This window comes from Kitasatospora sp. NPDC059673, assembly GCF_042734215.1.
Lineage (GTDB): Bacteria > Actinomycetota > Actinomycetes > Streptomycetales > Streptomycetaceae > Kitasatospora.
Map to the genome: position 1 here is coordinate 1 of NZ_JBHWEN010000018.1, position 115343 is coordinate 115343.

The window sequence follows — 115343 nt, forward strand, 5'->3', positions numbered from 1 at the left end:
CCCGCGCGCCGGCCGCCCCGCGCCCGCGGCTCGCGCCCGCCGCGGCCGGCGGCCCGGTGCCCCGCCGGGTCCGCGCCCTGCTCACCCCCGGCCCCCCGCGCCACCGCCCCGCCCGCACCCTGGCCGCGCTGGCGCTGGCCGGCTGCCTGGCCGCCACCGCCGTCACCATCGCGGAGGCCGGCCACGACCTCCACCGGGCCGTCGAAACCGCCCAGGGCGAGCGCCCCGCGCAAGACCACTGACGGACCGTCGGCACCGCCCGCCCCGCACCGCCGACCGTCCCGGGCCGAACAGAATCGACCGGCGCGCAGCACGTCCTGACGCGCACACGACGCCTTTGGCCCGGTTCGGCGTGTCCACGCCGACCGGCCTACGCTGACAGCCGACGTCGAGACGGGGGTACGCATGCAGCACGGCAGCAGGGGCGCCAGGCCACCGACCCGCGTTCACGCCACTGCCCGGGCCTACGAGCGGATCATGGCGGGCGAGCGGATCGCCCCCGGCGACCACTCGGTCCGCCCGGAGATCGAGGACTCCTGGACCAGGCTGCGCCGCCTCGGCCTGGACCCGGAGCGCCCCCGCGAGACCCACCGGCTGCCGCCCGCCGAACTGGAGGAGCTGCGCCGCGCCACCGGCCTGGCCGCGGTGCTGCCGGTGCTGCGCTCCACCCTGTTCGCGCCCGGCGACTCCACCCCGCTGGTGCTGGCGGTCTCCGACCCGAAGGCCCGGATCCTGTGGATGGACGGCGAACAGCGGCTGCGCCGCGCGGTGGACTCGATCGGCTTCGAACAGGGAGCGCTCTGGTCCGAGGAGGAGGTCGGCACCAACGCCATCGGCCTGACCGCCCGCACCGCCCGGCCCTCCCAGGTGCACTCCGCCGAGCACTACCTGCGCAGCCACCGGGGCTGGATCTGCTGCGGCGTGCCGATCCGCGACCCGCGCACCGGCCGCCCGGCCGGCGTGATCGACCTGAGCGGCCCGGCCGCCGGCGACCACCACTACCTGCGGCAGCTCACGCTGACCGCCGCCCGCCTCGCCGAGACCGAACTGCGGGCCGCCCACCTGGAGTCGCTGCACCACCTGCGCACCGTCGCGGTACCGCTGCTGTCCCGCTTCGGCGGCCCCGCGCTGGTGGTCGACCCGGCCGGCTGGACGGCCGCCGCGGTCGGCCTCCCCGCGCCGCCCCGGCTGGCACTGCCCGCGGAGAGCTGGGAGGGCGGCGGGGTGCACTGGGTGCCGGCGCTCGGCGAGTGCGCGGTGGAGCCGCTGGCCGACGGCTGGCTGATCCGCCCGTCCGCGCCGCGGCCCGCCGACCCCACCGAGCACCCCGGCTCCGGCCTGATCGAACTCGACCTGCGCCGCACCGACCGGCCGGAGCTGCGGGTGAGCGGCAGCGCGGGCTGCTGGTCGCACACCCCGAGCCCGCGGCACACCGAGCTGCTCCTGCTGCTGGCCCTGCACCGGGACGGCCTGAGCGCCGCCGAAGTCGCCGAGGAACTGTTCGCCGACGCCGCCCGCACCGTCACCGTCCGCGCCGAACTCTCCCGCCTGCGGCGGCACTTGGGACCGCTGCTGGAGGCCCGGCCGTACCGGCTGGCGGCCTGCGTCCGGGCGGCGGTGCTCGGCCCGGACGACCCGTACGACCTGCTGCCCGGCTCGGCCGCCCCGGCGGTGCGGGCCCTGCGGGCAGACCTGGCGCACGGCGTGCTTCGGCTGCCGACCGCCCCAGGGGCCGCTCAGCCCTCGGCGATCAGCAGCGCCAACTCCTCGTCGCTGGGCAGCAGTTCGCCCTCCTGGCCGTCCGCGACGAGCCGGTAGGTGCCCTCCAGCCAGGCCCTCACCTGCGGCCTGGACGCCTCCAGCAGCGCGCTGCCGTACGGGGACTCCAGCGCCACGTGCAGGGTGTGGCCGTGGCACGGGCAGTGGGTGGGCCACAGCTTGACGTCGCCCTGGCCGGAGAGCGAGTCCAGGCCGTCGCGCAGCAGCTCGCGGGAGAACACCCAGTCCGCCTCGTCGGAACGCCCCGCGTGGAACGTCAGGCGCACCTCGTACGGCTCGGCGGCGTCGTAGCGGAAGCGCGTACGCACCTCGCCGACCTGCTCCTCCTCCAGCGCGATCCGCAGCACCAGCGTCTCCTCCAGCACCCGGGGCACGGCGGCTCCGGTCGGTTCGCCGCCCGTGGGGGTGGCGGCGAGCGGCTGGTCGGACGGGGCGGGCAGCGGATCGCGCGGCATGACGGTCTCTCCGGGACGGCTGGGGATCCGCCAAGCCTGCTCCCGCGCACCGGCGCCCGCAACGGTTGCAGGGGGTTGCACACCGTACTGTGACCGGCCAGTCCCGGCGGGCGGGCAAAAGGCCCGATTCGCACCCCGGTTCGGTCCTGGAACTGGCGGACCGTCAGGCCGCTGATACTCTCATTCCCCCTGCGCCGTTCGTCCGGGCACCCCCGGCGGCGCGGGGTAGCGGCGTGGCGTTCGGACCGGACGCCGGACGCGGACCAGACCCAGGAAGGGGAGCCCGGTGGCGCTCCGCGAGCACTCCCGGCCCGTCGCCGCCGGGCGGACCGGACGGCACGGCCGCCCCCGGCCCTTCGGCGGGCGGCTCCGGCTGCCCACCATCCGTTTCTCCGGCGCGGCGATGGCGATGTCCACGGTGGTCGGGATCAGCCTGGCCACCACCTGGCTGCTGAACGAGCAGCAGCAGATCGGCCGCCGCCCCGGGGTCACCGTCGGCGGCCCGCCGGTGCCCAGCCCGGACGCCTCCTCCCCGACCGCCGAGGCCACCCCCGTCGACCAGCCCACCGGCGAGCAGACCGCCCCGCCGCCGTCCCCGCGCGGCTCCGCGGCCTCCTCGCCCGTCCCGGGCCCGGCCCGCACCGGGGCCCGCCCGGCAGCCGCCACCGGCCCGGCCGGGCCGTCGGCCCCGGTGAACGTCCCCGAGGCCACGGCGACCCGGCCCTCGCCGTCGATCCCGGGCACGCCGTCCCCGTCGCCGAGCGACACCAACTCGCCACTGAACCCCGGAGAGCCGTCGGCCACCCCGTCGCCGGCGCCCTCTCCCGACCCCGCGCAGACCCTGAGCGGCACGGCCCGGGTGGACGCCCTGGGCCGCGCCGGCACCCGGCATGTCGTGCAGGTGCGGCTGGACGAGACGATGACGGCCCTGCAGGTCGAGTTCCGGCTCGCCCGCCCGGCCGCGCTCCCCGGCACGGTCCCCGCCACCGACCTGCCGGGCGCGGTCGCCACCATCGCCCTGGAGCGCGACACCCTGGTGTACCGCTTCACCACGCCGTCCCACCTGCCACTGGCACCCGGCGTCTACACCTTCACCGTCACCGGCGCCCTCGCCGCCCCCACCCCCACCACCCCGGAAACCTGGACGGCCTCCGCCTTCGCCCTCCCCACCAGCCGCGCGGTCGCGGCCCGCGGCACCTTCTGACCGACCATCGACGAAGCCTCATCAGGGGCCCGTGGGGGTACTCCCAGCCCGCCAGGGCTGGGGGAGAACGGCGGGGCCGTGTCTGCGGATGATCGACAGGGCGCTGTGCGCTCCGCCGTTTCCGGCCCCCGTCCCGTCCTGTCCCCGAGCCCCTGGGCCTCGCGCCGCGGCCTACTCGAACGCCACCCGAATCGCCCGGGTGCGCCGCAAATCGTCCGCGCAGTCGGCCAGGTTGCGCCGCAACGACGGCGTCAACTCCGGGTCCGCGAGAGCGTTCTCCGCAGCAGCCACCACCTCCGCGGTGGCCTGGTCCGCCGGGAACAGCGTCCCCCCGAGCAAGCGCGCGACAATGTCGCCGCGCTGCGCAGCCTCGCCGACCCGCTCGAAGTACCGCAGCGCGTACGCGGCCTGCTCGGCCGGGTCGCCGGAGTCCCAGAAGCCGCGGGCGGTGGCCTCCAGCAGGCGGTTGGACATCGAGTCGGGCGTGAACAGCTCCTGCCAGGCCGCGGCCTTGGCCGCACTCCCGGGCCGGGCCGCACGGCACCTCGCGGCGCCGAAGTCGGCCTCGGTGCCGGGGTCGCGGGCGAGTTCGGCGGCGATCTCGTCCTCGCCGAGTTCGCCGAGCGCGGCCAGCCGGGCCAGGCCCGCCCAGCGCAGCTCGGGGCCGATCTCCAGTCCGGCGGGCACGCCGTCGCCGGCCAGCCAGCCGCGCAGTTCGGCGAGCTGCTGCTCGCCGCCGGAGCTCTCCACGGCGACCCGCAGCGCGGCCAGCCGGATGCCGTCGCCGGCGCCGCCGGTGAGCAGTGCGCGGGCGGTCCGGCTGAGGGTGGCCAGGCCCTCGGTGCGGCGCTCGCCGGTCAGCTGGCGGCCGACCACGTGGACGTGGGCGAAGGTGAGCACCGCCTCGACGACGGCGTTGGCGCTCTCGGCGGGCAGGTGGCGTTCCATCAGGCCGAGGTAGGCGGCCGGGTCGAGTTCGGCGTCCCGGACCAGGTCGCGGGCGTGCGCCCAGAGCACGGCGCGGGTGACGTCGTCCTCGACCGCGGACAGCGACTCGGTGACGAGCTGCCAGGAGTGCGCGTCCAGGCGGATCTTGGCCCAGCTGAGGTCGCCGTCGTTGGGGACGACCAGCTGGGCTCCGGCCTCGACCAGGGCGGGCACGGCGACCCGGCGGCCGGGGCCGATCTCGACGGCGGCCCGGCCGACGGGGACGACCCGGCCGTCCTCGACCCGGTAGCCGCCGACCTCGATCAGGTGCGGCCGCTCGCCCTCGTTGACCACGGTGAGCGCGGTCAGGGTGCCGTCGGCGGCGCGCTCGGTCTCGGCGCGCAGCGTGTCGACGCCGCTGGTGCGCAGCCAGCTCTCGGCCCAGCCGTGCACGTCGCGGCCGCTGGCGGTGGCCAGCGCGGCCAGGAAGTCGGGCAGTTCGGCGTTGCCGTAGAGGTGGTCGGCGAAGTAGGCGTTCAGGCCGGTGAAGAACGCCTCGTCGCCGAGCCAGGCGACCAGCTGGCGCAGCACGGAGGCGCCCTTGGCGTAGGAGATGCCGTCGAAGTTGACCATCGCCTCGGCGACCGAGCGGGTGCCGTTGCCCGCCACCGGGTGGGTGGAGGAGCGCTGGTCGGCGTCGTAGCCCCAGCCCTTGCGCTGCACCGAGAAGCCGGTCCAGGCGCCGGTGAAGCGGGTGGAATCGGCGGCGATCCGGTAGCCGAGCATCTCGGCGAACGACTCGTTCAGCCACAGGTCGTCCCACCAGCGCATGGTGACCAGGTCGCCGAACCACATGTGGGCCATCTCGTGGCAGATCACCATGGCGCGGCGCTCGTGCTCGACGTCGGTGGCCGGGGAGCGGAACAGCATCTCGTCGCGGAACACCACGCAGCCGGGGTTCTCCATCGCGCCCCAGTTGAACTCGGGGACGAAGGCCTGGTGGTACTCGCCGAACGGGTAGCGCTCGTCGAAGAGTTCGTGCAGCCGGTCGAAGGAGGCGGCCGTCACCTCGAACAACTCGGGGGCCTCGCGGTCGAGTTCGGCGGCCAGCGAGCGGCGGGCGTGCAGGCCGAGCGGGATGCCGTCGTGCTCGCCGTAGACCGAGTGCAGCGGGCCGGCCACCACGGTGAACAGGTAGGTGGAGATCGGCTTGGTGGCGGCGAACTCCCAGTGCCCGCCGTCGGACTTGACCGGCGCCCCGTTGGCGACCAGGGTCCACTCCTCGGGGGCGGTGGCGGTGAGGGTGATCGGGGCCTTCAGGTCGGGCTGGTCGAAGCAGGCGAACACCTTGGCGGCCAGGTCGGGGCCGCAGGTGGCGTACAGGTAGACCGCGTCGTCGGCGGGGTCGGTGTAGCGGTGCAGGCCCTCGCCGGTGCGCGAGTAGCGCATCTCGGCCTCGATCAGCAGCTCGTTCTCGGCGCGCAGGCCGGGCAGCGCGAGCCGGTTGCCGTCCAGGGCGGCCACGTCCAGCGGCTGCCCGTTCAGGACGGCCCGGTGCAGGGCGGCCGGTTCCAGGTCGAGGAAGCTGTCGCTGCCGGGCTCGGCGCAGCCGAACCGGATCACGGTGGTGCTGCCGAACCGGTCCGGTCCGCGGGTCAGGTCGAGGTCGACGGTGTAGCCGTGGACCGCCAACAGGCGGGCACGGACAGTTGCTTCGGCTCGTTGCAGTGCTGGCATGACTGCATGCTCGCCGAGCCCGCCGGGGACCGGCAAGCGCGTTCGGCCCGGATTCGCTGGCGGCGTACCCGGGCCGGTCCGAGGAGTTGGCTAGGGTGGGTCGCGGCGGCGAGTCGAGGAGGAGCAAGTGACGACTGATCTGGTGCGGGGCGGCAACGCGCCGCTCGGCGCGGGCCGGGTCGTGGTGGAGGTCACCGCACGCAAGCAGCTGGACGTGTCCGGGCTGCTGCTGACCGAGTCCGGCAAGGTTCGTTCGGATGCCGACTTCGTCTTCTTCAACGCCCCCGCCGGCCCCGGTGTGACGCACCGGCCGGCCGCCGGCAGCACCCCCGACGCGATCACCGTGGACACCTCGGCCGTGCCCGCCGACGTCACCCGGATCGTGGTCACCGCCTCCCTCGACGACCGGCAGGCCACCTTCGCCGGCACCGAGCCCACCGCGACCGTCCGGGACGCCGACAGCGGCCGGGAGCTGTTCACCTTCACCCCGCCCCGGCTCGGCGGCGAGACCGCCCTGGTGGTGGTCGAGGTGTACCGGCGCGGCGCCGAGTGGAAGATCCGCGCCGTCGGCCAGGGCTACGCCAACGGCCTGGCCGGCATCGCCACCGACTTCGGCGTCACGGTCGAGGACGCACCCCCGGCCGCGCCCCCGATGCCCTCGCCCCCGATGCCCTCCGGCTCGCCGGCCGTCGGCAAGATCACCCTCGACAAGGGCAGGGTCAACCTGGTCAAGGGCGGCTCGGTCTCCCTGGAGAAGGGCGGCAAGCCGTTCCTCGCCTCGGTGCGGATGGGCCTCGGCTGGGAGCCCGCCCACCACGGCCGCGGCATCGACCTGGACGCCTCGGTGATCGCCTACGACGCCCAGCGCGAAAAGGTCGACACCGCCTGGTTCATGAAGCTCTCGGTCTTCAACGGCGCGATCGCCCACTCCGGCGACAACCTCACCGGCAAGGGCGGCGGTGACGACGAATCCATCACCGTCCACCTCGGCGGCCTGCCTCCCGAGGTCTGCGGCCTGGTCTTCGTCGTCAACTCCTTCTCCGGCCAGAAGTTCACCGACATCAAGAACGCCTACTGCCGCCTCACCGACGCCACCACCGGCGAGGAACTCGTCCGCTTCGACCTCACCCACGCCGAACCCCGCACCGGCGTCGCCATGTGCAAACTCGTCCGCCAGTTCTCCGGCGAATGGGTCATGACCGCCCTCGGCGAATACGTCGACGCCAAGACCGCCCGCTCCATGGTCAAGCCGGCCGCCGCGATGCTCTGACAAGCCGACGGGGCCCGCGGCGTCAAGCCACCGGCCCCGTACGGGAGTTGAGCTGCCGTCAGCCGCGGGTGGCCATCGCCCGCAGGAAGAACGTCAGGTTCGCGGGGCGCTCCGCGAGGCGGCGCATGAAGTAGCCGTACCACTCCTGGCCATACGGCAGGTACACCCGCATGGTGTTGCCGGCCTCGGCCAGGCGCAGCTGCTCCTCGGGGCGGATGCCGAACAGCATCTGGTACTCGAAGGAGGTGACGTCGCGGCGGTTCCACTCGGCCAGCTGGCCCGCGATCTTGATCATGTTGGGGTCGTGCGAGGCCACCATCGGGTAGCCCTGACCGGCCATCAGGACCTTCAGCGCGCGGACGTACGCCAGGTCGACCTCGTGCTTGCCCTGGAAGGCGACCGACTCGGGCTCCTTGTAGGCGCCCTTGCAGATGCGCACCCGGGAGCCCTCGTGGGAGAGGTCGCGGCAGTCGGCCTCGGTGCGCCGCAGGTAGGCCTGCAGGACGACGCCGAGCCACGGGAAGTCGGCACGCAGTTCGCGGGCGATGCCGAGGGTGGAGTCGGTGGTGGTGTGGTCCTCCATGTCGAGGGTCACCGTGGTGCCGGCGTCCGCGGCGGCCTGGCAGATCCGGCGGGCGTTCTCCAGCGCGATCTTCTCGCCGTCCACCGGCAGGAACTGGCCGACCGCGGAGAGCTTGACGGAGACCTCGGCGTCGGCGGCGAGGCCGGTCTCCTTGAGGGCGGTCAGCAGGTGCTCGTACGCCAGGGCGGTGGCGGCGGCCTGGTCGGCGTCCTTGGTGTCCTCGCCGAGGTGGTCGAGGGTGACCTTGCGGCCGCTGTTGACCAGCGTCTCGGTCGCGTCCACGCCCTGGTCGAGGCGGTCGCCGGCGACGAAGCGCTCGACTATCGCGTGGGTGGGCGGGAACTTCTCGACCATGGTGCGCACCTGCGGGGAGCGCGAGGCGGCGAGGAGGGCGGAACGGAGCATCGTGGACTCCCGGATCAAGGTTCAGCTGGTGGCGAGAGGTGCGGGGCGGCCGGGGTGGCGGCCGCCCCGCGAGCGGCGGACGGTCAGCCCATGTGCGGGTAGCGGTAGTCCGTCGGCGGGACGAACGTCTCCTTGATGGACCGGGTGGACGTCCAGCGCATCAGGTTCTGCTTGGCGCCGGCCTTGTCGTTGGTGCCGGAGGCCCGGCCGCCGCCGAAGGGCTGCTGGCCGACGACGGCGCCGGTCGGCTTGTCGTTGATGTAGAAGTTGCCGGCGGCGTTGCGCAGCACGTGCATGGCGTGCTGCACGGCCTCGCGGTCCTGGGCGATGATCGAGCCGGTCAGGCCGTACGCCGACACCGACTCCATCTGCGCGAGCATCTCCTCGTACGTGTCGTCCTCGTAGACGTGCACGGCGAGGATCGGGCCGAAGTACTCGTCCTTGAAGTACTCGGCGGACGGGTCCTCGCAGACCAGCACGGTCGGGCGGACGAAGTAGCCGACCGAGTCGTCGTACGTACCACCGGCCAGGACCTCGACCTTCGGGTCGGCCTGGGCGCGGTCGATCGCGGCCTTGTTCTTGGCGAACGAGCGCTCGTCGATGACGGCGCCCATGAAGTTCGCCAGGTCGGTGACGTCACCCATGGTGAGCCACTCGACCTCGTCGCGGAACTCGTCCTTCAGCTCGGCCCAGATCGAGGCCGGGACGTACGCGCGGGACAGCGCCGAGCACTTCTGGCCCTGGAACTCGAAGGCGCCGCGGGTCATCGCGGTCTTCAGGATCGCCTTGTCGGCGGACGGGTGGGCGACCAGGAAGTCCTTGCCGCCGGTCTCGCCGACGATCCGCGGGTAGGTGCGGTAGCCGGAGATGTTCTCGCCGACCGAACGCCACAGGTGCTGGAAGGTGGCGGTGGAGCCGGTGAAGTGGATGCCGGCCAGCGCGGGGTGCTTCAGCGCCACCTCGGAGACGGCCAGGCCGTCGCCGGTGACCATGTTGATGACGCCCTTGGGCAGGCCCGCGGCCTCCAGCAGGCGCATCAGGTAGTGCGCGGCGAACTGCTGCGTCGGGGACGGCTTCCAGATCACCACGTTGCCCATCAGCGCGGGCGCGGTCGGCAGGTTGCCGGCGATCGCGGTGAAGTTGAACGGGGTGATCGCGTAGACGAAGCCCTCCAGCGGGCGGTGGTCGGTGCGGTTCCACACGCCGTCCGAGGAGATCGGCTGCTCGGCCAGGATCTGCCGGGCGAAGTGCACGTTGAAGCGCAGGAAGTCGACCAGCTCGCAGGGGGTGTCGATCTCCGCCTGCTGGGCGGTCTTCGACTGGCCGAGCATGGTGGCGGCGGCCAGGGTCTCGCGCCACGGGCCGGCCAGCAGGTCGGCGGCCCGCAGGAAGATCGCGGCGCGGGAGTCGAAGGAGAGCGCCTGCCAGGCCGGGGCGGCGGCCAGCGCGGTGTCGATGGCCTCGCGCGCGTCGTCCTGGGTGGCGTTGCGCAGCGTGCCGAGCCGGGCCGCGTGGTTGTGCGGCTGCACCACGTGGATCTCGGAGCCGCCGCCGAGGCGCTGCTCGCCGTTGATCGTCATGGTGAGCTGGATCGGCCCCTGGCCGCCCAGCTCCTTCAGCTTCGCCTCCAGGCGGGCCCGCTCGGGGCTGCCGGGGGCGTAGCTGTGGACCGGCTCGTTGACCGGCGCGGGGACCTGGGTCACAGCATCCATGGCGCACGCTCTCCTTCTCGTCATGGGACGCCGACGGGAGGTGACACGCCGGCCATGCCACGAACGCTATTCCCCGTTCCCGCCACGAACTGTTGGCCGCGCCGCCAAAGTCCCCCGCTCGCCGTTGTCCGCCCGGACGAACACCGTCACATCCCGGTCACGGCCGCCGAATTCTGTCCGGCTCACTAAACTCGGCCCCGGGATGTTGTCCGCCCCGACGAAGACCCGACAGGGCCCCGACGAAAACCCGCCGGGGACCCGAAGAGAACCCGACGAAGATCCGACGAAACCCGACGAGGACCCGCACATGAACGGCCTGCCGCTGCGCCAGCTGTTGATGTCGCTCGGCGAACCCCTGGTCGAACTCCAGGCCGCGCCGGCCGGCCTGGACGTCCCGGTCCGCGACGTCGCCATCCTCGACCCGGAGGACCCGCCGACCGCCGCCCCGGGCGAACTCGTCCTGGCCATCGGCGCCCGCGGCCGCGCCGCCCTCCCCGCCCTGCGCGCCGCCGGCCGCGCCCGGGCCGCCGCCGTCGCCGTCAAACTCGACGGGCCCGGCCAGGCCGACGCCCTTCGCGAGGCCGCCACCGAAGCCGGCGTCGCCCTGCTGTCGGTCCGCCGCGAAACCCGCTGGGAACACCTCGACTCGCTCGCCCGCACCCTGCTCACCGGACCCGACAGCGGCGCGCCGGGCGAGGCCGACACCGGCGACCTGTTCACCCTCGCCCAGACCGTGGCCGTCCTCACCGGCGGCATCGTCTCCATCGAGGACACCTCCAGCCGGGTCCTCGCCTACTCCCGCACCTCCGACTCCGACGAGGTCGACGACCTGCGCCGGCTGTCCATCCTCGGCCGCCAGGGGCCCGAGCCGTATCTCGCCAAGCTCCGCGAATGGGGCGTCTTCTCCCACCTGCGCGGCTCCGACGGCGCGATCGAGATCGCCGCCCACCCCGAACTCGGCATCCGCCGCCGCCTCGCCATCGCGATCCGCTCCGGCGCCCAACCGCTCGGCACCATCTGGGTCCAGGAGAGCACCCGCCCGCTCGCCCCGACCGCCGACCGCGCCCTGGTCGGCGCCGCCCGCGTCGCCGCCGGCCAACTGATGCGCCGCCGACGCGAGTTGTCCGCCGACGCCCGGCTCACCCAGACCCTGCTCACCGGCCTGCTCGAAGGCTCCACCGGCCCCCAGTCGCTCGCCACCCACCTCGGCCTCGACCTGCGCCGCCCGGCCACCGTCCTCGCCTACGCCCCGGCCGCCACCACCGAACGCGACGTCGAACTCTCCCGCGACGAAGTCACCGGCCTGATCTCCGTCCACACCGCCGCCCGCCACCGCGGCGCCCTGCTCGCCCCCGTCGACTCCCGCATCTACGTCCTGCTGCCCGAACTCCCGCCCGCCCTGCCGCAGTCCACCCTCCGCGACTGGGCGCAGGAAACCGTCGACGCCGCCCGCACCCACCTCGCCATCCCGCTGCGCGCCGCCATCGGCCCCACCGTCCCCGGCCTCGCCGACGTCCCCGCCTCCCGCGCCCAGGCCGACCGCATCCTCGACGCCATGGGTCGCGGCGGCGTCGTCCCCGACGTCGCCGCCCTGCACGACGTCCAGGCCGAGGTCCTGGTCTCCGAAGTCCTCGCCCTCCTCCAGGACCGCCCCGAACTCCGCGACCCCCGCCTCACCGCCCTCACCGCCTACGACGCCCGCCACCACACCCGCCTCGCCGAGTCCGTCCTCGCCTACCTCGACGCCCTCGGCGAAGTCCGCACCGCGGCGGACGCCCTCCACATCCACCCCAACACCCTCAGATACCGAGTCCGCCGCGCCGAACAGTTGACGGGCCTGGATCTGGCCCAACCCCAACAACGCCTCCTGGCCATGCTCCAGTTGAGGCTCACCGACAACTAGTTCCCGCTCGAACTCGGCGCCCGTCAGGCGCGAGCGACCCCACAAACGGCAGGATCCGCCCGCAGGAGAGCAACACCCCTCCCCGGGCGGACCCACCAGTCACGTCACATGCGGTGCCACGGCCCAGTGATCGCCAGCATGATCCCCGGCTCCTGGATGTTCGCGAACAGCGTCCGCCCGTCCCGCGAGAACGTCACGCCCGTGAACTCGCTGAACTCCGGCTTCTCCGCCGTCCCGATGTTCAGCTCGTTCCGCGCCAGCGCGTACGTCCGCCCGTCCGTCGTCGCCCCGAACAGGTGCTGCAGCCCGTTGCCGTCCTCCGCGATGATCAACCCGCCGTGCGGCGACACCGTGATGTTGTCGGGACCGTCGAAGTTCCCCTGGTCGGTCCACACCTCCGCGTTGACCCCGAGGATCACCTTCAGCGTCAGCGTCCGCCGGGCCGGGTGGTAGAACCACACCTGCCCGTCGTGCTGCAGCGGCGACTCCTCACGGGCGAACGACGACACGAAGTAGATGCCGCCGTCCCCCCACCACATGCCTTCGAGCTTGCGGGCCCGGGTGACCTCCCCGTCCTTGAACTGCTTGCGGATCGAGGTGGTGCGGGCGTCCCGGTCCGCGACCTTGACCCAGTCCGCGCCGTACGTGGTGCCGGGCTTGGTGGCCCGGGACAGGTCGTCGACCAGCTTGCCCTGGGCGTCGAACGCCTTCAGCGCCTCCAGCACACCCGCGTCGGCGGCCAGCGTGCGCAGCTTGCCCTTGCCGTGCCGGAAGCCGGCCGGCGGGGTCCAGCGGTAGAAGAGGCCGTTGGGCTTGGCCGCGTCCTCGGTCAGGTAGGCGTGGCCGCGCTTCTCGTCGATGACGACGGCCTCGTGCGCGAACCGGCCGAAGGCCTTGATCGGCTGCGGGTTCCGGTTGGCGTCCTGGTCGTGCGGGTCCACCTCGAAGACGTAGCCGTGGTCCTTGGTGAAGCCGTTGGTGCCGGCCTTGTCCTCGGTCTCCTCGCAGGTCAGCCAGGTGCCCCAGGGGGTGGCTCCACCGGCGCAGTTGGTGGCGGTACCCGCGATGCCGACCCACTCCCGCACCCGCCGCCGGCCGTGGCCGTTCCCCTGGCCGCTCCCGTGCCCGTGCCCCGACACCTCGACGACCGTGCAGCCACCGGCCGCCGCCGGGTCGTACACGTGGCCGTCCAGCAGCGGCACGGGGTGCGGCCACTTGGCGCGCGGGCCGGCCAGTTCGTGGTTGTTGACCAGCAGGGTCGCCCCGTGGCGGCCCTCGAACGCGGCGGTGCCGTCGTGGTTGCTGGGGGTGCTCTCGCCGGTCACCAGGGTGGTGACGCCGGTCCGGGTGATGATCTCGTACGAGAAGCCCTTCGGCAGCGCCAGGATGCCCTGCGGGTCGGACACCAGCGCGCCGTAGCCGACCGCGCCGTGCCCGCCCCCGGCGAGGGCGGCCTCGCCGCCGGAGGGGGCGGCGATCGCCCCGGGCGCGGTGGCGAGCACCTCGGCGCTGCCGGCGATCAGGACACCCGCGCCGAGCACGGTCGAACGGTTCACGAAGTCCCGGCGGGACAGCGACATGACGGTCACTCCTGAGGGGGAGGGGACGGATCGGTGACCGTCAGAGTCCGGCCCGGGCGTGAACCGGACGTGAACCCGATGCTGCGTCAAAGCAGAGATCCACCAACCGTTTTACCAACCGAGAACAACCCGATGACCGGGCCTTTACCACCGGTTCCGGTGCTGCGTACGCTCGATCCGCCACTGCTCCCAGGCGGTCAGCCAGGCGTCCTCCGTGCCGGACGGCAGCTCGGGCGTGCCTCCCACCCACAGCCGTTCCCAGGCGCGCTGCGCGGGCAGGCTCGGCACCTCGCTGGCGAACACGGTGTACCGCACCACCTCCTCGACGGCCGCGCCGCCCTCCGGGGTGCCGCTCAGCCAGTCCACGTGGTGGGCGAGCCGGCCGAGGTGGTTGACCATCGAGGTGACGGCGCGGTCGGCCTCCTCCTCGGTCTCCGAGGCGAGCCACCTCTGCTGGTGCACCACGGTCTCCCAGCGGGCCTTGCGGTCCTGGCCGCGCAGGTGCCGGGGCAGCCGGGCGGAGCGGCCGGCCCGCAGCTGGGCGAGCAGCACGGTGGCCCGGGCGATGGCGTGCTCGGCCAGTTCGCGGTGGGCGCTCAGCCCGAGTTCGCCGGGGGTCGGCTCGGGTGCCGGCTCGGTCGGGGCGGGCTGGCGAGCGGCCAGCGTCCGCAGCAGCGCGGTGCGGCCGATGATGTACTGCTCGAAGTCGGCGATCCCGCGCAGTTCGATCGCGCCGGGCGGCACGCCGCGTCCGGTGACGGTGACGGTGGTGCCGTCCATCCACAGCCGGCCGGCCCAGACGGTGCCGGCGCCGGGGCGGCGGTCCTCGTGGATCTGCAGGGCGCGCGGGTCGCCGTCCACGGTGATCCACTCGCGCAGCGCCCGCACGCCGCCGGGGGTGTCGCCCTCGTCGATGCCGAGCTGCTCGTACACCCGGTCGCGCTCGTCCTCGACCACGTCCTCCAGGTCGGGCAGCGGTTCGGTGAGTTCCGCGCCGGGCCGGTAGGTGCGGACGGTCACGTACGGGCCGTCGGCGCGGTTCCAGTCGCCGGAGCGGACCTCCACCCAGCCGAGTTCGCCGTTGTCGACCTGGTACTCGGCGAGGACGTCCCGCCCGGGCAGGCCGCCCGCGCGGTGCTCCCAGCCGAACACCGGGAACCCGGCCCCGGCCAGCAGCCGCCGGCTGTACGCCTCCTGGTCCGCGTAGACCTCCTCGATCTCCCACGGCCCGCTCGCGTGCTGCCTCTTCATCTCTCGCCGCACCCCCGGCACTCGCCACACCGTTCCCCGCCGGGCGGGCCCGGCACGGCCCCACCATACGGCCCGGGGAACCTGTCGATCCATCAGCTCAACGGCGGTCTTCCGACAGGAGGACGCGGCGGGAACACGCCCGGGTTGCCGGTCAGCGCTGCGCTCGCAGCGAACGGGCCTTGATCGCGGCCCGCCGCGCCTCCTTGGCGACCTTGCGGTCCAGGTGGAGCGCGCCGACGACCTCCAGCACCTCGACCGTCAACGGGTGCGGCACCCGCCACACCTCGCCGAAGTAGCTGGCCGGGTTGTCGGTGACCGGCAGGTCGGCGACCAGCGCCTGCAGGCGGCCGCCCTCGCCGGCGGTGAGCAGCAGCACGGCGGCCACCGAGTCGACCACCCGCCACAGCGCGGCGGGGCGTTCGGCGGCCTCGACGTCCACGCCGCGGGCGCGCAGCCACTCGCGGGCCAGGCCGCCGAGCTCGGGGTCGTCGACGACCTCCCGAACGGCGGGAACGGCGTCCTCGCCGAGCTCGCCGAGCGCGATCCCGCAGTAGTAGCGGCGCACCGGCGACTGCACGTCGCGGCCCCGGCCGCCGGCCAGCAGCGCGCGGGCGGCCTCGACGGGGTTCTCCCGGGCGGCGAGCCAGGCCTTGAGCTCGGGCTCGGCGAAGGTGGCGCCGTTCTCGGCGAGGGCGCGCAGCAGGGCGGGGCCGTCGAGCTCGGCGAGGTCGCCGATCAGCGGGGCCTCGAAGCCGTCGGCGATCAGCCACTCGCGCACCGCGTACTGGCCGAGCGGGGTGAGCCGGACGGTGCCGAAGCGGGCGGCGTCCTCGTCGGTCAGCGGCTGCTCGGGCTCGGTGGCCGCGGCGGCGGCGTCCTGTTCTTCCTCCTCCTCGAACAGTTCGGGGTCGATCGGGGTGTGCTCGACCAGGCCGAGTTCGGCGAGGTCGCCGAGCATCGGGTCGAGGATGACCATCAGGTCGGTGATCTCGCCGAGCATCTCCTCGTCGGGTTCCTCGCCCTCGGGAACGACCAGCAGCGCGGCCAGCACACCCAGCGGGACGGTGGTGTCCGCGCCGGGCTCGGCGAACGCGGTGGACTCGTACAGCACGTGCAGCGCCTCGTCGAGGATCTCGGCGGCCTGGTCCCGGGCGTCCTCCACCTCGGCCAGGGCCGCCGTGTCCTCGGAGGCGGCGCTCTTGTCGCCCTCGACCACCTCCGGGTCCACCGACTCGGCCTCGGCGGCGAGTTCGCGGACCAGCTCGGCGGCCTCGAACCACAGGCCGAGCACGGCCGCCGGCTCGCCGGCCTCGACGGCGGGCAGGTCGGGGCCGGGGACGGCGATGTGGGTGCCGCCCTCGGTGGTGCCGGTCTCCACCACGCCGAGGTCGCAGGCCAGCGCCCAGGCGCGCATCGCCTCGACCACGTCCTCCTCGTCCGGGTCCTCGAAGCCGAGCATCCGGGCCGCCCGGATCCGGTCCTCGGGGCCGAGGTCGCCGTGCTCGTCGACGTCCCGGTGCGGGTCGACCCAGCGGGCCAGCGCGACCACCCGGGCGATCAGCGGGACGGCGAGCGCCGCGTCGGCGAGTTCACGGTCCTCGGGCAGCACGATCGGCGGGATCAGCACCGCGGTGTCGTCGGGGTCCTCGTCGCCGCTCTGCGAGCCGTACAGGTCCGCGAGGTCGTAGTCGGCGGGCAGCAGGGCCTCGACGTCGGACGGCTGCTGCTCAGGGGTCTTACGGCTTCGTCCGGCCATCGCGCGCGAACTCCCGCTGCTCGTCGGAGGGTACCGCCGCCCGGTGGGCGGTCCGACAAAGGGGCGGACGCCGGGGCATCGGCGGCGCGGGCCGGTGTGTCGGCCCGTCAACCCAGCGTATCGGCCGCGATCACCGGACGCATGAGCCGCCCGGGGGTCCGCCCGAACGAGTGGGGCGGTAGGGCCGAACGAGTGCCCGGTGCACGTATCCTTCGGTGGGCGTCGCGCACACCCCCGCGCGTGCGCCCCCGGAGCGACGAGGCTCCGAACCCCCAGAACCACGTGCACACCCGCACCGACCGGGCCACTGGACCATGCCACCACTCCCCGGCCTGGCCGTGCCCGGCGGCGCCCGGCCACAGGAGACCCCTGCCATGGCGGACCTCTCCCCCGCCGGCGCCGGCCTGAGCACCGCTCAGTACGCCGGACGCCGACTGTCGGAGGCCCTGCTTCCACTGGAACTCGCCCCTCGGGGGCAGCTCCAGCTCGCCGCGATCAGCCGCTGGAACGCGCTGCGCGGCATCCGCGTCGGCCTGGTGGCCGCCGGACTGCTGTTGATGCTGATCGGCGCCAACCTGGTCACGCCGCTCTACCCCGCGCTCCAGCAGCGGCTCGGCCTGACCCCGCTCGACACCACGATCCTCTTCACGGTCTACGTGTTCGCCCTGGTCCCGGTGCTGGCCGCGGTCGGCCACTGGTCGGACCACCTGGGGCGACGCGCCATGATCCTGCCCGCGGTGGCGCTGTCCGCCGTCGGCGACGTGGTCTTCGCCAGCGCCGGCTCGTTCTGGCAGCTGGCCGCCGGACGCGCCGTCCAGGGCATGGCGGTCGGCCTGTCCACGGGCGCGGCGGGCGCCGCCCTCGGCGACCTGCTGCCCGACCGGCCGACCCTGGCCGCCAAACTCACCCTGGCCTGCTCGGCCGGCGGCGTCGCGCTCGGCCCGCTGGTCGGCGCGGCCATGGCCTCGGGCGCGAACCCGCTGCCCGGCCTGTTCCTGGCCCACGCCGTCGCGCTGCTCGCCCTGTGCGTACCCCTCGCCCTGGTGCACCCGCGGATGCCCGGCTCGGTCCGCCCGCCGGCCTCCCCGCCGCGCATCACCACCCCCGCCCACCTGCGCCCGCAGCGCCTGCGGCTGCCCCGCTCGGGACGCCGCGAGTTCCTGCTCGCCTCCGGCGCGGGCTTCGTCTCCTACGCGGTCTTCGGCGTCTACCTGGCGCTCGCCCCGGCGTTCTCCAGCACCCTGCTGCACACCGACTCCCGCATGGCGGGCGCCGCCGTCGCGGCCCTCCTCCTCGGCTCCTCGGCAGCCGCCCAGCTGCTCGTCCCGCCGACCTCCGACCGCGTCGTGGTCGCCGCCGGCCTCACCGGCCTCGCCGTCGGCCTCGGCCTGCTCACCGTGGCCGCCGCCACCGGCACCCCCGCCCTGCTCTTCGTCGGCAGCGTGGTGGCCGGCGTCTCCCAGGGCATCGCCTTCCGTTCCCTGTTCACCACCGCGGTCGCCGCCCTGGACCCGGCCCGCCGAGGCAGCGAACTCTCCACCCTCTGGGTCATCGTCTACCTCGGCTCCTCCGCCCCGATCATCGCCGTCGGCGCCCTCACCCGCACCTACGGCCTGCTCACCGCCGTCACCGGCTTCGCCCTCCTCGCCGCCACCGCCTCGCTGGCCCTGGCCGCCGCCGTCCTGCGCCGCAGGGACTGACCTCGCGGCCACCGAGCTCGGCACCGGGCGTCAGAGTGCTGCGTCGCGGCCCAGTCCGGCTCTCCGCCGCCCACCGCGAAAGTCACGGATTCCAGTTCGAACCCATCGACGCGAACGGCCCCTGCCTCCTGAGGGCATGCGGTAGGGGCGGGACCCGAAGGTCCCGCCCCTACCGGTACTACTGGCCGATCAGACGTTGAAGCCGAGCGCGCGAAGCTGGTCGCGGCCCTCGTCCGTGATCTTGTCGGGGCCCCACGGCGGCATCCAGACCCAGTTGATGCGCAGGTCCTTGACCAGGCCGTCGGTGGCGGTGCGGGCCTGGTCCTCGATCACGTCGGTGAGGGGGCAGGCCGCGGAGGTGAGGGTCATGTCGACGGTGGCGGTGTCGTCCTCGTCGATGTGCAGGCCGTAGATCAGGCCCAGGTTGACGACGTCGATGCCCAGTTCGGGGTCGACGACGTCCATCAGGGCCTCCATGAGGTCCTCGGTGGAGACGGTCCCGGCGGTGGTGAACGCACCGGGGCTGTCGGACACCGCGACCTCGGCCGCGGCGGCCTCGGGGGTCTCGTTCTCGCTCATGAATCAAGTGTCCTAACGGGGCGTCAGTCGGTGGTGATCTCGGGGTGGCCGGCGAGCGCCTTGGCGGTGGCGTCCTTCCAGGCCATCCAGCCGAGCAGGGCGCACTTGACCCGGGCCGGGTACTTGGAGACCCCGGCGAAGGCGACGGCGTCCTCCAGGATCTCCTCGTCGCCCTCGGACTGGCCCTTGCTCTGCATCAGCTCCAGGAACGCCTCCTGGACCTGCTGCGCCTCGCCGACCGTCTTGCCGACCACCAGGTCGTTGAGCACGGAGGCGGAGGCCTGGCTGATCGAGCAGCCCTGCGACTCGTAGGAGACGTCCGCGACGGTCGCGCCGTCGAGCTTCACCCGCAGGGTGATCTCGTCGCCGCACGTCGGGTTGACGTGGTGCACCTCGGCGTCGCCGTCCCGCAGCCCCTTGCCGTGGGGGTTGCGGTAGTGGTCCAGGATGATCTCCTGGTACATCGAGTCGAGCTTCATGCGACCACCTCAGCCGAAGAAGTTGCGGACGTGGTGGAGGCCGTCGATCAGCGCGTCCACCTCACCGGGCGTGGAGTACAGATAGAACGACGCCCTGGTGGTCGCCGGAATTCCGTACCGCAGGCAGACCGGCCGCGCGCAGTGGTGGCCGACCCGGACGGCGATGCCCTGCTCGTCGAGCACCTGACCGACGTCGTGCGGGTGGATGTCGCCGAGCGTGAAGGAGATCGCCGCGCCGCGGTCCACGGCCGTGCGCGGGCCGATGATCCGCAGGTCGGGCACCTCGGCGAGGCGCTCGATCGCGTACGCGGTGATCGCGTGCTCATGGGCGGCCACGCGCTCCATGCCGATCGCCGACAGGTAGTCGATGGCGGCGCCGAGGCCGACGGCCTGGGCGATCGGCGGGGTGCCGGCCTCGAACTTGTGCGGCGCGGGGGCGTAGGTGGACGACCCCATGGTGACGGTCTCGATCATCTCGCCGCCGCCCAGGAACGGCGGGAGGTCCTCCAGCAGCTCCTGGCGGCCCCACAGCACGCCGATGCCGGTCGGGGCCAGCATCTTGTGGCCGGTGAAGGCGACGAAGTCGGCCCCCAGCGCCTGCACGTCGAGGACGGCGTGCGGGGCGGCCTGCGAGGCATCGACGGCGACCAGCGCGCCGACCGACTGGGCCTTGCGGACGATGGTCTCCACCGGGTTGATGGTGCCCAGCAGGTTGGACACCAGCGTGACGGAGACGATCTTCGTCTTCTCGGTGATCAGCTCGTCGATGTTGGACAGGTCGAGCCGGCCCTCGTCGGTCAGTCCGAACCACTTCAGCTTCGCGCCGGTGCGCTGCGCGAGCAGCTGCCACGGCACGATGTTGGAGTGGTGCTCCATCTCGGTGATCACGATCTCCGAGTCGGCGTCCACCCGGTACGGCTCGTCGGCCCAACCCAGCATGTTGGCAACGAGGTTGAGCGACTCGGAGGCGTTCTTGGTGAAGATCACCTCGTTCCGGCTGGGCGCGTTGATGAACGCCGCGACCTTGTCCCGGGCGCCCTCGTACAGCGCGGTCGCCTCCTCGGCGAGCACGTGCACGCCGCGGTGGACGTTGGAGTTGTGCTGCTCGTAGTAGGCGTTCAGCGCCTCCAGCACCTGGCGCGGCTTCTGCGAGGTCGCCGCGTTGTCCAGGTACACCAGGGGCCTGCCGTCGTGCAGCACCCGCGACAGGACGGGGAAGTCCTTGCGGATCGCGTCGGTGTCCAGGAGTCCGGTCAGATGGGAGTGGGTCACTCGGCACCGTCCTTCGAGTTCGCTCCGCTCACGGAGCCGCCCTTCACGTAGCTCTCGTAGCCCTCTTCCTCCAGCTTGTCGGCGAGCTCGGCACCGCCGGACTCGACGATCCGGCCGCCCGCGAAGACGTGCACGTAGTCGGGCTTGATGTAGCGCAGGATGCGGGTGTAGTGGGTGACCAGCAGGGTGCCGACCTCGCCGGTCGAACGGACCCGGTTGATGCCCTCGGAGACGATCCGCAGCGCGTCGACGTCCAGGCCGGAGTCGGTCTCGTCGAGGATCGCGACCTTCGGCTTGAGCAGCTCCAGCTGGAGGATCTCGTGGCGCTTCTTCTCACCGCCGGAGAAGCCCTCGTTGACGTTGCGCTCGGCGAACGCCGGGTCCATCTGCAGGGCGGCCATCGCCTCCTTGACCTCCTTGACCCACAGCCGCAGCTTGGGGGCCTCGCCGCGGACGGCGGTGGCGGCGGTGCGCAGGAAGTTGGAGACCGAGACGCCCGGGACCTCGACCGGGTACTGCATGGCCAGGAACAGGCCGGCCTTGGCGCGCTCGTCGACCGCCATCGCCAGCACGTCCTCGCCGTCCAGCAGCACCTGGCCGCCGGTGACGGTGTACTTGGGGTGGCCGGCCAGCGAGTAGGCCAGGGTGGACTTGCCGGAGCCGTTCGGACCCATGATCGCGTGGGTCTCGCCCTGCTTGACCGTCAGGTCGACGCCCTTGAGGATCTCCCGCGGACCACCCTCGGCCTCGACGGTGACGTGCAGGTCGCGGATTTCAAGCGTTGCCATGGGGTACTCAGTTCTCCTGGTTGACGGAGACGAGCACATCGTCCCCTTCGATCTTTACGGGGTAGACGGCGACCGGCCTGGTCGCGGGCAGCCCGGACGGCTTTCCGGTGCGCAGGTCGAAGCTGGAGCCGTGCAACCAGCACTCGATCATGCAGTCCTCGACCTCGCCCTCGGAGAGCGAGACGTTGGCGTGCGAGCAGATGTCGTTGATCGCGAACACGCCCTCGTCGGTGCGGACGATCGCCACCGGGACGCCGTTCAGCTCGACCTTCTTGGGCACGTCCTCCTGCAGCACGCTCAGCGCGCAGGCGCGCACGTAGCCGGCGCTCATGCCACCGTCTCTTCCAGCTCGGCCTCGATCTTCTCCATCAGGCGGTCCTGGATCTCGGCGACGCCGATCTGCTGGACCAGCTCGGCGAAGAAGCCGCGCACCACCAGGCGGCGGGCCTCGTCGGCCGGGATGCCGCGGGACTGCAGGTAGAACAGCTGCTCGTCGTCGAAGCGGCCGGTGGCGGAGGCGTGACCGGCGCCGACGATCTCGCCGGTCTCGATCTCCAGGTTGGGGACCGAGTCGACCCGGGCGCCGTCGGTGAGCACCAGGTTGCGGTTGAGCTCGTAGGTGTCGGTGCCGATCGCGGCCGCGCGGATCAGCACGTCGCCGATCCACACCGCGTGCGCGTCCTGGCCCTGCAGCGCGCCCTTGTAGGCGACGTTGGAGCGGCAGTGCGGGGTGTCGTGGTCGATGATCAGGCGGTGCTCCAGGTGCTGGCCCGCGTCGGCGAAGTACAGGCCGAACAGCTCGGCCTCGCCGCCGGGGCCCGCGTAGGAGACCCGCGGGTGCAGGCGCACCAGATCGCCGCCGAAGGTGACCACCACGGACTTGTAGGTGGCGTCCCGGCCGACCAGCGCGTTGTGCTGGGCGACGTGCACCGCGTCCCGGTCCCAGTCCTGGACGGAGACGAAGGTCAGCTTCGCGCCGTCGCCGACCAGCAGGTCCACGTTGGCGGCGCGGGTGCCGGTGCCGGTGTGGTTCAGCACCACGACGGCCTCGGCGAACGGCTTGACCTCGATCACCACGTGGGCGAAGCGGACCCCGCCCTCGCCGTGCACGTCGATCCGGACCGGCTCGGTCAGCACCGTCTCCTTGGGGACGGTCACCACCAGGGCCTCCTCGAAGGCGCTGAACGCCTGCGCGGCGATCCGGTCCACCGGGGTGCCGGCCTTGCCGACGCGGGCGTCGTCGCGGCCGACCAGCTCGGAGGTGACACCCTCCGGCAGGCCCAGCTCGATCTTGGTCTCACCGCGCACCGCGTCAACCGCGGTGCCGTCGTGCAGGCCGGCGAGGCGGTGCATCGGCGTGAACCGCCAGTCCTCCTCGCGGCCGGTCGGCACCGGGAAGTCGTTCACGTCGTAGGACGGCTTGACGGCGACGCGGGCGTCGATCGGCTGCCGGACGCTCTCGCGGCCGGTGCCCGGGCCGGCGAGCTGCGCGCCGGCGCCGGCGGTGCCCACCTCGATCGAACCGGCGGTGGTGGAGCCGGGGGTGTTCTGCTCAGCCATGGCTGTTCGTGTTGCTCTCTTTCGGAAATGGTCGACGGACGGGCGGGGGCTGACGGCGCGTCAGCCGACCGCGCCCTCCATCTGCAGCTCGATCAGCCGGTTCAGCTCCAGCGCGTACTCCATCGGCAGCTCACGCGCGATCGGCTCGACGAAGCCGCGGACGATCATCGCCATCGCCTCGGTCTCGGTCAGGCCGCGGCTCATCAGGTAGAAGAGCTGGTCCTCGGAGACCTTGGAGACCGTCGCCTCGTGACCCATCGACACGTCGTCCTCGCGGACGTCCACGTACGGGTAGGTGTCCGAGCGGGAGACGGTGTCCACCAGCAGCGCGTCGCACAGCACGTTCGACTTGGCGCCGTGCGAGCCCTCGCCGATCTCGATCAGACCGCGGTAGGAGGTACGGCCACCGCCGCGCGCCACCGACTTGGAGACGATGTGCGAGGAGGTGTTCGGCGCCATGTGGACCATCTTCGCGCCCGCGTCCTGGTGCTGGCCCTCGCCCGCGAAGGCGATCGACAGCGTCTCGCCCTTGGCGTGCTCCCCCATCAGGTAGACGGCCGGGTACTTCATGGTGACCTTGGAGCCGATGTTGCCGTCGACCCACTCCATGGTCGCGCCCTCGTACGCCACGGCGCGCTTGGTGACCAGGTTGTAGACGTTGTTCGACCAGTTCTGGATGGTCGTGTAGCGGCAGCGGCCGCCCTTCTTGACGATGATCTCGACCACCGCGGAGTGCAGCGAGTCCGAGGAGTAGATCGGCGCGGTGCAGCCCTCGACGTAGTGGACGTAGGCGTCCTCGTCGACGATGATCAGCGTCCGCTCGAACTGGCCCATGTTCTCGGTGTTGATCCGGAAGTAGGCCTGCAGCGGGATGTCCACGTGCACGCCCTTCGGCACGTAGATGAACGATCCGCCGGACCACACCGCGGTGTTCAGCGAGGCGAACTTGTTGTCGCCCACCGGGATGACGGTGCCGAAGTACTCCTTGAACAGCTCCGGGTGCTCACGCAGCGCGGTGTCGGTGTCCAGGAAGATGACGCCCTGCTCCTCCAGGTCCTCGCGGATCTGGTGGTAGACGACCTCGGACTCGTACTGGGCGGCGACGCCGGCGACCAGGCGCTGCTTCTCCGCCTCCGGGATGCCCAGCTTGTCGTAGGTGGCCTTGATGTCGGCGGGCAGGTCCTCCCAGGACTCGGCCTGCTTCTCGGTCGAGCGCACGAAGTACTTGATGTTGTCGAAGTCGATGCCCGACAGGTCGGAGCCCCAGGTCGGCATCGGCTTCTTGCCGAACAGCTTCAGGCCCTTGAGGCGAAGGTTGAGCATCCACTCGGCCTCGTTCTTCTTCGCCGAGATGTCGCGGACGACCTCTTCGCTCAGGCCGCGCTTGGCGGCGGCACCGGCCGCGTCCGAGTCGGCCCAGCCGTACTCGTACGTGCCGAGACCTTCGAGCTCGGGGTGTGCGATGTCAGTCATGCGAGGTTCCTCCGCGCGGTGGAGCCGGTTTCGTCGGACGTTCGATGGGAGGTACCGGCAGTCGGCACGGCACCGGGCGCCCCGGAGGACGACGGTGCGGCACCGGATGCCGGCACATACGTGGTGCAGACCCCGTCGCCGTGGGCGATGGTGGCCAGCCGTTGCACATGGGTGCCGAGGAGCTGCGAGAAGACCTCGGTCTCCGCCTCGCAGAGCTGCGGGAACTGCTCGGCGATGTGCGCGACCGGGCAGTGGTGCTGGCAGAGCTGGGCGCCGGCCGGGGCGGCAGGCGCCGCGGCGGCGGACGGGACCGGCCGCACCGTGGCAGCGTACCCGTCGGCACTCAAGGCCCGGGCGAGTGCCTGGGCCCGCTGCGGGGCGTCGGCCTGCTCGACCTCACCCTGGTACTTCCGGCCCTGCTTGGCGAGCCGGGCCCGAGCGAAGGCGGCGACCGCCTGCTCGCCCGCCTCGCCGCCGCCGGCGGCCTCCGAGATCCAGCGCAGCGCGTCCGCGGCGAGCTGGTCGTAGGCCTGGTAGAAGGCGTCCCGCCCGCCGTCGGTCAGGGCGAACACCTTGGCCGGACGGCCCCGGCCGCGGCTGCCGTAGACCCGCTGCTCGCGGGACTCGACCAGCCCGGCGGCGGTCAGGCCGTCCAGGTGGCGGCGCACCGCGGCGGTGGTCAGGCCGAGGCGGCCGGCCAGGTCGGCGGCCGAGGACGGCCCGTGGTCGAGGATCGAACGGGCGACCCTGTCCCGGGTGGCCCGGTGACCCTCGGCGGCGAGCGCCTCCGCGGCGGTCGCGGGCACGGCGCAGTCGGGAGCCTCGGGCTCCCGCTGAGCGTCATGCTCGCGAATCTTTTTCACAACACGATTGTTGCGTAATTCGTCCGCGGGAAACAAGCCGTGACCCCGGTCTCACCGGTGGCCTCCATCACGGAAGGCATGCCTTACCTGAAGAGGGCCGTGAACTGCTCCTACACTCGCCGGTATGCATGCAGACCCCGCCGTCGAGGTGACCGGACTGGTCAAGCGGTACGGCGACAAGACCGCCGTGGACGGCCTGGACCTGGCCATCGCGCGCGGAACCGTCACCGCGGTGCTCGGCCCCAACGGCGCGGGCAAGACCACCACCATCGAGACCTGCGAGGGCTACCGCCGCCCCGACGCCGGCACCGTCCGGGTCCTCGGCCTGGACCCGGTCGCCCAGGCCGGGCAGCTCAAGCCGCGGATCGGCGTGATGCTCCAGTCCGGGGGCGTGTACGCCGGTGCGCGCGCCCTCGAAATGCTCCACCACACCGCGAAGCTCTACGCGAACCCGCTGCCCGTCGGCCCGCTCGCCGAGCGCCTCGGCCTGGACTCCTGCGGCCGCACCCCCTACCGCCGGCTCTCCGGCGGCCAGCAGCAGCGCCTGGCCCTCGCCATGGCCGTGGTCGGCCGCCCCGAACTGGTCTTCCTGGACGAGCCCACCGCCGGCCTCGACCCGCAGGCCCGCCGCGCCACCTGGGACTTGGTCACCGAACTGCGCACCTGCGGCGTCACCGTCGTCCTCACCACCCACCAGATGGACGAGGCCGAACAGCTCGCCGACGAGGTCGCGATCGTCGACCGCGGCAAGGTCATCGCCCACGGCTCTCCCGACGCACTGCGCGGCTCCGAAGCCCAGCTGCGCTTCGACGGCCCGCCCGCCCTGGACTTGGCCGGCCTGCGCAAGGTCCTCCCGGACACCGCCGTCGTCGCCGAGCCCACCCCCGGCTCCTACCGCGTCGAGGCCACCCTGGACGCCGCCCTGCTGGCCGCCGTCACCGGCTGGTGCGCCGAGGCCGGGGTGATGCCCGACAAGCTCGCGGTGCAGCGCCGCAGCCTCGAAGACGTCTTCCTCGACCTGACCGGACGGGACCTGCGATGACCGCCACCGACCTCACCCCCCGCCCGGGCGCCGCCCCGGTCGGCCGGATGCTGCTCGCGCAGACCGCCCTGGAGACCAGGATGCTGCTGCGCAACGGCGAACAGCTGCTGCTCACCGTGGTCATCCCCACCGTGCTGCTGGTGCTGTTCTCCGCCGTGGACGTGGTCGCCGTGGACGGCCCCGGCAAGCGCGTCGACTTCCTCGCCCCCGGCCTGCTGGCGCTCGCCGTGATGTCCACCGCCTTCACCGGCCAGGCCATCGCCACCGGCTTCGAGCGCCGCTACGGCGTCCTCAAGCGCCTCGGCGCGACCCCGCTGCCCCGCTGGGCGCTGCTCACCGCGAAGACCGGCTGCGTGCTGGTCACCGAGCTGCTCCAGGTGCTGCTGCTGTCCGGCATCGCGCTGGCCCTCGGCTGGTCGCCGCACGGCAACCCGCTGGCGGTGCTGCTCCTGCTGGTGCTCGGCACCGCCGCGTTCTCCGGTCTCGGCCTGCTGATGGCGGGCACGCTGCGCGCGGAGGCCACCCTGGCCGGCGCCAACCTGGTGTTCATCCTGCTGCTGCTGGCCGGCGGCGTGGTGGTGCCGCTCGCCAAGTTCCCGGACGCGGTGCGCCCGGTGCTGGAGCTGCTGCCGATCTCGGCGCTCTCCGACGGCCTGCGCTCGGTGCTCCAGCTCGGCCACGGCATGCCCTGGTCCGATCTCGGCGTCCTGGGCGTCTGGTCGGTGCTCGGCCTGGCCGCCGCCGCCCGCTTCTTCCGCTGGGAGTAGCCCCCGTCCCCCCGGGGGCCACCACGGCAGCCGCTCAGGAGGCGGCGCCGGCCTTCCTGCGACGGGCCGCCCAGACGAGCCCGCCACCTGCGGCGAGCACCGCGACACCGCCCACGGTCAGCGCCACCAGGCCCTCCGCCCCGGTGAACGCCAGCCCGCCACCGCCACCGCCACCGCTGCCCCCGCCCGCCGCAGCGGAGCGGCTCGCGGACGGGCTCGGCGCCGCACTGCCCGGGCCGCCCGGACCCGGCGACCCGCGCATGTGCAGGACTCCACAGGTGGAGGCGGGCAGGGGGAGTTGAGCCCGAACGGTGAAAGGTCTGGACCAAGCCGCACTCTTTCGGCCACTCGCCAAGTGGTCAAGACCAATGGGCCGACACGCTCGATCCGTCCGTTTTGTCCGCGCGCCGCCCGCGAGGCCGGTCGCCGCACCCGTGCCGCCGGAGCACCGTGTAAGCCCGCCTACGATGGTCCGGTGACCAACCCGTTCTCCCTCCTCGCCGAGCGCTGGCACCCGAGCGCGCAGCACGTCCGCCGTGCGGCCATGGCCGCCCTGGTGATGAGCGTGGTGATCGTGGTCACCGGCGGCGCCGTCCGGCTGACCGCCTCCGGCCTCGGCTGCACCACGTGGCCGCGCTGCACCGCCGAGAGCCTGACGCCGACGCCCGAGATGGGCATCAACGGCGTCATCGAGTTCACCAACCGGATGCTCACCTACGTGCTGTGCGCGGCGGTCGGCTGGGCGATCCTGGCCGCCCGCTGCGCCAAGCCGTGGCGGCGCTCGCTGACCAAGCTCGGCTGGGCGCAGTTCTGGCTGGTGATGAGCAACGCGGTGCTGGGCGGCATCACCGTCCTGACCGGCCTGAACCCGTACATCGTGGCGGCGCACATGGTGGCCGCGCTGGCCCTGGTCTGGGTCGCGGTGGTGATGTGGGAGCGCACCCGGGAGGGCGACGGCGCGCCGCGGGCCCTGGTCGCGGAGCCGATCCGGCGCCTCGCCCAGGTGCTGGTGGCGGTGATCGGTCTGCTGGTGCTGGCCGGCACGGCGGTCACCGGCGCGGGCCACCACCCGGGGGCCTCGTCCAAGGACGGCAAGCCGGTGTACCGCATCCCGATCGACTACGACCGCCTCGTCCAGGCCCACGCCGACCTGGTGTTCCTCTCGGTCGGCCTGACGCTGGCCGCGCTGCTGGTGTTCGCCGCCGTGAAGGCCCCGCCGGCCGCCCGGGCCCGGGTCCGCGACCTGTTCGCCCTGCTGATGATCCAGGGCGTACTGGGCTTCATCCAGTACTTCACCGACGCCCCGGAGATCATGGTCGGCGTGCACATGCTGGGCTCGGCCCTGGTCCTGGGCGCCGCGCTCCGCATCCCGCTGGCCCTGCGCAGCCGCGCCGGGATCCCGGCCCAGGCCGCCGCCCCGTCGACCGAACTGGTCGCCTGAGGCTCACCACCTGTCCCAGTGCCGGACCTGCTCGCGCGGAATCCGTCGGGCCGGCTCGAAGTCGACCCCGACGGTGTGCGCGAGCGGGATGAACGCGGCCGGCATCACCTCCTCGTGCGGGACGCCGAGCACCCCGCCGAGTTCGCGCTCCACCGGGCCCCGCGCGGTGGTCCGGACGGTGCCCGGGCCACAGCCGCTGCTCCGCCTCGATGACGAGGAAGTGCCGGCGCTGCCGGTTGCGGCCGGTGGGCGCCTGGGTGGCCAGGTCCACGCACTGTTCGATCAGCTCGCGGGACACCTCGCTGCTGCCTCCCGCAGCCCGCGGCCGAGCGACCGTGCCGACCGCCGCGCCTACGCCGTCACCCTCACCCCGGCGGGCCGCGAACGCCTGACCGCCGCCGAGCGCACCGTCCCGGCGCTGCTGGACGAGGCGCTCGCCCCGCTGAACGCACAGGAGCGCGGACAGCTGTCCGCGCTCCTGCTCAAACTCACCGCCCCGGGGTGACGGCCCTCAGATCTGGATGCCCGCCATTCGCTTCCACTCGTACGGGCCGGTCTTCACCTTCAGGCCCAGCTCGCCCTCGAAGTCCTCGTGCAGGGTGAGCCCGGCGAGTTCGGCGGCCCGGCGGCCGATGGCGTAGGTCGGCGCGACCTGGTCGCCCCAGGTGCCGTCCGCGCCGACCACGACGATCCGGGTGGCGGTGCGGCCGACGTACTCGACGACGCCGTCGGCGCTGCCGCCGTGCTGCTTGGCGAAGCTGCTCAGGTGCTTGGCAATGCGCTTGGCGCGGCGCTCGACGCGGGCGTCCGGCGCGGCGGTGGTGGCGGTCTCTGCGCTCATGCCCGCATGCTACCGACCGGTAGCGCCGGTGGCGACGGCACCGGCCTGTGCCGACGGCCACATGGCGGGCAGCGGCAGCTCACCCGCCCCCGCGTAGGCCAGCGCGAAGGCCTCGCCCTCCGGCCCGGGGGCGGCGATCCGGCGGATCCGCTCCAGCCGCAGCCGCAGCGCGAACTCGCGCTGCTCGGGCGGCAGTCCGGCGGGCAGGTGCAGCAGGTCGAGCAGCTGCTCGGAGAACTCCTGGGTCTGCCAGGCGGCGTCCAGCCGGCGCCGCTCGTACCCCGCCAGGCCGGCGCCGTCCGGCTCGCCGCCGCTCAGCTCGGCGAGCAGCGCGCCCGCCAGATCGGCGACGTCCGCGACCGCCGAGTTGAGGCCCTTGGCGCCGGACGGAGTGACGGTGTGCGCGGCGTCCCCGGCCAGCAGCAGCCGCCCGGCCCGCATCCGGCGGGCGACCTTGCCGCGCATCCGCAGCATGCCGGTCTCCAGCAGCGCGCCGAGCGCGGGGTCCTCGCCGTCGAGCTCCAGCCGGCGTGCGAGTTCGGCACGGATCCGCCGCTCGCCCCAGCCGGCCGGGTCCTCCCCGGCGGGCACCTCCAGGTAGAACCGCCCGACGTCGGCGGTGCGCGGCATCATCCCGGCGAAGCCGTCCGCGTGCACGGCGTAACGGATCTGCTCGACCGGCCGGGAGATCCGGGCCAGCACCGTCAGCCAGTCGTACGGGTAGCGCCGCCCTGGCCCGTCGGCGCCGTCGGGGAAGGCGGCGGCAACCACGCCGTGCGCGCCCTCGCAGCCGATCACGTACTCGGCGCCCAGCGGGCCGTCGGCGGTGTGCAGCACGGGCCGGCCGTCGGCACCGAGCGTGACGGACTCCACCGGCCGCTCGAAGGCGATGGCGCCGCCGGCCTCCAGGTACGCGGCGATCAGGTCGCGCAGCAGCAGCTGCTGCGGGTACACCCAGTGCCGGATGCCGCCGGACAGCACCCCGTAGTCGACCAGCACGTTCTCGCCGAGGCAGGTGATCTCGCACCGGCCGTGCCGCTCGCCCTCGGCGGTCAGCCGGTCGGTGAGGCCCAGCGCGCGCAGGTACTCCACCACCCGGTGCTCCAGCACCCCGGCCCGGGCGGCGCTCTCGACGGCGGCCCGGGACAGGCGCTCGTGGACGGTGACGGCGACCCCGGCCCGGTGCAGCACGTGGGCGAGCACCAGCCCGGCGGGCCCGGCACCGACGATCGCGACGGTGGTGGTGCGGCGGGTCATCGGCGGCCTCCGACGGCGAGCAGGGCGGCCCCGGGCGCGACGGTCGCGGCGGGCACCAGGGCGGGGTTGAACGTTTCGGTGACGGCGGCCAGCGGGTTCGGCCCGTGCCACATCAGGTAGGTCTTGTACGCGGCGTCCGCGCCGTCCCAGTCGCGCACGCCGACGTCCAGCACGGTGCGCCGGTACCCGGTTCCGCGGGCCTGCAGGGCGGCGCCGATCGGCGCGGCGGTGTCGGTCAGGCACTGCTCGGCGCCGGCGGACAGCACGGGCCGGGCGACCACCACGTTGCGCGAGACCTCGGCGCCGTCACCGGCGGTGAGCACCGAGCGGCGGACGATCAGCTCCTCGCCGCCGTCGGCCAGCAGCAGCGCCGCCGCCCCGGCGGGCGCCTCGACGGCCGTCACCCGCCGGTGGTCGGCGTACCCGACCCGCACCGGCCCGCGGGTCCAGGCCGACAGCAGGGTGGTGGTGAGCCCGTCCGCGCCGAGCAGTATCCGGGTGGGCGCGTCGGCGAAGGCGCCGAGCAGCCCGGCGAGCTCGGCCGGTTCGCGGGCCAGGAACAGGTGTCCGGACAGGACGATGGACTGCAGCGGCATCGGTTTCCCCCGAAAGACAACGACAGGATCGCGGCGGTCGCCGACCCTACTGGAGAACTGTTGCCGCTGACGAAACGTCACCCCTTGCGCAGGCAAAGCCCGCGGCCCGCGCCGCCGCGGCGTGAATACTGGCCCTGTGAACGATTTCCGTGGCTGGTCGGCCGAGGCCCTGGAGTTCTACGAGCACCTGGAGGCCGACAACTCCAGGACGTTCTGGACGGCGCACCGCGCCCAGTACGAGGAACAGGTGCGCGCCCCGATGGAGGCGCTGCTGGCCCGGCTGGAGCCCGAGTTCGGCCCGGGGAAGATCTTCCGGCCGAACCGGGACGTCCGGTTCTCGGCCGACAAGTCCCCGTACAAGACGCACATCGGCGCGGTGCTGGAGTCCGGCGGGTACGTGCAGCTGTCCGCCGAGGGGCTGGCCTGCGGGCTGGGCTACTACCACCTGGCCACCGATCAGCTGGCGGCCTACCGCACCGCGGTGGCCGAGGACCTGCCGGGCGCCGAGCTGGAGCGGGTGGTGGCGCAGGTGCGCGCGGCCGGGCCCGAGGTGGTCGGCCGGGACAGTCTGAAGACGGCGCCGCGCGGCTACCCGAAGGACCACCCGCGGATCGAGCTGCTGCGCCACAAGGGCCTGATCGCCTGGCAGCGGTGGGAGCCCGCGCCCTGGCTGGGCACCGCGAAGGCGTACGGCCGGGTCACCGGCTTCCTGCACGCGGCGGCCCCGCTGCACGAGTGGCTGGAGAACCACGTCGGCCCCAGCGGGCTTGCGCCGCGCTGAGGCCGAGAGGTTTGGAAAACGGGGGTGTCAGCCCACGAACGGGTCGATCGCGACTTCCAGGAACAGCAGCGTCAGGTACGTGATCGACCAGTGGAACAGCCGCATCTCCTTGAGCTTGGCGCCCACGATGCCGGCCTTGGCGCGCGACTGGAGCGCGTACGCCTCCTTCATCCACAGCGCGCCGAGCACGGCGGCGGTGACCGGGTACAGCCAGCTGGTGTGCGCGACCGGCCACAGCAGCATCGAGGTCGCCACCATCACCCAGGAGTAGACGACGACCTGCTTGGCGACGCCGATGTTGCCGCGGATCACCGGCAGCATCGGCACGCCGGCCCGGGCGTAGTCGTCGCGGACCTTCATCGACAGCACCCAGGTGTGCGGCGGCGTCCAGAAGAACACCACCAGGAACAGCAGCAGCGCCGACCAGGACAGCGAGTTGGTGACGGACGCCCAGCCGACGAACACCGGCATGCAGCCGGCGATGCCGCCCCACACGATGTTCTGCGCGGTGCGGCGCTTGAGGCCCAGCGTGTAGACGAACACGTAGAACAGCAGCGCGCTGCCGGCCAGCGCCGAGGACAGCCAGTTGACCAGCACGCCGAGCCAGACGGTGGAGACCACGGCCAGCGAGATGCCGAAGACCAGCGCCTCGCGCGGCGAGACCATGCCGGTGACGATCGGGCGCCGCTCGGTGCGGGACATCACCGCGTCGATGTCGCGGTCGATGTACATGTTGAGCGCGTTGGCGCCACCCGCGGACAGGTAGCCGCCGACCACTACCGCGAGCACCCGCCACAGGTTGGGCACGCCGCCCTGGGCCAGGAACATCACCGGCACCGTGGAGATCAGCAGCAGCTCGATGATCCGAGGTTTGGTGAGGGCGACGAAGGCCCCGATGCGGGCCCCGAACGGCCGGCGCGCGGTGCTCGTCCCTACCACCCCGGCGGGGCGGGTTTCGACGGCGGTCACGGACACCTCAACAGTCGATGAACTTCCACAGGCGTCCCGGAGAACCCGCAGGGTGCCCACCGTCCGCGCTGCGCGTACCACGCAACCATAGACGCTCCATATCTCCCGATCCGCCCCGGGGTCCCCCGGCGAGCCGTGCGCATGCGCGTCTTACGCCTCGGACGGGCAAACCCTCCCCGGACGGGTGAATGTAGGACAGAGGAGTTGACGACCCGGCAGGGGAATGCGACGCCGCCGCTCCTGGTTGCCCGGCACGCAGGGTGAGGTGCCCCGCAAACGGTAGGCTCGCACAGAGAAGCGGGATCAACCCTCCGTGATCGGCACCAGCCACAGCGGCGTGGCCGACCGGTCCCCTTCACGGGGTGACACTTCTACAAAAATCCGGAAGGAGCCCTGAGCAAGGGTGAGCACGACGCCGAACGTATTCGAGTGGAGCGAGCTGGACCAGCGTGCCGTGGACACGGCCCGGGTCCTGGCCATGGACGCCGTGCAGAAGGTGGGGAACGGACACCCCGGCACCGCCATGTCGCTGGCCCCCGCCGCCTACCTCATCTTCCAGCGTTTCCTGCGCCACGACCCCACCGACCCGACCTGGGTCGGCCGCGACCGCTTCGTGCTCTCGCCGGGGCACACCTCCCTCACGCTGTACACCCAGCTGTTCCTGTCCGGTTACGGACTGTCGCTGGACGACCTGAAGGCCTTCCGGGTCGCGGGCAGCCGCACCCCCGGCCACCCCGAGCACGGCCACACCGCCGGCGTCGAGACCACCACCGGCCCGCTCGGCCAGGGCGTGGGCAACGCGATCGGCATGGCGATGGCCGCCCGCTACGAGCGCGGCCTGTTCGACCCGGACGCGCCGGCCGGCACCTCGCCGTTCGACCACACCATCTGGGCGATCGTCTCCGACGGCGACCTCCAGGAGGGCATCTCCGCCGAGGCGTCCTCGCTGGCCGGCCACCAGAAGCTGGGCAACCTGGTCGCGCTGTACGACGACAACCACATCTCCATCGAGGGCGACACCGCCACCGCGTTCTCCGAGGACGTGCTGGCCCGCTACGAGGCGTACGGCTGGCACGTCCAGCGGGTCGTCCCGAAGTCGGACGGCGACATCGACGTGGTCGCGCTGGCCGCCGCGCTGGAGGCCGCCAAGGCGGAGACCGGCAAGCCGTCGATCATCGCGATGCGCACCATCATCGCCTGGCCCGCGCCGAACGCCCAGGACACCGCCAAGGCGCACGGCTCGGCCCTCGGCGACGCCGAGATCGCCGCCACCAAGAAGGTGCTGGGCTTCGACCCGCAGAAGACCTTCGAGGTGACCGACCAGGTCGTCGCGCACGCCCGCGAGGTCGTGCAGCGCGGCCAGGCCGCCCGCACCGCCTGGGAGGAGCAGCTGCGCGAGTGGCGCGCCGCCAACCCGCAGCGCGCCGCCGAGTACGACCGGATCCAGATCGGCGAGCTGCCCGACGGCTGGGAGAAGGCGCTGCCGGTCTTCCCGGCCGGCAAGGACGTCGCCACCCGCAAGGCCTCCGGCGACACCCTGAAGGCCGTCGGCAAGCTGATCCCCGAACTGTGGGGCGGCTCCGCGGACCTCGCCGAGTCCAACCTGACCACCATCGACGAGGAGTCCTCCTTCCTTCCGGAGGGCAACCCGCTCAAGAGCGCCTCGCCGTACGGCCGCACCATCCACTACGGCATCCGCGAGCACGCCATGGGCTCCGTGATGAACGGCATCGCGCTGCACGGCCGCACCCGCATCTACGGCGGCACCTTCCTGGTGTTCTCCGACTACATGCGCCCCGCGGTCCGGCTCGCCGCGCTGATGAAGCTGCCGGTGGTCTACGTCTGGACGCACGACTCGATCGGCCTCGGCGAGGACGGCCCGACCCACCAGCCGGTCGAGCACCTGGCCGCGCTGCGCGCCATCCCGGGCCTCGCGGTGGTCCGCCCGGCGGACGCCAACGAGACCGCCGTGGTGTGGCGCACCGTGCTGGAGCGGCAGACCAGCCACCCCGGCCCGGTCGGCCTGGTGCTGACCCGGCAGGGCGTGCCGACCTTCGACCGCGAGCTGTTCGGCTCCGCCGAGGGCGCGGCCAGGGGTGGCTACGTGCTGGCCGAGGCCGAGGGCGGCGAGCCCAAGGCGATCCTGATCGGCACCGGCTCCGAGGTGCAGCTGGCGATGCAGGCCCGCGAGGCGCTGCAGGCCGAGGGCACCCCGACCCGGGTGGTGTCGATGCCGTCGGTGGAGTGGTTCAACGAGCAGGACCAGGCGTACCGCGACAGCGTGCTGCCGCCGAACGTCCGGGCCCGGGTCTCGGTCGAGGCGGGCATCGCCCAGGGCTGGCGCGAGCTGGTCGGCGACGCCGGACGGATCATCAGCCTGGAGCACTTCGGCGCCTCCGCCGACTACAAGGTGCTCTACCAGGAGTTCGGCATCACCGCGGACGCGGTCGCCAACGCGGCCCGCGCCTCGCTGCGCACGGTCGAGGCCGTCTCCCGCTAAGGCCCGGTCGCACCCCGGCCCGGGGGATCCGCACTCCCCCGGGCCGGGCCCCGGACTCCACCGCAGACGTACGAAAAGAAGAAGAGGGACTGAGCACCATGACCGACGCATTGAACCGCCTCAGCGAAGAAGGCGTGGCGATCTGGCTGGACGACCTCAGCCGGGAGCGGCTGAACTCCGGCAACCTGGCCGAGCTGGTGCAGGAGAAGCACGTCGTCGGCGTCACCACCAACCCGACCATCTTCCAGAAGGCGATCGCCGGCAACGGCGCCTACAACCGCCAGCTGGAGGACCTCGCGGTGCGCAAGGTCACCACCGACGAGGCCGTCCGCATGATCACCACCTCGGACGTCCGGGACGCCGCCGACGTGCTGCGCCCGGTGTACGACGCCTCCAACGGCCGTGACGGCCGGGTCTCCATCGAGGTCGATCCGCGGCTGGCCCACGAGACCGCCGCGACCATCGCCGAGGCCAAGCAGCTGTGGTGGCTGGTCGACCGCCCGAACGTGCTGATCAAGATCCCCGCCACGCTGGCCGGCCTGCCCGCGATCAGCGCGGTGCTCGCCAAGGGCATCAGCGTCAACGTCACGCTGATCTTCTCGCTGGAGCGCTACAAGGCCGTCATCGACGCCCACCTGACCGGCCTGGAGCAGGCCAAGGCCGCCGGCCTGGACCTCTCGCAGATCGAGTCGGTCGCCTCGTTCTTCGTCTCCCGCGTAGACACCGAGATCGACAAGCGCCTGGACGCGATCGGTGGCGAGGCCAAGGGCCTGCGCTCCAAGGCCGCGGTGGCCAACGCCCGCCTCGCCTACCACGCGTACGAGGAGGTGTACGGCTCGGTCGACGGCAGCAAGCCCGCCTCGGCCCGCTGGCAGGCCCTGGAGGCGGCCGGCGCCAAGCCGCAGCGCCCGCTGTGGGCGTCCACCGGTGTGAAGGACCCGAGCCTGCCGGACACCCTGTACGTGACCGAGCTGGTCGCCCCGGGCACCGTCAACACCATGCCCGAGGCCACTCTGGACGCCACCGACGACCACGGCGTCGTCACCGGCGACACCATCACCCCGAACTACGCGGACGCCAAGGCCGTGCTGGACGCGGTCGCCGCGGCCGGCGTGGACTACGACGACGTGGTGCGGGTGCTGGAGGAGGAGGGCGTGCAGAAGTTCGAGGTCTCCTGGAACGAGCTGCTCGACACCGTCACCGCCGCACTCCAGTCGCACGGCGACAACTGACTCCTGCTCACGAAACCGAACGGAAAGCGGAGCACACCACAGTGAGCAACACCCAGCCGTACCCGGACGTGGAGGGCACGGAGCCGGTCGGGGGCACCACCCCCAGCCAGCCCGTCAACCCGCTGCGGGACCCTGCCGACCGCCGGCTCCCGAGGATCGCCGGCCCGTCCGGCCTGGTGATCTTCGGCGTCACCGGCGACCTGTCCCGCAAGAAGCTGATGCCGGCCATCTACGACCTCGCCAACCGCGGCCTGCTGCCGCCGGGCTTCTCGCTGATCGGCTTCGCCCGGCGCGAGTGGGCCGACGAGGACTTCGCGCAGGTGGTGCACGACGCCGTCAAGGAGCACGCGCGCACCCCGTTCCGCGAGGAGGTCTGGCAGCAGCTCGCCAAGGGCATGCGGTTCGTCCAGGGCGACTTCGGCGACGACGAGGCCTTCGACACGCTGCGCCGCACCATCGAGGAACTCGACCAGGCGCAGGGCACCAGCGGCAACTTCGCGTTCTACCTGTCGGTGCCGCCGAAGTTCTTCCCCACCGTGGTCCAGCAGCTGAAGAAGCACGGCCTGACCGACCCGGCGCCGGGTTCCTGGCGCCGCGCGGTCATCGAGAAGCCGTTCGGCCACGACCTGGCCAGCGCCCAGGAACTGAACCGGATCGTCCACGAGGTCTTCCCGCGCGACGAGGTCTTCCGGATCGACCACTACCTGGGCAAGGAGACCGTCCAGAACATCCTGGCGCTGCGCTTCGCCAACCAGATGTTCGAGCCGATCTGGAACCGGTCGTACGTGGACCACGTGCAGATCACCATGGCCGAGGACATCGGCATCGGCGGCCGGGCCGGCTACTACGACGGCATCGGCTCGGCCCGTGACGTCATCCAGAACCACCTGCTCCAGCTGATGGCGCTGACCGCCATCGAGGAGCCGGCGTCCTTCCACCCGAAGGCGCTGGTCGCCGAGAAGCTGAAGGTGCTCAGCGCCGTCAAGCTCCCCGCCGACCTGGGCAAGCACACCGTGCGCGGCCAGTACACCTCCGGCTGGCAGGGCGGTCAGGAGGTGGTCGGCTACCTGGACGAGGACGGCATCAACCCCGAGTCCAAGACCGACACCTACGCGGCCATCAAGCTGGAGATCAACAACCGGCGCTGGGCGGGCGTGCCGTTCTACCTGCGCACCGGCAAGCGGCTGGGCCGCCGGGTCACCGAGATCGCGGTGGTCTTCCAGCGTGCCCCGTACCTGCCGTTCGACTCCTACGCCACCGAGGAGCTCGGCCAGAACGCCCTGGTGATCCGCGTCCAGCCGGACGAGGGCGTCACCGTGCGCTTCGGCTCGAAGGTCCCCGGCACCGCGCTGGAGGTCCGCGACGTCACCATGGACTTCGCCTACGGCGAGTCGTTCACCGAGTCCAGCCCCGAGGCGTACGAGCGCCTCATCCTGGACGTCCTGCTGGGCGACGCCAACCTCTTCCCGCGGCACCAGGAGGTCGAGCTGTCCTGGCAGATCCTCGACCCGATCGAGCAGTACTGGGACGCCAACGGCAAGCCCGCGCAGTACCCGGCCGGCACCTGGGGCCCGGCCGAGGCGGACGAGATGCTCGCACGAGACGGCAGGAGCTGGCGCCGGCCATGAAGATCGACCTGACGAACACCACGTCGAGCAAGATCAACGCTGCTCTGATGGACGCCCGGCGGGCCAGCGGCTCGACCGCCGCCGGCATGGTGCTGACCCTGGTCATCGTGACCGACGAGGGCAGCGCCTACGACGCCCTGAAGGCCGCGAACGACGCCTCCCGCGAGCACCCCTCGCGGACCCTGGCCGTCATCAAGCGGGCCGGCCGCTCGCCCCGCGCCCGGGCCGAGACCCGGCTGGACGCGGAGATCCTGGTCGGCAGCGACGCCGGCAGCGGCGAGACCGTCATCCTGCGCATGCACGGCGAACTCGCCTCGCACGCGCAGTCCGTGGTGCTGCCGCTGCTGCTGCCCGACGCCCCCGTGGTGGTCTGGTGGCCGGACAACGCACCGCTCCACCCCGCCCAGGACCCGCTGGGCGCGCTCGCCCAGCGCCGGATCACCGACGCGGTGACCGCCGAGTCGCCGGTCGGCCAGCTCGCCCAGCGGGCCGCCGGCTACACCCCCGGCGACACCGACCTGGCGTGGACCCGGATCACCGGCTGGCGCTCCATGCTGGCCGCCGCGCTCGACCAGCGCGACGTCGAGATCACCGCCGCGGTGGTCGAGGGCGAGTCGTACAACCCCAGCGTCGAACTGCTCGGCCTGTGGCTGCACAACCGCCTGCGGGTACCGGTCGAACGGGTCGTCACCGGCGGCCCCGGCATCACCGCCGTCACGCTGCGCACCAAGGACGGCGACATCGTCCTGGACCGCCCCGACGGCCTGCTCGGCACCCTGTCGATGCCCGGCGCGCCCGACCGCATGGTCGCGCTCAAGCGCCGCGACACCGCCGAACTGATCGCCGAGGAACTGCGCCGCCTCGACCCCGACGACATCTACGCCACCGCCGTCCGCACCCCCGTGGACCGGCTGCGCGAGCGGATCGCCGGAGTCGAGCACGCGGGCCCCGGCGGCACCGTCGAAGGACACGCCGCGAAGCACGCGGCCGACGAGGGCGAGGAGCCCGCCGCCACCAAGAAGACCGCCACCCGCAAGCGGAGCGCCCAGTGAGCACCGAGACGGTCCTGGTCCACCGCGACCCGGCGGTGCTGGCCGAGGCGGTCGCCGCCCGGCTGATCACCGCCGTGGTCGACGCACAGGCCGCGCGCGGCGCCGCCAACCTGGTACTCACCGGCGGCCGCAACGGCAACGCCCTGCTCGCCGCGCTCGCCGCCCACCCGGCGCGCGACGCGGTGAACTGGGCGCAGGTCGACCTCTGGTGGGGCGACGAACGCTACCTGCCGGCCGGCGACCCGGAGCGCAACGCCGTGCAGGCCGCCGCGTTCCTGGACGCCGTCCGGCCGCTCGGCGCCCGGGTGCACGAGATGCCCGCCGACGACGGCTCCTCCCCCGAGGACGCCGCCGCCCGGTACGCCGCCGAACTCCGCACCGCCGCCCCCAACGGCGCGGACCTGCCGGTGTTCGACGTCCTCCTGCTCGGCATCGGCCCCGACGCGCACGTCGCCTCGCTCTTCCCCGGCCACCCCGGGGTCCGGCAGACCGAGGGCACCGTCATCGCCGTGCACGACTCGCCGAAGCCCCCGCCGACCCGCCTCTCCCTCACCCTCCCCGCGCTCCGCACCGCCCACCAGGTCTGGCTCCTCGCCGCCGGCCCCGACAAGGCCGACGCCGTAGCCCTGGCCCGCACCACCCCCACCCCCGAAACCGCCCCCGCCGGCGCCGTCACCGGCACCGCCCGAACCCTCTGGTTCCTCGACACCGCCGCGGCCGGCAAGCTCCCCTGACACCCCATCACCCAAGCCCCCACCAGGGCCACGGGGAAACAGCGCCCAACCCCCCACGCCCCACCAGGGACACGGGAAAACAGCGCCAAACCTCCGCGCCCCGCCAGGGGCCGCGTGGACACTGCACCCAACCCCCACGCCCCGCCAGGGGCCGCATGGAAACAGCGCCCAACCCCCGCACCCCGCCAGGGGCCGCGTGGACACTGCACCCAACCCCCACGCCCCGCCAGGGGCCGCGTGGACACTGCACCCAACCCCCACGCCCCGTCAGGGGCACGTGGAAACAGCGCTCAACCCCCGCGCCCCGTCAGGGGCGCGGGGAACTGCGCGAGGGGGAACGCGACCACGCCAATGCCGCCCACCCGGAGTACCCCCCAGGTGGGCGGCATTCGTTCCCACTGACGCCCCGTCACTCGTGGGGAACGCAGGGACGCACCCACGCAAAAAGCCGCCCACCCGGAGAACTCCCCAGGTGGGCGGCTTTCACGTTGCCGCACGGCTCAGATCTCGCCTCGCAGCTTGGCCAGCGCCTCAGCGAGAATCGCCTCGCCGTCGGCGTCGGTCCGCCGCTCCCGCACGTACGCGAGGTGGGTCTTGTAAGGCTCGTTGCGGGCCGGCGCGGGCGGGTTGTGCTCGTCCTGGCCGGCCGGGAACCCGCAGCGGGGGCAGTCCCAGGTGTCCGGGATGGCCGCCTCCGCGGCGAAACTGGGGCGCGTCTCATGCTTGTTGGCGCACCAGAAGGAGATCCGGTTGCGGGGAGCGGACTCGCCGCGCTCCGCCTCCCCCATCGGGCCGGCACCGACTCTGCTGCCTCGGATCGCGTTGCCACTTGCCACGGTCTGACTCCCCTGCGTGCTGGTGCCGTCCGGCCGCGGCTGGGCGGACGGTGGCGAAGTCGTCCTAGTGTAAGCGGCGGTTAAGGTTGTGCCACCATCGCCGCCGACTTCACGTCAGTTGTCGGTGTCAGCTGCTCTTCAGCAGCAGGCCGAGCACGATGATGCAGGCGAACCAGGCCAGGCCGACCACGACGGTGATGCGGTCGAGGTTGCGCTCGGCCACCGCGGAGCCGCCACCGGTGGACATCGCGCCGCCGCCGAACATGTCGGACAGGCCGCCGCCCTTGCCCTTGTGCAGCAGGACCAGCATGATCATCAGCACACTGAGAATGATCAGAGCAATCTCGAACCCGAGAACCACGACGGGACCAACTCTCTCGAATCTTCGGCGAAGGGGCCGGGCCCGCTCCACGCGGTCCGGCCCCAAAGCCTACGTTGCTGCGGCGGCGTTAGCCTACTGCCTGGTCACGGTACCGCACGATCTTGACGAACTCCTCGGCGTCCAGCGAGGCACCGCCGATCAGTCCGCCGTCGATGTCGGGCTTGGCCATCAGGCCGGCCGCCGACGAGGACTTCACCGAGCCGCCGTACAGCACGCGGACCTTGTCGGCCAGGTCGGTGCCGTACAGCTCGCCGAGCCGGGCCCGGATCGCGCCGCACACCTCCTGCGCGTCCTCGGGCGTGGCGACCTCGCCGGTGCCGATCGCCCAGACCGGCTCGTACGCGACCACGATGCTCTCCGCGTCGCCGGCCGGAACGCCGTCCAGCGCGCCGTCCAGCTGCGCGAGGGTGTACGCGACGTGGGTGCCGGCCTTGCGGATCTCCAGCGGCTCGCCGATGCACAGGATCGGGGTGATCCCGTTGCGGTAGGCGGCCTTCACCTTGGCGTTGACGATCTCCTCGTTCTCGCCGTGGTACTGGCGGCGCTCCGAGTGGCCGATCACCGCGTAGGTGCACTTCAGCTTCGCCAGCATCGGCCCGGACACCTCACCGGTGTAGGCGCCGCCGTCGTGCTGCGAGATGTCCTGCGAGCCGTACTTGAGCTTCAGCTTGTCGCCGTCGACCAGGGTCTGCACGGAGCGCAGGTCGGTGAACGGCACCAGGACGGCGACCTCGACGGCCTTGTAGTCCTTGTCGGCCAGCGAGAACGCCAGCTTCTGGGTGTGCTGGATGGCCTCGAGGTGGTCGAGGTTCATCTTCCAGTTGCCCGCCATCAGCGGGAGACGCTCAGTCATGTCCTTCTCAGTCCTCCAGGGCGGCGAGACCGGGGAGGGTCTTGCCCTCCAGGTACTCGAGGCTCGCGCCACCGCCGGTCGAGATGTGTCCGAACTTCGCCTCGTCGAACCCGAGGGTGCGCACCGCTGCCGCCGAGTCGCCGCCGCCGACCACCGTGAACGCCTCGGAGTCGATCAGCGCCTGGGCCACGGCCCGGGTGCCGTCCGCGAACGCCGGGTGCTCGAACACACCCATCGGGCCGTTCCAGAACACGGTCTTCGCGTCGGCGATCTTCTCCGCGAACAGCTGCGCGGTCTTCGGGCCGATGTCCAGGCCCAGCGCGCCGTCCGGGATGGCGTCCACGTCCACCACCGCGAAGTCGTCCACCGGGGCGCCGGTCTTGACGTCCGGGAACGAGCCGGACACCGCGGTGTCCAGCGGGATCACGAACTCCACGCCCTGCTCGGCGCCGCGCTTCAGGTAGTCCTGGACGACCGGGATCTGGTCCTCCTGGAGCAGCGAGGCGCCGACGCCGTGGCCCTGGGCGGCGATGAAGGTGTACATCATGCCGCCGCCGATCAGGATCCGGTCGGCCTTGCCGAGCAGGTTCTCGATCACGCCGACCTTGTCGGAGACCTTGGAGCCGCCGAGCACCACCACATACGGGCGGGCCACGTCCTCGGTGAGGCGCTTGAGCACGCCCACCTCGGTGGCGATCAGGTCGCCGACGGCGTGCGGCAGGCGGGCCGGAAGGTCGTAGACGGAGGCGTGCTTGCGGTGCACCGCACCGAAGCCGTCGCCGACGTACAGGTCCGCCAGGCCGGCCAGCTGGTCGGCGAACGCACCGCGCTCGGCGTCGTCCTTGGAGGTCTCGCCGGCGTTGAAGCGCAGGTTCTCCAGCAGCGTGACCTCGCCGTCGCCGAGAGCGGCGACGGTGGCCTTCGCGCTGTCCCCGACCGTGTCGGTGGCGAAGCTCACCGGGCGGCCCAGGATCTCGCCGAGGCGGACCGCCACCGGCGCGAGAGAGAACTTCGGGTCCGGCTCGCCCTTCGGGCGGCCCAGGTGCGAGGCGACGACCACCCGGGCGCCGCGCTCGACGAGCTTGGCGATGGTCGGCGCGACGGCGCGGATCCGGCCGTCGTCGGTGATGGTGTCACCGGACAGCGGCACGTTGAGGTCGGCGCGGACGAACACCCGCTTGCCGGAGACCTCCAGGTCTTCGATCGTCTTCACGGTCTTGCTCCTCGATGGATGGATCGGCAGGCGGCGACACGGGGCAGCGAGTCACCGGGAAGGGTAGGACGGACGAGGTGGGCGCAGCGGCAGGGCCCGGTCGGCGGTGACAGCCGTCCGGGCCCTGCCCCTTACGTCACGTCAGCTACCGCTGGGAGTCAGAGCTGCTCGCCGATGATGGCGACCAGGTCGACGAGGCGGTTCGAGTAGCCGAACTCGTTGTCGTACCAGCCGAGCACCTTGACCTGGTTCCCCTGAACCATCGTCAGCTTCGAGTCGAAGATGCAGGAGTGCGGGTCGTTCACGATGTCCGAGGACACGATCGGGTCTTCGGTGTACGCCAGGATGCCCTTCAGCGAGCCCTCCTGGGCGGCCTTCTGGAACGCGGCGTTGACCTCGTCCTTGGTGACCTCGCGCTCCAGGGTGACCACCAGGTCGGTGATGGAGCCGGTCGGGACCGGGACGCGCAGCGAGGTGCCGTCCAGCTTGCCCTTCAGCTGCGGCAGCACCAGGGCGGTGGCCTTGGCGGCGCCGGTCGAGGTCGGAATGATGTTCTGCGAGGCGGCGCGGGCGCGGCGCAGGTCCCGGTGCGGGAAGTCCAGGGTGACCTGGTCGTTGGTGAAGGCGTGCACGGTGGTCATCAGGCCCTTGATGATGCCGAAGTTCTCGTCCAGCACCTTCGCCATCGGCGCCACGCAGTTGGTGGTGCAGGAGGCGTTCGAGATGATGTTGTGCGCGGCGGCGTCGTACTTGCCGTCGTTGACGCCCATCACGATGGTGATGTCCTCACCGGTGGCGGGCGCCGAGATGACGACCTTCTTCGCACCGGCGCTCAGGTGCTTCTTCGCACCGTCGGCCTTGGTGAAGATGCCGGTGGACTCGATGACGATGTCGGCGCCCAGCGCGGCCCAGGGGAGGTTGGCGGGGTCACGCTCGGCGGTGACCTTGAAGGTGTGGCCGTCGACGGTGATGGTGTCCTCGGTGTGCGAGACCTCACCGGGGAAGGTACCGAGGGTGGTGTCGTACTTGAACAGGTGAGCCAGCGTCTTGGTGTCGGTCAGGTCGTTGACACCGACGATTTCGATGTCGGCGCCCTGGGCCTTGACCGCGCGGAAGAAGTTGCGGCCGATGCGGCCGAACCCGTTGATGCCTACCCGGATCGTCACGAACCGATCTCCTCTTAGGTACGCCGGGCCGGAGCCCGACGGGGGTGAAATTTTGGGTTTTCCCCGACCACTGATGACCCTACCTCCCCCAAGTGTCGCAAGGCACATCGCCTCACCGGTAGGCCGCAAGGGCCCAGATGGCCGAAAGGAGCGTGCGGGCTTGACCGCGGCGAATGCCGCGTCATGCTCCGCACGCCCCTTCGGGGTTGCGTTCCGGGAGGCTGACGGCCCGTCAGTTCAGGGCCATCTCCTCCGTCAGGTTGGCCTCGGTGTTGGGCAGGCCGAGTTCGGCGGCGCGCTTGTCGGCCATCGCCAGCAGACGACGGATCCGGCCGGCCACCGCGTCCTTGGTCAGCGGCGGGTCGGCGAGCGCGCCGAGCTCCTCCAGCGAGGCCTGCTTGTGCTGCATGCGCAGCGCGCCGGCCGCCGCCAGGTGCTCGGGCACCTCCTCGCCGAGGATCTCCAGGGCGCGGGCCACCCGGGCGCCGGCCGCGACGGCGGCCCGGGCCGAGCGGCGCAGGTTGGCGTCGTCGAAGTTGGCCAGCCGGTTGGCGGTGGCGCGCACCTCGCGGCGCATCCGGCGCTCCTCCCAGGCCAGCACGGACTCGTGCGCGCCGAGGCGGGTGAGCAGCGCGCCGATCGCGTCGCCGTCGCGGATCACCACCCGGTCGACGCCGCGCACCTCGCGGGCCTTGGCCGGGATGCCGAGCCGGCGGGCCGCGCCGACCAGGGCGAGCGCCGCCTCCGAGCCGGGGCAGGTGATCTCCAGCGAGGAGGAGCGGCCCGGCTCGGTGAGCGAGCCGTGCGCCAGGAACGCGCCGCGCCAGGCGGCCTCCGCGTCGCAGGTCGCGCCGGACACCACCGCCGGGGGCAGGCCCCGGATCGGTCGTCCGCGTCCGTCCACCAGCCCGGTCTGCCGGGCCAGCAGCTCGCCGTCCTTCACCACCCGCACCACGTACCGGCTGCCGCGACGCAGCCCGCCGGGGGCCATCACCACCAGATCCGAGGAGTGTCCGAAGATCTCCAGGAGGTCCTTGCGCAGCCGCCGTGCCGCAATGCCGGTGTCCAGCTCCGCCTCGATCACGATGCGGCCGCTCACAATGTGCAGTCCGCCCGCAAAACGCAGGATCGCCGAGACCTCCGCCTTGCGGCAGCAGGCACGGGTGACGGGAAGCCGGGAGATCTCGTCTTTCACCGCTGCCGTCATCGCCATGGGCCGATCCTTCCATGAGTCCGGAAAATCCGGTCGTACGCCGCGGCCAAGAGCTCCGGGTCGTGTCGCGGGGTGCCGTCGGCGCGGGCCACCTGGTCGAGCACCAGTGCGGCGCCCATCCGCTTCGCGGCCTGCTCCAGGCCCGTCAGGTCGGCGAGCCCGAAAGCACCTCCGCTGACGGCCCGCTCATCCACCAGGATCGCATCCACCGCGAGGTCCGGAGCGTGGTCGGCGATCACCTCCAGGTGGCGCTGCGGGGTGAAGCCCTCGGTCTCGCCGGGCTGCGGGGCCAGGTTGAGGGTCAGCAGGCGGCGGGCCCGGGTCTCGGTGAGGGCCTTGGCCAGCTCCGGGACCAGCAGGTGCGGCAGCACGCTGGTGAACCAGGAACCGGGGCCGAGCACCACCCAGTCCGCCTCCAGTACGGCCTGCACCGCCTCGGGGACGGCCGGGGGCTCGTCCGGCAGCAGCCGGATCGACAGCACCGTGCCCGGCGTCACCGCCACCGCGGCCTGGCCGCGCACCGCCGACACCTCGCCCGGCTTCAGCGGGTCGTGGCCGCGCACCTGTGCCTCGATGTCCAGCGGCACCGCGGACATCGGCAGCACCCGGCCCTGCACGTTCAGCAGCCGGCCCACCCAGTTCAGTGCCTCCACCGGGTCGCCGAGCTTCTCCCACAGCGCCACGATCAGCAGGTTGCCGACCGCGTGGCCGCCGAGCCCGCCGGTGCCGGTGAAGCGGTGCTGGATCACCTCCGACCAGGTGCGGCCCCAGTCGTCGTCCCCGCACAGCGCGGCCAGCGCCTTGCGCAGGTCGCCGGGCGGCAGCACGCCGAGCTCGGCGCGCAGCCGCCCGCTGGAGCCGCCGTCGTCGGCGACGGTGACGATGGCGGTCAGCTCGGTGGTCAGCCGGCGCAGCCCGGACAGCGACGCGGACAGGCCCTGGCCGCCGCCCAGCGCGGCGATCCGCGGGGCCCCGGGGCGCGGCCCGGGGGCGGCCCGCTCGGCAGGTCTGGTCCGGAGCTGCTGCCGCGCTGGCACGTATCCCGTCACGCCGACCCCATGTTCCTGTCTCGTGCTCGGCCGGGGCGGCGGTACGGGTGGTTCCCGGCCGCTACTCCCGGCCCATGTCCCGGTGGACCAGCACCGTCTCGACCCCGTCCGCGATCAGACGCTTGGTCAGCTGCTCGGACATCGCGACGCTGCGGTGCTTGCCTCCGGTGCAGCCTACGGCAAGCGTCATGTAGCGCTTCCCCTCGCGGCGGTAGCCCTCGGTGATGATCCGCAGCAGCTCGGTGTAGCCGTCCAGGAACGGTTGCGCGCCGGGCTGCTGGAACACGTACTCTGCCACCTCCGGATCGGTTCCGGTACGGGCCCGCAGTTCCGGGACCCAGTGCGGGTTCGGCAGGAAGCGGCAGTCCACCACCAGGTCGGCGTCGACCGGCAGGCCGTACTTGAAGCCGAAGGACATCACGGTGGCGCGCAGCTCGGGCTCGTCCTGGCCGGCGAACTGGGCGTCCATCTTGGCGCGCAGCTGGTGCACGTTGAGGTTCGAGGTGTCGACCACCAGGTCGGCCTCGCCGCGCAGTTCGCGCAGCAGCTCGCGCTCGCGGGCGATGCCGTCGACGATCCGGCCGTCGGCCTGCAGCGGGTGCGGGCGGCGCACCGATTCGAAGCGGCGCACCAGGGCGTCGTCGGAGGAGTCCAGGAACACCACGCGCAGGCGGACGCCGCGCTTCTCCAGCTCCTCCAGCGAGGTCAGCAGGTCGTCGAAGAAGGTGCGGCCGCGCACGTCGACCACCACGCCGATCCGCGGCACGGCGCCCTGCGAGCGGGCTCCCAGGTCGACCATGGTGGGAATCAGCGCCGGCGGCAGGTTGTCGACCACGAACCAGCCGAGGTCCTCCAGGCACTTGGCCGCCGTGGAACGGCCCGCCCCGGACATGCCGGAGATGATCACCAGCTCGGGGGTGCTCTCTCCCCCGTTGGACACAGTCACGTCTCTTCCCCGCTTCTCGGTACTGCTGTGGCGGTGCTGTCTTCGATGATCTCGCCGGTCGCGGTGTTGACCGCGAATGCGGCAGGTGTACGGGAGGCCAAGGCTGCGGCAACAGTCTCGGCGGTCCGGCGCCCGATCCCGGGGACTTCGCACAGCTCGTCGATGGTGGCCGCGCGGAGCTTCTTCAGTGAACCGAAGTGCTTCAGCAGGGCCCGGCGGCGAGTCTCGCCGAGCCCGGGGACGGAGTCCAGTTCCCCCGCCGTGAGCCGCTTGGCCCGCTTCGAGCGCTGGTAGGTGATGGCGAACCGGTGCGCCTCGTCGCGCACCCGCTGCAGAAGGTACAGGCCCTCGCTGGAGCGCGGCAGCACCACCGGGTCGTCCTGCCCGGGCAGCCACACCTCCTCCAGCCGCTTCGCCAGGCCGCACACCGCGACGTCGTCTATGCCGAGTTCGTCCAACGCCCGCTGGGCGGCCGCGACCTGCGGCTGGCCGCCGTCGACCACCAGCAGCTGCGGCGGGTAGGCGAAGCGCTTGGGGCGGCCGTTCTCGTCGGTGAGCGACTCGTCCTCCTCCGGGACGGCCCACTCGCCGGTCTGCTCGCGTTCCTGGAGGTAGCGGCGGAACCGGCGGGTGATCACCTCGTGCATCGAGCGGACGTCGTCCTGGCCCTCGCTGCGGCTCAATTGCTCGCCTCCGGCAAGACCCTTGATCTGGAACCGGCGGTACTCGCTCTTGCGCACCAGGCCGTCCTCGAACACCACCATGGACGCCACCACGTCCTCGCCCTGGAGGTGCGAGATGTCGAAGCACTCGATCCGCAGCGGCGCCGAGTCCAACTCCAGTGCCTCGGCGATCTCCTGGAGCGCCCGGCTGCGGGTGGTCAGATCGGAGGCGCGCTTGGTCTTGTGCAGGGCCAGCGCCTGCTGGGCGTTGCGCTGCACCGTCTCCATCAGGTCCTTCTTGTCGCCGCGTTGCGGCACCCGCAGATCGACCTGGGCCCCGCGCAGGCCGGACAGCCACTCGTGCACGGCCTCGCCGGGCACCGCCGGGACGAGCACCTCGCGCGGCACCTGCTCGGTGCCCGCGCCGTACAGCTGCTGCAGCGCGTGCTCGACCAGGCCGGCCGTGTCCACGTCCTCGACCTTGTCGGTCACCCAGCCGCGCTGGCCGCGCACCCGGCCGCCGCGGACGTGGAAGATCTGTACGGCGGCTTCGAGTTCGTCCTCGGCCACCGCCAGCAGGTCCGCGTCGGTGCCGTCGCCGAGCACCACCGCGTTCTTCTCCATCGCGCGGCGCAGCGCCCCCAGGTCGTCGCGCAGCCGGGCCGCCTTCTCGTACTCCAGCTCGGCGGCGGCCTCCTGCATCTGCGCCTCCAGGCGGCGCAGGTAGTTGCCCGTCCGGCCGGCCATGAAGTCGCAGAACTCCTCGGCGAGTTCACGGTGCTCGGCGGCGCTCACCCGGCCCACACAGGGCGCCGCGCACTTGCCGATGTAGCCCAACAGGCAGGGGCGGCCGACCTGTTGGGCGCGCTTGAACACGCCGTTGGAGCAGGTGCGGACCGGGAACACCCGCAGCATCAGATCGACGGTCTCGCGGATCGCCCAGGCGTGCCCGTACGGGCCGAAGTAGCGCACGCCCTTCTTGTGCGCCCCGCGCATCACCTGGACCCGCGGGAACTCCTCGTTCAGGGTGACCGCGAGCTCCGGGTAGCTCTTGTCGTCCCGGTACTTGACGTTGAACCGCGGGTCGAACTCCTTGATCCAGGAGTACTCCAGCTGCAGCGCCTCGACCTCGGTGGACACCACCGTCCACTCCACCGACGCCGCGGTGGTGACCATCGTCGCCGTCCGCGGATGCAGGTTCGCGACATCCTGGAAGTAGGAGGACAGCCGCTGGCGCAGGTTCTTCGCCTTGCCGACGTAGATGACCCGCCCGTGCGCGTCACGGAACTTGTACACCCCGGGCGAATGCGGGATCGCCCCCGGAGCCGGACGGTAGGTGGACGGGTCAGCCATGCCCCTACCGTACCGACTGGCGCCGACACCTCGGAGCGTGACGTTACTTGGTCACCTGGAGCTGTCCGTTCTGCACCGCGACCTTGTACTCCGGCAGCGGCTTCGGCGCCGGGCCGTCCAGCACCGCGCCGTCGGTGATCCCGAAACGGCTGCCGTGGCACAGGCACTGGATCTGCTCCTTGGCCACGCCGTTGACCAGGCAGCCGGCGTGCGTGCACTTCGCGCTGAACGCCTTGTACTCGCCGGCGGTCGGCTGCGTCACGACGACGGCCTGCTCGCGGTAGACCTTGCCGCCGCCGACGGGGACGTCCGAGGCGGAGCCGAGGTCGACCGGGCCGGAGGACGTTTCGGTCTTGCTGCCGCTGGAGGACGAGCAGCCCGCCGCCGTGGCACCCGCCAGCGCGACGGCCGCGCAGCAGAGGACGGTACGACGGGACGCGACGGGCTCGGACATCGGGGACTCCTCGGTGCGGGAAAGGGCGCCAGCAAGGTAGCACGCACAACGCCGACCGCCCGGGGGGCCTGGTGCGATCCCGGAGCGGACCTCGCTGGCGTTCCCCTCCCGCTTCGCGCAGTTCCCCGCACCCCGGACGGGGCGCGGGGATGAGGAACGAAAAGAACCTCAGTGGCCTGCGGCCGAGCCGGAGCTCACTTCCTCCTGCGCTTCACCGGGGTGGCGTCGGAGACGCCCGGCAGGATGTCGCGGAGGAACTTGCCGGTGTGGCTGGCCGTGGAGACGGCGACCTCTTCCGGGGTGCCCTCGATGACCACGCCGCCGCCGCCGGAGCCGCCTTCGGGGCCCATGTCGACCAGCCAGTCGGCGGTCTTGATGACGTCGAGGTTGTGCTCGATGACGATGACGGTGTTGCCCTTGTCGACCAGGCCCTCCAGGACCTTGATCAACTTGCTGATGTCCTCGAAGTGCAGGCCGGTGGTGGGCTCGTCGAGGACGTAGACCGTGCGGCCGGTGGAGCGCTTCTGGAGTTCGGCGGACAGCTTGACGCGCTGGGCCTCACCGCCGGAGAGGGTGGTGGCGGGCTGGCCGAGGCGGACGTAGCCGAGGCCGACCTCCTTGAGGGTGCGCAGGTGGCGGGCGATCGCGGGGACGGCCTCGAAGAAGTCGAGGGCCTCCTCGATCGGCATGTCGAGCACCTCGGCGATGGACTTGCCCTTGTAGTGGACCTCCAGCGTCTCCCGGTTGTAGCGGGCGCCGTGGCAGACCTCGCAGGGGACGTAGACGTCCGGCAGGAAGTTCATCTCGATCTTGATGGTGCCGTCGCCGGAGCAGTTCTCGCAGCGGCCGCCCTTGACGTTGAACGAGAACCGGCCGGGCAGGTAGCCGCGGACCTTGGCCTCCTGGGTCTCCGCGAACAGCCGCCGGACGTGGTCGAAGACGCCGGTGTAGGTGGCCGGGTTGGAGCGCGGGGTGCGGCCGATCGGCGACTGGTCGACGTGCACCACCTTGTCGACCAGGTCGGTGCCGGTGATCCGGGTGTGCCGGCCGGGGACGCTGCGGGCGCCGTTGAGTTCGCGGGCCAGGTGCGTGTAAAGGATGTCGTTGACCAGCGTGGACTTGCCCGAGCCGGAGACGCCCGTCACCGCGGTGAAGGTGCCCAGCGGGAAGGCGACCGTGACGTCCTTCAGGTTGTGCTCGCGGGCGCCGTGCACCACGATCTGCCGCTTCTTGTCGCGCGGGCGGCGGGCGACCGGGATCGGGATGCCGCGCTTGCCCGCCAGGTACTGGCCGGTGAGCGACTCCTCGTTCTTCAGCAGTTCCTTGAGCGCGCCGGAGTGCACCACCTTGCCGCCGTGCTCGCCGGCGCCGGGGCCGATGTCGACGATCCAGTCGGCGGTCTTGATGGTGTCCTCGTCGTGCTCGACGACGATCAGGGTGTTGCCGATGTCGCGCAGCCGGACCAGGGTCTCGATCAGGCGGTGGTTGTCGCGCTGGTGCAGGCCGATGGACGGCTCGTCCAGTACGTACAGCACGCCGACCAGGCCGGAGCCGATCTGGGTGGCCAGCCGGATGCGCTGGGCCTCGCCGCCGGAGAGGGTGCCGGCGGCGCGGTTCAGCGACAGGTAGTCGAGGCCGACATCGACCAGGAAGCGCAGCCGCTCCAGGACCTCCTTGAGGACCCGCTCGGCGATCTTCTTGTCGCGGGCGTCGAGGCGCAGCGCGCCGAGGAAGTCCGCACAGTCGCTGATCGACATGGCGGAGACCTCGGCGATGGACTTGTCCATCACGGTGACCGCGAGGACCACCGGCTTGAGCCGGGTGCCCTTGCAGGTCGGGCAGGGCACCTCGCGCATGTAGCCCTCGAAGCGCTCGCGGCTGGAGTCGCTCTCCGACTCGGAGTGCCGGCGCGTCACGAACGGGACGGCGCCCTCGAACGCGGTGGTGTAGGAGCGCTCGCGGCCGTAGCGGTTGCGGTAGCGCACCTCGACCTGCGTCTTGTGCCCGTACAGCAGGGCCTTGCGGGCGCGGGCGGGCAGCCCGGCCCACGGGATGTCGGTGCGGAAGCCGAGTTCGCCGGCCAGCGCGTTGACCAGCCGCTGGAAGTACTCCTTGGTGGCGCCCTGCGACCACGGGTGGATGGCGCCCTCGTCCAGCGACCTCTCCTCGTCGGGGACCAGCAGCTCGGGATCGACCTCCATCCGGTTGCCCAGGCCCGAGCAGTCCGGGCAGGCGCCGAACGGGGAGTTGAAGGAGAACGACCGCGGCTCCAACTCCTCGAAGGAGACGTCGTCGTAGGGGCAGTAGAGGTGCTCCGAGAACATCTTCTCGCGCTCGGGGTCGTCCTCCGGCAGGTCGACGAAGTCGAGCACCACCATGCCGCCGGCCAGCTTGAGGGCCGTCTCCACCGAGTCGGTGAGCCGGCGCTTGGCGCCGGCCTTCACGGTGAGGCGGTCGATGACCACCTCGATGGTGTGCTTCTCCTGCTTCTTGAGCGTGGGCGGCTCGGTCAGCTGGATGGTCTGCCCGTCCACCCGGGCCCGCGCGTAGCCCTTGGACTGCAGGTCGGCGAAGAGGTCGACGAACTCGCCCTTGCGCTCCCGGACCACCGGGCTGAGCACCTGGAACCGGGTGCCCTCCTCCAGCGACAGCACCTTGTCGACGATGGCCTGGGGCGATTGCCGGGCGATCGGGCGGCCGCAGTGCGGGCAGTGCGGCTTGCCGATCCGGGCGAACAGCAGGCGCAGGTAGTCGTACACCTCGGTGATGGTGCCGACGGTGGAGCGCGGGTTGCGGCTGGTGGACTTCTGGTCGATCGAGACGGCCGGGGAGAGACCCTCGATGAAGTCGACGTCCGGCTTGTCCATCTGCCCGAGGAACTGCCGGGCGTACGAGGACAGCGACTCGACGTAACGCCGCTGGCCCTCGGCGAAGATCGTGTCGAAGGCGAGCGAGGACTTGCCGGACCCGGAGAGGCCCGTGAAGACGATGAGGGAATCACGGGGCAGGTCGAGCGAGACGTTCTTGAGGTTGTGCTCGCGTGCACCACGGACGACGAGGCGGTCTGCCACAGTTACTGGCGCCTTTCTCCGGGTTGAAATGTGTGAGGTCTGCTTCTTCCAGGATGCGCCCGCCAGCGTACTAGCTCATTTGTTCGAATATCGAACCGCCAGCGGGGTGCGCCCGAAGGGGTGAACGGCACCCGCGCCCGACGGTAGCGTCAACGACTGACAACCGCCCCCGGCAACGGCCCGGGGCAGGTCGAGAACCGCCCGGAACCGCTCCACCGACCGTCGAAAGGCACCCGATGAGCGACGCGACGACCGCAGCCGAGCAGCTGCGGGCCACTGTCGAGAGCACCGAGACCCTGCTGCACACCCTGTCCGAGCTGAAGCCCGAGGAGGTGTTCGAACCGTCCGGGCTGCCCGGCTGGACCCGCGGTCACGTGCTGACACACATCGCGCGCAACGCCGACTCGCTGGTCATCCTGCTGACCAACGCCCGCACCGGCCAGAACATTCCGCAGTACGCCAGCTCGGCGGCGCGGGACGCCGACATCGAGGCCGGCTCCGGCCGGCCGCTGGACGTGCAGCTGGCCGACGTCCGCGAGACCCAGCAGCGCTTCGTGGACGCCGCCCGGCTGCTCGGCACCGAGCACTGGCAGGCCACCCTCACCCACCGCTCCGGCTACACCTTCCCGGCCTGGCAGCTGCCCGGCAAGCGGCTGGCCGAGCTGGAGTACCACCACGTCGACCTGAACGCGGGCTACACCCCCGCGCACTGGCCGGAGCCGTTCGCGATCGCCGAGTTCCGCCGCCTGGGCACCCACTTCGCCGCCCTGGACGGCCTCCCGGTGGTCCGGCTGATCGCCGAGGACGCGGCGCTGGAGGCCCGGCTCGGCGGCGCGGGCGAGCCGGAGCTGACCGCCGAGGGCCCGGTGCGGGCGCTCACCGGCTGGCTCTCGGGCCGCTCGGACGGCGACGGCCTCCAGGTGCACCGCGGCCACGAGGGCCTGGTCGACGCGCGCAGCTCTCTGCCCCGGCTCCCCCCGATGGGATGATGGTGGCGATTGACGGGACACCCCCAGCGGCAACGAGGAGCGACGTGATGGCGTACCACGGAACGGTCAAGGTCGGCGGCGCGCCGGACGTCCGGGAGCTGGCCCACCTGATCATCACCAAGGTGGCAGTCGGACCGTACGACAACAACGCCTACCTGCTGCGCTGCCGGGCCACCGACGAGCAGCTGCTGATCGACGCGGCCGCCGACGCACCGGTGCTGCTGGAGACCGTCGGCAGCCGGCTGGCCGTGGTGGTCACCACCCACCGGCACCACGACCACTGGGGCGCGCTGGCCGAGGTGGTCGCCGCCACCGGGGCGCGCACCGCGGCCGGGCGGGTGGACGCGGAGGGCATCGAGGTGCCCACCGACGTCCCGCTGGAGGACGGCTCGGTGCTCCGGGTCGGCCAGGTCGAGCTGACGGTCCGCCACCTGGTGGGCCACACCCCCGGCGCGATCGTGCTGATCTACGACGACCCGCAGGGCCACCCACACCTGTTCACCGGCGACTGCCTGTTCCCGGGCGGGGTGGGCAACACCTGGGGCGACCCGGCCGCCTTCGAGTCGCTGTTCCGGGACGTCAACGAGAAGATCTTCGACGTCCTCCCCGACGAGACCTGGGTCTACCCGGGCCACGGCAACGACACCACGCTGGGCGCCGAACGCCCGCACCTGCCGGAGTGGCGCGAACGCGGCTGGTGAGCGCACACGTGAGGGCCCCCGCCGAGGCGGGGGCCCTCACGTTTTTTGCGTCAGGCGTCGATCTTCTCCGGCTTGTCGGCGTCGTCCTGCTTCCGCGTGGCGATCAGGCTGGTGACGGTGGTGACCGCCAGGGTCAGCAGGATGAAGCCCAGCGACACCGGGATGCTGATCTCCGGGACGTGCGCGCCGGCCTCGTGCAACGCGTGCAGCACCAGCTTCACGCCGATGAAGCCGAGGATCACCGACAGGCCGTAGGACAGGTGGACCAGCTTCTTCAGCAGCCCGCCGATCAGGAAGTACAGCTGCCGCAGGCCCATCAGCGCGAAGGCGTTGGCGGTGAAGACGATGTACGGGTCCTGGGTGAGACCGAAGATGGCGGGGATCGAGTCCAGCGCGAACAGCACGTCGGTGGTGCCGATCGCGATCATCACGATCAGCATCGGGGTCATCAGCCGGCGGCCGTTCTCCCGGATGAACAGCTTGGTGCCGTGGTACTGGTCGGTGGACGGGACGCGCTTCTGGATCGACTTGAGCAGCCGGTTCTCCTCGAAGTCCTCCTCGCCCTCCTCCTCGGCCCGGGCCTCCTTGAGCAGCTTCCAGGCCGTCCAGATCAGGAACCCGCCGAAGATGAAGAACACCCAGGAGAAGCTGGAGACCAGCGCCGCGCCGCCGGCGATGAAGAGCGCCCGGAGCACCAGGGCGATGATCACCCCGAACATCAGCACCCGCTGCTGGTAGATCTTCGGCACCGCGAACTTGCCCATGATCAGGATGAACACGAACAGGTTGTCGACGCTGAGCGACTTCTCGGTGATGTAGCCGGCGAAGAACTCCCCGGCCGGCTGCCCGCCGCCGTACCACCAGAGGAACCCACCGAACAGCACCGCCAGCACGACCCAGACGGCCGTCCAGATCCCGGCCTCCTTGATGGAGACCTCGTGCGGCTTGCGGCCGCCGATGAAGAAATCGGCCAGGATCAACAGGGCCAGCACCGCGATGGTGCCGGCCCACAGGCCTGCGGAAACGTCCATGACTGCTCCTCCGGCAGCTAGGCGAACATCGTCACTGCCGGAGGTCTCTTCCGCCGCACGGCGCGCCCATCGGTCGGCGCCGCGCGACCAGTGCCCCGGGATGCCGCGACGGGCACCCGTGATGACGGGGTCACTGAACGGGGAATACTCCCCTCCGCTCCCGTCGAGAGTAACAGGAACGCCAAGGGAAGGTAAAGAAGGTAAAGGGCCGCCCTCGGTCTACAGGAAGGGCTCGATGAACGGCAGCATGTCCCGGAAGGTGCGGCCGGTCGCGGGCGCGCCGATCGCGGTCATCTTCCAGCCCGCACCGTCCCGCTCCACCTTGGCCATGATCTGCCCGGTGTGGGTGCCGCCGCCGGCCAGCTCGTAGCGGGCCAGCTCCTGATTGGTGGTCTCGTCGACCAGCCGGCAGTGCGCGTTCTGCACCTCCAGGAAGTTCTGGCCGCTGTACGAGCTGACGGTGAACACGATCTGGGTGACCTTGCGCGGCACCTTGGTCAGGTCGACCAGGATGCTCTCGTCGTCCTCGCCTCCGACGCCGCCGACCAGGTTGTCGCCGGTGTGCTGCACCGATCCGTCGTTGCTGACCAGGTGCGAGAAGAACACCACGTCGCTCATCGTCTTGCCGTCGTACAGCAGGGCGGACGCGTCCAGGTCGATGTCCTTCGGCCGGCGGCTGAAGAAGCCGCGCTTGCCCGGGGCGGACTTCCAGCCGAGGCCCATCCGGACCACGCTCAGGGTCTCGCCACTGGACTTCAACAGGCTGACGCTCTGGCCCTTGGCCAGGTTCACCGACACGCCACCACCCCTTCCTCCGGGTTGCCCCGGCTCTCGCCCGCGACCGGCCGTGACAGGAGCGTCCTGGCCCCATGCCGGCCACGCACCACCTTAGCCGCCGCCCCGCCGCCCCGGTCCGGGACGGCGAGACTGTGGCAGAACTACGACACGGCGGCTGTTTCGGGCAGCCGGATCAGGCCATGCCGGCCTCGCGCATCTGGCGCAGCTCGCGCTTGAGCTCCTTGACCTCGTCGCGCAGCCGGGCCGCCACCTCGAACTGGAGCTCGGCGGCGGCGGTGTGCATCCGGTCCGTCATGTCCTGGATCAGCTCGGCGAGTTCGGCCGCGGGCAGGTTCTTGGCGGGCTTGCGGTCGAGGCCCAGCGAGGGCACCTGGGCCTTGCCCTTGCCCTGCTGGCGGTAACCGGTGGCGAGCAGCTCCTCGGTGTCCACGTCCTCGCCGGCCATGGTGGAGAGCAGGTCGCCGATCTTCTTCCGCAGCGGCTGCGGGTCGATCCCGTGCTTCTCGTTGTACGCCTGCTGGACGACGCGCCGGCGGTTGGTCTCGGAGATCGCCAGCTCCATCGCCGGGGTGATCTTGTCGGCGTACATGTGCACCTGGCCGGAGACGTTTCGCGCGGCACGGCCGATGGTCTGGATCAGCGAGGTACCGGAGCGCAGGAAGCCCTCCTTGTCGGCGTCCAGGATCGCCACCAGCGAGACCTCGGGCAGGTCCAGGCCCTCACGCAGCAGGTTGATGCCGACCAGCACGTCGTACTCGCCGGCCCGCAGTTCCCGCAGCAGCTCGATCCGGCGCAGCGTGTCGACATCGCTGTGCAGGTAGCGGACCCGGATGTCCAGGCCGAGGAAGTAGTCGGTGAGGTCCTCGGCCATCTTCTTGGTGAGCGTGGTGACCAGGACCCGCTCGTCCTTCTCCACCCGCTGCCGGATCTCGTGCACCAGGTCGTCGATCTGGCCCTCGGTCGGCTTGACGATCACCTCGGGGTCGATCAGGCCGGTCGGGCGGATGATCTGCTCCACCTGCCCGTCGCCGCGCGCCAGTTCGTACTTGCCGGGGGTGGCCGACAGGTAGACGGTCTGACCGATCCGCTCCTGGAACTCCTCCCACTTCAGCGGCCGGTTGTCCATCGCCGAGGGCAGCCGGAACCCGTGCTCGACCAGCGTGCGCTTGCGCGAGGCGTCGCCCTCGTACATCGCGCCGATCTGCGGGACCGTCACGTGCGACTCGTCGATGACCAGCAGGAAGTCCTCGGGGAAGTAGTCGAGCAGGGTGTTCGGCGGCGAGCCGGGCTCGCGGCCGTCGAAGTGCATCGAGTAGTTCTCCACGCCCGAGCAGGTGCCGATCTGCCGGAGCATCTCGATGTCGTAGGTGGTGCGCATCCGCAGCCGCTGGGCCTCCAGCAGCTTGCCCTGCTTCTCCATCCGGGCGAGGGTCTGCTCCAGCTCCCGCTCGATGTCGTTGACCGCCCGCTCCATCCGCTCCGGGCCGGCCACGTAGTGGGAGGCGGGGAAGACGTAGACCGAGTCGTCCTGGCTGATCACCTCGCCGGTCAGCGGGTGCAGCGTGTACAGCGCCTCGATCTCGTCGCCGAACATCTCGATCCGGACGGCGAGTTCCTCGTACACCGGGAAGATCTCGACGGTGTCGCCGCGCACCCGGAAGGTGCCGCGGCTGAACGCCAGGTCGTTGCGGGTGTACTGGATGTCCACGAAGCGGCGCAGCAGTGCGTCCCGGTCGATCTCCTCGCCGACCTTCAGCCGGACCATCCGGTCCACGTACTCCTGCGGCGTGCCGAGGCCGTAGATGCACGACACCGACGCCACCACCACGACGTCCCGCCGGGTGAGCAGGCTGTTGGTGGCGGAGTGGCGCAGCCGCTCGACCTCCTCGTTGATCGAGGAGTCCTTCTCGATGTAGGTGTCCGTCTGCGGGACGTACGCCTCGGGCTGGTAGTAGTCGTAGTACGAGACGAAGTACTCGACGGCGTTGTTCGGCAGCAGCTCGCGGAACTCGTTCGCCAGCTGCGCGGCCAGCGTCTTGTTCGGCGCCATCACCAGGGTGGGACGCTGCAGCTTCTCGATCATCCACGCGGTGGTGGCGGACTTGCCGGTACCGGTCGCGCCGAGCAGGACGACGTCCTTCTCCCCTGCGCGGATCCGGCGCTCCAGCTCGGCGATGGCCGCCGGCTGGTCACCATTGGGCTGGTAGGGGCTGACGACCTCGAAGGGCGCCACGGACCGCTCGATACTCGTGATGGGACGCACCCCTCCACCGTACGACCGGCCACCGACAGTCCGAGTTACTTGGCGGAATCCCGGGCCAGCGCGACCAGCCGGGAGACCGCGCGCAGGTACTTCTTGCGGTAGCCGCCGCGCAGCATCTCCTCGGTGAACACCTGGTCGAACGGCACACCGGAGGCGGTGATCGGCAGCTCCCGGTCGTACATCCGGTCCGCCAGCACCACCAGGCGCAGCGCGGTCGCCTGGTCGTCCACCTGCCGCACCCCGCGCAGGAACACCGCGCCGATCTCGTCCAGCAGCGCGCCGTAACGGCTGGGGTGCACCTCCTTCAGGTGCTCCAGCAAGGTGTCGAAGTCGTCCAGCGAGGCGTTCGGGGTCTTCTCGGCCCGCTCGGTCACCTCGGCGTCGGTGTACGGCGGCGGCGCGTCCGGCAGGCCGCGGTGGCGGTAGTCCTGGCCGTCGATCCGCACCGGGCGGAAGTGCGCGGACAGGCCCTGGATCTCCCGCATGAAGTCCGCGGCGGCGAACCGGCCCTCACCGAGCTTCTCCGGCAGGGTGTTCGACGTCGCGCAGAGCTTGACCCCGTTCTCCACCAGCCGGCTCAGCAGCGTCGAGACCAGCACCGTGTCGCCCGGGTCGTCCAGCTCGAACTCGTCGATGCACAGCAGCCGGTGCGAGCTCAGCGTCCGCACCGCGCCCTGGAACGTCAACGCGCCGACCAGGTTGGTCAGTTCGACGAAGGTACCGAAAGCCTTCGGCCCCGGAACCGCATGCCAGAGCGACGCCAGCAAGTGCGTCTTTCCTACGCCGTACCCGCCGTCCAGGTAGATCCCCGCCGGCCCGCTCGGCGCCGGCGCGGACCTGCGGAACCACCCGCGCTTGGCCGGCTCCGCACCCGCGTTCAGGCTCGCCGCGAAGCCCTCCAGGATCTGCACGGCCTCGTACTGGCTCGGCTGCGAGGAATCCGGCAGGTAGCTGCCGAAACTCACGCCGGCGAAACGTGGCGGCGGCACCATCTCGGCCACCAACCGCTCGGCCGGAACCACCGGCCGCCGAGAGGCGAGGGCTGTCGCGGTACGGATTTCGGACTCCGAGGCAGGTGCAGACACGAGAAACCAGCGTACAGGTGAGCGAGAGCCCAGGAGGCGCGAGGAACTGCGCGACCAGCGACACCACGTCCGTAAGGTCGCGATCAAGTGCAGGTCATTGTCCCGCATCGCGATCTCGCGGTTGGGTGCCTTCCGCTTCGCGCAGTTCCCCGCGCCCCCGGTTTCGCGCCCGCCTGCGTTCGCACCGCTGCGAGACTTGAGCCATGGAGCAACTGATCGGCAACACCCCCGGCACCCCCGGCAGCCTGGAGTGGCTGGCCCAGGCGTACGCGTACCCGTCGCACACCCCGTGGCTGCGGGCGAACATGGTCGCGTCGTTGGACGGTGCGGCCCGGCTGGACGGCCTCTCGGACGGGCTGTCGAGCGCGGCGGACAAGCGGATCTTCGGGGTGCTGCGCGCGCTGTGCGACGTGGTGCTGGTGGGTGCGGAGACGGTGCGGGCGGAGGGTTATCGGCCGGGGCGGGCGCGCAAGGAGTTCGCCGAGCAGCGGGCCGCCGCCGGGCAGTTGCCGGCGCCGGTGATCGCGGTGGTGACCCGGAGCCTGGACCTCGATCTCGCGGCTCCGCTGTTCACCGAGCCGCTGGTCCCGACGGTGGTGATCACCACCTCGGACGCGCCGGCGGACAGGCTCGCCCGGACCGCCGACGTCGCCGAGGTGATCACCGCGGGAACGGGCTCGGTGGACCTGCCCAGGGCGGTCGCGGCGCTCACGGAGCGTGGTTGGCACCGCCAGCTCTCGGAGGGCGGTCCTCGCCTGTTGGGGCGGCTCGCGGCGGACGGTCTGCTGGACGAACTGTGTCTCTCGGTGGCCCCGTTGGTGACGGGCGGTGACTCGCCGCGGATCGTGAACGGGCCGCCGGTTGCGGACGTTCGGCGGATGCGCTTGGTGTCCCTGATCGAGGAGGAAGGTTTCCTCTTCACCCGCTATCTGCGGCCGACCGATCCGGACCGGTCCCCGAGCGACCCCGCCCTCACCTGAGCCACTTCCTGACCGATGTGGACCACGTGTTCCATGTGGCGCGTGTGCAGCGTGAGGAATCCTTCCTCCGGGCACTATGAAGGAGGGGATGAGGAAGCCGGACCCGGGGGCCCGTACCAGCGAAGGGACTCACGTGTTCAAGACCGTACTGATGATCGAAAAGGCACTTTCCGACGCCGACGTGGAGCTGGTCACCACCCTCCACGGCGAGGAGCAGGTGTCCTTCGTCGTCCTGATGCAGCCGCGCGGTCGGCAGGACGAACTGCTGCGCGCCCTGGACGATGTGGCCCTCGGCCATCTTGACCAGGCGGTGCACGAGCACGACGAGCGCGATGGCGACGAACCGACGCTGGCCGGGGAGTCCCTGGAGCACAGCCTGCGGCACCTGCGGCGGGCCGGCGCGGAGGCGGTCGGCGAGGTGGTCGAGCAGCAGCCGCTGGTGCGCCTGCGCGAGGTGGTGGAGGAGAACCGGGCCGACGAGGTGCTGGTCCTGACCTCGCCGCACTTCGTCGAGGAGTTCTTCCACCGCGACTGGGCGTCCCGCGCCCGGCACGAGGTCGGCGTCCCCGTACTCAAGCTGTTCGCCAGCGACTCCTGACCGCCCTCCCGATTAGGGCAGAATCGTCCCGTGACTTGTGCCATGCGGCACAACTCGCGGGACGACCCTTTCCGCCCCCTTGCCAGTACGGAGCCAGCCTTGAACGACGCCGCGCACGACCTGCACGCCCCGCACTTCATCGGCATCGGCGGCGCCGGAATGTCCGGTCTGGCGAAGATCCTCGCGGTCCGCGGCGCGACCGTCTCGGGCAGCGACGCCAAGGAGTCGGAGACCGTGCGGGCGCTGCGCGAGCTGGGCGCGACGGTGTTCGTCGGCCACGCGGCCGAGCACCTGCCGGCCGGGACCAGCAGCGTGGTGGTCTCCAGCGCGATCCGCGCCGACAACCCGGAGCTGGTGGCGGCGCAGCAGCGCGGCATCCCGGTGGTGCACCGTTCGGACGCGCTGGCGGCGCTGATGGGCGGCCGTCGGGCGCTCGCGGTGGCGGGCACCCACGGCAAGACCACCACCACCTCGATGCTGGCGGTCAGCCTGGGTGAGCTGGGCCTGGAGCCCTCGTACGCGATCGGCGGTGACCTGGACCTGCCCGGGTCGAACGCGCACCACGGCGCGGGCGAGATCTTCGTCGCGGAGGCGGACGAGAGCGACCGCAGCTTCCACAAGTACGCGCCCGAGGTGGCGATCGTGCTGAACGTGGAGCTGGACCACCACGCCAACTACGCGTCGATGGAGGAGATCTACGAGTCCTTCGAGGCCTTCGTCGGCCGGATCGTGCCCGGCGGCACCCTGGTGGTGTCGGCCGACCACGAGGGCGCCCGCGAGCTGACCCGCCGGGTCGCCGGGCGGGACGGCCTGAACGTGGTGACGGTCGGCGCGGCCGAGGATGCGGACGTGCGGGTGCTGTCGGTGGCGGCGCGCGGCATGACCAGCGAGGTGACGGTCGAACTGGGCGGCGAGCAGCTGACGTTCACCGTCTCGGTGCCGGGTCGGCACTACGCGCACAACGCGGTGGCGGCGCTGGCCGCGGGCGTCGCGCTGGGCGTTCCGGCGGACGGGCTGGCGAAGGCGCTGGGCGCGTACACCGGTGTGAAGCGGCGGCTCCAGCTGAAGGGCGAGGCCCGCGGCGTGCAGGTGATCGACTCGTACGCGCACCACCCGACCGAGATGGCCGCCGACCTGGAGGCGATCCGCGAGGCGGCGGGCGCGGGCCGGGTGCTGGTGGTGTTCCAGCCGCACCTGTTCTCCCGGACCCAGCAGTTGGCCGAGGAGATGGGTCAGGCGCTGGCGCTGGCCGACGCCTCGGTGGTGCTGGACATCTACCCGGCCCGCGAGGACCCGATCCCGGGCGTCACCGCCGAGCTGATCATCGACGCGGCCCGCCGGGCCGGTGCGGACGTCCGCGCCGAGCACGAGTTCGCCGCCGCGCCCGCCGTACTGGCCGCGCTGGCCCGTCCCGGTGACCTGGTGCTGACCATGGGCGCGGGCGACGTCACCACCCTGGGGCCGGAAATTCTGGCCGCCCTGGCGGACGTTGCACCTGCTGTCTGAGTCCGACGGCCGAGCCCTGGAGAGTGCCGTGAGCTACGAGGTCCAGAAGTCCGACGCCGAGTGGCGGTCCGAGCTGACACCCGAGGAGTACCACGTGCTCCGCGAGGCCGGCACCGAGCGGCCGTTCGTCGGCGAGTACACGGACACCAAGACGGTCGGCGTGTACAGCTGCCGGGCGTGCGGGGCGGAGCTGTTCAGCAGCGAGACGAAGTTCGAGTCGCACTGCGGGTGGCCGTCGTACTACGCCCCGCTGGCCGGGGACTCGGTGGAGTACCTGGAGGACACCACCCTCGGGATGCGCCGGGTCGAGGTGCGCTGCAAGAGGTGCGGCAGCCACCTCGGGCACGTGTTCGAGGGCGAGGGCTATGGCACGCCGACCGACCAGCGGTACTGCATCAACTCGATCTCGCTGCGGCTGAAGCCCGCCGCATAGGGCGCGCCGACGCCCGCCCCCGTGGAAGACTGATCGCTCTTGGTCGGTCTGGATGTGGGTGGGGCGGGCGTGGCGCGGCGGCGGTCTTCCGGGGTGTGGTCGGTACTGGCGGAGGCGCAGCGTGAGCAGCACCGCCGCGCGGAGACGCAGCGGAAGGCGGCGGCCGCGCAACAGCGGGACTACGAGCGGGCGCAGCGCGAGGCACAGCGGGCGGCGGCGCGGGGTGAGCGCGAGGCGCTGAAGGCGTACCAGCAGCAGCGGGACGCGGACGCGGCCCGTCGGACGGCCGAACTGGACGACCGGGTCGCCGAGTTGCGCGGGGTGCTGGCGGCGGGGCTGGCCGGTCCGGGGTTCTCGCTGGCGGAACAGAGCCGGGGCGGGCAGGGCGCGATCCCGCCGTTCGACCCGGGGCCGCTGGGCCACCCGGTGCCGATGCCGGATCAGAACTGGTACCTGGTGCCGCCGCTGACGGGCGCCCAGGCGTTCAACCCGGCGGCGCGCCGCCAGTGGGAGGAGCAGGCCGCGCACGCCCGGGCCAGGTTCGAGTACGACTGGCAGGCGGCGTGGACGGCCGAGCAGCAGCGGCAGCGTCAACTCGCGGACTACCGTGCCCAGTACGACGCGTGGGCGGCCGAGCGGCACCGGCTGCTGGCCGGGCAGGGCACCCAGGCCGGACGGCTCGCGCAGCGGCTGCGGGCCGGCGAGGCGGCGGCGGTCGCCGAGTACTTCGAGGCGGTGATCGACTGGCGGGAGGACTGGCCGGACGGTTTCCCCACCGACGGCGAGACCTCCTGGGACGCGGACACCCGCCGGCTGGTGGTGCGGTGGGAGCTGCCGCCGTTCGACGTGGTGCCGACGGTCGGCCGGTACCGCTACGTCCGGTCCGACGACCGGGAGGACGAGGTGGCCCGGCCCGCCACCCAGCGCAAGGAGATCTACCGCGAGGTGCTGGCGCAGTGCGCGCTGCGGGTGCTGGCGGAGGTGTTCCGGGCCGACACCGACCGGCTGATCGCCTCGGTCGGGCTGAACGGCGTGGTGGTGGCCCCGGACCCGGCGACCGGCCAGGAGGGCGACCGCTGCCTGCTGGCCGTCGAGGTGGACCGGGAGACCTTCGCCGGGCTGGCGCTGGACCGGGTCGCGCCGCTGGACTGCCTGCTGGAGGCACTCGCCGGGCGGCTGTCCGCCCGTCCGGAGAAGGCCGACACCGTGGCCGCGATCCCGGCCGCCGCGACCTCCGCCGGGGACGGCGAGGAGCCGGACCTGTTCGCGATGGACCCGATCGAGTTCGAGAAACTGATCGCCGAACTGTTCCGCCGCCGCGGCTTCCGCACCAGCACCACGGCCCGCAGCGGCGACGAGGGCGTGGACGTGCTCGCCGAGGACCCCGACCCGATCACCGGCGGAAAGATCGTCATCCAGGCCAAGCGCTACCGGCACACCGTCTCCCCCAGCGCCGTCCGCGACCTGGAGTCCACGATGCGCCGGCAGGGCGCCAACCGCGGCATCCTGGTCACCACTTCGGGCTTCGGCCCGGGCTCGCGCAAGCACGCGGAGGGCCAGCCGCTCACCCTGGTGGACGGGCCGATGCTGCTCACCCTGCTCCGCGAGCACGGCCTCCCGGGCCGCCTCGGGCCCGCCCCCGTCCCCGCACAACGGGCCGGCGAGGCAGCAGCGGTGGAGCTGGCGCCCGGCCAGAACACGGTGCTCCCGGACGACGAGGTGCGCGTCCGGTTCCGGGCCGACGGCGCGGAGGCCGACCTGACGCTGCTGCTGCTCGGCGCGGACGGCAAGGTGCGCACCGACGAGGACTTCGTCTTCTACCACCAGCCGACCGCGGCTGACGGCGCCGTCACCCTGGAGCCCGGCGACGGCAGCGCGACGGTCCGCACCGGCCAACTGCCGTCCGCCGTCCACCGGGTGGCGGTGTCGGTCAACCTCGACGCCGACGGCGACGCCACCTGCGCGGACCTGGTCGACCCGGCGGTGGAACTCGCCTCCGGCCCCGGCCGCTGGATCTTCCGCCCACCGGCCGACCCGGCGATCTCCGCAATGCTGGTCGCCGAGCTCTACCGCCACCCGGCCGACGGCTGGAAGCTCCGCGCCATCGGCCAGGGCTGGGCCGACGGCCTGGCCGGCCTGGCCCGCGACCACGGCGTGGACGTCGAGTAACGGGAGAGACAGCAGGCGGGCGCGGGGACTGCGCGAAGCGGAAGGCGCTCATCGGCAAGATCGCGACGCAGGACAGTGACCTGCACGTGATCGCGACCTTGCGGACGTGACTTGCGCTTGTCGCCCAGTTCTCCCCCCGCCCTGGCGGGCCGGGAGGTACCCCACGCGCCCCCGGTTGCGCTCTCCCGGGCTTCGCGCCCGCCGGCTACAGCGTCCGGCTGTACTTCCACTCCTCCGCACAGACCCGGTACCCGAACCACTCGTTGATGGCGAGCATCGCCACGTTCTCGCCGTCGTTGTGCGTGTACGCGGCCGCCAGCCCCCGCGCCTGCGCGCGATGCAGGGCGTGGGCCTTGGCGAGTTTGGCGAGGCCGCGGCCGCGATGGGTGGAGCGGGTGGCGGTGAAGGCGGACCAGTAGTTCCGGCCGTCGGTCTGGGCGGCGGAGAAGGCGACGGCCTCGCCGTGGTCGAGGGCCACGGTGGTGAGGGTGTGGTCCTGGTCGGGGCGCTGCCAGATCTCGGCGAGCCAGCTCTCGTACGACTGGTCGTCGAGGGTCAGGTCTCCGGGCTCGGAGCGGGTGGCGTCGATGTCGACCAGGTAGACGGGGTACGGGTCGTCCAGGAAGTCCGCGGCGGTGCGCAGTTCGATGCCGGGCGGGGTGGGCGGCAGCGGCGGCAGCGGGGCGGTGAGGTCGCGGCCGGCGTACTGGGCGCGGCGGCCCTTGAGGTAGCCGCGGGCGGCGGCGAAGCCGAGCGCCTCGGGGGTGCTGTCCGCCCAGCCGTGGGCGTCGCGGACGCCGAGCGTGGCGAGTTCGCGTTCGGCGGCGGTGAGCAGCGCGGTGCCGATGCCGGCGCCGCGGTGTTCGGGCACCACGCTGACGTTCAGGAAGCCCTGGTGCGGGGTGGTGCTCTCGGTGACCGGGCCGAACCTCGCGGAACCGACCACCTGCCCGCCGCGTTCGGCGACCAGCAGGTTGTAGTGCGGCAGACCGACGAGCCAGCTGGTCACCTCGGGCGTGACGACCAGGTGGGGCCGGCCGGCCCGGTAGGCCTCGGTGGCCCCGGCGGCGTCTTCGGGTGCGAACGGGCGGATGTGGTACGGCATAGAAGTCATAGGCATGTCACGTTAGTCAATCGTTCGCCTGCGCGCTGCTGAATTTCCCCCACCTGCGGGCCGGTCTGTTCAGTGGTCGGGAAAGCTCAAGTTCAGCTCTGAGTTTCCGGTGTCCTGCTTGGCACCGGCTCCGTCCGGATACACCCTCGGCATGGGGGACCGGGGTCGTCGAAAGGCCCGGCGGGAAGGGGTGGATTGTGTCCTCGCACGGAATTCCGCAGCTGGGCACGGGGCTCGGCTGGCGACCCGAGATCGACACCGCCGTGGAGCGGCTGCCCGGCCTGGACTGGGTGGAGGTGGTCGCCGAGAACGTCTGCGCCGACCACCTGCCGCCCTCACTGGCCGCGCTGCGCGGACGGGGCGTCACCGTCGTCCCGCACGGTGTCTCGCTCGGGCTCGGCGACGCCACCGAACCCGACCCGGCGCGGCTGGCCCGGCTGGCGGCGGTCGCCGAGGCGCTCGGCTCGCCGCTGGTCAGCGAGCACCTGGCGTTCGTCCGGGCGGGCGGCCTGGAGGCGGGGCACCTGTTGCCGGTGCCGCGCACCCGAGAGGCGCTGCGGGTGGTGGCCGCCAATGTGCGGATCGCCCAGCGCGAACTGCCGGTGCCGCTGGCGCTGGAGAACATCGCCGCCCATCTGGCCTGGCCCGGCGACGAGTTGACGGAGGCCCAGTTCCTCGCCGAACTCGTCGAACGCACCGGCGTGCACCTGCTGGTGGACGTCGCCAACCTGCACACCAACCGGGTCAACCTGGGCATCGACCCGGCCGCCGAACTCGACCGGCTGCCGCTGGACGCGCTCGCCTACGTGCACGTCGCCGGCGGCGTGGAGCGCGACGGCGTGTGGCACGACACCCACACCCACCCCGTCACCGCCCCCGTACTGGAGGTGCTCGCCGCACTGTGTGAACGCACCGACCCGCCGGGGGTGCTGCTGGAACGCGACGGCGCCTGGCCGCCGCCCGCCGAACTGTCCGCCGAACTCGACGCCATCCGCCGGGTCCACCGCACGGCCCGCGACCACCGGAAGGAGCCCGACCGTGTCCGAACTGGACGAATACCTGATCCGTGACCGCGCCGACGCCGAACTCGCCCTGGCCCGCCACCACTTGGCCCACCGCCAGGAACAACTGCTGACCGCCCTGGTGGCCGGCGGCCCCGCCCCGGACGGCTTCGACCCCGCACAACTGCGCACCCAGACCGAGGGCCTGCTCGCCAAGCGCCGGGAGACCGTCGGCCACCTGATGCCCGAACTGCCCGAACTGCTCGGCACGGACTTCGCGCCGCTGTTCCGCCGCTACGCCGCCGACCACCCGCTCACCGGCGGCTACCGGGCCGACGCCCGCACCTTCGCCGCCTGGGCCCTGGACGCCGCACCCACCGCCCCCTGGCACCCGGCCCTCCACCACCTGCTCCACCCCACCACCCGCCGCTGGACCCGCCTCCTGCCACAACGGCACGCGAAGGCACACCAGTAGCCACCACACGGCCGCCACCGCCCGCACCACCGCTGCACCGCACCCACCCGCCACACCGTCGCTCCGCAGCACTGCACCTCACCACCGCTGCACCGCACCACCGACCCGGCGCACCGCACCACCGCGCTCCCGCCACACCGATCCATCGCTGCACCACACCGCCTACCCGGCGCACCGCACCACCGCGCTGCCGCCACACCGATCCATCGCTGCACCACACCGCCTACCCGGCGCACCGCACCACGGCACTGCCGCCGCACGATCCATCGCACCGATCCATCGCGCTGCCGCCGCACCGATCCATCGCACGAAAGGACACCCGGGGGAATGTGGAACATCCAGTTCGTCCTGGCCCTGGCCCTGGTCTCCGTGACCATGACCGTTGCCACCGTCTTCGACCGGCGCTGCCGCCGGGTCGCCGAACCGAAGGGCCTGCCCGGGCGCGGTATGCCGCTGCTGGACGCCGCCTTCCTGGCCGGCGGTCCGGCCCGGGTGGTGGACACCGCGCTGGTCCGGATGGAGCGCGAGGGCCGGGTGGTGATCTCCCGCGCCCACCGGGTGACGGTCACCGACACCGCGCCGCGCGACGACGTCGAGCGGGTGCTGATCACCGCCGTCGGCGGCCGTACCGGGCGGGACCTGTCCGTGCTGCGCGCCTCCGTGCTGGGCAGCCCGGACGTACAGCGGATCGGCGACGCACTGGCGGCCCGCGGCCTGCTGCGCCACCCGGCCGCGCTCCGGGCGGCCTGGCGGGCCCGCCGGCTGGAGGTGGCCGCGCTGTGCGTCACCCTGGGGCTCGGGGCGGTCACCACCGCCCACTGGCTGAACGGTCCGGAGCGGGACACCGGCACTCCCCCGTTCTTCGCGTTCGGGGCACTGACCCTGGTCACCGCGGTGCACCTGCTGGTCGGACGGCCGCCGAAGGCGCGGATCACGCCCGCCGGGGAGCGTCAGCTGGAGCTGGTGCGTGGCAGCAGCCCGTGGCGTCCCCGCGAGCTCGACCGGGAGCACGCCGCCGTGGTGGGCGCGTTCGCCCTGGACGGGTCCGCCGCGCTGACCGACCCCGCGGACCTGCCGCTGCGCGAGGCGCTCGACGGCACCGCGGCCCGGCCGGTCCGGATGGCGAAGGCCGGACGTTCGACGCACTCGTTCAGCACCTCGGACACCGCGACGGCGGCCGGCGGCGGGGCGTGGTGCGGGAGCCCCGTCGCCTCGTGCGGATCGTCCGGCTCCTCGGATCACTCCGGCCACTCCGGCCACTCGGGGCACTCGGGGCACTCGGGCGGGCACTCCTGCGGCGGGTCGTCGCACTCCTGCGGCTCGTCGAGTTCGTGCGGTTCGTCCAGCTCCTGCGGCTCGTCCAGTTCCTGCGGGTCGAGCTGAGTTCGTGTCACAGTTCGATATCGCGGCAGGTGGATCCATTCCGTTTGCCGCGCACGCAGGGCTAGAACAAACACCATGTGGGTGCTGCTGCTGATCCCGACCTGTGCCGCCGCGGTGCTGTCCTGTCTGCACTTGGTCCGGGTCGCCGCGATCGCCGATGCCCTCGCCGAGGACCTGCCGGCCGCCGACCGGGCCGCCGGGATCGGCCTGTACGAGACCGCGTATCTGGCGGGCGGCCCGGGCCGGGTGGTGGAGCTGGCGCTGGTCCGGATGGCCGGGCTGGGCCGGCTGCACCTCGCGCACACGGGGTGGACCACGGTGGTCGATCCGCAGGGCCGGGGCCGGCTGGAGCGGGCGCTGCTCAGCGCGATCGGCCCCGAAGGCCAGTGCCGCACCGCCCAGTTGAAGGCGTCACTGGCCACCCACCCCACCGTCCGGGACATCGGCGACCGGTTGGCGCTGGCCGGGCTGGCCACGCCGGCGGTGGTCCGCGACCGGGCCCGGCGGGCGGTCCGGCAGGTGCGGTACGCGCTGTTCGGAGCGGTCGCGATGCTGCTGCTCACGGTCGTCCTGACCGCCGACGGCCAGGCGGCCCGGACGGCGCTCGCCTGGTACGCCCTGCCGCTGGTGCTGACCGGCGGCACCCTGCTGATGGCCCGGGTCGACGTGCACGCCTACACCGCCTGGGCGGCCCCCGCCGGCCAGCGCCTGCTGCGCACCTTGCGCTGGCCGCACATCTGCCGCACCGGCGCCGCCGACGATCTGCTCACCGCGGTCGCGATCCGCGGCCCCGAGGCCGTCCAGGACCCGCGCCTGCGCGCGGCGCTGAGCCACCGCTAGCAAGAATGCCGAAACGCCGGCAGCCGCCACGGCGCCGGGGCGCGGTGGCGGCTGTCGGGGCAGGTCAGAACAGTCCGGCGACCAGGTCGCCGACCGACTTGCGGCGGCCGGTGAAGAACGGCACCTCCTCGCGCACGTGCAGGCGCGCGCGGGACGGGCGCAGGTCGCGCATCAGGTCGACGATGCGGTGGAGTTCGTCGGCCTCGAAGGCCAGCAGCCACTCGTAGTCGCCGAGCGCGAACGAGGCCACCGTGTTGGCGCGGACGTCCGGGTAGCCGCGGGCCATCTGGCCGTGCTCGGCCAGCATCGCCCGGCGCTCCGCGTCGGGGAGCAGGTACCACTCGTAGGAGCGGACGAAGGGGTAGACGCAGACGTACTCGCGGGGCCGCTCGTCGGCGAGGAACGCCGGGATGTGCGACTTGTTGAACTCGGCGGGGCGGTGCAGCGCCATGTTCGACCAGACCGGCTCCATGCGGCGGCCCAGCTCGGTGCGGCGGAAGCGGTTGTACGCCTCCTGCAGGTCGTCCGAGTTCTCGGCGTGCCACCAGATCATCAGGTCGGCGTCGGCGCGCAGACCGGACACGTCGTAGGTGCCGCGGATGGTGACGTCCTTGGCGGCGAGCTGCTCGAAGAGGGCGTCCACCTCGGCGACCAGGGCGGAGCGGTCCTCGGGAAGGCCGTCCTTGAGCTTGAACACCGACCACATGGTGTAGCGGATCACCTGGTTGAGGTCGCGGGCCTTCTTCTTCACGGGCTGCTCAGTGCTTTCGGTCATGAGCCCATTGTCCCTTCTGTGCGGGATGGTTCAGGTGGCGGGGTGGACGGCGTCGGCGGCCCGGCGGGCGCTCGCGACGACGGCGGGGATGCCGACGCCGTCGTAGGCGGCGCCGCAGACGGTGATCGCGCCGAGCGCGTCCAGCTGGGTGCGGATCCGCTCGACCCGGTCGAGGTGGCCGACCGGGTACTGCGGGAGGCCGTCGGTCCAGCGGGTGACGGCGTGGTCGTAGGGGGTGGCGTCCAGGCCGACGGCGGCGTGCAGGTCGGCCAGCGAGCGGGCGACCAGCTCGGCGTCGTCCAGCTGGAGCGCGGCGTCCTCGCGGTGCCGGCCGAACGAGGTGCGCAGCAGGAAGGTGTCGGGCGCGGAGCGCTCCAGCCAGCCCCACTTGTTGCTGGAGAAGGTGGACGCCTTGATGTTGCGGCGGTCCACCGGCGGCACCAGGAAGCCGCTGCCGGTGAGCGGGCTGTCGGCCAGGTCCGCCCGCCGGAAGGCCAGCGTGACCAGCGCCATCGAGGCGTACTCGACCTGCCGGAGCTCGGCCGAGGCGGCGGGCGCGTCGGCGGCGAGCAGCGCGGCGGCGTGCGGGGCGGGGACGGCCAGCACCACGGCGTCGGCGTGCAGTTGGCGTCCGGCGGTGGTGACCTGCCAGCCGTCGGGGGTGCGGCGCAGCGCCTCGACGGGGTGGCCGGTGAGCAGTTCGGCGCCGTGTTCGCGATCGTACGCGGCGATGGCTCCGGGGAAGGTGCCGAGGCCGCCGCGCAGGCCCTGGAAGACCGGGCCGGTGGCGGTGGCGCGGCCGGTGAGCTCGCGGACGGCCTCGGTCAGCGAGCCGTCGCGCCGGGCGAGCGGCAGCAGCTGCGGGACGGCGGCGCGGATCGAGATCTCGTCGGCGTGCCCGGCGTACACGCCGCCGAGCAGCGGTTCGACCAGGCGGTCGACGACCTCGCGGCCGAGCCGGGCGGCAATGTACGTGCCGATCGGGGCGTCGTCGCCGATCTCGGCGGGCTGCTCGTGCGCGGCCCGCTCCAACCCCTCGGTGGTGAGCACGCCGGAGGCCTTGAGCGCGTCCAGGTCGCCGGGCACGCCCATCAGTTGACCACCGGGCATCGGGCGCAGGCCCTCGCGGGTCCAGATCGACGCCTTGGCGGTGGTGGGCGGTTCCAGTTGCTCGCCGAGACCGACCTGCCGGGCCAGCTCGACGGCTTCGGGGCGGCGGGCCAGCATCGACTCCGCGCCGAGATCGACCCCGACGCCGCCGACCTCCCCGCCGAGCAGTTTGCCGCCGAAGCGGTCGGATGCCTCCAGCACGGTGACCCGCACCGGTCGGCTACTGAGGAAGGCGGCCGCGGCCAGGCCCGCGACGCCGCCACCGATCACCACGACGTGAGGTTTCGCCATGCCTCGAAGTCTTCCAGCCCTTATCCCGAATCCCGAACCGGCCCGCACACGGCGCCGAGACCGCAGTGACGCCGCAGCGTGATCATTCCGGTACCGCCGGTGCGGGTCCGGTTCGCGGGCCCGCGCGTCACAGTGCCGACGGGGCGGGCGAGCGGCCCGCCCGCTACCCGGGGAGGGGACGGACACATGGGAGTACGGGTGCGCGGCGCGGGGGCGGCCGGCGTCCTGGCGGCGGTGCTGCTGCTGGCCGGATGCAGCGCGAGCGGAAGCGGTTCGTCGTCCGGGGCCAAGGCGGCGGACCACGCAGCCGCGCCGGCGGTGGCCGAGGGCGGCAGGGCGGCGGACGCCGCAGCCGGGGCGGGCGGCTCGGCGGCCCCGTCCACCGGGGCGAACGGGCAGCCGATGAGCCGTCAGATCGCCTACCAGGCCCGGATGACCGTCCGGGTGAACACCCTGGAGGCGGCCCGGGACAAGGCCGTGGACCTGGTCGGACAGGCCGGCGGCTACGTGGCGGGCGAAAACCGGCGCGGCGCGGGCGACGGCGCCGAGGCGACGCTGACGCTGAAGGTGCCGTCGGAGTCCTACCAGAAGACCGTGGACGCGCTCGGCGGGCTGGGCCAGCGGCTCGCCCTGACCAGCCAGGCCGACGACCTGACCGACCGGATCGCCGACGTGGACAGCCGGGTCAAGTCGATGCGGGCCAGCGTGGACCGGGTCCGCGCCCTGCTGGCCGAGGCCAAGACGCTCTCCGAAGTGGTTTCCCTGGAAAGCGAGTTGACCCGCCGCGAGTCCGACCTGGAGGCACTGGAACGCCAGCAGCAGGAGCTCGCCTCCCGAACGTCGCTGTCCACCGTGACCCTGGACCTGCTGACGGACGCCCAGCGCCCCACCGGCGCCGTGCCCAAGCACAAGGACGGCTTCTGGGCCTCCGTCGGCAAGGCCCTCACCGGCGGCTGGCACGCCCTGCTCACCCTGCTGCACGGTCTCCTCGTCGCCCTGGCCGCCGGCGCCCCGTTCCTGCTGATCCTGGGCCCCGCCGCCTGGCTCCTCCGCCGCCACTACCGCACCCGCCCCCGCCGGGCGGCCCCCACCGCGTCGAAGAACCTGCCCGCACCCCCACAGCATCCCCCGACGCCCGACACCGAGGCCTGACCGCTTAACACAGCGGCACGCAATCACCACACAGCACCGCCGCCGGTGTCGGAGGCAGCGGCGGCGGCCGGCACATCGGCACCATCCTGCTGAAGCTCGGCCTGCCGCCCGCCGAGGGACACTCACCGCCGGGCCTTGGCGGTCCTGGTGTTCCTCGGCGGCGGCGAGCGCGGCCGGAGTCAGCGAGCGCTGGCCTCGTGCACGAAGGCGACCAGGCGGGTCAGCGCGTCCGGGTCCATGGTCGGCATGACGCCGTGGCCGAGGTTGAAGATGTGGTGGCTGCCGCCGAGCGCCTGGGCGGCGTGCAGCACCTCGCGGGCCTTGGTCTCCACGACGTGCGTGGGGGCGTACAGCACGGCCGGGTCGAGGTTGCCCTGCAGGCCCTTGCCGGGGCCGACCCGGTTGGCGGCCTCGTCCAGCGGGACCCGCCAGTCGACGCCGACGATGTCCGCACCGGCCTGGCCCATCAGGCCGAGCAGCTCGCCGGTGTTGACGCCGAAGTGGATCCGCGGCACCCCGTACGGCGCGACCGCGTCGAACACCTTGGCGCTGGCGGGCATCACCGAGCGGCGGTACTCATCGGGGGCGAGCGCGCCCGCCCAGGAGTCGAACAGCTGGATCGCCGAGGCGCCCGCCTCGATCTGGATCTTCAGAAACGCCGAGGTGATCACCGCGAGCCGATCGACCAGCTCCGCCCACAGCTCGGGCTCGCCGTACATCATCGCCTTGGTGTTCTCGTACGACTTCGACGGGCCGCCCTCGACCAGGTAGCTGGCCAGCGTGAACGGGGCGCCGGCGAAGCCGATCAGCGGGGTGGCGCCGAGCTCGGCGACCAGCAGGCCGACCGCCTCGGTGATGTACGGCATGTCGTCCGGCTCCAGCGGGCGCAGCCGCTGCAGGTCTTCCTTGGTGCGGATCGGGTCGGCGATCACCGGGCCGACGCCGCCCTTGATCTCCACGTCGATGCCGACCGCCTTGAGCGGCACCACGATGTCGGAGAAGAAGATCGCGGCGTCCACCTTGTGCCGGCGCACCGGCTGCAGGGTGATCTCCTTGACCAGCTCGGGCCGCATGCAGGAGTCGAGCATCGAAATGCCCTCGCGCACCTTCAGGTACTCGGGCAGCGAGCGGCCGGCCTGCCGCATGAACCACACGGGGGTGTACGGCACCGGCTCGTTGCGTGCGGCGCGCAGGAAGACGGAGTCGTACGCGGCGCCGCGGGGCCGCTGACCGGACTGGGCTGCGGGGGTCTCACTCACGTCCCACATCCTCGCACGCGGGCGGTCCCGTCCCGGCCGTCCACCAGGCAAAACGGACACCTCGGACACGGGTGGCGCGGACAGCGGTCCCGGCCTGGCCGATTTCCGGAATTTCGGCACGCCGGAGGAACGAAAGTGCTCGGATTGCGGGCCCGCGCCACCTAGGCTTCCGGACATGGCAGCGGTCGGCGGGCAATCCGCACAGGGTGGAGGAACGGGCAGGGAGTCGGTGCCGATCGAGTTCCGCGAGGCGGTCGAGGCGCTGACCGGGGCGCGACTGCGTCCCGAGGTACGGCTGTCCCCGCAGCCCGCCCCCCGCCGGCTGGCCCCGTACACCTTCGCGCTGTCCGCCTCGGTCGAGGTGGACGGCGAGGAACTGGCCGACGGCACCCTGGTGCTGCTGCACGACCCCGCCTCACCGGAGGCCTGGAACGGCGACTTCCGGGTGGTCACCATGACCCGGGCCGAGCTGGAACCGGAGATGGCCGGTGACCCCTTGCTGTCCGAGGTCGGCTGGAGCTGGCTGCTGGACGCCCTCCAGGCGCACGGCGCCGGGTTCGAAGAGCCGAGCGGCACCGTGACCAGATGCCACTCGCAGTACTTCGGGGCGCTGGCCGAGCGCGGCGCCTCCACCGAGATCGAGCTGCGCGCGTCCTGGACGCCCGCCGACCGCCGCTTCGACCGGCACCTGGCCGCCTGGGCCGAGCTGCTGTGCGTGTGCGCCGGGCTGCCGCCCGCCCCGTCCACCCCGGCGCCGGCCGCCGACTCCGGCGGGCTCGGCGGCGTGGTGCCGATGCCGGCCCGCCGCCGGCCGCGCAACCCGCACTGACCGCCGTCCGGCCCGGCGCCGCCGTCGCGCCCGGGCTCGCACGGGTGTCCGCACCGCCCGCGCCGTAGACACCCCGGGGGGACAGTCGCACGTCCCGGTCCGGCGACCACCCGCAGGGCTGACGGAGTGCGACTTCGTGGACGCTCCCGGTCGGTTACCCGACCGTTCGTGATCACCGGGCGGCCGAAATCGATCGAATCCGTGCGATTTCCGGGCACGTCGTACCGCTCGCCCGCGCGATTTGTCCGTATTGTTACTCACCAGATCGTGATCACTTGCTAAAGCCGGTCACGGTTGTTGCCGAAGGTGTCAGTGACCCTTTCCAGACGCGGAACACTCCGACCGCCCCCTCGGGGTTCCGTCCGCCACTCCCCGCAGGAGGCCCCAGGTGTCGGTCCTTCTTGAGCACCCCGCAAACGTGGTCGCCTACCGTCCGACGAAGCCCACCGCCATGGTGGTCATCGCTGATCCCCGGGTCCGGAACACGGTGACCCGGCACCTATGGGCGCTCGGCGTCCGTGACGTCATCGAGGTCTCCTCGATCGCCGAGGCCCGGCCCCGGATCTCCAACCCGCGCGACATCTGCATCGCCGATGTCCACCTCCCCGACGGCTCCGGCCTGACCGTCCTCGCCGAGACCCGCGCCGCGGGCTGGCCCAACGGCCTGGCACTGTCCGCCGCCGACGACATCGGCGCGGTCCGCTCGGCACTGGCCGGCGGCGTCAAGGGCTACGTGGTCACCGGCACCCGCACCAGCATGCCGATGCCCGGCCGCCCCGGGCTCCCGATCGGCGCCGGTCTGGCCGGCCGGATGCGCCGCCCCGGGATCCCCGGCCACCACCACCCCGGCATGCACGGTGCGCCCGGCCAGCCCGGCGCCGCCCCCGGCGCTCCCGGTGCGCCCGGCGCACAGCCCTCCGCCTACCGCGAGCTGTCCGGCCGCGAGGTCGAGGTGCTGCGGCTGGTCGCCGAAGGCCAGTCGAACAAGGCGATCGGCGTCGCGATGGGCCTGTCCGCGCTCACCGTGAAGAGCCACCTGGCCCGCATCGCCCGCAAGCTCGGCACCGGCGACCGGGCCGGAATGGTCGCCGTGGCGCTGCGGACCGGAATCATCCACTGATCCGCATCGTCCCTGGTGGCGGCCCGGAGGAACGTTTCCTCCGGGCCGTTTCCGTGACGTCCCCCGACGGCCCGTCACCTCGCCACCGCCTGCCCGTTCCGGCCCGCCGGTTACGAGCGGCCGAGGTCCGAACATGGTCCGACCAGTCGGACAACACTCCCGGCAGCGGGACACGACGTACCCTTGGGGGGTGACCGACGCCGTAGCCTCCATCCCAGAAGAGATCGCCCCGGTTCCGCTCCTCGAACCCCGGGACGGACTCCCACCGGTGGTGTCGGACCCAGCGGCACTCGCCGCCGTCATCGCGGCCTTCCGCACCGGCACCGGCCCCGTCGCCGTCGATGCCGAACGCGCCTCCGGTTACCGCTACGGCCAGCGCGCCTACCTGATCCAGCTGCGCCGCAAGGGCGCGGGCACCGCGCTGATCGACCCGATCGCCTGCCCCGACCTGTCCGCGCTGGACGAGGCCATCCACGACACCGAGTGGGTCGTGCACGCCGCCACCCAGGACCTGCCCTGCCTGTTCGACGTCGGCATGCACCCCGGCGTGCTGTTCGACACCGAACTCGCCGGCCGGCTCGCCGGCTTCCCCCGGGTCGGCCTCGGCCCGATGACCGAGAACGTCCTCGGCCTCTCGCTCGCCAAGGAGCACTCCGCGGTCGACTGGTCCACCCGCCCGCTGCCCGAGCCCTGGCTGCGCTACGCCGCGCTCGACGTCGAGGTGCTGGTCGACCTGCGCGACGCACTGGAGACCGAACTCGACCGGCAGGGCAAGCTCGACTGGGCCCACCAGGAGTTCGCCGCCCTCGCCGCCGCGCCCCGCCCCGCCCCCCGGGTGGACCCCTGGCGGCGCACCTCCCAGCTGCACAAGGTCCGCCGCCGCCGCCAGCTCGCCGTCGTCCGCGAGCTCTGGCTGACCCGCGACCGGATCGCCCGCGAACGCGACGTCTCCCCCGGCCGGGTGCTGGCCGACAGCGCGATCGTCAACGCGGCCCTCGCCATGCCGCTGAACGCGCCCGCGCTGATCGCCGTCCAGGGCTTCGGGCCCCGGGTCAACCGGCGCCAGCTCGAACAGTGGCTGGGTGCGATCGAACGTGCCCGCGCGATCCCGGAGAACGCGCTGCCCTCCGCGACGGCCCCGCACGACGGGCCGCCGCCGCCGCGCGCCTGGGCCGAGAAGGACCCGGTCGCGGCGGCCCGCCTCACCGGTGCGAGGGCTGCCGTCGCCGCGCTTGCGGAGCAGCACCACCTCCCCGCGGAGAACCTGATCACCCCCGACCTGGTCCGCCGCGTCTCCTGGGAGCCGCCGACCCGACCGGACGCGACGTCGATCGCCGACGCACTGCGGGCCCTGGGGGCCCGCGCCTGGCAGACGGAGCTGGTGGCGCCGGTGCTGGCGGAGGCGTTCAAGACGGCGAGCGAGTAGCAACGCAGGCGGGTGCGCACAGTTTTCGCGCCCTGGGTTCACGCCCGCTCGCGTTTCGTGCCCGCTCACGGTGCGGTCTCGCTCACTCTTTCATCTCCTTGCCCACCGTTGTTACTCGTGGGTAGATTGGTCGCGTAGCAGCGCCGCTGGTTTGCGCGCTCGCCCAGCCATGTCCCCTTGGGAGGAGAGCCCCCGTGCCTCGTACCGCGAGGGACGTCGTCTTCGTCGACGGCGTCCGCACCCCGTTCGGCAAGGCCGGCCCGAAGGGCATGTACCACGAGACGCGGGCGGACGACCTGGTCGTCAAGTGCATCCGCGAGCTCGTGCGTCGCAACCCGAACCTGCCGGTCGAGCGGATCGACGAGGTCGCCGTCGCGGCGACCACTCAGATCGGTGACCAGGGTCTGACCATCGGCCGCACCGCCGCGCTGCTCTCGGGTCTGCCGAAGTCCGTTCCGGGCTACTCGATCGACCGGATGTGCGCGGGTGCGATGACGGCCGTCACCACCACCGCGGGCGGCATCGCGTTCGGCGCCTACGACGTGGTCGTGGCCGGCGGCGTGGAGCACATGGGCCGGCACCCGATGGGCGAGGGCGTGGACCCGAACCCGCGGTTCGTCTCGGAGAAGCTGGTCGACGAGTCCGCCCTGTTCATGGGTATGACGGCGGAGAACCTGCACGACCGCTTCCCGCACCTCACCAAGGAGCGCTGCGACGCGTACGCGGTGCGCTCGCAGGAGAAGGCGGCGAAGGCGTACGCCAACGGCGACATCCAGCCGGACCTGGTGCCGATCGCGATCCGCAACACCAACCCCGAGGTCGGCGAGACCGGTTGGGGCCTGGCGACCACGGACGAGCCGATGCGCCCGGGCACCACCATGGAGTCGCTGGCCGGTCTGAAGACCCCGTTCCGTCCGCACGGCAACATCACCGCGGGCAACGCGGCGGGCCTGAACGACGGCGCGACCGCCTCGCTGCTGGCCGCCGAGGACGTGGCCCGCGAGCTGGGCCTGCCGGTCAAGATGCGCCTGGTGAGCTACGCGTTCGCGGGCGTCGAGCCCGAGGTGATGGGCATCGGCCCCGTCCCGGCGACCGAGAAGGCGCTGGCCAAGGCCGGTCTGACCATCGAGGACATCGGCGCGTTCGAGGTCAACGAGGCGTTCGCCGTCCAGGTGCTGGCGTTCCTGGACCACTACGGCATCGCGGACGACGACGAGCGGGTCAACCCGTACGGCGGCGCGATCGCGTTCGGCCACCCGCTGGCCTCCTCCGGTGTGCGTCTGATGACGCAGCTGGCCCGCCGCTTCGAGCAGCGCCCGGACGTCCGCTACGGCCTGACCACCATGTGCATCGGCTTCGGCATGGGCGGAACCGTCATCTGGGAGAACCCGCACTTCGAGGGTGGTAAGTGACCATGAGCACCACTGAGATGCTGCAGCGCGCCGCCGAGCTGTTCCCCGGCGAGGTCGTCACCACCGCGCACGTGCGCCACCTGGACCTGCCGCTGCAGGCCGGCAAGCTGGCGCTGATCACCCTGGACAACGGCTTCGACCACACCAAGCCGACCACCTTCGGCCCGGGCTCGCTGGCGAAGCTGTCCGAGGCGCTGGACCAGGTCGAGGCCGAGGCCGCCGAGGGCAAGGTGGTCGCCGTCGCGATCACCGGCAAGCCGTTCATCTTCGCGGTCGGCGCCGACCTCAAGGGCGTCGAGGTGCTCAAGGAGCACGCGGACGCGCTGGCCATCGGCAAGGGCGGCCACGACGTCTTCAAGCGGATCGCCGCGCTGCCCGTCCCGTCCTTCGCGTTCTACAACGGCGCGGCGATGGGCGGCGGCGTCGAGGTCGGCCTGCACTGCTCCTACCGCACCGTCAGCGCGGGCGTCCCGGCGTTCTCGCTGCCCGAGGTGTTCCTCGGCCTGGTGCCCGGCTGGGGCGGCTGCACCCTGCTGCCGAACCTGATCGGCCCGGCCAAGGCCGTCAAGGTCATCGTCGAGAACTCGATGGCCCAGAACAAGCAGCTCAAGGGCAAGGAGGTGTTCGAGCTCGGCATCGCGGACGCGATCTTCGAGCCGGCCGACTTCCTGGAGCAGTCGCTGCTGTGGGCCGCGCGCGTCCTCAAGGGCGACGTGGTCGTCGAGCGCGAGGAGTTCGACCGCGGCAAGGCGTGGGACGACGCCGTGCTGTGGGGCCGCTGGGTCGCCGACGCCAAGGTGCACGGGGCCGCTCCGGCCGCGTACAAGGCGCTCGACATCATCCAGCAGGTCAAGGACGGCGACCTGCAGGCCGGCTTCGACGCCGAGGACGCCGCGCTGGCCGACCTGATCATGAGCGGTGAGCTGCGCTCCGGCCTGTACGCCTTCAACCTGGTGCAGCGCCGCGCGAAGAAGCCGTTCGGCGCGCCGGACAAGTCGCTGGCCCGCCCGGTCACCAAGGTCGGCGTGGTCGGCGCCGGTCTGATGGCCTCCCAGCTGGCGCTGCTGTTCGCGCGCCGCCTGGAGGTGCCGGTGGTACTCACCGACATCGACCAGGAGCGCATCGACAAGGGCGTGGGCTACGTCCACGGCGAGATCGACAAGCTGCTGGCGAAGGGCCGCATCGGCGGCGACAAGGCCAACAAGCTCAAGGGCCTGGTCTCCGGCCACCTCGACAAGGCCGTCGCGTTCGGCGACGCGGACTTCGTCATCGAGGCCGTGTTCGAGGAGATGGGCGTCAAGCAGAAGGTGTTCGCGGAGCTGGAGGCGGTGGTCTCGCCGACCACCATCCTGGCCACCAACACCTCCTCGCTGTCGGTCACCGAGATGGCCTCCAAGCTCCAGCACCCGGAGCGCGTGGTCGGCTTCCACTTCTTCAACCCGGTCGCGATCCTCCCGCTGCTGGAGATCGTCCGGGCCGAGAAGACCGACGACGCCTCGCTGGCCACCGCGTTCGGGGTCGCCAAGAAGCTGAAGAAGACCGCGGTGCTCACCAAGGACGCCCCCGCGTTCGTGGTCAACCGCATCCTGACCCGCTTCATGGGCGAGATCCAGAACATCATCGACGAGGGCACCTCGTTCGAGACCGTCGAGGCCGCGGTGAAGCCGCTCGGCCTGCCGATGTCCCCGATCGCGCTGCTCGAACTGGTCGGCCCGGCCATCGCCCTGCACGTCTCCGAGACGCTGCACGGCGCGTTCCCGGAGCGGTTCACCGTCTCCGAGAACCTCGGCAAGGTCGTCAAGGCCGGCAAGCGCGGCTTCTACATCTGGCAGGACGGCGCCCAGGTCCTCGACCCCGAGGTCCTCGCCCTCCTCACCTTCGGCGACTCCGTCCTGACGGAGGACCAGGTCCGCGCCCGCGCCCTGGAAGCCGTCGCCCAGGAGATCGGCCTGATGCTCGACGAGGGCGTCGTCGGCGAGGCGCAGGACATCGACCTGTGCATGATCACCGGCGCCGGCTGGCCCTTCCACCTCGGCGGCATCACCCCGTACCTCGACCGCGAGGGCGTCTCCGAGCGCATCAACGGCAAGAAGTTCCTGGCCCCCGGCCTGGCTTCGGTCCCCGCCTGACAAAGCGTTCCGTCAACGGGCGGGCAGCACTCCCCCACGGGGGAGGGCTGCCCGCCCGTTGTCGTGCCACGGGGCTACCTTGGTCCGGGCCGACCCAGTCCTGCCGGTGGGGGTGCCGTCGGTGCCGGAGGGGCTGGTGCACCAGCGGCGGTGGAGTTGCCGGGGTGTCCGGAGCCGCCGCATTCGGCGTTCCGGCCGGAGGGGCCGGAGGGGCTGGTGGCGGCGGTGGCGGGGTTCGCGGCGGGGGTCAGGCGTCCTTGAGCCAGGCCTCGGTGCGGCGGTGGCGGCCGAGGCCGAGGGCGTCGAACTCGTCGTGGTGGCCGTCGGCGTGGGCGCCGAGGTGGCGGAGGGCGAGGGAGATCGGGCTGCCGGTCGGTGCGGTGAGGGGGCCGAGGGTGAGGGCGCCGCGGGTCCAGACGGCGACGGACTGGTCTCCGGTGCCGCCCCAGATGTCGGCCTCGACGTACGCGACCGGGCCGGTGGCGGACCAGGTGGCGAGGGTGTGGTGGAAGCCGCCGGGGAGCTTCCGGAAGCCGGGGTGGGCGGGGGTGCCGTCCATCACCGCGTCGTGCAGGTCGTCGGTCATCGGCAGCAGGGCGAGGCCCTGGGCGAGCGGGACGACGTGGGCGTCGGGGAGGTCGGCGGTGGCGGCGCGCAGCAGGGGTTCGGCCGCGACGACCGCTTCGAGGGCGTACCCCACGACTAGCCCTTCTTCAGGCGGTAGATGACGGTGTCCCCGGTGACGCCGACGACCTCGTAGTGGGTGTCGAGCAGGGTGGCGATGCGCGGCACCATGTCGGGCTGGTAGGGGGAGGTGCCGGAGTCGTCGACGACGACCTCGGGGAAGCCGTTGGTGGAGATCTCGTCGTCGAAGGTCTGCCAGGCCTCGGCGACGGAGTACTGTTCGCCGACCTTGTCGCCGCCCTTGCCTCCGCTGAAGTTGGTGAGGAAGCCGGCGGTGAGGTAGCGGGTGACGGGGCGTCGGTCGGCGAGCCAGTAGAGCTCGGGGTGCATGCCCCAGATCAGGACGGTGTCCTTGGGGGTGGTCTGGGCGGCGATGGCGGTGGCGACCTCGGTGGTCTGGGTGAGGCGCTGGCCGGGCCACAGGACGGCGAGGCCGCAGAAGAAGCTGCTGGCGAGGGCGGAGTAGATCAGGACGGGCCGCCAGGAGATCGCGGAGGTGGCGACGGCGCCGACGCCGAGCAGGACCAGCGGGGGCATCAGCTGGAGGTAGTAGTGGCCGAAGAAGTGGAAGCCGACGGAGACGGCGATCACCGAGGAGAGCAGCCACATCCACAGGTCGACGGTGGAGCCGTGCTCGGGTCCGCGGGCGGGGACGGGGCGTCGGCGGTGGCGCAGCCACAGGCGGTGCGCGAAGGGCAGCAGGAAGGCCAGGCTGGCGCTCATCAGGATGGCGGAGTTGCCGAGTGCGCGGCCGATCATCTGGGGCCAGTTGGAGCCGAGGCCGGCGTAGTCGCCGGAGCCGGTGACGACCCAGAACAGGAAGCCCTTGGGTTTGGTGAGGATGACGGCGACCAGCGCTATCGGCAGCGCGAATCCGAAGCCGATCTTGGCGAGTGCGGGGGGCCAGCGGACGCCGCGGCGGCGGGTGTCCTGGAGGAGCATCCACAGCACGGGGAGCATGACGGCGCCGCCGGTCTGCTTGGTGAGCGAGCAGAGCGCGACCGCGATGCCGGCGGCCAGCCAGCGGCGGCGTTCGGCGTAGCGGAAGGCGGCCACCATGGCGGGCAGCATGAAGACTTCGAAGGTCGCGGCCTGGGTGTCCTCGGGTGAGAGCCCGATGGAGAGCAGGAGGTAGAGGATGCCGGCGCAGCGTCCGGCTTTGTCGCCCCAGCGGCCGCGGGCGAGCGAGGCGAGCAGGATGGCGGTGGTCAGGTGGGCGACGATCGCGAGGGTGCGCAGCGGCCAGAGCGAGGCGGATCCGAAGAGCGCGAAGCAGGCTTCGTAGAGCCAGGGCAGCAGCGGGGGTTTGCGGTCGACGACGGTGTCGTAGAGGACGCCGCCGTCGGCGAGCATCCGGGCCTGGGTGGCGAGGTAGCCCTCGTCGGGGCTCCACACCGGGCGCAGGAAGGACGGCAGGTGGGTCAGGGTGGCCAGCACGGCGAGCAGCGGGACCAGTCTGGTCCAGTACCCGGTGCGCAGGCGCTCTGGGAGGCGCTCGGCAAGGGCACGTCGGCTGCTCGTGAGGGTGTGGGACACGGGTGACAACCTACCGGGCGTGGACGGGCGTAGTCAGTGGCAGTCCACGAATGAGTGTGACCGTCCGACAATAAGCGCACCGCCACGGGGCCAAAAGGCGGTCCCGTGACGGTGCGCTGGGGGGATTCCGGGTGGTCAGCTCCGGGCGAAGGAGCGGGTGCTGACCAGTGCTTCGATCTTCTTGGCGAGGGCGGGGGCGGTGAGGCCGATCTCTTCCAGGATCTCGCCGCGCGAGGCGTGGTCGAGGAATTCCTGCGGGATGCCGAAGTCGCGCAGCGGCACGTCCACGTCGGCGTCGCGCAGCGCCTGCGCGATCGCGGAGCCGACGCCGCCGGCCCGGCCGTTGTCCTCGACGGTGACGACCAGGCGGTGCTGGGCGGCCAGGCCCGGCAGCGCGGCGTCGACCGGCTTGACCCAGCGCGGGTCGACCACGGTGCTGCTGATGCCCTGCACGGCGAGGAGTTCGGCGGCCTCCAGGCAGATCGGGGCCATCGCGCCGATCGAGACGATCAGCACGTCGGCGACCTCGTCCGCAGTGTCGCCCTCGGGGCGGCGCAGCACGTCCATGCCGCCGACGGTGCCGACGGCGGGCACGGCGGGGCCGACGTTGCCCTTGGAGTAGCGGACCACGGTGGGGGCGTCGGCGACCTCGACGGCCTCGCGCAGCTGGAGCCGGACCTGCTCGGCGTCGCGCGGGGCGGCGAGGCGCAGGCCGGGGACGACCTGGAGGATCGACATGTCCCACATGCCGTTGTGGGAGGCGCCGTCGGTGCCGGTGACGCCGGCCCGGTCGAGCACGAAGGTGACGCCGAGCTTGTGCAGGGCGACGTCCATCAGGACCTGGTCGAAGGCCCGGTTCAGGAAGGTCGCGTAGACGGCGACCACCGGGTGCAGGCCGTTGGTGGCCAGGCCCGCGGCGCAGACGGCGGCGTGCTGCTCGGCGATGCCGACGTCGAAGATCCGCTCCGGGTAGGCCTTGGCGAACGGGGCCAGGCCGACGGGGTGCAGCATGGCGGCGGTGATGGCGACCAGGTCGCGGCGCTCGCGGCCGAGCGCGACCATCTCCTCGCCGAACACCGAGGTCCAGTCCTTGCCGGCGGTCTTGACCGGCAGGCCGGTGTCGGGGTGGATCACGCCGACCGCGTGGAAGCGGTCCTCGTCGTTGTTCTCGGCGGCGTGGTAACCGCGGCCCTTCTCGGTGATGCAGTGCACGATCACCGGGCCGCCGAAGTTGCGGGCCTTGGTGAACGCGGACTCCAGGGCCTGCAGGTCGTGGCCGTCGATCGGGCCGAGGTACTTCAGGCCGAGGTCCTCGAACATGCCCTGCGGGGCGATGAAGTCCTTCAGGCCCTTCTTGGCGCCGTGCAGGGTGTCGAACATCGCCTGGCCGACCACGGGGGTGCGCTGCAGCGCGTCCTTGCCCCAGGACAGGAAGCGCTCGTAGCCCTGGGTGGTGCGCAGGGTGGCGAGGTGGTTGGCGAGGCCGCCGATGGTCGGCGAGTAGGACCGCTCGTTGTCGTTGACGACGATGACGATCGGCAGGTCCTGGCTGTCGGCGATGTTGTTCAGCGCCTCCCAGGCCATGCCGCCGGTGAGCGCGCCGTCGCCGATCACGGCGACCACGGCGCGGTCCTTGTGGCCCTGGATCTTGTTGGCCTTGGCGAGACCGTCGGCGTAGCCGAGGACGGTGGAGGCGTGCGAGTTCTCGATCACGTCGTGCTCGGACTCGGCGCGCGAGGGGTAGCCGGACAGGCCGCCCTTCATCTTCAGCCGGGAGAAGTCCTGGCGGCCGGTCAGCAGCTTGTGGACGTAGCTCTGGTGGCCGGTGTCGAACAGGATCCGGTCACGCGGGGAGTCGAAGACCCGGTGCATGGCGAGGGTCAGTTCGACCACGCCGAGGTTGGGCCCGAGGTGGCCGCCGGTCTTGGAGACCTCCTCCACCAGGAAGGCGCGGATCTCCTCGGCGAGTGCCGACATCTGCGCGGGGGTGAGTCGATCGAGATCGCGCGGTCCCCGAATACGGGTCAGCAGGGCCACCCGTTCCTCCTCGTCCAAGTTCTCGCGCCCGCATGGGCCCGGAGGGCGTACGCCCCGCTTGAGTCTAATGTCCATTACCCGTCCGTAGTGCGGCGGGCAACCCCGACCCCCGTTCGGGTGGCAGGGGCGGAAAAGCACCGAACCGCGCGACCGGCCCCGGTATGGCGGGGAGGTGTGCCGGTCGCGCGGTTGCGGGTGGTGCGGGTCAGCCGCGTCCGTTGGACTTCTGGGTGCGGCGGGAGACCGAGTCCAGGACCACTGCGGCGAGCAGCACCGCGCCGGTGATCATGTACTGGATGGCCTGCTGGGCGTGGATCATGTCCAGGCCGGTGGTGATGGACTGCAGGACCAGGATGCCGAGCAGCGCCGACCAGAGCTTGCCGCGGCCGCCGAACAGGCTGGTGCCGCCGATGACGGCTGCCGCGATGGCGTTCATCAGCATGGTGCCGCTGCCGAGCGACTTGTCCGCCGAGCCCTGCTGGGAGGCGATGAACAGGCCGCCGAAGCCGGCCAGGCCGGCCGAGATCATGTACACCGAGGTGCGCACCCAGGCGACGTTGATGCCGGCCCGGCGGGCCGCCTCGATGCCGCCGCCGACCGCGAAGATCTGCCGGCCGTAGGTGGTGCGGCGGAGCACGAAGTCGCCCAGCGCGACGACGCCGACGAACAGCACCAGCGGCAGCGGCAGGCCGCGGTCCTGGTTGAGCATGTAGGCGACCACCAGCGCGACCACGGCGAGCGCGCCGGTGCGCAGCGCGATCTCGGCGATCGGGCGGGCCGGCAGGCCGGCGGCGCTGCGGCGGCGGGCGTCGAACAGCTGGCCGGCGGCGAACAGCACGATGGCGAGGATCGCGAACAGCCAGGCCCAGACGATGTCGCCGTCACCCAGGAAGTAGGTGTCCAGGTTGGCGATGACGCCGTCGTTGAGGTTGTTGACGGTGCCGAGGTTGCCGATGACCAGGTGCTGCACGCCGAGCCAGGCCTGCATGCCGGCCAGGGTGACCAGCAGCGCGGGCACGCCGACCTTCGAGAAGAAGAAGCCGTGCACGGCGCCCATGGCGATCGCGGCCGCGATGCCGATCAGCACCGCCAGCCACTCGTTGACGCCCTGGCGGGCCGCCAGCACCGAGGAGATCGCGGCGGTGACACCGGCGATCGAGCCGAGCGACAGGTCGATCTCGCCGAGCAGCAGCACGAAGACCACACCGGCGGCGATCAGGCCGGGGCCGGCGATCCACTTGCTGATGTTGGTGATGTTGTCGGCGTTGAGGAAGGAGCCGGTCTTCCACTGGAAGATGACGGCGATGATGATCAGGCCGACCACGACCGGCAGCGAGCCGATCTCGCCGCTGCGCAGCTTGCGGCCGAACTCCTCGAAGTAGCCGGCCAGGCCCTCCTTGCGGACCAGCAGGCGCGGGTCGACGGCGGGCGGGGTGGGCGTGGTGGGGGTTTCGGTGCTCACTTGGCGTCCTCCGCGATACGGGCCTGACGACGGGTCACCGCGTTGTCGGTGGCGCCGGTGATGGCGGAGATGATCTCCTCGTGCGAGGTGCTGGCCACCTCGAAGCTGCCGTTGTTGCGGCCCAGGCGGAGCACCGCGACGGTGTCCGCGACGGCCTTGACGTCGGCCATGTTGTGGCTGATCAGGATCACGCCGAGGCCGCGCTCGCGCAGCCGCTCGACCAGGTCGAGGACCTGGGCGGTCTGCTCGACGCCGAGGGCGGCGGTGGGCTCGTCCAGGATGACGATCTTCGGGTCGCCGACCAGGGCGCGGGCGATCGCGACCACCTGGCGCTGGCCGCCGGACAGGCCGGCGATCGGGATCCGGACGCTCGGGATGCGGATCGACAGGGTGTCGAGGAGTTCGCGGGCGCGCTTCTCCATGGCGACCTCGTCCAGGGTGCCGAAGCGCTTGAGCTCGCGGCCGAGGAACAGGTTGCCGACCACGTCGAGGTTGTCGCACAGGGCGAGGTCCTGGTAGACGGTGGCGATGCCGAGCGCCTGGGCGTCGTGCGGGCGGCCGATGGAGACCGGCTTGCCCTCCCACTCGATGACGCCCTCGTCGATCGGGTGGACGCCCGCGATGGTCTTGACCAGGGTGGACTTTCCGGCGCCGTTGTCGCCGACCAGGGCGACGACCTCGCCCGCGTGGACCTCCAGTTGCACGTCGGTGAGTGCCTGGACGGCACCGAAGCGCTTGGAGACCCCGCGCAACGCCAGTACGGGTGCGCCTGTCACGTGAACCATCTCCTTGAGTTCCGTGTCGGACCTGACGTTTCCGACACGGGCGACCCGCGCGCCGGTCCGGACGCGCGGGGTGGGACTGCGGGAACAAAAAGGGCCGGCGGGAGCTTCCGGGTGGTCAGGAAGCCCCCGCCGGGCGGGTATTACTGCAGGCCGGCCGCGGTACAGGCGGCGGCGAAGTCGGCGGTGCAGATGTCCGCGACCTTGTACAGGTTGTCGGCGATCACGGTGTCCTTGATGTTCGCCTTGGTGACGACCTTGGGCTCCAGCAGGGTGGCCGGGATGCCCTTGTCGGTGTCGCTGTCGACGGTCGCGGTGGCGACGCCCTTGATGTCCTTGCCCTGGAGCAGGTCGACCGCGAGTTCGGCGGCACCCTCGGCCAGCGGCTTGTAGGCCTTGTAGATGGTGTAGGCCTGGTCGCCGGAGACCAGGCGCTGGATCGCGTCCAGGCCCGCGTCCTGGCCGCCGACCGGGACGCTGACGCCCTGGGCCTTCAGCTGGGTGATGATCGCACCGGCCATGCCGTCGTTGGCGGAGTAGACGGCCTGGAAGCCGTCCTTGCCGAGCGAGGAGATGGCGGCGCCGATCTTCTGGCCCGCGACGGTGGGCTTCCACTCGCCGCTCTGCTCGTAGACGACGCTCTTGACCTTGCCGTCCAGCACCTTGTGCGCGCCGGACTTGAACTTGCCCGCGTTCGGGTCGGCGTCGTCACCGTTGATCATCACGATGTTGGCGTCGGCGGCCTTGGCACCGAGGGCGTCGACCAGGGCCTGGCCCTGCAGCTCGCCGACCTTCTCGTTGTCGAAGGAGACGTACGCGGAGACCGGGCCGGTGGCCAGGCGGTCGTACGCGATGACCTTGACGCCCTTGTCGGCGGCCTCCTTCACCCAGGACTGGGTGGACTTGGCGTCGAACGCGTCCAGGATGATCACCTTGACGCCCTGGGCGATCAGGGTGTCGAACTGCTGCTTCTGCTTCGCGGCGGAGCCCTCGGCGTTGCTGTACTCGACCTTGCAGTCGGAGCAGAGCGCGCGGACCTTGTTCTCGATGAACGGCTTGTCGAACGACTCGTAGCGGGTCGAGGAGGCGTTCTCCGGCAGCAGCAGGCCGATCGACTTGTTGTTGCCCGAGGCCGCGCCGTCCTTCTTGTCACTGCCGGCCTTGCCGCAGGCGGCCATGGTCAGAGCCATCGAGACAGCGGCGGTGCCGACGACGACGCGACGCATCATTGCGTTCATGGTGAGGGGTGCCTCCCTGACAGAGCCGCAACGTTGCGGCGAGGTGGGCAGGAGTCAACCCCGTCACCAAGCTTGTCGTCAACAAGTAAAGCATCAGCCCCGGGGATTCAGACCCTTTCGTTATCTTCCTGAAGGCTCAGTCGAGATCGGACGGCCCGTCGGGAGCCGAATCGGGCCGTCGGAGGTCCTCCCGCGACCGGTTCAGATCCCTCCCGTCTCACCCATCTCACTCATCACCAGGGCGAGTGCCCCGAGCACCTCGGCGCGGCCGCCGAGCGTCCCCGGGACCACCGACAGCTGGCGGGCGGCGCTGGGGATGGCGTACCGGGCCACCGAGTCGCGGATCGGGGAAAGCACCAGTTCACCGGCCTCGGCCAGATCGCCGCCGAGGATCACCCGGCGGGGGTTGAGCAGGTTGCACAGGGTGGCCACGCCCATGCCGATCTGGCGGCCGGCGTCGGCGATCACCCGGCGGCAGCCCAGATCGCCCTGCTGGGCCAGCTGCACCACCTTTCCGAGTGTCAGTTCGCCCGGGTGGTTGGCGTTCAAGAGGTTGAGCAGGTAACGGGAGCCCACGAAGGTCTCCAGGCAGCCGCGGTTGCCGCAGCGGCACACCGGGCCCGCCTCGTCCAGCGTGATGTGCCCGATCTCACCCGCGGTGCCGCCCGGGCCGCGGTAGATCTGGCCGTTGATCACCAGGCCGGCGCCGACGCCGCTGGCCACCTTGATGTACGCCAGGTCGCCCAGGCCCCGCCCGGCGCCCCACACCAGCTCGCCCAGCGCGCCCAGGTTGGCGTCGTTGTCCACGTGCACCGGCATGCCCAGGCGGCCCGCCAGCTCCTGGCCGGGCGTCACCCCGGACCAGCCGGGCAGGATCGCGGTCGAGCCGAGCGCCCCGGTCTCCTGGTCGATCGGGCCGGGCACGCCCAGGCCCACGCCGATCACCTTGTCGCTCCGGAAACCGGCCTGCTCCAGCAGCCGCGCCACCATCCGCTCGGCCAGGTCGAAGCCCTGCTGCGCGGAGACGTCCACGTCCAGCGGCTCGCTCTCCTCGGCCAGCACCCGGTGCGCCAGATTGCCGATCGCCACCCGCAGGTGGGTGTGGCCGAAGTCGACGCCCACCACGATCCCGGCGTCCCCGCTCAGCGAGACGCTGCGCGCCCGGCGCCCGCCCGAGGAGGTGTCGGCGACCACCACGGTGCCGGACTCCTTGAGCTCCCGGACGATGTTGGACACCGTCGCGGCCGACAGCCCCGTACCCCGGGCGATCTCGGCCTGGGTCAGCGATCCGGCCATCCGCACCGCCCGCAGCACCCGTTCGAGATTCGCCCGGTGCAGCGAGGACTGCGATCCCGGTGTGTCCGTCGACATGTTCCACCCTCCAGGGCGCACTTGCGTTCGTCCAAAGTTCAGCTTCAACTTGTGAACTCTATGCTCCGGTACCGATCGGAGGGGCCGTCAAGTACGAACACGGATCGTTACGCACGTGGGAGGATGCCGGGTAACCGAGCCCTGACGAAGGAGTCCTGCGAGTGCCTGGCACCAACTTGACCCGTGAGGAGGCCCGCACCCGGGCCGCACTCCTGCATGTGGAGTCGTACGACATCGAGCTCGACCTGAGCTCGGCGCGCGAGGGCGGCACCTTCCGGTCCACCACCGTGGTCCGGTTCACCGCCACCGAACCCGGCGCTTCCACCTTCATCGACCTGGTCGCCCCCGCCGTCTCGGAGATCGTCCTCAACGGCCGTGCGCTGCCGTTGGAGAACTTCGCCGACAGCCGGATCGCGCTGCCCGAGCTGGCCGCCGCGAACGAGCTGCGGGTGGTCGCCGACTGCGCCTACACCAACACCGGCGAAGGCCTGCACCGGTTCGTCGACCCGGCGGACGGCGAGACCTACCTGTACACCCAGTTCGAGGTCCCGGACGCCCGCCGGGTGTTCGCCAACTTCGAGCAGCCCGACCTGAAGGCCGCCTTCGCCTTCACCGTCACCGCCCCGGCCGGCTGGGTCGTGGTCTCCAACTCGCCGACCCCCGAGCCCACCGGCGACGGCGACACCCGGGTGTGGACCTTCGAGCCCACCCCGCGGATGTCCACCTACATCACCGCCCTGGTGGCCGGCCCCTACGTCGGCGTGTTCGACGCCTACGAGAACGGCGCGCAGCGCGTGCCGCTCGGTGTCTACTGCCGCCCCTCGCTGCGCGAGTTCCTGGACGCCGACGCCATCTTCGCCGTCACCAAGCAGGGCTTCGACTACTTCCAGGACAAGTTCGACTTCGCCTACCCGTTCGCGAAGTACGACCAGCTGTTCGTCCCGGAGTTCAACGCCGGCGCGATGGAGAACGCGGGCGCCGTCACCCTGCGCGACCAGTACGTGTTCCGCTCCAAGGTCACCGACGCCTCCTACGAGATGCGCGCCGCGACCATCCTGCACGAGCTCGCCCACATGTGGTTCGGCGACCTCGTCACCATGGAGTGGTGGAACGACCTGTGGCTGAACGAGTCGTTCGCCACCTTCGCCGAGGTGGTCTGCCAGGCCGAGGCGCCCGGCTCCAAGTGGCCGCACTCCTGGACCACCTTCGCCAACCAGATGAAGACCTGGGCGTACCGGCAGGACCAGCTGCCGTCCACCCACCCGATCATGGCGGAGATCAACGACCTGGAGGACGTCCAGGTCAACTTCGACGGCATCACCTACGCCAAGGGCGCCTCGGTGCTCAAGCAGCTGGTGGCGTACGTCGGCCAGGACGCCTTCTTCCAGGGCGTGCGCGCCTACTTCAAGCGCCACGCCTGGGGCAACACCCGCCTCACCGACCTGCTCGGCGCCCTGGAGGAGGCCAGCGGCCGCGACCTGCGCACCTGGTCCAAGGCCTGGCTGGAGACCGCCGGCATCAACGTGCTGCGGCCGGCCCTGGAGGTCTCGGCGGACGGCGTCATCGAGTCCTTCGCCGTCCTGCAGGAGGCCCCCGCGCTGCCCGCCGGCGCCCGCGGCGAGGCCGTGCTGCGCCCGCACCGGATCGCCATCGGCCTGTACGAGCTGGTCGACGGCAAGCTGGAGCGCACCGAGCGGATCGAGCTCGACGTGGACGGCGAGCGCACCGAGGTCCCGCAGCTGACCGGCCGCCAGCGGCCCGCCGTGCTGCTGCTCAACGACGACGACCTGTCCTACGCGAAGGTCCGCCTCGACGCCGACTCGCTGGCCGTCGTCACCGAGCACCTCGGCGACTTCACCGACTCGCTGCCCCGCGCGCTGTGCTGGGCCTCCGCCTGGGACATGACCCGCGACGGCGAACTCGCCACCCGCGACTACCTGTCGCTGGCGCTGGCCGGCCTGCCCCGCGAGAGCGACATCGGCGTGGTCCAGTCCGTGCACCGCCAGGTCAAGCTCGCCCTGGAGCTGTACGCCGACCCGGCGTGGCGCGAGAGCGGCCTGCAGCGCTGGGCGGCCGCCTCCGAGACCGCGCTGCGCGAGGCCCCCGCCGGCAGCGACCACCAGCTCGCCTGGGCCCGCGCGCTGGCCGGCTCGGCCCGCACGGACGGTCAGCTCGCGCTGCTCGCCGGGCTGCTGGACGGCTCGGAGACCATCGAGGGCCTGGCCGTCGACACCGAGCTGCGCTGGACCCTGCTCGGCCGCCTGGTCGCCACCGGCCGCGCCGACGAGGCCGCGATCGACGCGGAGCTCGCCCGCGACAACACCTCCTCCGGCCAGGAGCACGCCGCCACCTGCCGGGCGGCCCGCCCGACCGCCGAGGCCAAGGCCGAGGCCTGGGCGTCCGTGGTGGAGTCCGACACCCTGACCAACTACGTGCAGGAGGCCGTCATCGCCGGCTTCCAGCAGGCCGACCAGCGGGACCTGCTCGCGCCGTACACCGAGAAGTACTTCGCCTCGGTCAAGCAGGTGTGGGAGACCCGCAGCCACGAGATCTCGCAGCAGATCATCGGCGGCCTGTACCCCGCGTTCGCCGTCTCGCAGGCCACCCTGGACGCCACCGACGCGTGGCTGGCCTCCGCCGAGCCGGCGCCGGCGCTGCGGCGCCAGGTCGTCGAGGCGCGGGCGGGCGTGGAGCGGGCGCTGAAGGCTCAGTCCGCGGATCGCTGACGCGAGGTCATGGCGGGGGCCCGGGGGACGTGTTCTCCCGGGCCTCCGGCGTGTTCGGGCGGGGTGTTTGTGTGGGGGGCTGCGCGGCAAGCGCCGGGCGGTCCGGGAGGTCGCGAGCACGTGCAGGTCATTGTCGTGCGTCGCGATCTGGCTGACGGGTGCCTTCCGCTTCGCGCAGTTCCCCGCGCCCCTGCTTTCGCGCCCGCTCGCGCGGCAGGGTGATGCGGAAGACCGTCGCGCCGGGGGTGCTGTGGACCGTGGCCGTGCCGGCGTGGGCCTGGACGACGGCTTGGACGATGGCCAGGCCGAGGCCGGTGGAGCCGGTGCGGCGGGAGCGGGTGGGGTCGCCGCGGACGAAGCGGTCGAAGACGTGCGGGAGGAGTTCGGGCGGGATGCCGGGGCCGTTGTCGGCGACGGTGAGGAGCACCTCGGTGGCGGTGGTCGAGAGCCGGAGCGTGACTTCGGTGCCGTCCGGGGTGTGGGTGCGGGCGTTGGCCAGCAGGTTCGCCACCACTTGGGTGAGCCGGTGCGGGTCGCCGGGGGCGGTGACGGGTTCGGCGGGCAGTTCCAGCAGCCAGCGGTGCTGCGGGGCGGCGGCCCGGGCGTCGGCCGTGCAGTCCAGGGCGATCCGGGTCAGGTCGACGTCCTCGACGGCCAGCGGGCGGCCGGCGTCGAGGCGGGCGAGCAGCAGCAGGTCCTCGACGACGGTGCCCATCCGCTGCGACTCGGCGGTGATCCGCTCCAGCGAGTGCCGGACCGGCTCGGGCACCGGGCCCGGGTGCCGCAGCGCGAGTTCGGCGTGGCCGCGCACGGCCGCCACCGGGTTGCGCAGTTCGTGGCTGGCGTCGGCAGCGAACGCGCGCAGCCGCTCCTCGACCTCCTGGCGGCGGGTCAGCGCGTCCCCGATGTGGCCGAGCATCCGGTTCAGCGCGGCGCCGACCCGGCCGACCTCGGTGCCGGGGTCGTCGTCCGGGACGCGCTCGCCGAGATCGACCGCGCCGCTGGCCAGCGGCAGCGCGGAGACCCGTTCGGCGGTGGCCACCACCCGTTCCAGTGGGCTCAGGGCGAGCCGGACGCCGAGGGCGCCGGCGAGTGCGGCGGCGGCCAGGGCGACGGCGAACACCACCAGTTCGATCAGCAGCAGGCGCTGCACGGTCTCGTCGACGGGGTGCAGCGGCAGGCCGGTGACCAGCACGTCCGCGTCGGATCCGGCGACGGCGGCGGCCCGGTAGTGGCCGAGGGCGGACAGGGTCAGGTCACGCGGGTGGCCGTTCACCGGGAGCGCGCGCAGGGCCCGCACGTCCGCGTCGGTGAGCGGGACGGGGGCGTCGCCGGGCCGGAGCCCGGCGACCGGGACGGGGTCGTCGTCGCCGGGCGGGATGCCACCGACCACGGCGGCGTGCGTGACGGTGCCGTTCACCAGGCGGGCGCCGAAGGTGCCGGGCGACTGGGCGCGGGTGTCGTGGCCGTTCGTGCCGGGGTGTTCCAGGCTGGCGGCGTAGCGTCCGCCGCCGGCGGCCAGTTGCTGGTCGATCCGGTCGACCAGGAAGTGCCGCAGTGCCCCGGTGGTGGCGAAGCCGACGCCGACGCAGATCAGGGCGATCAGCACCAGGACGCCCGCGACCAGCCGGGCCCGCAGGGTGCGCGGGCGTCGCACGCGTCCGGTGGCCGTCATCCGGTGGCCGCCTTGAGCACGTAGCCGGCGCCGCGCACGGTGTGGATCATCGGAGCCCGGCCGGCGTCGATCTTGCGGCGCAGGTAGCTGATGTACAGCTCCACCACGTGGGCCTGTCCGCCGAAGTCGTAGGACCAGACGGCGTCCAGGATCTGGGCCTTGCTGAGCACCTGCCGGGGGTGCTCCATCAGGTAGCGCAGCAGGGCGTACTCGGTGGGGCTGAGGTCGATCGCCTCGCCGCCGCGGCTGGTCTCCCGGGCGGCCGGGTCGAGGTGCAGGTCGCCGACGGTGAGGGTGCCGGGGGTGGCCGGGCCGGCGGGGGCGGCGCGGCGCAGCAGGCCGCGCAGCCGGACCACGACTTCCTCCAGGCTGAACGGTTTGGTGACGTAGTCGTCGCCGCCGGCGGAGATGCCGGCGATCCGGTCCTCGACGGCGTCCCGGGCGGTGAGGAACAGCACCCGGACCTCGGGGTCGGTGCGGTGCACCCGGCGCAGCACCTCCAGTCCGTCGAAGTCGGGCAGCATGACGTCCAGCACGATGGCGTGCGGGTGCCACTCGTCGGCGGTGGTGACGGCGTCGAGGCCGCTGGTCGCGCCGCGGGCCTGCCAGCCCTCGTAGCGCAGGGCGCCGCAGATCACCTCGACCAGGTCGGGTTCGTCGTCTACCACCAGGACCCGCCACGGGGTGTCCGCGTGCTGCATGGGTCCATTCTGGCGTTCCGGGATGAGAAAGCGGTGAGATCGTCCGACCGCCTCGTGTGGAGTGCGGGCCCGGCGACCTGCGCGAACGCCCTGGGGAGGGGGCCGGGGGCGGCGTCCTTTCATAGGGAACTGAGAGGTTCCGGTGCCACGGTGGGCAGCGCACCACCGAAGGAGGGCCCGTTGACCTCACTGACCAGCCCGACCCGGGCCGCCCGCCGTGCCGCCCAGCGCCGGAGCCTCCCACCGGATGCCGTCCGGCACGGCGCGCTCGCCCTGATCGCTCTCGGCGCCCTCGGCGTGCTCGCCCTGTGGTGGATCGACACCCCGCGGACAGCCGGTGCGGCGGACTGGCTCACCGGCACCGCCCGGATCACCGGCCTGCTGGCCGGTTACGCCGCGCCCGTCCTGCTGCTGCTGATGGCCCGCGTCCCGCTGCTCGAACGCGAGGTCGGCGCCGACCGGATGGCCCGCTGGCACGCCTTCGGCGGCCGGTACCTGGTTTCGCTGATCACCGTGCACGTGCTGACCGTCGTCTGGGGCTACGCGCTGACCAGTGGCCAGGGCCTGTGGAGCCAGGGCGTGGAGATGGTCCTGCACTTCCCCGACATGCTGAAGGCCACCGCCGCGACCCTGCTGATCCTCGGCACCGGCGCCGTCTCAGCCCGCGCCGCCCGCCGCCGGCTGAGCTACGAGGCCTGGTACTACCTGCACCTGGCCACCTACCTGGCGGTCGCGCTCGGCTTCGGCCACCAGCTCACCACCGGCGCCGACCTCGCCGACAACAAGGCGAAGGCCCTCTGGTACCTGCTGTACCTCGGCACCGCCGCCGTCCTCGGCTGGTACCGGCTGCTGCGGCCGTTCCTGCGCGACCGGCGGCACCGGCTGCGGGTCGCCGAGGTCCGGCCCGAGGGCCCCGGTGTGGTCTCGGTCTTCCTGACCGGCCGGCACCTGGACGAGCTGCGCGCCGAACCGGGCCAGTTCTTCCGCCTCCAGTTCCTCACCCGCGAACTGCGCTGGGCCGCCAACCCGTACTCACTGTCCGCTCCCCCGCACCCGCACTTCCTGCGCTTCACCGTCAAGGGCCTGGGCGCACACAGCGCCGCCGTCGCGGCGCTCGCCCCCGGCACGGCCGTCCGGGCGGAGGGCCCGTACGGGGCGTTCACCGCGCGGCGCCGCCACGGCGGGCCGGTACTGCTGCTCGGCGCGGGTGTCGGCATCACCCCGCTGCGGGCCCTGTTCGAGACGCTGCCCGGACGGCTGACCCTCGTTCAGCGGGCCCGGCGGGTGGAGGACGTGCTGTTCCGCCACGAGCTGGCGGCCGTCACCGCCGGGAGCCGGGACAGGCGGGCGTACGAGCTGCTCGGCAGCCGCGAGCAGGTCGGTGACCTGGGCGCGGCGCTGCACCGGCTGGTGCCGGACCTCGGCCGCCACGAGGTCTACCTGTGCGGACCGGAGGCGTTCACCGCCGAGGCCGTCCGCGCCCTGCGCGCCGCCGGGGTCCGGCCGTCCCGCATCCACCACGAGTCCTTCGTCTTCTAGGAGCCCCCGCCATGCGCCGAGCCGTCATCACCGCCTCCGCGACCGCCGCCGGGGTCGTCCTGCTGCTCTCCCTGAAGCCGCACGACCCGTCCGGTGCGGCCCCCATCTCCTCCACGCCCGTGGGGGGCGGCGCGGCCTCGTCGTCGCCGCCGTCCGGTGGTGGCGGTGCGTCGTCGCCGCCGTCCGGTGGTGGCGGTGCGTCGTCGCCGCCGTCCGGTGGTGGCGGTGCGTCGTCGTCGCCGTCGCCCGCTGCCACGGGTGGTGGAAGCCGGACCGTCACCGGCAGTGCCATCAACACCCGGTACGGGCCGGTCCAGGTCCGGGTCACGCTGAACGGCAGCGCCATCAGCAAGATCGACGTGATCCAGTACCCCAACCGGGACCGCCGCGACCAGGAGATCAACAGCTACGCCGTCCCGCAGCTCAACCAGGAGGCGATGGCCGCGCAGAACGCGCACATCGACGTGGTCTCCGGCGCCACCTACACCAGCGACGGCTACACCCGCTCCCTGCAGAGCGCGCTCGACCGGGCGGCGCGGAAATGACCGTCACCCATGTCGAGCACGTGATGGGGACGGTCTTCTCCTTCACCGTCCGCGACCCCGGCCCCCGCACCGTCGAGACCCTCGCCCGGATCGTCGCCCGCCTGCACCGGATCGACGCGGTGTTCTCGCCGTACCGGCCGGAGAGCGAGATCAGCCGGCTCGGGCGCGGGGAGATCACGCTCGCCGCGTGCGACCCGGAGGTGTCGTCGGTGCTGGAGCGCTGCGCGGAGCTCGCCGCCGAGACCGACGGCTACTTCACCGCGACGCCCGGCGGGCGCCTCGACCCGAGCGGCTGGGTCAAGGGCTGGGCCGTCGAGGAGGCCTCCCGCACCCTGCGGGACTCCGGCTCCGTCCAGCACTGCGTCAGCGGCGGCGGCGACGTCCAGACCGCCGGCGGCCCCTGGCGCATCGGCATCGCCGACCCGCACCGGCCCGGCACCGTCGCCCACGTCGTCACCGGTCACGACCTCGCTGTCGCCACCTCCGGCATCGCCGAACGCGGCCCGCACATCCTCGACCCGCACACCGGCCGCCCCGCCACGGCCCTCGCCTCCCTCACCCTCCTCGGCCCCCGCCTCGCCCACCTCGACGCCCTCGCCACCGCCGCGTTCGCCATGCCCGACCCGCTGCCGTGGCTCACGGCCCGGGGCGTCCCGGCGCTCGCGATCCGCCCGGACGGGACGCGGGAGCAGAGCCCTGACTTTCCGTGAGACGCGGGAACGGGCCGGTGCGGCGGAAATGGGAACGGCGACTGCCGGGGTGGCCGAATAGAGAATTTCGGCTGCCCCGGCAGTCGCCGTTCGGGTCCTGGGACCCGGGGGTTACTTCTTCCGACCCGGGATCATGCAGAGGCCCGCGATCACCAGGAAGGAGACGATCGGGAGGGCGACAAACAGGCCCAGGGTCTGGCCGACGCTCAGGCCGGCGCCCGGGTCGTCGCCGTCGTCGCGTACGAGCGCCATGGCGGGCGACGACATCAGCATCATCAGCGTGGCCGCCGCGGTGACCGCACCGGCGCGCATTGCGTTCCTCTTGTCCACGTTTTCCAAGGTACCGGCCCCCTACACCGGGTCGCCCGGCGGGGTGCGCCTGTCGGCGTGTCCCCCTGCCGGGACGCCGAGCGGGGCGAGGGTGGCGGCGAGGGTGGCGGTGCCGGGGGCGGCGGCGATCCGGTCGAGGGTGCGGGGGGTTCCGGTGGTGTCGGCGACGGGGAGGCGCCAGTTGGGGTACTGGTCCCAGGTGCCGGGGAGGTTCTGCGGGCGGGGGTCCGAGACGGTGTCGGGCAGCCAGACGCCGACCAGCCGGGCGGGGGTGGCGCGCAGGTAGGCGTACAGCGCCTCGATGGTGACGGGTGCTCCGTCGGCGAGCAGGCCGAGGCGGACGAGTTCGCGCTGCCAGTCGGCGAGTTCGGTGGCGGCGGCGTGCTGTTCCTCGGCCAGCGGGCGGGCCAGCAGGCCGAGTTGGTGGCGGAGGGCGACGTGGTCGCCGGTGAGCCGGGCGGCGGTGCTGGGCAGGTCGTGGGTGGTGAGGGTGGCGAGGCAGCCGGCCCGCCAGCGTTCGGGGGGCAGGACGGTGCCGCCCGCGTGCCAGTCGCGTTCGAACCAGAGCACGGAGGTGCCGAGCACGCCGTGTTCGGCGAGCCGTTCGCGGACGCCGGGTTCGACGGTGCCGAGGTCCTCGCCGATGACGGCGGTGCCGGCCCGGTGCGCTTCCAGGGCGAGGACGGCGAGCATCGCCTCGGCGTCGTAGCGGACGTAGGTGCCTTCGGTGGGGCGGGCGCCGACCGGTACCCACCAGAGCCGGAACAGGCCCATCACGTGGTCGATCCGGATCGCGCCGGCGTGCCGGGCGGCGGCGCCCAGCAGTTCGGCGAACGGCGCGTAGCCGGTCTCGGCGAGGGCGTCGGGCCGCCAGGGCGGCAGGCCCCAGTCCTGGCCGTGGGCGTTGAAGGCGTCGGGCGGGGCGCCGGTGGAGATGCCGGTGGCGAGGACGTCCTGCAGGGCCCAGGCATCCGCGCCGTCGGGGTGGACGCCGACGGCGAGGTCGTGGATCAGGCCGATCGGCATGCCGGCGTCGGTGGCGGCGCGCTGGGCGGCGCGCAGTTGCTCGTCCACCAGCCAGGCCAGCCAGCGGTGGAACTCGACCCGGTCGGTCAACGCGGCTTTCTCGGCGGCGACTTGGGGGTTGGACGGGTGACGCAGGCCCTTCGGCCAGGAGTGCCAGGCGGCGCCGTGCACCTCCGCCAGCGCGTTCCACACCGCGTACCGCTCCAGCCACTCGCCCTCGCGGCGGACGAACGCCCGGTACGCGGCCTCCCGGCCGACCCCACGCGGCACGGTGTGCAGCAGCTCCAGTGCCTGCTGCTTGAGCGCCCGGACGGAGTCCCGGTCGATCAGCGCGTCGTGCTCCAGTACTTCCTCGCGCAGCAGCCGGGCGCGGCGGGCCAGGTCGCGGACCTCGTCGTGGCGGGTGTACTCGGGGATCGCCTCGATCCGCAGGTGCACGGGGTCGGCGAAGCGGCGGGAGGAGGGCCGGTACGGGGACGGGTCGGAGGGTGTGCCGGGCATGCCCGCGTGCAGCGGGTTGATCTGCAGGAATCCCGCGCCGAGTCGGGCGCCGGCCCACTGGGCGAGTTCGGCGAGGTCGGCGAGGTCGCCCATGCCCCAGGACTGTTCGCTGAGCACCGAGTACAGCTGCGCGAGGAAGCCCCAACTGCGCTGCTGCGGTTCGGGGATGCGCGGCGGGGCGACGATCAGCGCGGCCCGGCCCGCCCGTTGGCCCGCTGTCACGTGCAGGGTATGGCGGCCGAGCGGCAGGTCCTCGGGGAGCCACCAGGAGTGCTCGTGCGTCAACTCCCAGGAGCCGCCGTCCTCCAGCTCGACCCGCACCTCGGCGTCGGCGGGCAGGTCGAGCGCGGTCCGCCGTCCCTGCCAGGCGACCACGGCGGGCGGCAGCAGCCGCCGGGCCTGTTCGGTGCGGTGGCGTTCCAGTGCGGCGGCGGCGAGTTCGGGCGTTCCGGCGTCCACGCCGAGGGCGGCGAGCACGGTGCTCAGGGTGCGCGGCGAGACCTGGACCGGTCCGGCGCCAGCGTCGTAGCTGGTGTCCACCCCGTACGCGTGGGCCAGTGCCAGCAGTTCCGGTGGCGCGGGCGGGTTGTCCTCCGCCGGTACCTGCTCGGTTCCCGGCTGCTCACGGTCAAGGTATGCGGCCACCCAGCGCACTCCGTCCTCGGGCTCCCGAACGCAACAGGCACAGTCCTACCCGCGCACCCGTCCGCCGACCCCGACCGACACGGCCGCCTGTCGGCACCGGACGGGTGAACGTTCCGTCGGCGAGTTGCCGCGAGCGAGGGCGATAGCACCGTAATACCAGGCGATAACGGACATAGCTGTCAGCGGCGTTGACAGGGACGCGGAGAGCTGATGGGCTGGTCGGGCCGGATGGCCATGGGGGGCCGGGGCGGGCTGTGGGGGCCGGTGAGCTGGATGTTTCGGGCGAGGAGGCTCCGGTGCAGGCGCGGGTGTCGGTGGCGGCCGGGCGTCGGCTGCGGCAGCAGTTGGAGCAGGGAACGGCGCTGCGCGAGGTGCTGTACCACCCGGCGGCGCTGACGGCGCGCCGGACGGCGGCCCGGACGGCCCGTCAACTGGCGCCGCGCGCCGCAGACCGGTTCATCGCCGACATCAAGGGCACCGACCCGCTGCTGGCCTCGGTGCGCGCCGAGCGCCGCTCGGGCCGGCGCGGCAGCTCCTTGCGGCTGGCGGCGACGCTGTCGGCGGCGGCCGTGGTCGGCGGGCTGCTGATCCCGGCGCAGAGTTTCGCCTCGCAGCCCGGCGACCGGCGGACGGTGGCCGCGGAGGTGGACGTCCCGGGCGCGGCGCAGGCGCCGCTGCCGCTGGGTTCGCTGGCCGATCCTCAGGTGTTCCCGCGCCCGCAGCAGTTGCGGCCGGGCGGCAAGCCGGTGTCGGTGCCCCGGCGGGTGACGGTGGTGATGGCGGACGGCGCGGACGGGCCGGCGGTGGACGCGGTGCGCGCGCTGCTGACCAGGGCCGGCGCCGCCGAGGTGATGACCGTCCCGGAGGCACCCGAACCGCCGGCGGCGGGGTCGCTGGTGGTGTACGTGGGCGGCCCGCACGAGGGCGCGGGCGGCACGACCGACCGGGCGCTGCGCTCCCTCGCGGTGGCGGCGGGGCTGAAGGACACCGAGGTGCCGGCGCTGGCGGGCCTGCCGCCCGGCGGCCATCTGCTGGCGGTGGGTCAGCTGCCCACCGCGGGCGGCGCGTACGGCGCGGTGGTGCTGGCGGGCATCAACGGCGAGGGCACGTTCTACGCGGCGCAGAGCCTGGCGCAGCTGCTGGCGCCGATCGGGCCGGGGCAGGGTCAGGGCGCGGCGGGCGACAAGGGCTTCCCGGGCGTGCTGGTGCGGGACTGGCCGACCGGCGCGGCGGTGCGCGGCACCGCCGAGTCGTTCTACGGGGAGCCGTGGAGCGCCGGGCAGCGGCTGGCGGCGGTGGACTTCCTGGGCCGCACCAAGCAGAACTTCTTCCTGTACGCGCCGGGCGGCGACCCGTACCGTTCGCGGCGCTGGCGCGAGCCCTACCCGGCCGAGCAGGTGCGGGAGTTGACCGAGCTGGCGGGCCGGGCCCGGGACAATCACGTGACGCTGGCGTACTCGGTGAACCCGGGGCAGTCGTTCTGCTTCTCCTCCGGCAAGGACCTGGACGCGCTGGTCGCCAAGCTCGACGGGCTGCGTCAACTCGGCTTCCGGGCCTTCCAGTTGGACTTCGCGAACGTCTCCTACGACGAGTGGCACTGCGGCACGGACCGCCGGAAGTTCGGCACCGGGCCGGCGGCCGCGGCGAAGGCGCAGGCCGCGGTGGTGGCGGCGGTGCAGAAGCGGCTGGTGGCGCCGCACCCGGAGCTGGCGCCGCTGTCGGTGGTGCCGACGGAGTACCAGAAGCAGGGTTCGACGCCGTACCGGAAGGCGCTGGCGGCGGGGCTTCCCGCCGGGGTGCAGGTGGTGTGGAGCGGCGGCGCGGTGATCGCCAAGCAGGTCACGGGCGCCCAACTCACCGAGACCGCCGAGCTGTTCCACCGACCGCTGATGACGCTGGACAACTACCCGGTGAACGACTCGGCGCCGGACCGGCTGTTCCTGGGCGGCTACGGCGGGCGGGACGCCGAGGTGGCGCAGCGCTCGGCGGTGCTGCTGACCTCGGCGATGAGCCAGCCGGTGGCGTCCCGGATCCCGCTGGCCACCGCCGCCGACTTCGGCTGGCAGCCGGGCGGCTACGTGCCGGAGCGTTCGCTGTCCGCGGCGCTGCGGCTGCTGACCTCCGGCCCGGCGCAGCAGGCCGCGGTGGCGGCGCTGGCCGGCAACAGCGCGTCCTCCGTGCTGGGCGGCACGGAGTCGGCGTACCTGGCGCCGCTGATGGAGCGGTACTGGGCGGCGGTGGAGCCCGCTTCGGGCGCGCCCGCCGACCAGGCGAAGCTCAAGGAGGCGGCGCAGCCGCTGCGCGAGGCGTTCGCGGTGATGGCGGACGCCCCGAAGACGCTGGCGGGCGACCCGCTGGGCGCGGACGCCGCACCGTGGCTGGCCCGGCTGGCGGCGTACGGCGCGGCGGGCCGGGCCGCGCTGGACATGCTGGCCGCGCAGCACGCCGGCGACGGCACCGCGGCCTGGCAGGCCCGGCTGGAGCTGGGCCGACAGCGCGCGGTGCTGGAGCAGAACCCGGTGACGGTCGGCAAGGGCGTGCTGGACCCGTTCCTGGACCGGGCCACGAAGGCCGCCGACACCTGGGCGGGCATCACCACCGGCGCCTCCCCGACCACCACCCTGGGCACCGCGCACGACCACGGCCCGGCACTGATGGCGGACGGCTCCGCGACGACGTTCTACTGGTCCTCGGCGCCGCCGCAGGTCGGCGACAGCTTCGGCCTGGACCTGGGCACCGCGAAGCCGCTGGGCACGGTGACGGTGCTGATGGGCGGCCGGGGCGACGACCCGGACTCGGCTTCGGCGGCCGACGACTACCTGCACGACGGGGTGTTGGAGTACTTCAGCGGCTCGGGCGGCTGGCAGCAGCTGGCGACGGTGCACGACCAGCGGGTGGTGATCGCCAACGCCCCGGCGGGCGCGCTCGCCAAGGCGGTGCGGCTGCGCGCCACCGGCGGGCAGAAGACCGCGGTCGCGGTGCGCGAGTTCACCGCCGGTGCGCCGGGCGTGATGGACGCCGAGGTGAGCGGCCCGCCCGCCGTTCCCGGTTCCTCGCCGGACGCGGTGCTGTCGGGCGACCCGGACTCGGCGTTCCGGGCGGCGGCCCCGCCCGCGGCGGGCGACGCCCCGCTGACCGTGGAGCTGGGCGCGGCCCGTCCGCTGGACCGGCTCACCGTGCTGACCGACCCGACGGTGCGCGCCGAGGCGACCGTGCAGGTGCGCCACCCGGACGGCACCTGGGCCGAGCTCGGCCAGGTCCGCCCCGGCTACAACGAGCTGCGCGCCGACGGCGGCCCGGTGGACGCCTTCCGCCTGGTGTGGCGGCCCGGCGGCGAGGCCCCGGTGGTCAACCAGGTGATCCCCTGGTACGCGGACGTCCCGGCGGCCCGGCTGACCCTGGCCGAGCCGACCCTGGACGTGGTGGCGGGCGCCGCCGCCCCGACGCAGACCCGGGCCACCGTGGAGTCGGGCCGCCCGGACGCGCTGACCGGCGAGCTGAAGGCCGAGGTCCCGGCGGTCGCCAAGGGCCTGACGGTGGCCCCGGCCCCGTCCGTGACGGTGCCGCGCGGCGGCAAGGCGGGCGCCCCGGTGCAGGTGTCGGCGGCCGCCGGCACCCCGTCGGGCACCTACCGGGTGCCGCTGGTGTTCACCGCGGGCGGCGTGACCGTCCGCCAGGAGCTCCAGGTGCACGTGGTCCCGCCCACCGGCGGCCCCGACCTGGCCCGTTCGGCCAGCGCGGCCTCCTCGGGCGACGACAGCGGCAAGACCCCGGCGGCGGCGATCGCCGACGGCAACCCGAAGACCTCCTGGACGGCCCCCGCGAAGGACGACGCCTGGGTGCAGCTGCGGCTGCCGCAGCCGTCCCGCCTCGGCACCGCGGTGCTGCACTGGGGCGACGCGTACGCCTCCCGGTACCGGGTGGAGACCTCCCCCGACGGGGTGGTGTGGACCACCGTGGCGGTGGTGGACAACGGGCAGGGCGGCACCGAGACCGTCCGCTTCGACGCCCCCGACGCGCAGTACCTGCGGGTGCACGGCGTCAGCCGGGCCGGCCGCTACGGGTACACGCTGTCCGCCGTCGAGCTGTACGCGGTCCAGGAGCCCTGACCGCACGGCGGGCCGCCGACGCTCCCGCTGCGGGGTGCGCCGGCGGCCCATGAGGCGTACCGAATGTCGTGTCGGGCAGGCCCTTGTCTGGTCAGGCGGAGAGCGGAGCGTGCTGCTCGCCGCGGCGGACGGGACGGGTGCGGACCGGGGACGGAACGGCGGGTGGCAGCTCCGTATGGTCGTGGTGCTCGAAGTCCCGGAACTGGTCGAGGCCGCCGTACGGCTCCAGGTAGGGCCGCCAGCGCGGATCCTTGATCCCGGTGCCGATGACCCGCCAGGCCAGGCCGCTGGGCGCGGCCGGGGGGCGCTTCATCCGCCAGCCGAGGTCGGCGAGGTGCCGGTCGGCCTTGGTGTGGTTGCAGCGGCGGCAGGCCGCCACCACGTTGTCCCACCGGTGCTGACCGCCCCGGCTGCGCGGGATCACGTGGTCGACACTGGTGGCGGCGGCCCCGCAGTACACGCACCGCCCGTGGTCGCGGGCGAACAGCGCGCGCCGGGTGAGCGGCACGGGGCCTCGGTAGGGAACCCGCACGAAACGGGTCAGCTTGACGACGGACGGCGCCGGAACGGCGCTGGTGGCGCTGTGCAGAGTGGTTCCCGCGTCCTCCAGGGCGATCGCCTTGTGATTGAGGAGCAGGATGAGTGCGCGTCGCATCGAGACGACACCGAGTGGCTCGTACGACGCGTTGAGGACAAGGACATGCGGCACGGGGCCTCCTTGGACGCCTGCGGCGCGTGGCTCGCGCCGAGTCGAGCGGGCGATCGTGCCCCTGCGGGACGCGATCTCCCTCAGTGTCGCCTTACGCCCTCGTACGACGCCACCATTTCTCTGTGACGGGCCGCACACCCGGGTGGACCCCGCGCCGCCGCCCATAGCCGGTATGCCCAGCTCGGGGCCCACCTGCACCCACCGTGGCCGGGGCGGCGCGGACGGTGGCCGGAACCGGTCTGACGGACCGTCCGGGCGGGTGAACGGGGTCGCCGGGGCCTTCCCGGCAGGCCCTAGAGTGGGGCGATGCTCGTCGAAGACTCTCCCCCCGAAGCCACCACGCCGACCTTCAACCTGCCCACCAGCGCCGCCGACGTGACCGACTCCACCCGGCAGGCCGCCAGCTGGCTCGATGACAACTGGCAGGGCTGGCTGATCGACGGGCTGCGGATCGTTTTCATCATGCTGCTCGCGCTGATACTGCGAGCGGTGGTCCGCAAGGTCATCGACAAGCTGGTCGCCCGGATGGGCCGCCCCGCCGAAGCGGACAACGACCACGGCGTGATCGGCGGGCTGCTGGCCAACAGCGGCGTCGTCAACACCGAACGCCGCCAGCAGCGTTCCGAGGCGATCGGCTCGGTGCTGCGCTCGGTGGCGTCCTTCACCATCCTCGGCACCGCCTCGCTGATGGCCCTGTCGGTGCTCGGCGTGGACCTCGCCCCGCTGCTGGCCTCCGCCGGTGTGGCCGGTGTGGCCATCGGTTTCGGCGCCCGCAACCTGGTCACCGACTTCCTCTCCGGCGTCTTCATGATCATGGAGGACCAGTACGGCGTCGGCGACGAGATCGACACCGGCGTCGCCACCGGCACCGTGCTGGAGGTCGGCCTGCGGGTCACCAAGCTGCGCGGCTCCGCCGGCGAGATCTGGTACATCCGCAACGGCGAGGTCAAGCGGATCGCCAACATGAGCCAGGGCTGGGGCACCGCCACCGTGGACGTCCAGGTCGGCTACAAGGAGGACCTGGAGCGGATCGAACTGCTGGTCACCGAGGCCGCCGAGCAGCTCTCCAAGGAATCCCCCTACGACGAGCTGATCTGGGGCCGGGTCAAGGTCCTCGGCATCGAATCGGTCGCCGTCGACTCGGTGGAACTGCGGATCGAGGCCCGCTGCACGCCCGGCAAGTCCGCGCAGGTCTCCCGCGCACTGCGGCTGCGCATCAAGGCCGCGTTCGACCTGGCCGGCGTCAAGCTCAAGGAGGAGGCGGCCGCCGCCGTCCCCGCCCAGGCCACCGCCCCCGAGATCCTGCCGCCGTCCGCGCTGGCCGACCCCAGCTCGGCGCGCTCGCTGGCGGCCAAGCCGATACCGCCACAGGCGTAGGCCGGGCACCGACGGCCGGGGCCCCGGGAGTTCACCCTCCCCGGGCCCCGGCCGTCCGCATTGCTGTCGGCGGTGTCAGGCGCGGCGCCTGCGGACGGCGAGCAGGACGGCGGTGCCGGCGGCGAGCAGGATCGCTCCGCCGGTCAGGGTGTACGTCAGGGCGGTGTCGTTCATGCCCGTGTAGGCCAGGCCGCCCGAGGGCTGTGACGACGGCTCCGGGGTGGGCGTGGGCGCCGGGGTGGTGGGGGGCGGGGGGATGAGGCGGTTGACGGCTGTGGTGGTGATGCCGTCGTCGAGGTGGTCGTCGTCCAGGACGACCGGGCCGAGGACCGGCTGTTCAGGGGCCTGGTAGCCCTTGGGCGGGGTGACCTCCAGCCAGTAGTACGTGCCCTTGTCGGTGACGGTGTGGCAGGTGCCGTCGTCGCCGGTGGTGCACGGGTCGCCGACCTTGGTGTCCGCCTTGTCGCCGTCGGCCTGGAGGCCGTCGGTGCCATTGGTTTCGCGCCACAGCTGGAACACGGCGCCGGGCAGCGGCTTGCCGTCCTGGTCGTGCTTGACCAGGCGGAGTTCGCCCTGCTGCTGCATGAAGCCGAAGTCGAAGGTGTGGTCGTTCTGGCCGGGGCCACCGGTGGTCAGGGCGCGCTCGACGTAGGTGCCGCCCTTGGGGATCGTCCCGTCGGAGTCGATCGCGCGGTTGTCGCCGACCTTCGCCTTGGTCGGGACCCAGTGGTACAGCGGGCCACCCTTGGCGTAGTCGGCGGGGTTGTCGAGGCGGATGGTGTAGGCCGTGTTCGGCTTCAGGCCACCGGTCACGTTGGTGTCGTCGAAGTAGTACTCGCCGCGCGGCGTGGTCTTGGTGGTGCCGACCTTCTTGCCGTCCGCGTCGTACAGGTTCACCGTCGCGCCGGGAACCGGCTTCTGCTGCGGCAGTTGGAGGCCGGAGCGCTCCGGGTCGTACCAGACCCGGTTGCCGATCTGCAGCGGCGCCCGGTCGCAGAGCACTTCGAGGTCGGCCATCGCCGCGCCCTTGCCGAACTTCGAGCCGCTGGACAGCTCATTGCCGAAGCCGGGGTCCTGCGCGCCGTTGCGGAGGGTGAACATGGTGCCGGCGCTGTAGGCGTGGTTGTACACGTCGTAGCCGGAGGTGGCGATGGAGTTCTCGACCTTGGAGAGCGCCATGCCCGCGTAGGTGGCGTAGGTGTGGACGTCGCCGACGCGTCGGAGGTCGAAGAAGCCCTTGCCGCGGGTGGTGTTCCCGCAGCCGAGGTTGACGTCCATGACGTACGTGTCGCCGCTCTTGCAGGCCTTGTTGAGGTCGCCGGAGGCGATCGCGAACACGTACTGGGCGGCCATGGTCCCGCTGGCCTGGTCGCCGTAGCGGTCGCGGAAGGAGAGCAGCATGGAGCCGTCGGTCTCGAAGCCGATCTCGCCGAGCTCGGGCTGCCCGAAGTAGTAGCACGTGCCGTCGGTCGGCCGGGCGTCCTTCCACGGGTACCAGTAGTAGTTGGAACAGACGGCCGGGGACGGGCCCCGGTAGTCCATCGGCTGGTTGAGGACGGCGGCGCCGAACTTCCCGGTGGCCGGGTCGAAGGGCAGCACGATCGCCCGCACGTCGCCGATCTTCTGGGTGGACTGGCCGGAGCAGACGCCGCCGACGTAGCCGACGCCGTCCTGCATGCCGAGGCCGAAGGGCCGCCAGTCGTCCGCCGACGGGCAGTCGGCGGGGGTGGGGATGCTGTAGGCGGCCTTGGGCGCGGAGGCGGTCTTCGCCGTGGCGTCGTAGCGGTACAGCTTGCGGTTGTTGAGGTTGACCACGTACAGGTCGCGGTTGTCCTCGGTGAGTTTCAGCCCGCCGAGGCTCTCCTTGCCCGTGGCGGTCAGGTAGGCGACGTCACCGTCGTTGGTGTGGGCGGTGCTGCCGGCGTCCGGGACGGTGGCGAACAGCGAAGTCGCCTTCGTCGTCGGGTCGGTGACGTAGATCGCGCCGGGGCCGCCGGGGCCGTAGGGCGCGTCGCGCTTGGCGTGGGCGGAGCTGAACAGGCGCCGGTCGTCGCGGTTCCAGGCGATGCCGTAGACGTTGCCGGTGTCACCGCTGGTGCTGAGGTCGGTGACGTCCTGGTTCATGCCCCGGGACCGGTACGGGAAGCTGAGCAGGGTCCGCCTGGTCTCCGGTTCGGCGACCGAGGGCTGACAGGCCGTCGCCAGTGGGGCGTTCTGCTGGCAGTAGTCGGCCGGGTTCCACAGGCCGGTGGTGACGGTGGCCTTCTTGCCCGCCGACAGGTCGACGAACTCGGTGTTGCTGCTCAGCTTGTCCGGCCCGCCCGCAAGGCCCTCGCGGGAGGCGAACGCCGGGTACAGCACGCCGGGCTTCGGATTGACCACGTCCACGCGGTACTTGCCGCTCGCGGTCGACTTGCTCGGCTTCAGCGTGACCGTGCCGTCGGCGGCGGTGACACCGGCGCTGGCCGCGCCGTCCTCGCCGGTCAACGTCACCGTCACCCCGCCCATGCCGGGCTCCAGCGCCGGGCTGTACGTCCCGCTCTCGTCCACCGCGCGGATCACCCGCACCGTCACCGAGCCGTCCGCGGTGGCGGCGGGTGCGGAGACTGCGGGGCCGGTGGCGATTCCTGCTGCGAGTAACGCCGCCAGTGCGGCGGAGCGCCGGTAGCCGCTTTTCTTGAGTTGCACGTTCCTCCCCTCCTCTTGTCGGCGCCCACTCCCCCGGAGCGGGCACACGATGTGTCGGAGGTTAGCGTGTCCCGGACGGGCTTCGGAACAGCGCCCTCCGCTTTCCCCACAAAGGGGTAACGGGCTTTGTTGACAAGGTGACTGACTGTCCGTCACCTCGAAACCCCGAGGTGGCCCCGCGCGTCCCTACCGACACTCCGGTAACGAACGCGCATCCGACCGTTGACATCGCGCCCCGGCGATTGGAAACTTTCCTAACAGTTGGCCGCGACGGCGTCACCGGATGGAGGATGATCGGGCCCGTGACCACCCAGAAGAGTCCCCGTTCCCCGCTGGCCGGCACGCCCAGCCTGCTCCGGGCGATAAACGACCGCGCCGCACTGGAGCTACTGCTCGCCAACGGCCCATTGTCCCGTACCCAGATCGGGAGTCTGACCGGACTGTCGAAGCCGACCGCGTCCCAGCTGCTGGCCCGGCTGGAGGCCGCGGGCCTGGTGGTGCCGGTCGGGACGACCGCGGGCGGGCCGGGGCCCAACGCGCAGCTGTACCAGGTGAATCCGGCGGCGGGGCACGTCGCGGGGCTGGACGTGACCAGCACGACGGTGCGGGTCGCGGTGGCCGACATCACCGGCGTGACGCTCGCGGAGCACCAGGTGTCCTGCAAGGGCTGGCCGGCGGCGGCGACGGTGGAGCGGGTCGCGGAGGCGGTCGCCGAGACGGTGCGCCGCGCGCAGCTCGCGCCGGGGTCGCTGCGCGAGGTGGTGATAGGGATCGGCGGCGCGCCGGACCCGGTGACCGGCAAGCTGCGGTACGCCTCGCACCTGCCGGGCTGGCATTCGCCGCGCCTGCTGGAGGAGTTGGCGGCGGCGATCGGCGCGCCGGTGTCGATCGAGAACGACGTGAACCTGGCCGCGGTGGCGGAGCAGTCCGTGGGCGCGGCGGCCGGGTGCGAGGACTTCGTGCTGCTGTGGGCCGAGGAGGGCATCGGCGCGGCGATCGTGCTCGCGGGCCGGCTGCACCGCGGGTTCACCGGTGGCGCGGGCGAGGTCGGCTACATGCCGGTGCCGGGCGCGCCGGTGTCGTTGAACGCCCGGCGCAAGCACTCCGGCGGGTACCAGGACCTGGCCGGCGAGTCGGCGGTGCTGGCGCTGGCCCGGGCGCACGGACTGCGCGGCACGGAAGCGGCGCAGGTGGTGGCCGCGGCCCTGGACGCCCCCGAGGGCGAGGCGTTCCTGGCGGAGCTGGCCGAGCGCCTGGCGGTCGGGCTGGCGGTGATCGCCTCGGTGGTCGATCCGGAGCTGGTGGTGCTCTCCGGGGGGACGCCGACCGCCGGCGGTGAGCGCCTGCGGGCGCTGGTCCAGCAGGCGCTGGGCCGGATGTCGATCCCCCGGCCGGAGGTGCGGCTGTCCGCCCTTCCCGGGTCTCCCGTCCTGGCCGGTGCGCTGCAGCGCGCGCTGGCGACCACCCGGGACGCCCTGTTCAGCACCCGCTGAAACGCGCAGCACGCAGGTTCGAACGGCCCGCAGGTCCGAACAGCTACGCACCGAACAGCACAGGCACGTCCGCTCTCCCCTTCCCCACACGGGCGCCGGGCCTCCCCGGTCTGCCGCCCGGCCCCTCGTCAGGAGTGCATTTCCGTGGACACCACCCGAAGCTCCCCGCGCGCCCGCCGCCCGCTGGCCGCGCTCGCCGCCGCGCTCTGCACGGCCGTCCTGGCCTCCGCCTGCACCGGCACCGACTCCGGTGGCGCGGAGGACGGTTCGGCGTCCGGGCAGGACGTGACGATCAATTTCTGGCACGGCTGGAACCAGGACAACGAGGTGAAGGCGATCAACGACAACGTCGCCGCCTTCGAGAAGCTGCACCCGAACATCCACGTCAAGGTGCGGGGGGACATCGCCGACGACAAGAGCGAGCAGGCGCTGCGGGCCGGCGGCCCGGACGCGCCGGACGTGGTGTCCTCGTTCAGCACCGACAACGTCGGCAAGTTCTGTTCCGCGCACGTGTTCGCGGACCTCGGGCCGCTGCTGCAGAAGGACGGCATCGACCCGGCGAAGACCTTCCCGTCGGCGATGCTCAAGTACAGCCAGTACCAGGGCAATCAGTGCACGCTGCCGCTGCTCGGCGACGCGTACGGCCTGTACTGGAACAAGACCGCGTTCGCGCAGGCCGGGATCAGCGGCCCGCCGAAGACGTTCAGCGAGTTCGCCGAGGACGCCGCCCGGTTGACGATCCCCAGCGGCGACTCGTACCGGCAGCTCGGCTTCATGCCGAACTACCACGGCTACGAGACGTCGATCGCGCACTACCTCGGCCAGTACGGTTCGAGCTACTTCGGCCCGGACGGCAGGTCGAACGTGGCGACCGACCCGACCGTGGCGGCCGCGATGACCTGGCAGAAGCAACTCGTCGACCGGCTCGGCGGGTTCGAGAAGCTGGAGAAGTACCGGACGGGCTTCGGCGACGAGTTCAGCGCGAAGAATCCGTTCGGCACCGGGCAGGTCGCGATGAGCCTGGACGGCGAGTGGCGGGCCGCCGCGCTGGCCGAGGACAAGCCGTCCTTCGAGTGGGCGACCGCGCCGTTCCCGGTGCCGGACGAGCTGGCCGCCACCTACGGGCGCGGCTACCAGACCGGCACCATCATCGGCATGGCCAACGGCTCCAAGAAGCGCACCGCGGCCTGGGAGTTCGTCAAGTACCTGACCACCGACACCGACGCGGTGGTGTCCTTCGCCAACGCGATCCACAACGTGCCGAGCACCCTGGCCGCGCTGGACTCGCCGAAGCTGGACACCGACCCGAACGTCAAGACCTTCCTGGACATCGCCCGCAACCCGAACTCCTCGACCACCCCGGCCAGCATCAACGGCGGCGCCTACCAGATCTCCCTGCAGAACCTCAGCTTCGAGGTCGAGTCCGGCAAGCTGACCGACCTGAAGGCCGCCCTCACGGCCACCGCCAAGGAGATCGACGACGCGGTCGACCAGGCGAAGAGGTGACGGGCGGGCCATGGCAGTCGTGAGTTCCCCCGTCCCGCCGGCGCTGCGGGCCAAGCGCCGGCGGGAGCGGGCCAGGACGCTGGCGTTCCTGTCCCCGTGGCTGATCGGGTTCGGGGTCTTCTTCCTGTACCCGCTGGTCTCGACGGTCTACTTCTCGTTCATGCACTACGACGGGTTCGCCCCGCCGAGCTTCTCCGGCCTGCGGAACTGGGACTACGTCTTCACCAAGTACCCGTCGTTCTGGAAGGGCCTGGGCAACACCCTGTGGCTGGTCGCCGTGATGGTCGGCCTGCGGGTGGTGTTCGGGCTCGGCATCGGAATGCTGGTCACCAAGCTGAAGTCCGGCGCCGGGATCTTCCGCACCGCCTTCTACCTGCCGTACCTGGCGCCGCCGGTGGCCGCCACCATGGCGTTCGCGTTCCTGCTGAACCCGGGCACCGGCCCGGTCAACCATCTGCTGGGCGAGCTGGGCCTGCCGCAGCCGGGCTGGTTCAACGACCCGTCCTGGTCGAAGCCGGCGCTGACCCTGCTGGCCATGTGGGGCATCGGCGACCTGATGGTGATCTTCATGGCGGCGCTGCTGGACGTCCCCAAGGAGCAGTACGAGGCGGCCGAACTCGACGGCGCGAGCGCCCTCCAGCGGTTCCGGTACGTCACGCTGCCGAACATCTCGCCGATCGTGATGTTCGCGGTGGTCACCGGGGTGATCCAGACCATGCAGTACTACACGCAGGCGATCGTCGCCGGGAAGGTCGCCTCCGGCGTGATCGGCGGCTCCGGGCAGCAGTTCGAGCCCGGGTATCCGTCCGGCTCCACCTGGACGCTGCCGCAGATGGTCTACAACCTCGGCTTCCAGCAGTTCGACTACGGCGCGGCCAGCGTCGTCGCCGTCATCCTGTTCGCCCTCTCGATGGCGTTCACCTCACTCCTGCTGCGCCGCAGGTCCGGCTTCCTCGCGGAGGACTGAGCCCATGACCCTCGCCCCCGCCCTGCCGCGCGAGGCCGCCGCCCCGGCCTCCACCGCCGCCGCCCGCACCGCCCGCCGCCGGGCCGCTCTGCACTGGGTGGCCGTGCACGCGCTGGCGATCGCCGCCGCGCTGTTCTTCCTGCTGCCGTTCGTGTTCGTCTTCCTCACCTCGGTGATGACGGACCATCAGGCGCTCACCTCCGACCTGTGGCCCACCCGCTGGCAGTGGTCGAACTTCTCCAAGGTCTGGCACACCCCCGGCTTCCTCACCTGGTGGCGCAACACCCTGCTGTACGCGGCGGCCGGCACCGCGCTGACCGTCGCCTCCAGCCTGCCGGTGGCGTACGCGCTCGCCAAGTTCCGCTTCCGGGGCCGCAACCTGGCCCTGATGGCGGTGGTGTCGATGATGATGCTGCCGCCGCAGGTCACGGTCGTTCCGATGTACCTGTTCTGGGCCAAGCAGCTGCACCTGAGCGGGTCGCTGTGGCCGCTGATCGTCCCGATGGCCTTCGGCGACGCGTTCTCCATCTTCCTGCTGCGCCAGTTCCTGCTGACGATTCCGCGCGAGTACCTGGAGGCCGCCCGGATCGACGGCTGCGGCGAACTGCGCACCCTGCTGCGGGTGGTGCTGCCGATGGCGAAGCCCGCCGTGGCCGCCGTCGCGCTGTTCCAGTTCTTCTACTGCTGGAACGACTACTTCGGCCCGCAGATCTACGCCAGCGAGAACCCCGGTGCCTGGACGCTGAGTTACGGCCTGGAGTCCTTCAAGGGCGCCCACCACACCAACTGGAACCTCACCATGG

The 115343-nt window shown here is 72.3% G+C and carries 93 protein-coding genes and 2 pseudogenes (1 of these 95 running past the window's edge); 42 read left to right on the plus strand and 53 right to left on the minus strand.

Features of this window, described 5'->3' with window-relative positions:
- Together ACFV18_RS21200 and ACFV18_RS21205 are read left to right on the plus strand one after the other, a co-directional pair.
- Positions 1 to 242: pseudogene (locus ACFV18_RS21200) on the plus strand (M56 family peptidase); the annotation flags it as partial.
- 163 nt (positions 243 to 405) lie between these two features.
- A complete protein-coding gene (locus tag ACFV18_RS21205; RefSeq protein WP_380485406.1) occupies positions 406 to 1818 on the plus strand; it encodes a transcriptional regulator in 1413 nt (470 codons plus the stop codon).
- Here ACFV18_RS21205 and ACFV18_RS21210 read toward each other — a convergent pair.
- Complete coding sequence (locus ACFV18_RS21210; protein ID WP_380485408.1) at positions 1737 to 2234, minus strand: SsgA family sporulation/cell division regulator; 498 nt, start codon at positions 2232 to 2234, stop codon at positions 1737 to 1739. The two genes, ACFV18_RS21205 and ACFV18_RS21210, sit on opposite strands and share 82 nt — an antisense overlap.
- A 286-nt stretch (positions 2235 to 2520) precedes the next feature.
- Between ACFV18_RS21210 and ACFV18_RS21215 the strand changes: the two genes are divergently transcribed.
- Positions 2521 to 3438 carry a hypothetical protein gene (locus ACFV18_RS21215; protein WP_380485410.1) on the plus strand — a complete coding sequence of 306 codons (918 nt, stop codon included), beginning with the start codon at positions 2521 to 2523 and terminating at the stop codon, positions 3436 to 3438.
- Positions 3439 to 3609: 171 nt separating this feature from the next.
- On the opposite strand, the gene pepN (ACFV18_RS21220) is transcribed toward ACFV18_RS21215, so the two are convergent.
- Entirely contained in the window at positions 3610 to 6102 is a 2493-nt protein-coding gene (gene pepN / locus ACFV18_RS21220) for an aminopeptidase N (RefSeq protein WP_380485412.1), read from the minus strand.
- A gap of 127 nt (positions 6103 to 6229) precedes the next feature.
- On the opposite strand from pepN (ACFV18_RS21220), the gene ACFV18_RS21225 reads away from it, so the two are divergent.
- Positions 6230 to 7372, plus strand: coding sequence for a TerD family protein (locus ACFV18_RS21225; RefSeq protein WP_380485414.1), 1143 nt, complete (start codon positions 6230 to 6232; stop codon positions 7370 to 7372).
- 58 nt (positions 7373 to 7430) lie between these two features.
- Here the strand turns inward: ACFV18_RS21225 and ACFV18_RS21230 are convergent, their stop codons facing one another.
- Complete coding sequence (locus tag ACFV18_RS21230; protein WP_380485415.1) at positions 7431 to 8360, minus strand: proline dehydrogenase family protein; 930 nt, start codon at positions 8358 to 8360, stop codon at positions 7431 to 7433.
- 83 nt (positions 8361 to 8443) lie between these two features.
- Positions 8444 to 10072 (minus strand): L-glutamate gamma-semialdehyde dehydrogenase, encoded by a 1629-nt coding sequence (pruA, locus tag ACFV18_RS21235; RefSeq protein ID WP_380485417.1) that lies wholly within the window; start codon positions 10070 to 10072, stop codon positions 8444 to 8446.
- Between the two features lie 307 nt (positions 10073 to 10379).
- On the opposite strand from pruA, the gene ACFV18_RS21240 reads away from it, so the two are divergent.
- Positions 10380 to 11975, plus strand: coding sequence for a PucR family transcriptional regulator (locus tag ACFV18_RS21240; RefSeq protein ID WP_380485418.1), 1596 nt, complete (start codon positions 10380 to 10382; stop codon positions 11973 to 11975).
- A 104-nt stretch (positions 11976 to 12079) separates the two neighbouring features.
- Here the strand turns inward: ACFV18_RS21240 and ACFV18_RS21245 are convergent, their stop codons facing one another.
- The 3 genes from ACFV18_RS21245 to ACFV18_RS21255 form a co-directional block, all read right to left on the minus strand.
- A complete protein-coding gene (locus tag ACFV18_RS21245; RefSeq protein WP_380485420.1) occupies positions 12080 to 13555 on the minus strand; it encodes an alkaline phosphatase PhoX in 1476 nt (491 codons plus the stop codon).
- Between the two features lie 144 nt (positions 13556 to 13699).
- Positions 13700 to 14806: a hypothetical protein gene (locus ACFV18_RS21250; protein ID WP_380485422.1), complete on the minus strand. Its 1107-nt coding sequence runs from the start codon at positions 14804 to 14806 to the stop codon at positions 13700 to 13702.
- Between the two features lie 151 nt (positions 14807 to 14957).
- The gene (locus tag ACFV18_RS21255; protein ID WP_380485424.1) at positions 14958 to 16562 is read right to left on the minus strand and encodes a hypothetical protein; all 1605 of its coding nucleotides are present in this window, start codon (positions 16560 to 16562) and stop codon (positions 14958 to 14960) included.
- A gap of 374 nt (positions 16563 to 16936) precedes the next feature.
- Between ACFV18_RS21255 and ACFV18_RS21260 the strand changes: the two genes are divergently transcribed.
- Positions 16937 to 18262 (plus strand): MFS transporter, encoded by a 1326-nt coding sequence (locus tag ACFV18_RS21260; RefSeq protein ID WP_380485426.1) that lies wholly within the window; start codon positions 16937 to 16939, stop codon positions 18260 to 18262.
- Between the two features lie 189 nt (positions 18263 to 18451).
- On the opposite strand, the gene ACFV18_RS21265 is transcribed toward ACFV18_RS21260, so the two are convergent.
- The 8 genes from ACFV18_RS21265 to ACFV18_RS21300 all read right to left on the minus strand — a co-directional run bounded on the left by ACFV18_RS21265 (position 18452) and on the right by ACFV18_RS21300 (position 25276).
- Positions 18452 to 18739: a metal-sulfur cluster assembly factor gene (locus ACFV18_RS21265; RefSeq protein WP_051055973.1), complete on the minus strand. Its 288-nt coding sequence runs from the start codon at positions 18737 to 18739 to the stop codon at positions 18452 to 18454.
- A gap of 125 nt (positions 18740 to 18864) precedes the next feature.
- Positions 18865 to 19320 carry a Fe-S cluster assembly sulfur transfer protein SufU gene (sufU, locus tag ACFV18_RS21270; protein WP_380485428.1) on the minus strand — a complete coding sequence of 152 codons (456 nt, stop codon included), beginning with the start codon at positions 19318 to 19320 and terminating at the stop codon, positions 18865 to 18867.
- A gap of 9 nt (positions 19321 to 19329) precedes the next feature.
- Positions 19330 to 20592, minus strand: coding sequence for a cysteine desulfurase (locus tag ACFV18_RS21275; RefSeq protein WP_380485430.1), 1263 nt, complete (start codon positions 20590 to 20592; stop codon positions 19330 to 19332).
- Positions 20589 to 21380: a Fe-S cluster assembly ATPase SufC gene (gene sufC / locus ACFV18_RS21280; RefSeq protein ID WP_380485432.1), complete on the minus strand. Its 792-nt coding sequence runs from the start codon at positions 21378 to 21380 to the stop codon at positions 20589 to 20591. Before sufC ends, ACFV18_RS21275 begins: the two co-directional genes overlap by 4 nt.
- Before the next feature lie 7 nt (positions 21381 to 21387).
- Positions 21388 to 21711 (minus strand): non-heme iron oxygenase ferredoxin subunit, encoded by a 324-nt coding sequence (locus tag ACFV18_RS21285; protein ID WP_035867074.1) that lies wholly within the window; start codon positions 21709 to 21711, stop codon positions 21388 to 21390.
- On the minus strand, positions 21708 to 22940 hold the full coding sequence (sufD, locus tag ACFV18_RS21290) for a Fe-S cluster assembly protein SufD (RefSeq protein ID WP_380485434.1): 1233 nt from the start codon (positions 22938 to 22940) through the stop codon (positions 21708 to 21710). The genes ACFV18_RS21285 and sufD overlap by 4 nt, the downstream gene beginning before the upstream one ends.
- Before the next feature lie 60 nt (positions 22941 to 23000).
- Positions 23001 to 24413 (minus strand): Fe-S cluster assembly protein SufB, encoded by a 1413-nt coding sequence (gene sufB, locus ACFV18_RS21295; RefSeq protein ID WP_380485436.1) that lies wholly within the window; start codon positions 24411 to 24413, stop codon positions 23001 to 23003.
- Complete coding sequence (locus ACFV18_RS21300) at positions 24410 to 25276, minus strand: helix-turn-helix transcriptional regulator (protein WP_380485438.1); 867 nt, start codon at positions 25274 to 25276, stop codon at positions 24410 to 24412. Before ACFV18_RS21300 ends, sufB begins: the two co-directional genes overlap by 4 nt.
- Positions 25277 to 25400: 124 nt before the next feature.
- Here ACFV18_RS21300 and ACFV18_RS21305 point away from each other — a divergent pair, with 124 nt between their 5' ends.
- Positions 25401 to 26318, plus strand: a complete 918-nt coding sequence (locus tag ACFV18_RS21305) for an ABC transporter ATP-binding protein (RefSeq protein ID WP_380485440.1) — start codon at positions 25401 to 25403, stop codon at positions 26316 to 26318.
- Positions 26315 to 27085: an ABC transporter permease gene (locus ACFV18_RS21310; RefSeq protein ID WP_380485442.1), complete on the plus strand. Its 771-nt coding sequence runs from the start codon at positions 26315 to 26317 to the stop codon at positions 27083 to 27085. The genes ACFV18_RS21305 and ACFV18_RS21310 overlap by 4 nt, the downstream gene beginning before the upstream one ends.
- Before the next feature lie 34 nt (positions 27086 to 27119).
- On the opposite strand, the gene ACFV18_RS21315 is transcribed toward ACFV18_RS21310, so the two are convergent.
- The gene (locus tag ACFV18_RS21315) at positions 27120 to 27347 is read right to left on the minus strand and encodes an LPXTG cell wall anchor domain-containing protein (protein ID WP_380485444.1); all 228 of its coding nucleotides are present in this window, start codon (positions 27345 to 27347) and stop codon (positions 27120 to 27122) included.
- 213 nt (positions 27348 to 27560) lie between these two features.
- Here ACFV18_RS21315 and ACFV18_RS21320 point away from each other — a divergent pair, with 213 nt between their 5' ends.
- The gene (locus ACFV18_RS21320; RefSeq protein ID WP_380485446.1) at positions 27561 to 28526 is read left to right on the plus strand and encodes a heme A synthase; all 966 of its coding nucleotides are present in this window, start codon (positions 27561 to 27563) and stop codon (positions 28524 to 28526) included.
- A 3-nt stretch (positions 28527 to 28529) separates the two neighbouring features.
- Here the strand turns inward: ACFV18_RS21320 and ACFV18_RS21325 are convergent, their stop codons facing one another.
- The gene (locus ACFV18_RS21325) at positions 28530 to 28679 is read right to left on the minus strand and encodes a hypothetical protein (protein WP_380485448.1); all 150 of its coding nucleotides are present in this window, start codon (positions 28677 to 28679) and stop codon (positions 28530 to 28532) included.
- A gap of 25 nt (positions 28680 to 28704) precedes the next feature.
- Between ACFV18_RS21325 and ACFV18_RS21330 the strand changes: the two genes are divergently transcribed.
- Entirely contained in the window at positions 28705 to 29031 is a 327-nt protein-coding gene (locus tag ACFV18_RS21330; RefSeq protein ID WP_380485450.1) for a MarR family transcriptional regulator, read from the plus strand.
- 6 nt (positions 29032 to 29037) lie between these two features.
- Here ACFV18_RS21330 and ACFV18_RS21335 read toward each other — a convergent pair whose 3' ends face one another.
- Genes ACFV18_RS21335 through ACFV18_RS21345 form a run of 3 tightly spaced genes read right to left on the minus strand, consistent with a single transcriptional unit; the run spans position 29038 to position 31220 of the window.
- The gene (locus tag ACFV18_RS21335; RefSeq protein WP_380485452.1) at positions 29038 to 29367 is read right to left on the minus strand and encodes a hypothetical protein; all 330 of its coding nucleotides are present in this window, start codon (positions 29365 to 29367) and stop codon (positions 29038 to 29040) included.
- 9 nt (positions 29368 to 29376) lie between these two features.
- Positions 29377 to 30624, minus strand: coding sequence for an FAD-dependent monooxygenase (locus tag ACFV18_RS21340; RefSeq protein WP_380485454.1), 1248 nt, complete (start codon positions 30622 to 30624; stop codon positions 29377 to 29379).
- Positions 30621 to 31220 (minus strand): chorismate pyruvate-lyase family protein, encoded by a 600-nt coding sequence (locus ACFV18_RS21345; protein WP_380485456.1) that lies wholly within the window; start codon positions 31218 to 31220, stop codon positions 30621 to 30623. The genes ACFV18_RS21340 and ACFV18_RS21345 overlap by 4 nt, the downstream gene beginning before the upstream one ends.
- 136 nt (positions 31221 to 31356) lie before the next feature.
- Here ACFV18_RS21345 and ACFV18_RS21350 point away from each other — a divergent pair, with 136 nt between their 5' ends.
- On the plus strand, positions 31357 to 32001 hold the full coding sequence (locus ACFV18_RS21350) for a DUF2461 domain-containing protein (protein ID WP_380485458.1): 645 nt from the start codon (positions 31357 to 31359) through the stop codon (positions 31999 to 32001).
- A gap of 27 nt (positions 32002 to 32028) precedes the next feature.
- Here the strand turns inward: ACFV18_RS21350 and ACFV18_RS21355 are convergent, their stop codons facing one another.
- Complete coding sequence (locus ACFV18_RS21355; protein WP_380485460.1) at positions 32029 to 32970, minus strand: heme o synthase; 942 nt, start codon at positions 32968 to 32970, stop codon at positions 32029 to 32031.
- 403 nt (positions 32971 to 33373) lie between these two features.
- Between ACFV18_RS21355 and tkt the strand changes: the two genes are divergently transcribed.
- The 5 genes from tkt to pgl all read left to right on the plus strand — a co-directional run bounded on the left by tkt (position 33374) and on the right by pgl (position 40116).
- A complete protein-coding gene (tkt, locus tag ACFV18_RS21360; protein WP_380485462.1) occupies positions 33374 to 35470 on the plus strand; it encodes a transketolase in 2097 nt (698 codons plus the stop codon).
- A gap of 98 nt (positions 35471 to 35568) precedes the next feature.
- Positions 35569 to 36702, plus strand: coding sequence for a transaldolase (tal, locus tag ACFV18_RS21365; RefSeq protein WP_380485464.1), 1134 nt, complete (start codon positions 35569 to 35571; stop codon positions 36700 to 36702).
- Positions 36703 to 36770: 68 nt separating this feature from the next.
- Positions 36771 to 38330: a glucose-6-phosphate dehydrogenase gene (gene zwf / locus ACFV18_RS21370; protein ID WP_380485633.1), complete on the plus strand. Its 1560-nt coding sequence runs from the start codon at positions 36771 to 36773 to the stop codon at positions 38328 to 38330.
- Positions 38327 to 39382 (plus strand): glucose-6-phosphate dehydrogenase assembly protein OpcA, encoded by a 1056-nt coding sequence (gene opcA, locus ACFV18_RS21375; RefSeq protein ID WP_380485466.1) that lies wholly within the window; start codon positions 38327 to 38329, stop codon positions 39380 to 39382. Before zwf ends, opcA begins: the two co-directional genes overlap by 4 nt.
- Positions 39379 to 40116 (plus strand): 6-phosphogluconolactonase, encoded by a 738-nt coding sequence (pgl, locus tag ACFV18_RS21380; RefSeq protein WP_380485468.1) that lies wholly within the window; start codon positions 39379 to 39381, stop codon positions 40114 to 40116. Before opcA ends, pgl begins: the two co-directional genes overlap by 4 nt.
- Before the next feature lie 500 nt (positions 40117 to 40616).
- Here pgl and ACFV18_RS21385 read toward each other — a convergent pair whose 3' ends face one another.
- The 11 genes from ACFV18_RS21385 to uvrA form a co-directional block, all read right to left on the minus strand.
- Complete coding sequence (locus ACFV18_RS21385) at positions 40617 to 40952, minus strand: RNA polymerase-binding protein RbpA (RefSeq protein WP_073814874.1); 336 nt, start codon at positions 40950 to 40952, stop codon at positions 40617 to 40619.
- Between the two features lie 127 nt (positions 40953 to 41079).
- Entirely contained in the window at positions 41080 to 41313 is a 234-nt protein-coding gene (gene secG / locus ACFV18_RS21390) for a preprotein translocase subunit SecG (protein ID WP_380485470.1), read from the minus strand.
- Positions 41314 to 41401: 88 nt separating this feature from the next.
- On the minus strand, positions 41402 to 42187 hold the full coding sequence (gene tpiA / locus ACFV18_RS21395; protein ID WP_380485472.1) for a triose-phosphate isomerase: 786 nt from the start codon (positions 42185 to 42187) through the stop codon (positions 41402 to 41404).
- 7 nt (positions 42188 to 42194) lie between these two features.
- Positions 42195 to 43400, minus strand: coding sequence for a phosphoglycerate kinase (locus ACFV18_RS21400; protein ID WP_380485474.1), 1206 nt, complete (start codon positions 43398 to 43400; stop codon positions 42195 to 42197).
- Between the two features lie 158 nt (positions 43401 to 43558).
- Positions 43559 to 44566 (minus strand): type I glyceraldehyde-3-phosphate dehydrogenase, encoded by a 1008-nt coding sequence (gene gap, locus ACFV18_RS21405; RefSeq protein WP_380485476.1) that lies wholly within the window; start codon positions 44564 to 44566, stop codon positions 43559 to 43561.
- A 232-nt stretch (positions 44567 to 44798) separates the two neighbouring features.
- A complete protein-coding gene (whiA, locus tag ACFV18_RS21410; protein ID WP_043910002.1) occupies positions 44799 to 45779 on the minus strand; it encodes a DNA-binding protein WhiA in 981 nt (326 codons plus the stop codon).
- Positions 45770 to 46828: a uridine diphosphate-N-acetylglucosamine-binding protein YvcK gene (gene yvcK / locus ACFV18_RS21415; RefSeq protein ID WP_380485478.1), complete on the minus strand. Its 1059-nt coding sequence runs from the start codon at positions 46826 to 46828 to the stop codon at positions 45770 to 45772. The genes whiA and yvcK overlap by 10 nt, the downstream gene beginning before the upstream one ends.
- A gap of 61 nt (positions 46829 to 46889) precedes the next feature.
- Complete coding sequence (gene rapZ, locus ACFV18_RS21420; RefSeq protein WP_380485480.1) at positions 46890 to 47774, minus strand: RNase adapter RapZ; 885 nt, start codon at positions 47772 to 47774, stop codon at positions 46890 to 46892.
- Positions 47771 to 49789, minus strand: a complete 2019-nt coding sequence (gene uvrC, locus ACFV18_RS21425) for an excinuclease ABC subunit UvrC (RefSeq protein WP_380485481.1) — start codon at positions 49787 to 49789, stop codon at positions 47771 to 47773. Before uvrC ends, rapZ begins: the two co-directional genes overlap by 4 nt.
- Before the next feature lie 43 nt (positions 49790 to 49832).
- A complete protein-coding gene (locus tag ACFV18_RS21430; protein ID WP_380485483.1) occupies positions 49833 to 50243 on the minus strand; it encodes a Rieske (2Fe-2S) protein in 411 nt (136 codons plus the stop codon).
- A 194-nt stretch (positions 50244 to 50437) separates the two neighbouring features.
- Entirely contained in the window at positions 50438 to 53314 is a 2877-nt protein-coding gene (gene uvrA, locus ACFV18_RS21435; RefSeq protein WP_380485485.1) for an excinuclease ABC subunit UvrA, read from the minus strand.
- Between the two features lie 236 nt (positions 53315 to 53550).
- Between uvrA and ACFV18_RS21440 the strand changes: the two genes are divergently transcribed.
- Positions 53551 to 54303, plus strand: coding sequence for a maleylpyruvate isomerase family mycothiol-dependent enzyme (locus tag ACFV18_RS21440; protein ID WP_380485487.1), 753 nt, complete (start codon positions 53551 to 53553; stop codon positions 54301 to 54303).
- A 47-nt stretch (positions 54304 to 54350) separates the two neighbouring features.
- A complete protein-coding gene (locus ACFV18_RS21445) occupies positions 54351 to 55004 on the plus strand; it encodes an MBL fold metallo-hydrolase (RefSeq protein WP_380485489.1) in 654 nt (217 codons plus the stop codon).
- 50 nt (positions 55005 to 55054) lie between these two features.
- Here the strand turns inward: ACFV18_RS21445 and ACFV18_RS21450 are convergent, their stop codons facing one another.
- The 4 genes from ACFV18_RS21450 to zapE all read right to left on the minus strand — a co-directional run bounded on the left by ACFV18_RS21450 (position 55055) and on the right by zapE (position 60181).
- A complete protein-coding gene (locus tag ACFV18_RS21450; RefSeq protein WP_380485491.1) occupies positions 55055 to 56035 on the minus strand; it encodes a TerC family protein in 981 nt (326 codons plus the stop codon).
- A 219-nt stretch (positions 56036 to 56254) separates the two neighbouring features.
- Positions 56255 to 56833: a TerD family protein gene (locus tag ACFV18_RS21455; RefSeq protein ID WP_380485493.1), complete on the minus strand. Its 579-nt coding sequence runs from the start codon at positions 56831 to 56833 to the stop codon at positions 56255 to 56257.
- A 172-nt stretch (positions 56834 to 57005) separates the two neighbouring features.
- Positions 57006 to 59096 carry an excinuclease ABC subunit UvrB gene (uvrB, locus tag ACFV18_RS21460; protein WP_380485495.1) on the minus strand — a complete coding sequence of 697 codons (2091 nt, stop codon included), beginning with the start codon at positions 59094 to 59096 and terminating at the stop codon, positions 57006 to 57008.
- A gap of 35 nt (positions 59097 to 59131) precedes the next feature.
- Entirely contained in the window at positions 59132 to 60181 is a 1050-nt protein-coding gene (gene zapE, locus ACFV18_RS21465; protein WP_380485497.1) for a cell division protein ZapE, read from the minus strand.
- A 203-nt stretch (positions 60182 to 60384) separates the two neighbouring features.
- Here zapE and ACFV18_RS21470 point away from each other — a divergent pair, with 203 nt between their 5' ends.
- The 5 genes from ACFV18_RS21470 to ACFV18_RS21490 all read left to right on the plus strand — a co-directional run bounded on the left by ACFV18_RS21470 (position 60385) and on the right by ACFV18_RS21490 (position 65867).
- Positions 60385 to 61161 carry a pyrimidine reductase family protein gene (locus tag ACFV18_RS21470; protein ID WP_380485499.1) on the plus strand — a complete coding sequence of 259 codons (777 nt, stop codon included), beginning with the start codon at positions 60385 to 60387 and terminating at the stop codon, positions 61159 to 61161.
- Positions 61162 to 61294: 133 nt separating this feature from the next.
- Positions 61295 to 61759: an indole-3-glycerol phosphate synthase gene (locus ACFV18_RS21475; protein WP_380485501.1), complete on the plus strand. Its 465-nt coding sequence runs from the start codon at positions 61295 to 61297 to the stop codon at positions 61757 to 61759.
- A gap of 120 nt (positions 61760 to 61879) precedes the next feature.
- On the plus strand, positions 61880 to 63265 hold the full coding sequence (murC, locus tag ACFV18_RS21480) for a UDP-N-acetylmuramate--L-alanine ligase (protein ID WP_380485635.1): 1386 nt from the start codon (positions 61880 to 61882) through the stop codon (positions 63263 to 63265).
- A gap of 28 nt (positions 63266 to 63293) precedes the next feature.
- Positions 63294 to 63698, plus strand: a complete 405-nt coding sequence (msrB, locus tag ACFV18_RS21485; protein WP_380485502.1) for a peptide-methionine (R)-S-oxide reductase MsrB — start codon at positions 63294 to 63296, stop codon at positions 63696 to 63698.
- A gap of 93 nt (positions 63699 to 63791) precedes the next feature.
- Entirely contained in the window at positions 63792 to 65867 is a 2076-nt protein-coding gene (locus ACFV18_RS21490) for a restriction endonuclease (protein ID WP_380485504.1), read from the plus strand.
- A gap of 205 nt (positions 65868 to 66072) precedes the next feature.
- On the opposite strand, the gene ACFV18_RS21495 is transcribed toward ACFV18_RS21490, so the two are convergent.
- Positions 66073 to 66987 (minus strand): GNAT family N-acetyltransferase, encoded by a 915-nt coding sequence (locus ACFV18_RS21495; RefSeq protein ID WP_380485506.1) that lies wholly within the window; start codon positions 66985 to 66987, stop codon positions 66073 to 66075.
- A 206-nt stretch (positions 66988 to 67193) separates the two neighbouring features.
- On the opposite strand from ACFV18_RS21495, the pseudogene ACFV18_RS21500 reads away from it, so the two are divergent.
- From ACFV18_RS21500 to ACFV18_RS21510, 3 genes and pseudogenes are all read left to right on the plus strand, one after another.
- Positions 67194 to 68364 (plus strand): annotated as a pseudogene (locus ACFV18_RS21500) (DUF692 domain-containing protein); the annotation flags it as partial.
- A gap of 420 nt (positions 68365 to 68784) precedes the next feature.
- Positions 68785 to 69840 (plus strand): TIGR04222 domain-containing membrane protein, encoded by a 1056-nt coding sequence (locus tag ACFV18_RS21505; RefSeq protein WP_380485507.1) that lies wholly within the window; start codon positions 68785 to 68787, stop codon positions 69838 to 69840.
- 75 nt (positions 69841 to 69915) lie between these two features.
- Positions 69916 to 70680 carry a TIGR04222 domain-containing membrane protein gene (locus ACFV18_RS21510; protein ID WP_380485510.1) on the plus strand — a complete coding sequence of 255 codons (765 nt, stop codon included), beginning with the start codon at positions 69916 to 69918 and terminating at the stop codon, positions 70678 to 70680.
- A 64-nt stretch (positions 70681 to 70744) separates the two neighbouring features.
- On the opposite strand, the gene hemQ is transcribed toward ACFV18_RS21510, so the two are convergent.
- Positions 70745 to 71455, minus strand: coding sequence for a hydrogen peroxide-dependent heme synthase (hemQ, locus tag ACFV18_RS21515; RefSeq protein ID WP_380485512.1), 711 nt, complete (start codon positions 71453 to 71455; stop codon positions 70745 to 70747).
- Between the two features lie 30 nt (positions 71456 to 71485).
- Positions 71486 to 72856, minus strand: a complete 1371-nt coding sequence (gene hemG / locus ACFV18_RS21520; protein ID WP_380485514.1) for a protoporphyrinogen oxidase — start codon at positions 72854 to 72856, stop codon at positions 71486 to 71488.
- Between the two features lie 186 nt (positions 72857 to 73042).
- Between hemG and ACFV18_RS21525 the strand changes: the two genes are divergently transcribed.
- Positions 73043 to 74008: a DUF4349 domain-containing protein gene (locus ACFV18_RS21525; protein ID WP_380485516.1), complete on the plus strand. Its 966-nt coding sequence runs from the start codon at positions 73043 to 73045 to the stop codon at positions 74006 to 74008.
- A gap of 179 nt (positions 74009 to 74187) precedes the next feature.
- Here ACFV18_RS21525 and hemE read toward each other — a convergent pair whose 3' ends face one another.
- A complete protein-coding gene (hemE, locus tag ACFV18_RS21530) occupies positions 74188 to 75276 on the minus strand; it encodes a uroporphyrinogen decarboxylase (protein WP_380485518.1) in 1089 nt (362 codons plus the stop codon).
- Between the two features lie 166 nt (positions 75277 to 75442).
- On the opposite strand from hemE, the gene ACFV18_RS21535 reads away from it, so the two are divergent.
- The 5 genes from ACFV18_RS21535 (at position 75443) to ACFV18_RS21555 (ending at position 82183) form a co-directional block, all read left to right on the plus strand.
- Positions 75443 to 76096 (plus strand): DUF3000 domain-containing protein, encoded by a 654-nt coding sequence (locus ACFV18_RS21535; RefSeq protein WP_380485520.1) that lies wholly within the window; start codon positions 75443 to 75445, stop codon positions 76094 to 76096.
- 388 nt (positions 76097 to 76484) lie between these two features.
- On the plus strand, positions 76485 to 77216 hold the full coding sequence (locus tag ACFV18_RS21540; RefSeq protein ID WP_380485521.1) for a LuxR C-terminal-related transcriptional regulator: 732 nt from the start codon (positions 76485 to 76487) through the stop codon (positions 77214 to 77216).
- Positions 77217 to 77406: 190 nt separating this feature from the next.
- The gene (locus ACFV18_RS21545) at positions 77407 to 78642 is read left to right on the plus strand and encodes an HRDC domain-containing protein (RefSeq protein WP_380485524.1); all 1236 of its coding nucleotides are present in this window, start codon (positions 77407 to 77409) and stop codon (positions 78640 to 78642) included.
- A gap of 194 nt (positions 78643 to 78836) precedes the next feature.
- Positions 78837 to 80054, plus strand: coding sequence for a thiolase family protein (locus tag ACFV18_RS21550; RefSeq protein ID WP_380485526.1), 1218 nt, complete (start codon positions 78837 to 78839; stop codon positions 80052 to 80054).
- 2 nt (positions 80055 to 80056) lie between these two features.
- Positions 80057 to 82183: a 3-hydroxyacyl-CoA dehydrogenase NAD-binding domain-containing protein gene (locus ACFV18_RS21555; protein WP_380485528.1), complete on the plus strand. Its 2127-nt coding sequence runs from the start codon at positions 80057 to 80059 to the stop codon at positions 82181 to 82183.
- A gap of 247 nt (positions 82184 to 82430) precedes the next feature.
- On the opposite strand, the gene ACFV18_RS21560 is transcribed toward ACFV18_RS21555, so the two are convergent.
- The 7 genes from ACFV18_RS21560 to ACFV18_RS21590 form a co-directional block, all read right to left on the minus strand.
- Positions 82431 to 82883, minus strand: a complete 453-nt coding sequence (locus ACFV18_RS21560; protein WP_380485530.1) for a hypothetical protein — start codon at positions 82881 to 82883, stop codon at positions 82431 to 82433.
- A 2-nt stretch (positions 82884 to 82885) separates the two neighbouring features.
- Positions 82886 to 84403, minus strand: coding sequence for an ArnT family glycosyltransferase (locus tag ACFV18_RS21565; protein ID WP_380485532.1), 1518 nt, complete (start codon positions 84401 to 84403; stop codon positions 82886 to 82888).
- Positions 84404 to 84538: 135 nt separating this feature from the next.
- Positions 84539 to 86440: a 1-deoxy-D-xylulose-5-phosphate synthase gene (gene dxs / locus ACFV18_RS21570; RefSeq protein ID WP_380485534.1), complete on the minus strand. Its 1902-nt coding sequence runs from the start codon at positions 86438 to 86440 to the stop codon at positions 84539 to 84541.
- A gap of 205 nt (positions 86441 to 86645) precedes the next feature.
- A complete protein-coding gene (locus tag ACFV18_RS21575; protein ID WP_380485536.1) occupies positions 86646 to 87902 on the minus strand; it encodes a sugar ABC transporter permease in 1257 nt (418 codons plus the stop codon).
- Positions 87899 to 88687 (minus strand): ATP-binding cassette domain-containing protein, encoded by a 789-nt coding sequence (locus ACFV18_RS21580; RefSeq protein WP_380485537.1) that lies wholly within the window; start codon positions 88685 to 88687, stop codon positions 87899 to 87901. The genes ACFV18_RS21575 and ACFV18_RS21580 overlap by 4 nt, the downstream gene beginning before the upstream one ends.
- A gap of 140 nt (positions 88688 to 88827) precedes the next feature.
- Positions 88828 to 89922 carry a sugar ABC transporter substrate-binding protein gene (locus ACFV18_RS21585; RefSeq protein WP_380485539.1) on the minus strand — a complete coding sequence of 365 codons (1095 nt, stop codon included), beginning with the start codon at positions 89920 to 89922 and terminating at the stop codon, positions 88828 to 88830.
- A 201-nt stretch (positions 89923 to 90123) separates the two neighbouring features.
- On the minus strand, positions 90124 to 91293 hold the full coding sequence (locus tag ACFV18_RS21590; RefSeq protein WP_380485541.1) for an ROK family protein: 1170 nt from the start codon (positions 91291 to 91293) through the stop codon (positions 90124 to 90126).
- A gap of 161 nt (positions 91294 to 91454) precedes the next feature.
- On the opposite strand from ACFV18_RS21590, the gene pepN (ACFV18_RS21595) reads away from it, so the two are divergent.
- On the plus strand, positions 91455 to 94019 hold the full coding sequence (gene pepN / locus ACFV18_RS21595; protein ID WP_380485542.1) for an aminopeptidase N: 2565 nt from the start codon (positions 91455 to 91457) through the stop codon (positions 94017 to 94019).
- A gap of 127 nt (positions 94020 to 94146) precedes the next feature.
- Here pepN (ACFV18_RS21595) and ACFV18_RS21600 read toward each other — a convergent pair whose 3' ends face one another.
- Positions 94147 to 95694: a sensor histidine kinase gene (locus ACFV18_RS21600; protein ID WP_380485544.1), complete on the minus strand. Its 1548-nt coding sequence runs from the start codon at positions 95692 to 95694 to the stop codon at positions 94147 to 94149.
- Complete coding sequence (locus ACFV18_RS21605; RefSeq protein WP_380485545.1) at positions 95691 to 96395, minus strand: response regulator transcription factor; 705 nt, start codon at positions 96393 to 96395, stop codon at positions 95691 to 95693. The genes ACFV18_RS21600 and ACFV18_RS21605 overlap by 4 nt, the downstream gene beginning before the upstream one ends.
- 180 nt (positions 96396 to 96575) lie before the next feature.
- Between ACFV18_RS21605 and ACFV18_RS21610 the strand changes: the two genes are divergently transcribed.
- Genes ACFV18_RS21610 through ACFV18_RS21620 form a run of 3 tightly spaced genes read left to right on the plus strand, consistent with a single transcriptional unit; the run spans position 96576 to position 99189 of the window.
- On the plus strand, positions 96576 to 97934 hold the full coding sequence (locus ACFV18_RS21610; RefSeq protein WP_380485547.1) for a ferric reductase-like transmembrane domain-containing protein: 1359 nt from the start codon (positions 96576 to 96578) through the stop codon (positions 97932 to 97934).
- Positions 97935 to 97945: 11 nt separating this feature from the next.
- Positions 97946 to 98479 (plus strand): FMN-binding protein, encoded by a 534-nt coding sequence (locus ACFV18_RS21615; RefSeq protein ID WP_380485550.1) that lies wholly within the window; start codon positions 97946 to 97948, stop codon positions 98477 to 98479.
- Positions 98476 to 99189 (plus strand): FAD:protein FMN transferase, encoded by a 714-nt coding sequence (locus ACFV18_RS21620; protein ID WP_380485552.1) that lies wholly within the window; start codon positions 98476 to 98478, stop codon positions 99187 to 99189. Before ACFV18_RS21615 ends, ACFV18_RS21620 begins: the two co-directional genes overlap by 4 nt.
- A gap of 111 nt (positions 99190 to 99300) precedes the next feature.
- Here the strand turns inward: ACFV18_RS21620 and psbW are convergent, their stop codons facing one another.
- Both psbW and malQ read right to left on the minus strand, forming a co-directional pair.
- Positions 99301 to 99519 (minus strand): photosystem II reaction center protein PsbW, encoded by a 219-nt coding sequence (gene psbW / locus ACFV18_RS21625; protein ID WP_083462161.1) that lies wholly within the window; start codon positions 99517 to 99519, stop codon positions 99301 to 99303.
- A 21-nt stretch (positions 99520 to 99540) separates the two neighbouring features.
- The gene (malQ, locus tag ACFV18_RS21630) at positions 99541 to 101691 is read right to left on the minus strand and encodes a 4-alpha-glucanotransferase (protein WP_380485554.1); all 2151 of its coding nucleotides are present in this window, start codon (positions 101689 to 101691) and stop codon (positions 99541 to 99543) included.
- A gap of 296 nt (positions 101692 to 101987) precedes the next feature.
- On the opposite strand from malQ, the gene ACFV18_RS21635 reads away from it, so the two are divergent.
- Entirely contained in the window at positions 101988 to 105800 is a 3813-nt protein-coding gene (locus tag ACFV18_RS21635) for a beta-N-acetylglucosaminidase domain-containing protein (RefSeq protein WP_380485556.1), read from the plus strand.
- 91 nt (positions 105801 to 105891) lie between these two features.
- Here the strand turns inward: ACFV18_RS21635 and ACFV18_RS21640 are convergent, their stop codons facing one another.
- Positions 105892 to 106509, minus strand: coding sequence for an HNH endonuclease (locus ACFV18_RS21640; RefSeq protein ID WP_380485557.1), 618 nt, complete (start codon positions 106507 to 106509; stop codon positions 105892 to 105894).
- A 306-nt stretch (positions 106510 to 106815) separates the two neighbouring features.
- Here ACFV18_RS21640 and ACFV18_RS21645 point away from each other — a divergent pair, with 306 nt between their 5' ends.
- Positions 106816 to 107886 carry a mechanosensitive ion channel family protein gene (locus ACFV18_RS21645; protein ID WP_380485559.1) on the plus strand — a complete coding sequence of 357 codons (1071 nt, stop codon included), beginning with the start codon at positions 106816 to 106818 and terminating at the stop codon, positions 107884 to 107886.
- Between the two features lie 75 nt (positions 107887 to 107961).
- Here ACFV18_RS21645 and ACFV18_RS21650 read toward each other — a convergent pair whose 3' ends face one another.
- Positions 107962 to 110574 carry an SdrD B-like domain-containing protein gene (locus tag ACFV18_RS21650; protein ID WP_380485561.1) on the minus strand — a complete coding sequence of 871 codons (2613 nt, stop codon included), beginning with the start codon at positions 110572 to 110574 and terminating at the stop codon, positions 107962 to 107964.
- Between the two features lie 290 nt (positions 110575 to 110864).
- Between ACFV18_RS21650 and ACFV18_RS21655 the strand changes: the two genes are divergently transcribed.
- The 4 genes from ACFV18_RS21655 to ACFV18_RS21670 all read left to right on the plus strand — a co-directional run.
- Positions 110865 to 112067 (plus strand): ROK family transcriptional regulator, encoded by a 1203-nt coding sequence (locus ACFV18_RS21655; RefSeq protein WP_380485564.1) that lies wholly within the window; start codon positions 110865 to 110867, stop codon positions 112065 to 112067.
- Between the two features lie 144 nt (positions 112068 to 112211).
- A complete protein-coding gene (locus ACFV18_RS21660) occupies positions 112212 to 113573 on the plus strand; it encodes an extracellular solute-binding protein (RefSeq protein ID WP_380485566.1) in 1362 nt (453 codons plus the stop codon).
- Positions 113574 to 113583: 10 nt separating this feature from the next.
- Positions 113584 to 114540, plus strand: coding sequence for a carbohydrate ABC transporter permease (locus tag ACFV18_RS21665; RefSeq protein ID WP_380485568.1), 957 nt, complete (start codon positions 113584 to 113586; stop codon positions 114538 to 114540).
- Between the two features lie 4 nt (positions 114541 to 114544).
- Positions 114545 to 115343, plus strand: the 5' portion of a protein-coding gene (locus ACFV18_RS21670) for a carbohydrate ABC transporter permease (protein ID WP_380485570.1). 98 nt of this gene lie beyond the right edge of the window; 799 of the gene's 897 nt are visible here — the first part of the coding sequence; its start codon is at positions 114545 to 114547; its stop codon lies beyond the right edge, outside the window.

Bases quoted from the DNA above. Each gene is read 5' to 3' on its own strand.
- sufU (WP_380485428.1), bottom strand. From the start codon at position 19,320: ATGAAGCTCGACTCGATGTACCAGGAGATCATCCTGGACCACTACCGC.
- opcA (WP_380485466.1), top strand. From the start codon at position 38,327: ATGAAGATCGACCTGACGAACACCACGTCGAGCAAGATCAACGCTGCT.
- ACFV18_RS21265 (WP_051055973.1), bottom strand. From the start codon at position 18,739: ATGGAGGCCCTGATGGACGTCGTCGACCCCGAACTGGGCATCGACGTC.
- ACFV18_RS21440 (WP_380485487.1), top strand. From the start codon at position 53,551: ATGAGCGACGCGACGACCGCAGCCGAGCAGCTGCGGGCCACTGTCGAG.
- uvrC (WP_380485481.1), bottom strand. From the start codon at position 49,789: ATGGCTGACCCGTCCACCTACCGTCCGGCTCCGGGGGCGATCCCGCAT.
- ACFV18_RS21555 (WP_380485528.1), top strand. From the start codon at position 80,057: ATGAGCACCACTGAGATGCTGCAGCGCGCCGCCGAGCTGTTCCCCGGC.
- ACFV18_RS21445 (WP_380485489.1), top strand. From the start codon at position 54,351: ATGGCGTACCACGGAACGGTCAAGGTCGGCGGCGCGCCGGACGTCCGG.
- ACFV18_RS21310 (WP_380485442.1), top strand. From the start codon at position 26,315: ATGACCGCCACCGACCTCACCCCCCGCCCGGGCGCCGCCCCGGTCGGC.
- ACFV18_RS21335 (WP_380485452.1), bottom strand. From the start codon at position 29,367: ATGAGCGCAGAGACCGCCACCACCGCCGCGCCGGACGCCCGCGTCGAG.
- ACFV18_RS21230 (WP_380485415.1), bottom strand. From the start codon at position 8,360: ATGCTCCGTTCCGCCCTCCTCGCCGCCTCGCGCTCCCCGCAGGTGCGC.
- ACFV18_RS21665 (WP_380485568.1), top strand. From the start codon at position 113,584: ATGGCAGTCGTGAGTTCCCCCGTCCCGCCGGCGCTGCGGGCCAAGCGC.
- ACFV18_RS21340 (WP_380485454.1), bottom strand. From the start codon at position 30,624: ATGACCCGCCGCACCACCACCGTCGCGATCGTCGGTGCCGGGCCCGCC.
- ACFV18_RS21510 (WP_380485510.1), top strand. From the start codon at position 69,916: ATGTGGGTGCTGCTGCTGATCCCGACCTGTGCCGCCGCGGTGCTGTCC.
- sufB (WP_380485436.1), bottom strand. From the start codon at position 24,413: ATGACTGACATCGCACACCCCGAGCTCGAAGGTCTCGGCACGTACGAG.
- ACFV18_RS21605 (WP_380485545.1), bottom strand. From the start codon at position 96,395: ATGCAGCACGCGGACACCCCGTGGCGGGTCCTGGTGGTAGACGACGAA.
- ACFV18_RS21315 (WP_380485444.1), bottom strand. From the start codon at position 27,347: ATGCGCGGGTCGCCGGGTCCGGGCGGCCCGGGCAGTGCGGCGCCGAGC.
- ACFV18_RS21470 (WP_380485499.1), top strand. From the start codon at position 60,385: ATGGAGCAACTGATCGGCAACACCCCCGGCACCCCCGGCAGCCTGGAG.
- ACFV18_RS21655 (WP_380485564.1), top strand. From the start codon at position 110,865: ATGATCGGGCCCGTGACCACCCAGAAGAGTCCCCGTTCCCCGCTGGCC.
- ACFV18_RS21245 (WP_380485420.1), bottom strand. From the start codon at position 13,555: ATGTCGCTGTCCCGCCGGGACTTCGTGAACCGTTCGACCGTGCTCGGC.
- ACFV18_RS21240 (WP_380485418.1), top strand. From the start codon at position 10,380: ATGAACGGCCTGCCGCTGCGCCAGCTGTTGATGTCGCTCGGCGAACCC.
- ACFV18_RS21430 (WP_380485483.1), bottom strand. From the start codon at position 50,243: ATGTCCGAGCCCGTCGCGTCCCGTCGTACCGTCCTCTGCTGCGCGGCC.
- tal (WP_380485464.1), top strand. From the start codon at position 35,569: ATGACCGACGCATTGAACCGCCTCAGCGAAGAAGGCGTGGCGATCTGG.
- ACFV18_RS21580 (WP_380485537.1), bottom strand. From the start codon at position 88,687: ATGGTTCACGTGACAGGCGCACCCGTACTGGCGTTGCGCGGGGTCTCC.
- hemQ (WP_380485512.1), bottom strand. From the start codon at position 71,455: ATGACCGAAAGCACTGAGCAGCCCGTGAAGAAGAAGGCCCGCGACCTC.
- ACFV18_RS21600 (WP_380485544.1), bottom strand. From the start codon at position 95,694: ATGACGGCCACCGGACGCGTGCGACGCCCGCGCACCCTGCGGGCCCGG.
- hemE (WP_380485518.1), bottom strand. From the start codon at position 75,276: ATGTGGGACGTGAGTGAGACCCCCGCAGCCCAGTCCGGTCAGCGGCCC.
- pepN (WP_380485412.1), bottom strand. From the start codon at position 6,102: ATGCCAGCACTGCAACGAGCCGAAGCAACTGTCCGTGCCCGCCTGTTG.
- tpiA (WP_380485472.1), bottom strand. From the start codon at position 42,187: ATGACTGAGCGTCTCCCGCTGATGGCGGGCAACTGGAAGATGAACCTC.
- ACFV18_RS21450 (WP_380485491.1), bottom strand. From the start codon at position 56,035: ATGGACGTTTCCGCAGGCCTGTGGGCCGGCACCATCGCGGTGCTGGCC.
- ACFV18_RS21620 (WP_380485552.1), top strand. From the start codon at position 98,476: ATGACCGTCACCCATGTCGAGCACGTGATGGGGACGGTCTTCTCCTTC.
- ACFV18_RS21305 (WP_380485440.1), top strand. From the start codon at position 25,401: ATGCATGCAGACCCCGCCGTCGAGGTGACCGGACTGGTCAAGCGGTAC.
- ACFV18_RS21505 (WP_380485507.1), top strand. From the start codon at position 68,785: ATGTGGAACATCCAGTTCGTCCTGGCCCTGGCCCTGGTCTCCGTGACC.
- ACFV18_RS21585 (WP_380485539.1), bottom strand. From the start codon at position 89,922: ATGAACGCAATGATGCGTCGCGTCGTCGTCGGCACCGCCGCTGTCTCG.
- ACFV18_RS21495 (WP_380485506.1), bottom strand. From the start codon at position 66,987: ATGCCTATGACTTCTATGCCGTACCACATCCGCCCGTTCGCACCCGAA.
- ACFV18_RS21345 (WP_380485456.1), bottom strand. From the start codon at position 31,220: ATGCCGCTGCAGTCCATCGTCCTGTCCGGACACCTGTTCCTGGCCCGC.
- pruA (WP_380485417.1), bottom strand. From the start codon at position 10,072: ATGGATGCTGTGACCCAGGTCCCCGCGCCGGTCAACGAGCCGGTCCAC.
- ACFV18_RS21210 (WP_380485408.1), bottom strand. From the start codon at position 2,234: ATGCCGCGCGATCCGCTGCCCGCCCCGTCCGACCAGCCGCTCGCCGCC.
- whiA (WP_043910002.1), bottom strand. From the start codon at position 45,779: ATGGCGATGACGGCAGCGGTGAAAGACGAGATCTCCCGGCTTCCCGTC.
- hemG (WP_380485514.1), bottom strand. From the start codon at position 72,856: ATGGCGAAACCTCACGTCGTGGTGATCGGTGGCGGCGTCGCGGGCCTG.
- ACFV18_RS21525 (WP_380485516.1), top strand. From the start codon at position 73,043: ATGGGAGTACGGGTGCGCGGCGCGGGGGCGGCCGGCGTCCTGGCGGCG.
- ACFV18_RS21535 (WP_380485520.1), top strand. From the start codon at position 75,443: ATGGCAGCGGTCGGCGGGCAATCCGCACAGGGTGGAGGAACGGGCAGG.
- ACFV18_RS21285 (WP_035867074.1), bottom strand. From the start codon at position 21,711: ATGAGCGCCGGCTACGTGCGCGCCTGCGCGCTGAGCGTGCTGCAGGAG.
- ACFV18_RS21205 (WP_380485406.1), top strand. From the start codon at position 406: ATGCAGCACGGCAGCAGGGGCGCCAGGCCACCGACCCGCGTTCACGCC.
- sufD (WP_380485434.1), bottom strand. From the start codon at position 22,940: ATGGCTGAGCAGAACACCCCCGGCTCCACCACCGCCGGTTCGATCGAG.
- sufC (WP_380485432.1), bottom strand. From the start codon at position 21,380: ATGGCAACGCTTGAAATCCGCGACCTGCACGTCACCGTCGAGGCCGAG.
- ACFV18_RS21250 (WP_380485422.1), bottom strand. From the start codon at position 14,806: ATGAAGAGGCAGCACGCGAGCGGGCCGTGGGAGATCGAGGAGGTCTAC.
- ACFV18_RS21255 (WP_380485424.1), bottom strand. From the start codon at position 16,562: ATGGCCGGACGAAGCCGTAAGACCCCTGAGCAGCAGCCGTCCGACGTC.
- ACFV18_RS21645 (WP_380485559.1), top strand. From the start codon at position 106,816: ATGCTCGTCGAAGACTCTCCCCCCGAAGCCACCACGCCGACCTTCAAC.
- ACFV18_RS21260 (WP_380485426.1), top strand. From the start codon at position 16,937: ATGGCGGACCTCTCCCCCGCCGGCGCCGGCCTGAGCACCGCTCAGTAC.
- ACFV18_RS21615 (WP_380485550.1), top strand. From the start codon at position 97,946: ATGCGCCGAGCCGTCATCACCGCCTCCGCGACCGCCGCCGGGGTCGTC.
- ACFV18_RS21590 (WP_380485541.1), bottom strand. From the start codon at position 91,293: ATGTCGACGGACACACCGGGATCGCAGTCCTCGCTGCACCGGGCGAAT.